Below are 115,343 nucleotides of genomic sequence, written 5' to 3'. Positions count from 1 at the left end.
TATTATATTTTTTTACCGTTTGATTTTTCTCATCCATCTCTAATCGAATCAACCCTTTTGTATCAAAAGGGTCAATCATTTTATCAGAATGAGTGGTATAAATAACTTGATGTCCTTTTTCTGATAAACCACATAAAACAGTTTTGTAAAAATACTCTTGATGATTTTCATGTAAAAAGCTCTCTGGCTCTTCAAATAAAAATAAACATCTATCATCAGTATTGGATTCTGCTATTGCCTGAATTACTGCCATCACAAACATTGAGATATAACCATCTCCAAAATGATCTATTGGGACCAAATTATCTTTGTCTCCATTGAGTCCAATCTTAAACATCATTTTTAAGAAGATGTCTTCATAATTGGGTAATCCAAAATCTACTGTGCAGTCATCATTTCTCAGGTTAGTGACGTAGTTTTTTCTTATTAAATCTATAAATTTTTCTAGATTGGAATCTTCAAGTACTTTTTTTGTGCTTCTATTAACTCTTTGTTCAAATCTTTCTTTTTTCTCAGCCATTGAAACATCAGTCTCAACAATTTTCTGAATGTGTTTGCCTAAAAAAGATTTAAGATTACCCCAACTCGTCTTTTGAGTGACAATTTCTTCTTTAATGTTGTGAAAATTGATATAGAAAATATTGAAATACCTTGTCGCCCCGAATGCTTGATAATTTAAATCCTCTTTACCGTATTCATTTAACTCAAAACTATTAAGAGATTTAATACTGCTTCCTTCAATTACATCTCCATCCGTTAAAATATTCAAAAAATGATGACCAGTTAAATTCGCTTGCTTAACTCCATCAAACTTTGTTTCTACACTACTTATTGCATTAAGTAGAATTCCTGGAACATTATCAATATTTCGATTATGAAAATCGTTAATTGTAAAAGTGTCTTTACTCACAAAATTGACTTGTAAAGCAAAAAGAATTGAATTCATTAAATTAGTCTTTCCTGTATTATTGTACCCTACAATGGCAATGGGCTTTTTGTAATCTGCATTCGGAAAAACAAAATCTTGTGAATCTCCAAAAGAGCGGTAGTTCATTATTTCTATTGAATTAATTCTAATTCTTGACATCACTTGTTTATTTTAAATTTCTAAAAAATCTGATAATTAATTGAGCTGTAGTTTTCGAACTCCTGTAGCTCCAACTTTAACCCTTGTTTTGGTACAATTGTAGTATATGTACTCGGAGCATTGGGGATTGTGTCATAAGAAAAATACTGTTCAATTTTACGTAAGTAAAATCTAATATCATCTAAAACAAATTCAGTAATATTAGTCTTAAAATAAGATGTAATGGAATTAAATATTGCATGTTCAAGGATTCTAATAATTTCAAATTGAAATTTATCATTTCTAAATTCTCTCCTCTTTTTTAGTATTTTGAAAAACCTTTCTAATTGAACGCAAATCATTTCACCAAGTAATTTTTGTAAATGATAATTTGTATAAATGTATTTAAAGAAGAAAAAATTAACTTCACTTTTCAAACCATCATATGATGTTCGGTATTTATGAACTACTCCCTCATTTATTGTAATTGCCGGGCTTTGCTTCTTAGCCTGTTCATCTAAGTCCAAAACAGGAACAAAAGATGAATTCTCAATGAGGTTCCCTACTTTATCATAAAAATCAATTGTCTCCGTGATTCTTGGGAAGACATACATTACTGACTCTGCTTGAATATTATTATTCTTTGCAAGTTCTTGCAATATAGAATGCTGTCTTTTCTTTGCAGCATCATTAAAGGTGAACATTGCATGCTCGCTACCACTACTTATTGAGTTATCTTTATTAAAATGAGATTCCTTATTCTGACAATAACCCACCCTTTTTCCTGCCTTATATTGCAAAAACATCAACCGTCCTGAACCGGAAATTGGATGTTTACAATGAATAGAAACATCATATCCTCCACCTACCTTTGATTCTTGGTCTTGCGTTAAGCCTTCAGCAAAAAAAACAGATTGATTAAGAAACTCACGCCAAATAGTTTCATCTAAAAAATGACTTAGAGGTGAATGGTCCATGTACCAAATAAAAGACTTACTAATGTTTAGTAATTCAGTAGTAATATTTAACTCAAATGTTTTTTCGCTAATTTCTTTCGCTTGACTTTTACTATGTTTTTTTGCCATTACTCGATTAATTAATAAATTCCTTTTCCAATTCAACTTTTGTCATTTTTGAAAGAAGTAAATCTTTTAGTTTTAGTAACTGTTCTTGCTGCTGAACTCTTTTTGTTGAGGAAATAATAATTGATATTTCTTGGAATTTATCAAGGATATCCAATGGAGGAATAATTGAAATTAAATTTCTAATCTGATCTGGAGAAATATTTGCTTGATTTGCACTACCAGTTGAGCCTGCCAATAAATCTGATTGAGTTTCTTGTCTTGAGATAAATAGATAAGCAAACTCACTATAACAATTTTCTTTGCAATTCAGTTTACAAATTCTTTGATTCAATAGAGAAGGTTTTTTAAAATAATATTTTCCAACTTGTCCAACAGCGGAGTTTAATTGATTAGCTCCAGAACCAGTCATTGTAACTAAGACATCTCCTGCCCTTATTACTACCCTTTTTAATTTTTCACTTAAATCGTATTTGTAATAAGATGAAGAATCTATCGAAACAATAGGAGGCTGAACGTTCTTAATTTTTAGGATCGGAAAATCTCCTTTTTCACTAAAATCATCTGCCTTAAAAGCATAACCATTGATAATTTCTATAAAATGTGAAAATTCCCCAGCACCCCACCCATCAGGAATCTCCTTATCCAATTCAGCATTCCACACCTTTTTACCACCAGAACTTTTATACCCTTCGGCTCCGCTCAGGGTATCATTTAAATTTGCAGGAAATTCAAAATCCACAAACCAATGCTTATACAAAGCTTGGGCGGTTTCTTCTAGTTTTTGGTTGAGTTGTTCATTCAGTTTTATGCGGTTAACTACCGTACTGTATTCTTTTACAATGGCGCGCTGTTTGGCTATGGAAGGGATGGGGAGTTCTACTTCGCACATTTCGTCCCAATCAAAAAATTCATGTGCACTACCATGAGATTTAAAACGGGCATAGCGGTCAAATTCTGGTCGTCTGAACCACATCATTAAATATTCAGAATTTAAAACATTTTCATCTTTTGACTTAAAAATTCTGTATGAAGGTGAAACAATACAATTTTCTTCTTGCCTTAAAGCAATAGATATTTTATCTCCATTTCGAGTAGTAGCCCTGTTAAAAGCAAACTGCCCTGTTCTTACAATTCTATATTTCGATAAGTCTATTCCTATTGTATTCGTTTTAGCTTTTTGGAAAAACTTTTGATTACTTATCCCTTGTAATAACTTGTTATTATTCCCTTCATTCTTTTCGTTGCAAGGTTCGATATAATCTTTTAATCGCTTATAGTTCGATCTCATAGCCCAATTCTTTAAAAACATTCAATAAATCGGCTTTAGATGCTTCTTCAGCTTTCAGTAATTCAGCAAATTCGTTTTGTAATGCCGTCATTTTATCACCAAAATCAATATTTTCATCTCGGTTAATGAATTCAATATATTTACTCGGCACCAAGGAATAATCTTTAGCAGCAATTTCTTCTAAATTAGCAGAGTAACAAAATTCTGGAACATCTTTGTAGTCAGAATCTTTTAGTTGCCAATTGTGATAGGTTAAAGATATTTCATCAATATTTTCTTCAGAAAACTGTATAAATTTCTTTTCAAATGGAATCCCAATCTGTCTTAAATCCATGAACAAAACTTCGTCTTTTCTTTCACGATAATTCTTTTCAATATCATTTAATTTAAGAGTTCGTTCTGACTTGTTTTTATTAATTATCCATATCGATACACTAATATCCGTAGTATAAAACATACTTCCCGGCAGAATCACAATCGCTTCTACCAATCCATTTTCAATCAGTTTTCTTCGAATTTTATAATCAGTACTTCCTCCTGAAAGTGCGCCATTTGATAAAACAAATCCTGCAATTCCATTTTCAGACAATTTTGCTACCATGTTTAAAATCCATCCATAATTGGCATTACTAGACGACGGCACATCATAGCCTTTCCAGCGTGGGTCGTCCACCAATTCATTGTCTGCTCGCCAGTCTTTTTGGTTAAAAGGCGGGTTGGCCATAATATAATCAGCTTTTAAGTCTTTGTGTTGGTCTTTTCCAAAAGTATCGGCAGGTACAGCGCCTAAATTGGCAGCAATTCCCCTAATGGCCAAGTTCATTTTTGCTAGTTTATAGGTAGTAGCTGTATATTCTTGTCCGTAAATAGACACCTCTTTTTTGTCGCCATGGTGGTTTTCAATAAACTTCATAGACTGCACAAACATACCACCCGAACCACAAGCAGGATCGTAAATAATTCCCTTATAAGGTTCAATCATTTCGGCAATGAGGTTGACAATACTTTTAGGCGTATAAAATTCACCTTTTCCTTTGCCTTCAGCCAAGGCAAACTTGCTTAAAAAGTATTCGTAAACCCGCCCAACAATGTCTTGCTGTTTGTCTTTAAGGGTGTCAATATTATTAATGGTGTCCAATAAGGCCGCCAATTTACTCACGTCCATATTTAAACGAGAGAAATAATTATCAGGCAAAGCGCCTTTTAGAGAAGGGTTATTCTTTTCGGTAGTATGCAAGGCGGTATCAATAATCAAGGCAATATCGTCTTGCTTCGCATTTTTAATAATATGGCTCCAACGTGATTCTTCGGGCAGAAAAAAGATATTCTTCATATTGTAGAATTCCTTCATCTCCAAATACTGCTCCTTTTTCTCTGCAATCAATTCTTTGCGTCTCTCTTCAAACTTGTCGCTGGCAAATTTTAGGAAAATCAATCCTAGCACGACGTGTTTGTATTCCGAAGACTCAACCGTTCCCCTTAATTTATTGGCAGAATCCCAAAGGGTTTCCTCCATTGATTTTTGTTTTTTTATTGTTTTTGCCATTTTAGTTTGTATGCTATGTGTTATTCCTATTTAAAAGTCTGAATATAAGAATATCAATTAGAATAATTTATATATAATGTTCAAAAAGTAAACTCCTAAAGCAAGAAATGTGTTTACAATAATTTATTTAGCTACTTGTTTTTCAATTTAAACAAAATTAAGCCTTTGTTTTTTAGCTATATTTAATGCTTTAGTAAATTATTAATCAGACAGCAATATAATGGAATTAGATATAAAAAGACTTGATAAGTACATAGCAGTGCTTGAAAAAATTATTGTAGCAGAAGACGATACAAGATTTGATGCATGGATGCTGATGGATTGTAGTGAAGGAGGATGGAATGAAAATTATAACTGGGATACCTATTATTTATATGTTTCCGAAAGTGAGTTATTAGATAAAGTATACACCTTGTTAAACTTTATTGAAGCCCTTCCGCAATATAAAGCCCAACAAAATGATTTACTAAAAGTAATTAAATACAAACGAATTATAGACCGCAGAATGGGCAATAATGGCCATGAATGTGACATGTATAAAGATGGAATTGTAAACCCATTTGATTTTGAAAGTTTCATAGTTAATAAACATAGTGCTAATCGTTTAATTCCAAGAGCAGATAAACAAAAAAAACTAGAAAATGCTTTGAATTATATCATTAATTCAGGCTTAGCGCAAACGGACAATATCGCAGAGGATTTTATTCAGATAAATAAGGAAGACACACATACCTCCGCCACCATGAAATGGTTAGGGACTGAAGGAGAATTTGGAGCTTGGTGTAATGTTGTAAAAGAGTGTTTGGTTTCAGTACAAGAAAAGAAATATTACAAAAATTGTAGTGGCTTGATCAAAAAGGAAGATGATTCTTATTTTAACCCAAAAAATGTAAGTTCAGCTTTATATAAGGATGTTAAACACAAGTTTGAAAAATCAAAATATGAAGAAATGAAGGACAATATTGAAAATATGTAACAGTACTTGTGCAGTACTTGCTAAAAAATTAATTTACGCTATATAGTTTTGTCACAAATTATAAAGTATGATAAGTGAAAAAATATATTGCGTATTAACGCATCCAGAACAATTGGTATTGCATGATTTAATTGAACTTCAAGTCCAATCTTTAACAAGTATACTCAAAAACGATTGTGGTGAAGTTGATTTAATCTTTAAATTAAAACAATCGGAGGTGAGTCCTCATCAATTTAATATGCATATATCTAAGGAACTGAATTACTTTAAAAGCTTAATTGGAAATTATGAGGGAATATTTCTAGCAAAAAAATCCCATGCTTCCCTTCGCCACATATTGTTTCATGCAGAAGATAGCTTGCTACCAATTCACGGTATTAATGTGAAATCCATCTGGAAGAAATTCTTTCAATACGAAAAATTTTGTCAAATCATTTTAAATTAAAAATATGAAGTTCATAAAAGGAAATCCAAAGCAAGCTATATCCGTTCCAGACTTGCCAGGCAATTATATCATTTGTTTAAAACCAAGCAGTACACTTTGCAATAATTTAGTTTCGTATACAGAGTATGAAAAATTGAAAGTGCTCTACACAGGTATTTCATCTAAAAGCCTTCGCAAACGAGATATAAAACAACACTTTTATGGCCATGCTGGCCAGTCAACTTTACGCAAAAGTATTGGCTCATTGATGGGACTAAATAAAATACCCCGCGATCAATCCAATCCTACAAATGGTAAAACAAAATTTACAGCAATTGATGAAGCCAAATTAACGGAATGGATGCTTGAAAACCTTGCGTTTTTTTATTGTGTTTCAAATAATCCCATACAGTTTGAAACAAGCCTGATCGCTAAATTTAACCCACCTTTAAATATTTCAAAAAATTATAATTCAACGAACAAAAGCTTTAGACAGGATTTGAAAATGCTTAGAAGGAAGGTGTGAGGTTTTATATTGTGAGGCTTGTTTTTTAGGGCTTAAAAAAGTTAACTAATTACTATAGGCTTTGAGGTTTACTTTTTTATTATGATTTATAACTTTCAATTATATCCATTTTATCTTTCAAAAACCAATATGGATATTTTTGGATTTCATATTATTATAATGCGTGTTAAGTGTTGCTTATTATGAGTGGCTGTATTCTGTTGATTTTGATTCAAATATAATAATTCAAATAACTTGTGCAGGATTTTAAGTGTATTTTTATATTATTGTAAAGTATATGCCCACCAAAAAACTAATAGACCAATTATTCGAACAAAAGCGGCTTGTGTCTCAGCGCCCAAGGAACAAAAAAACATTTGAGCCTGTTGATTTTGAAGACTTTTTTAAGTTGCATACCCAGCAAGTGGCTATTTTGGAAAGTGTGGGTTTGGGTATAACAGATGAAAATTTAGGATTATTTGAGCAGATTGATATAGAAACAGCACGTGAATTTGTGGAGTTTGATCAGAAAAAACTAAGGGATAAACTCATTAATGAATTAGTGAAGCAAGGCGGACCAATAGTGCCTGTAGAGGCGAATGACAAGGAGGAATGGGATAAATTAGTAAACTTTTTTAATTCCTTAAAAATCCCATTTTGATATGAATACGTCGCTAGCATCTAAACTCATTTCATTTAATATTCCCTTATCAGATTATGTAGACTTTTTGGTTTCGAATTGTTGGAATCCAAATATTGATATGAAAGCAGAACTGATAAAAATAAGGAATAATACGGCATTGCATACGGGTATTATTCGTTACGCTTATAATGATTTATCCGCCCAGGAATTAATCGATTTTGAGGCCTTAAAAGATAAACAGCAATTGCCAGACTTAACGGGCTTCCTTGAAACGGTTCAAGGGCAGTACCACAAAACTGAGCTTGACATGATTACTGAAAATTTAAGTAAATTGAGTTTGGCCAGTAAAAACTCCCCTTATTTTTTTACTTTTTTTAAGCGCTATATTACCAAACTACACCAGCCACATTTGATGTACTTTAATAGTGCCCTTCAAAATTATGCGTTGTATTGTGAATACAACGAAGCAATGGCAGCGCAGTTAAAGCACTTTTATGCTGCAAAATATTTGAAAAATAAGTCCCTTGAAAACTGCTATAATTATTTCTTCATCATTAATTATGATTGCGAAACTTATCCAGATTTTTTACCATTTGATGATCCAAATTATCAAAAACTGCTCAAATTGAGAAAAGAATTAACAACGCATTATCTCAGTTTTAAGCAAAGTAATATCGCACAGTTTCTTGAAGTTAAAATGGTGCATGATGCAGATTTAACGTCGCTGAATTAGGATTTACACCTTTTAATTATTTATTATTTTCACCTGTGTAATTCCATGTTCCTTTAATGGGCTGATTAAGTGGTATAGCTGAGCTATTCTTTTTATTTGCATACAACTTACTTTAAAAGTTTTTCCGGATTAAATGCTAAGGCTAAAAGCTTGGCTTTTTGTTGCGGTAGTAGGCACAGCATATAGTCTTTTTTCAATTTTTTTGACTAGCTAATTTTAGCGTTTAAACCGTGTTGGAACTGTATCTGGTTTAAACTCATGCTTTCATGGGTTGTCTTTCATTGAAAATATAGGATGGAGTCGTCTTAAAAAAAGTTGAAAATCTAATTATTTTTCATTATTATTACATGATGAGAGTAAAGCACGTCCTATTGTTTTTAATTTTTTTACCATTTATTGGAAAGTCTCAAGTGAGTACCGACGATATTGTTGGGGTTTGGTTAACGCAAGCGAAGGATGCCAAAGTGGAAGTCTATAAAAAAGGAGGTAAATACTTTGGAAAAGTTATTTGGATAAAAACACCAAATGATGAGAATGGGCAACCCGTAAAGGATACTAAAAATCCGGATGATGCTAAAAAAAACCAAAATATATTGGGGATGGATATTATTACCGATTTGGTTTTTAAAACTGAAGAATGGTCCGGCGGAAAAGTGTATGATCCCAAAAACGGGGAGACTTACGATTGTAAGATCTGGCTGGAAGAAGGTAAGATTCACCTAAGGGGTTATTTAGGTTGGTTTTATGAGACAAAAACTTGGAAAGATGGATTAAAAATACATTTTGTTTAATCTTTTTACAATAAAGTTAAACATAACGATTGTTTTTTTACTACTTTTGACGTGTAGGTATTAAACTATAATTATGAAACACATATACGATTCACTTTCTATGAATTGGAGTAAGGAGCTAACCAAGGCTTATTCTACTTCATTTACGTTGGGTATTCGTTTGTTGAATAAAGACATTCAACAAGACATTTATTCCTTGTATGGTTTTGTAAGGTTAGCGGATGAGATTGTAGATACCTTTATGGGGGAGCACCAAGACAGGATGTTTAAAAATTTTAAAGAGGATACCTATCATGCTTTAAATGATGGTATTTCTGCCAATCCACTTTTGCACTCATTTCAAATGACAGTTGCTAAAAATAATATTCCAATTGCCTTAATTGATAAATTTCTGTTTAGCATGGAAATGGATTTAAACGCGAGTTTGGAGTACGATAAAAAACTATACGACGAATATATTGTGGGTAGTGCTGAGGTGGTAGGTTTAATGTGTTTAAAAGTTTTTCTCCAGGGAGATGAAAAGAAATATTTAGAACTGGAAGAAAATGCCAGGGCTTTAGGTTCTGCATTTCAGAAAATTAATTTCTTGAGAGATTTTAAAGAAGACTATGAAGGATTAGGAAGGGTTTATTTCCCTGCTGTCAATTTTCAAGCTTTTGATAATTTACAAAAATCAGAGATTGAATTGGATATTGAAAATGACTTTAAAAAAGGATATGAAGGTATTTTAAAATTACCTAAAAAAGCCCGTTTTGGGGTGTATATGGCTTATAAATATTATTACCGTTTATTTAAAAAGATTAAAAGTCTCGATTCTGCTGTCATATTACAGGAAAGAGTGAGGATTCCAGACAATAAAAAATACGCACTCATATTAAGTAGCTACATCAAGCATTCTTTTAATCTATTATGAAGTGGTTACTCTTACTTTTTCTATACTTACCTTATGGTGGTGTATTGCATGCTGCTAGTCCAGAGGTGATGGAATGTCGTGAATTGTTTACTTTGGTGGACCAAGGGGAGAATTACAATATCGAGTTGGATAAATTAACAGCAAACGCGACATATAAAACACCTATTTTATTTGGTTATCGTGCTTTGTATTATTTTATGTGTGCAAAATATGCATTTTGGCCAACCGATAAGTATGCGAACTTTAAAATGGGAAAAAAGTATATTGATCTAATCATTCAATTAAATCCCAACGAGCCAGAATTAAGGATTATCCGATACAGTGTACAATCTAATGTGCCAGCATTTTTAGAATATAAATCTAATTTAGAGGCAGATAGAAATAAATTAAAAAGCGCGTATATTAATTCAAATCATACTCCAATTCATGCGCTAATCGAAGGGGTATTAAAATTATACCCATGATAGCTTATTTTTGGCATAGAAGAGACTTGCGATTGGAGGATAACCATGGTTTATCGAAACTTACGCAGGATTATAAGGAAGTAATTCCTATGTTTATTTTTGATACCACCATTCTTTCGGAGTTATCCGAAACAGATAGGAGAATGAGCTTTATTTATGATGCTGTAAAAGATTTAAAAAATGCGTACCAGTCTATAGGTTCGGATTTACAGGTGTTTTATGGAGATCCTGTAGAGATATTTAACACTTTAATAAAAAGTAATCCGGTGGAAGCTGTTTATACCAATACCGATTATGAACCATACGGTATTACTAGAGATGCAGCCATTCAGCAAATTTTAGAGCAACAAAATGTCCTGTTCCAGTCCTTTAAGGACCAAGTTATTTTCGAAAAGGAGGAGGTTTCAAAAGTAGACGGTTTATACCAAGTATTCACACCATATTCGCGAAAATGGAAGTCTTTACTTAAGGAGTTGCCTACTTTTAATTTAAAGGAAAGCGGACTTAAAAAAAAGGTAGAATTTCATTTGCCAACACTGCATGACATGGGGTTTTCTTATCAATCTCAAAATAAATTACACTATAATATTTCGGAAAGTGTATTGTTAAATTACGCCGCACAAAGAGATGTTCCTTCTTTAAATGGTACCAGTAATTTGAGTACTTTTTTAAGATTCGGCATAGTATCTATACGAAAAGTAGTCACTATTGCAAAAAACACATCAGAAACATTTTTAAATGAACTAATCTGGCGTGAATTTTATATGGCCATTCTTTGGGGTTACCCCAATAGTGTTTCCCAAGAATTTAGACCAAAATATAGGCAGTTAAACTGGGAGAATAATGTGTCCTATTTTAAATTATGGTGTGCTGGAAAAACTGGCTTTCCAATTGTAGATGCTGGCATGCGAGAGTTAAATGCAACTGGTTTAATGCATAACCGCGTACGAATGATTACGGCGTCTTTTTTAGTAAAGGATTTATGTGTGGATTGGCGTTGGGGAGAGGCTTATTTTGCAGAGAAATTAATGGATTATGAGTTGGCTTCAAATGTTGGTAACTGGCAGTGGGCTGCTGGAACAGGTACAGATGCCGCACCTTACTTTCGTGTTTTTAATCCAGATAGACAACAAGAAAAATTTGATCCAGATTTTAAATACATAAAAAAGTGGATTCCCGAGTTTGGTACTGACGCTTATCCAAGTGAAGTGGTAAACCATAAAGAGGCAAGGGAGAAAATACTCAATTTTTATAAATCACAAATCATCCATGCCTAAAGCTATTGTAATTGGTGCTGGAATTGGCGGTTTAGCTGTAGCCATTAGATTGGCAGCAAAAGGATACGCGGTGCAGGTGTTTGATAAAAACAATCATTTGGGTGGAAAACTTAATGAGTTCAAGGAAAATGGTTTTAGGTTCGATACCGGGCCTAGTCTGTTTACTATGCCAGCCTATTTCGAAGATTTATTTACTGCCGCAGGTAAAAACCTAGTCGATTATTTGCCTTATAAGTTGTTAGATGCCTCTTGTACCTATTTCTATCCCGACCATGCTAGTTTTAAATTTTATAGGGATGAATTAAAATTGAAGGAGGCATTGGGTGCGGAATTACAGACCGACTTACCCGCAGTTAAATCTTATTTAAATAGTGCTAAAAAACTATATGATACAGCAGGTAAGTTATTTGTTGAAAAAAGTCTACATCAAAGAAGTACTTATTTTTCAAAGCAAGCTTTAAAGGCGCTACCGCACCTTTTAAGTCCAAAAAATTTAAGCACTTTACACCGAAAAAATAAGGCAAATTTTAAAAATAAAAAGTGGGTACAACTTTTCGATCGTTATGCAACCTATAACGGCTCTTCCCCATATAAAACACCTGCAATGATGGCAGTTATTCCACATTTAGAGCATAATATTGGTACTTTTTTCCCGCAGGGAGGAATGTATGGTATTGTAAAAGCCATGGAAACTTTAGCCTTAGAATTGGGGGTGGAATTCCAGCTCAATCAGCAAGTGGAAGAAATAATAATTAAAAATAAAAATGCCGTCGGTGTAGTAGTTGCTAATACAAAGTATATGGCCGATAAGGTGATATCGAATATGGATATTGCATTGACATATAAATACCTTTTAAAAAATGAGAAGTATTTTTTAAAGGAGGATAAAAAAGAAAGAAGCTCGAGTGGGTTGGTCTTTTATTGGGGAATGAAGGACGTTTTTCCGCAGCTTAGTTTACATAATATTCTTTTTTCTGAAGCATATAAATTAGAGTTTAATGAAATTTTCTCTCATGGAAAAGTACCATTAGATCCTACTATTTATATTAATATTTCTTCGAAAGAGTCTCCTGATGATGCACCACCTAAAAATGAAAACTGGTTTGTAATGATTAATACCCCTGCAGGAATAGATTTAAATGATGTACAGATTGCTCAAATAAAAGAGAAAATTATATTGGCAATAGAAAGGGGTTTAAAAGTAGAGATAAGCTCTAAAATTATAGTAGAAAAGATTTTGACGCCAAAGGATATACAGATAAATACTTTAGGATATAAAGGGGCCTTATATGGAACTGCTTCTAATTCTTTGTTAAGTTCTTTTAAGCGACATTCAAATTTTAGTAAATTGTATAAAAACTTGTATTTTGTAGGAGGAACTGTACATCCAGGCGGCGGAATTCCTTTATGTTTAAATAGTGCAAAAATTGTAGCCGATACTTTATGAATTTATCCGTGTTAAATAAAGATAATTATATTCGCTTGTCTATCGGCTTTGTGCTCATTTTACATGTGGTGGGTTTAATTGGTATTGGCGTTTTTAAAAATCAAGACATAGTTAACCTGACCTGGATAAATTTAAGTATCAGTTTTATACTGGGGTTATTTTATTTTAAGTCCTCTTTTAAAGTTTGGGGCCTAGCGTTATTGATTGCCTTTTTGTTAGGGGTGATAACAGAAAGTATAGGTGTTAAAACTGGGCTGCTTTTTGGAGATTATGCGTATAGTGACCTCTTGGGCTTTAAAATGTTTGAAGTACCATTTACAATTGGATTATTATGGGGTAGTTTAAATATTGCAGCAAAAAATTTGGCCCAAAAAATAACGGCTAATAAATATGTGGTTGCGGTTTTGGCAGCACTAATCATGGTGATTTTTGACTGGGTGATGGAACCAGTTGCGACCCATTTACATTTTTGGGATTGGCAGGAAAATGTCATCCCTTTGTACAATTATATCTCTTGGTTTTTTGTATCTTTAGTTATTCAATTACTTTGGAGAAATAGCAATACAAAAAACGTATATTTTGATGGGTTGATATGGATTCAACTGTTGTTTTTCTTAGGATTATATTTTTTAATATGAGTGTTTTTTTAATCATTTTAGTTTTAATAGCCACATTTCTGGTCATGGAATTTGTCGCTTTTTTTGTGCATAAATATGTAATGCATACTTTTCTGTGGGGCTTACATAAAGACCATCACCAACCAACAGATCATCACTTGCAAAAGAATGATTTCTTTTTTTTGATATTTGCTATTCCAAGTTGGTTGGGAATTATGCTAGGCTTAATGTATGCATTGCCCATTTTTGTTACCATTGGTGCTGGTATAGCACTGTATGGGGTGTGTTATGTGTTGGTACATGAAATTTTTATTCACCAACGTTTAAGGTTTTTTAAAAAAACAAATTCAGCCTATTTGAAAGGAATTAGAAAAGCCCATAAAGTACACCATAAAAATATGGGTAAGGAGCATGGTACTTGTTTTGGCATGTTAATCGTACCCAAAAAGTATTTTAAATGAAATTATACCTCTCGCTGGTTTGTGTTACTTTGTTATTTCCACTCATATTGAGTTGGGATAAAAAAGTACAATTTTACAAACAATTTAAAGCATTATTCCTCTCTATTGTATTGGTCGGCTTACCTTTTGTCATTTGGGATATTTGGTTTACAGAAATGGGGGTTTGGGGGTTTACACCGGAACATTTGCTGGGGATTTATATTTTCAATCTACCCTTGGAAGAAATTTTATTTTTTGTCTTTGTACCCTATGCTTGTGTTTTTATACACGATACCATTAATGCCTATTGGCCGATAAAAACAAGTACACATCAAATTAGGTGGTGGAGTATGGCTTGGATTTTCGGAAGTGTGCTCTTGGCAATTGTTTTTTATGACCATTATTATAGTGTTTTGGCTTGTTCCTTGTCCGCTATTGTAGGATTCTTACTTTGGAAACAAAATACAAATTATCAGAAGAGTTTATGGCGAACATTTTTTATCGTAATGGTACCGTTTATTGTAATTAATGGTGCTTTAACAGGTTGGTTTACCGATAATCCGGTCGTTTGGTATAACGATATTCATAATTTTGGATTGCGTTTAGGTACTATTCCTTACGACGATATTATTTATAATTTTTCTCTGATAATAGGAGTTATTATGTTAAGGGATAGATTGCAAAAATCAAAAAAATCATGACCAAAAAAATTGGAGTTATTGGCGGCGGATTTGCCGGCCTATCGGCAGCGGCTTATTTGAAAAAAAACGGATACGAAGTTGTTCTGTTTGAAAAAAATGATGTGATTGGTGGTCGAAATCGGCAATTTCAAAAAGATGGTTTTGTATTCGACATGGGACCATCTTGGTATTGGATGCCAGATGTTTTTGAAAAGTTTTTTCAAGATTTTGGGAAGACGACGAAAGATTATTATGCCCTTGAAAAATTAAATCCAGCATTCAGTATATTTTACGATAAGATTAAATTAGATATCCCTGCAGATCCTGCAGAGTTACCAGCTTTGTTTGAGTCTTTCGAAGAAGGGGCAGGGGAGGCTTTTAATCGCTTTATGAATAGTGCGGAATACAAATACGAGGTTGGCATGAATGACTTTGTGCAGAAGCCCTCGAAGAGTTTATTGGAGTTTGCCAGTTTGAAAGTGTTAAAGGGAGCCATGAAACTCACTTTATTGACCAAATATGATAAGTATGTCCGTGAATACTTTAAAAATAAATATTTAATTCAATTGATGGAATTCCCCGTGTTATTTTTGGGTTCAGCGCCTAAAAATACGCCAGCATTATATTCTTTAATGAATTATGCAGGACTTATGCTCGGTACTTGGTATCCACAAGGTGGCATGCATCAAGTGGTGTTAGGTATGGAGTCTTTAATTGAAAGCCTTGGTGTGGAGGTAAAAAAATCCACTGAAATTACAGAAATTTTAGTCGAAAATAAAAGGGTGAATGGGGTTTGTCTCAAAGGTGGTGAAAAAGTGGCTTTAGATGGTATTGTTGCTGCAGGAGATTATGCGCACATGGAAACATTATTGCCTGTTAATTATAGAAATTACACCGATAAATATTGGGAGGATAGGGTATTTGCTCCCTCGTCCTTATTGTTCTATTTGGGTGTCGATAAAAAGATTGAAAAATTAATGCACCATAATTTGTTTTTTGATGAAAGTTTAGACCAACATGCGGTGGAAATTTATGATACACCACAATGGCCTACAAAACCATTGTTTTATGTGTGTGTACCTTCCAAAACGGATGATACAGTGGCGCCACAAGGAAATGAAAACATTTTTATTTTAATGCCTTTAGCAGCCGGTGTAGAAGATACAGAAGCCATTAGAGAAAAATATTTTGATATCATAATGGATCGGTTGGAAGCAAGAATGGAGATCAAAATCCGTCCACATATTGTGTATAAAAGGAGTTATTGTATCAATGACTTTAAAGCCGATTATTATGCCTTCAAGGGCAATGCTTATGGGTTAGCAAACACACTAAACCAAACTGCGTTTTTAAAACCTAAATTGAATAATAAGAAAATTAAAAATATGGTGTATGCAGGACAGTTAACCGTGCCTGGACCAGGAATGCCACCAGCAATTATTAGTGGTAAATTAGCGGCGCAAGAAATGGAGAAAGTAGTACGGTAAATTCAGGCAATTTTTACACTGCCCAATTTTCCACCTAACCAAGCCATTGGGAGGTAGGCTAATGCTAAATCAGTAATATTAAACCATAATGGAGAAGGCAACATACTAGCCATCATAATACCGCCAATTAAAAAGAAAAAACCTAAAACTAGTGCATAGCTCATTTTGTGGGAGCCAGCTATTCTGGCTGCAAATAATGCGCCAATAAAAGTGCCAATTGCATGTGCTAAAAATGGCATAATAAAATGTTGAGGTTGAAACAGATGAATACCAGCTTTTAATCCTTCAGCAGTAGTATTGTCTACCCCTTCTGGAATAGGAATAATGGAAGGACTTAAGGTGATTAAGGCCATGTTTACCAAGCTGCCAATGAGCACACCCAATAAAATAGCGAATATGTTTCTTAATACAATAGGCATAACAAAATGTTTTTTAGTGGAAACTAAGTTAATGGAAAATAACTAAAATCCTATTTTGTAATAGAAAGAAAGACCTATTTAAGGTCTTTCTTTCTATGTTTATATTTTGTAAAAGGGCTTATATTTTTTTTACATATTGTGTCAAGATTACAATGTGTTGTCCATCTACCCTGCCTTCAATATGTTCTGGATTATCCCAAACTAATGAGATTCGTCTGACTGCTGTTCCTCGCTTTGCAGTAAAACCACCACCTTTCACATTTAAATCTTTAATTAAAACAACGGAATCACCATTTTCTAATACAACACCGTTGCTGTCTTTGTGAATTACTTTGTCTTCGGCACTTTCGTCATCACCTTCCGCTTGCGCCCATTTTAAAGTGTCCTCTTCCAAGTACATCATGTCTAATAAATCTTGTGGCCAACCTTCACTTTTTAATTTAGTAAGTAAACGCCAAGCCATTACTTTTACAGCATCTACTTCACTCCACATGCTATCATTTAAACAACGCCAGTGATTTGGGTCCAAAGTTTCTGGGTCATTAATTTGTGTATTACAAGTGTCACATATTAAAATAGTCGAGTCGGTGGTGTTCACACCTTCTGCTCCACCTACTAAATAGGTCGTTAAATTATTTTCGCTGGTACATAATTCACATTTATTACCACTTCTTTCTTCTAAATCTTTTTCTATACTCATCTTATATACACTCTAATTAATGCGACAAAAATACAATTATAAAGCAAATAATAAAGGGTTGCCTTATTGACTTTTGTCAACTTTAGGTTTGTCGTACTTTCTAATAATTAACCTGGTTCCTTTATCATATCTAATGTAGCTCCATACCCAATTGATAAAGACGACTAGTCGTGATCTAAAATCGACCAATAACATCAAGTGAACAAACATCCATGTGAACCAACCAATAATGCCACCAAATGTCATAAAAGGGAGGTCGACCACGGCTTTATTTCGACCAATAGTAGCCATACTTCCTTTATCGTTGTACTTAAATGGGGTTAGTTTTTTGCCGCTTGCTTTTTGGTTTAAGTTCTTGGCTAAATGATGCCCTTGCTGTTCTGCAACAGAAGCGAGCATAGGATGTCCTTTAGGTTGGGTTTTGGATTCTATTTGAGCAATATCCCCAATGGCATAAACCTGATCTGTTTCCGCTACTTGATTGTATTCATTCACAATAATTCGATTTCCTTTGGAACGGTTAAAGTTTATTCCTTTTGGAGCTGACCCTTCAATTCCTGCAGCCCAAATTAAAGTGGTAGTGAAAAATGTGTCTTTATTAGTTGTAGCGGTTTCTCCATCATACGATTTTACAAAAGTGTCTAACCACAATTGAACCCCCATTTTTTTTAAATATTTAGCCGCCTTTTTTGAGGCTTTTTCACTCATACTGGCCAATGGTCTGTTGTTGGCTTCAATAATATGAATTTGCATTCTTCTGATGTCTAAATCTGGATAGTCTGCAGGCAGTATATTCTTTTTTAATTCCGCCAAAGCACCGGCTAGTTCCATTCCCGTTGGCCCAGCACCGACTACGACAAAATTCATGAGTCTTTCCCTTTCTAATAAGTCACTGGTGTTTAGTGCTTCTTCAAAATTTTGAATGATAAGACTTCTTAAATTGATGGCTTCAATTAGACTTTTTAAAGGCATGGCGTATTTTTTAATACCTTCCATTCCAAAATAATTGGATGTCGCCCCAGTCGCAATTACCAAAATATCATAATCAATATCCCCAAGAGAAGTATGTACCAATTTATTAGTGTGGTCGATTGATTCTGTGTCTGCAATCCTAAAATGAAAATGTTCCTTTCCTTTAAATATCTTTCTTACAGGATAAGCAATAGAGTCCGGTTCTAAACCACTACTCGCTACTTGGTATAATAAAGGTTGAAAAGTGTGATAATTGTTCTTGTCCAGTAATATTACTTGGTATTTTCGCGTGTCAATTTTGTTTGAAAATTTAAGTCCAGCAAATCCACAGCCAATTACCACAATCCGTGGTAAATCAATTTTTGGAATATTCATCTTAGAATAATTTTAGTAGTATAAAATTACTCATTTTTAAATGTATACTGCTTTTAATATGGACTTTTATATTAATTTAACTTCCCTATTTGTAATTGAGAGGCTTCGATCAATGTATTCGCTTCCGCTAAGGTTTTTATTACTTTAACGTTAAATTTAGGCCGGTAGAACCATGTCGATAATTTTGCAAAAGCTCGATTTGGTAGTCCATGGATAATTAAACAAGCACATTGACAACGTTGTGCAAAAGCGCCTTTCTTGGCTAAATAATATTGCGCTTTATTGGTCGGATTTATGAGTTTGTTATTGGTGTCGATTACTGCAAATATATTACCTGAAGGAATCAATTTGTCAATTTCATTATTGAATTGAATCACGTCTGGTAAGTCAAGTTGATAATTATTGACAAATTTTGCGAAAATAATATGGTCACCTACTTTTTCAATGGTGGCACAAGGGATATTTACTTTAGACATACTATTTAACGGGGATGTTGTGTAACAATGTACGAATTCCTGTGGTATATTATTCTGAAAATTAAATTAATGTGATATTTTTAACAAAACCAGCGGTTCAAAGCGTTTCATTTATTCGTATTCTTGTTTTACCGAGGTAATCCAATCTATTGCTTCTTTTTCGTGTTTAAATATCTTTGTTGGAAATTTAGGGTTATAGGTCGAGATGAAAAATCTAACTATGAGACGAATAGGGAGATTGTTAATCAGTACGGCTGAGGCTTTTATTCTCGAAACTATTGGAGCTGTGGTAGCTAAATATTCCTGTGCGTCCTTAGAAAGGTTAAAAAACTTACTATTTGCATTCACCACGGTGTAGATGGGACCGGTTTCCACTAAGTCGGTTAAAACATCATTTAATTCAGTGACATCTGCCAAATGAATATCATACTCATTTTTATAGGTTATTCTCAACATACTGCCTTCAATAGTTTCAATAACAGCACATGGAATTTCTATTCTGGACATGAGAATGATGGTTTCTACTTCTAAATCTTGATTTCAATAGATAAATATAGGATTATATTTAATATATAATTAAAAGATTTAGATTTTCTATACTTTTATAATGTTAACAATGTAGAAAAGAGAGGATTATTTTTATTATAATTTAAATTTGAAAAAGGAGTGCGTATTTAATATAACAATAAGAGGGGTTAGTGTTATATTTTAAACTATAAATCAACAGTTTGCGACTAATTGATGGTGTGTCAAAATGGTGTGTAGAATGAAATGTCCAAAATGTAAACAAGTTTATATCAAAAATGGTGTCAGAAATAATAGTCAGTTGATATTATTGTAAGATCTGTAGGTTTTCACATCAAGAGAATTGTATTAATAATTCATGTATGGGAGTATACTAAATAATGGTAGTTTCACCTATAGTGTTTGCACCAAGAAAATTGTAAATAAAGTTGTATCTTTTAGCACAATAATTTATAAAATGAGTGAAAAGCATCAAATATCAGTTACCTTAAAGACAATGGATAAGGCATTGATGAGTACAACTTTTAGATTGAATAAATTAGGAAATCATTTAGGGAACGTTTTACAAGTTATAACGGATAGGAAATTAGCAGAACCAGACGGTAATGGTGGTGTTGATTATTACATACCAGATGTGGTTTCCCAATCAGATTACTACCCCTTCGGCATGATGCTCCCTAATAGAAATGAAACTCAAGGTGATGGGTATAGATACGGGTTCAATGGCATGGAGAAGGATGACGAAGTAAAGGGAAATAATAATAGTTATACAACTGAATTTAGGCAATATGACCCAAGAGTTGCAAGGTGGTTGAGTCGTGACCCAATTAATCATCCATTCTTCAGTCCATATAGTGCATTTGACAATAATCCAATATTTTATAGAGATCCAAGTGGTGCTGATGGAGAGCCAGAGAATAGAGAATTAAATAGTGACATTAATGGGGGAGCTGGAGATGCATCTAAAGCTGGTCAGTCTGGAACAGATGAAGACGGAAGGAAGTTTGTCTATGCTGATGTTTCTCAGAATGGAAGCCCCGAAAACAAAACTGCCAATGCTTATAGGATCTGGCTTAACGGTGTTGCGGTACCTGGGAAAGTTGATCTCACTGATAAGGACGCGATTGTGAAAAGTAAAGAAGCTTTTTATGGATGGAATCCAGGATTGAAAAATAATAAAACGAAAATAGGACAAGGGCAAAAAATTTATATTGAAGGACCTAAAACAATAATTGAAAAAACAGAAGAACAACCATCTAAATCTAAGCTATTGAAATTTGCAAAAATTATTATAGACTTAAATTTACCAAAGACATGGCCTGAAGGTTGGAGCAGTGATCTAGAAGAAAAGTATAACGAATATATTAATGATCCAAGAAATTCTGGGGAAATTGTAAAAATTAAGAAGAAAGCAAAAACATGGGAAGAAAATGAGAAGCTAAGAAGAGAAATGTGGAGACACTCAACTCCCCAAGATCAAAATGGCGATAGATTTGTTGAAGATCCTTTTTGGGGATTTGATGAGTCTAAAACAACTACGCAAATTCATAAACTAAAGGTGGGAGACACTGCAATTTTATATAGTAAAGCTCGAGAAGGATATTATTTGTATGTCAAGACGACAAAAACAACAGGAACAATTACTGGTATAGAAAGTTTAAATAAACAAGCCACGGAAAAAGATGTTAAAAAATTCGCTAACTAGAAATATAATTATTATTTCTCAAATATTACTTTTAGTAAGTTGTGATAACCAGAAAATTAAAGACAAAGTGTCCTTGGATTGCTCAATTAATGAAAAGTTTATTAGGACTTGTATCGAAAATGGAGAGGTAATAGACTCGGTGAAATTAATTGAAAATAAAATGGAAGGTCTTAGAAAGAGTATTAATAAAGAAGATAGTACAGTTGTTTATTCCAACTATTCCGCTGGCATTTTAAATGGTCCAATGAAATCATTTTATTTTAATGGAACTAGATGTGAAACTGGTACATATAAAAATAATGAAAAGTCTAAAGATTGGTATCAATGGACACCTTCGGGAAATATTAATCGGTATGATTATTTTGTTCAAGGAAAAAGAGCTTTTTTGATTACGTATTTTGATAGCATAAAAGTATCTGGTAATCCAATTCTTGAGGTTCAATTTAAACTTTATGAAGATTCATTAGAGACATATGTTTTTATAGCAAACCCAAATCACACAAACCAGAGAATCATGGTTGGAGAAATAACCGAAAAGGAGACTGCGATAAATGTCAAGGTAAGTAAAATCTTGCAGGGTAATAGTATATTTCGTGATAAAAGAAAACTTAATAAGAATAATAAATTGAAACTATATTATGAACTAAAAGATGAAAGATTTGATAGAGTATTCGAATTTAAGGAGGAATATGATTATGAAAAAATTAAATCTTTTATAGAAAGAGAAAGGTGTTCGTCAAGCCAACCAATTAAGTAAAAATTTGAAAAAAAACAAAATGAGATAAACGCCATCCAATATGATTGAGTGGCGTTTTGCTTTTATAAAATTTTCCCTCTGCTGTTTGTCATTCCTCATGCGCAACTACTCTGTCATTTTCTTGCCAGACGCACTATAAAAAATGCTTAGAAAAGGTAAGCATTTTGCCATTACCCAAAAATGCCACCGTTACTAGTTTTCTGCTCGCCACTTGGCTCCTCAAATTGGTACGCACTAATCCATCACCTAAAATCCCCCAACCGTTTCACGACACAAAGTCAACAAAAGACCCCGAAAGCTTTCGGGGTATTTTTCTTTGTCTTTGGTTTTCGTTGTTCTCGCCGTTACACTGATACAGTTCTATTATCGAAACCAAAAGAAGTATTTACTGAAAAATTTAAGAATTACAAAAGTCTGATACCTGAATCAATTCATACTACAAGGAGAAGATGTAATAACCATATTGAAAGAATGAACTTAAATTTAAGAACTCATTTAAAAAGATTGAATAGAAGGACAATTTGTTATAGTAAGTAAATAGTGATGTTGTCGGCTTGTTTAAAGATATACTTTTGGGGTTAACTAAATAACATTTGTTATGTTAAATTGATGTAAATTTGTTCCCAAAACGGTAACAAATCGAAATATAAGACGTATACTTGTACAAGTATGAATAATATTGTGTCTTTAAAGACCTTAAAAGAGCATTGGCAAAGATCTGGTAGAGATGATTCAGAAGAGCAGTTAAAGGCTTGGTATCATGAAGCAAAAAAGGCAACATGGCAGAATCCAAATGAAGTTGAAACGCAATATAAAAATGCAAGTATAGTTGGAGACAATAGAATAGTATTTAATATATGTGGCAATAAGTATAGGCTAGTGGTGAAGGTGAATTATAAGGCTCAATGGATATTTATAAGATTTGTTGGGACACATAAAGAGTATGATAAAATAGATGTCACAACTATTTAGAATTAAAATTAAAAAATGTAATTATGGAAATGAGATTGATTAAAACGGAAGAGGATTATAATAATGCATTAACTCGTATGGATGAGTTGTTTGATGTTACGCCTAAAAGCAAAGAATTTGCAGAAGCAGAATTATTGATGGCTTTGATTGAAATGTATGAAGAAAAGCATTATAAAATTGATGCGCCTGATGCAATCGAAGCAATTAAATTTAGGATGGAACAAACAGGAATGAAACCAACAGAATTGGCAAAATATTTAGGAACAAGAGGACGAGTGTCTGAAATTCTCAATAGAAAAAGAAAATTAACTGTCAGCATGATGCGAATACTACATCAAGAATTAGGTATTCCTGCAGAATCATTACTGGCATAACAGGCTGTGAAAAGGTATTACGCCTCGCCCACTAAAGTAAAATTTTAAAAAAGCAAAATGAGATAAACGCCGTCCAACCACAGATGGGTGGCGTTTTGCTTTTATAAAATTTTCCTGCCATCCCTTCCTCGTTGTCATGCGCAACTACTCTGTCTTTTTCTTTCCCCCGTTCGACAAACTCAGGGCAAGCTCACACTATAAAAAATGCTTAAAAAAGGTAAGCATTTTGCCATTACCCATAAATGCCACCGTTACTAGTTTTATGCTCGCCGCTTAGGTCACAAAAATGGTTACGCACAAAAGCCGACACACAAAATTGCCCACCACTGTAAACAGCTCAAAATAACAAACCCTGAAAAAGGGTTTATCTGTTTTTTTGGTTTTTGCTCCCTCTCGCAGTCAAGTAAAAATGCAGTAGCTTTTCCCTTGCCTAAGAAGGCTCGAAGAGTTTTAGGGGACAAAGCCCCTTTTTTTAAGAAAATAAGAAAGGAAAAATTGCACTAGGATTTTTAAATTATTGTTCCATATTTTGTAGAAAATAGCGCCCAAAATTTGTTGGTTTTTTACGTCCGTTTATTCCGTCTGAGACGGAATTAAGCGAACCAAAAAAACCACATCTTTAATATCATTTATGTTTTTTTATCAGTTACGTCAGTCTGAGACTGACCAAACTGCATGACGATTTTAGTTTCTCAAAATCTTAAAGGGAAATTACCGTTTTTATACTTGTATTTTGTGTAGCCTGCGCCGCGCCGTTCCACAAAATACAGTTGCTTTTGCTACACTTAAAAAGGCTCGAAAAGTAAGAAACAAGAAAGAATTAACTGTTATAACAATCTTATCTTAACATAACTCCCCCATATAATTAATTAGATGAGTCTACTTAATTACAAATTTCTTAGTAACTAAGTTGAGACTATCTTTAATTATTATTATGTAAAGTCCTTGCAATAAATCTAAATCTATATGTATTAATCCATTGCTATTTATATGGTTATTGTTGTAAACGATCTGACCTTTGGTGTTAGCTATTTGGATATTTACTTCTTCAGAACTTTTTAGTTTAATATTTATCAAACCAATGCTAGGATTCGGAAATATTTCAATTTTAGAATTCTTCGAAAACGAATTTAATCCGGAAGTGGTGTCAGAGGGGATATATGTGCAATCCGTACTATCAGGCACCACATTATTCAGAATTAGTAAATGAGATAAACTGGTATCTAGCCTAAAAGTACCAATAAAGCCATAATTGTAAGCGTAAAGATCAAGATCTGTTGGACCAAATAAATAATTTGAATTAATTGGAATATTAACAGTATCTGAACTCCAAGAATATCCACCATCACATGTTCTATAAATCCATTGAACTGAATCAACGAAAGTTGTACAAACAACTGCCCCAAAGTTTTCATCTATGAAATCAACTTCAACAATAATATTTGCATTAGTCGAAATTTGAATGGTATCCCATACTTGGCCTGCATCTACAGTTTTTAAAAAGAAGTTGTTATAATGCGCATATTTAATATCATTACTTACAATGTAATCCATTATGGGACTTATGATGTATGGCTCCCAATTAATTCCTCCGTCAAATGATTTAAGTTCGTAATTTACACCACTTGGCGCAGCACGATAATATAGATATAAGTTCTGTTCATCTAATGCAATCATGGATTGTAGGTAAAGAGTTTCAGTTCCTATAATGGGACTAGGTAAAGTTATTTGACTCCATGAATTACCATTATCAGTAGTTTTTTGTAAAATATTCGCAGGTGGGTTGCCAGTCCAATAAAAGTTTGCACCGTACACAAAAAACGTGCTACTGTCCCTTGAACAAATAACTTTTTTGATAATTGGATTTGAATTGAGGGTTGTAGAATATTGCCAAGAACTACTTCCGTCCAAAGTTTTATAAATAGTATCATTCTTTATTGTAAGTCCCGTATCGCTGTTTTTAAATGTAAAATCTAACACGCTATTCGGGAAAGCATTATTCCATGTTAAAGCATTATCAGTTGTTTTCATAATACCAAGATTACCCGCATAAGCGTAAATTGTATCGTAATTAGTAACTTGTATCTTAGAAAAAAAAATATTTGATTGTATGTCCCATTGAGAAAAGCCTAAATTGGACAACACTAATATTATTAAACTTAATATTTTTTTTTTCATAGTAGAAACGGAATTTCAAAATGTATTATTTTTTAACAGAGATTTTATTATCTAGATTTATTAGTCAACTTTTTACAAATGTAATAATATATTACTAGTTGCTAGTTTCCAGATATTCAAATGTATTAGATATAGCTCTACTCACAGATTTTCCCGTGCTACCTTTCGACTATCGTTCAAGACCCATACCCACTCGCGCTCATCTTAGATGAGTGTGTCCTTTATTTCGAAGGATAGGTCGTAGCATTTGCAATGCGGGTTTTTACGAATGTCTACTTTATGGTTTTTCCCTCCACTGTTTTTCATTCCTCATGCGCAACTACTCTGTCATTTTCTTTCCCCCGTTCGACAAGCTCAGGGCAAGCTCACACTATAAAAAATGCTTAAAAAAGGTAAGCATTTTGCCATTACCCATAAATGCCACCGTTACTAGTGTTATGCTCGCCGCTTGGCTCCTCAAATTAGTACGCACGTCCAAAACGGACAAACCCGACCCACTGCGAAATTGAGGATTGCTTGCTTTGTTTTTGGATTGCTGCGCAATTGGTGGGGGCTCGCTTCGCTTTGCTTTTGGGTGATTTGTGTTTTTGGATTGCTGCGCAATTTGGGTTTGCTCGCTTCGCTTTGCTTTTGGGTGCTTTGTTTTTTTATTGCTGCGCAATTGGGTTTGCTTGCTTCGCTTTGCTTTTGGGTGCTTTGTTTTTTTATTGCTGCGCAATTTGGGTTTGCTCGCTTTGCTTTTGGGTGAAAATACTAGGATTACTCGCTGTCGCTCGTGATCCTTATTGACTCCGTAGTCTAAATTAAAAGCGCAAATTGTTTCACAATTTTGGGCTTTTTTATTGTTTTCTTTCGCTCGAATTGCATTCGGCTCTAGCTAACAACAAAAAAGCCCAACACTAACAGTGTTGAGCTTTTAATTCTTAAGTGAGCCAGAAAGGATTCGAACCTTTGACCGCCTCCTTAGAAGGGAGGTGCTCTATCCAGCTGAGCTACTGGCCCATCCTATCAGCCGAAGCTGATAAAAAGGTAAAAAAGGAGATGAAAATCATCTCCTTTGTCGGGGTGGCAGGATTCGAACCTGCGACCTCCTCGTCCCAAACGAGGCGCGATAACCGGGCTACGCTACACCCCGATAGCCCTTTGCGGGTGCAAATGTAATGAAACATTTTTAATCCACAAGTAAAAACTATCTTTTTTTTTACTGCGGAGAGACAGGGATTCGAACCCTGGGTACCCTTTTGAGGTACGCTTATTTAGCAAACAAGTACTTTCGGCCACTCAGTCATCTCTCCAATATGTTCTAAGAACGGGTGCAAATATAATTATTTCAAATAAAATGACATAATTTTTACAACAAAAATTTATATTCTTTTTTATAGCCTTAATTAACTGGTAAACAGCCTTATGTTTTCTAAAAATAAAAATAGTAAGAATTGATAGCCAATCAATTCTACAACAATTGGCTGTTTTGCTTTTGAAAAGTTAATACCAAGTATGCTAAAGAGCATAAAAAGTGACAATCCTCCAGCTTGAAATAAAGTGTCATTCATCAATATGCCAGTAAAACTTACCGCCAATAAAATATAATTGAGCACGCCTAAAACTTTTATTTTTTTTAAAATAAAAAGATTAATCCATGCCAGTACTACAAAATAAACAACTATACCACCCATTTTTAATTCCATGGGTAAGTTTTTAGGTTCAAACGAGAGTAAGTTTAAGAACTGTTTAATTGTTGCTAAAGTAAGTTGATGACTGCTCGCGATTAATGTAATGCCTATGGCGTAAAATAAAAGTAAGTACGACTTTGGCTTTTTAAAGTACATAAAGTAAAAAGACCAAGCTACAAGGCATAGCAAAATGTAATTCAAAAAAAATGGTGTGATAAACACACCATTTGAACTGAAATTATAAATCCCCATTACTAAATAAATAGCAAGGATGGTAAGTACTATTTTAAAAGCCTTTTCCAATTATCTTTTTGCTAATGCTTCTTCAATATAATCGAAGGTTGATAATACAATAGGTTCTCCATTCCATACAGCTACATCATGTTCAAAATGAGCGGATGGTTTTTTATCGCCAGTAATAATTGACCAGCCATCTGATAAATGGTTGATTTTTTCTGTACCCATATTGATCATTGGTTCGATTGCTATGGTTAAGCCGTTTTGAATTTTCTTTCCTCTACCTCTTTTTCCGTAATTGGCTACCTGAGGATCTTCGTGCATGGTTTTTCCTATGCCATGTCCTACTAATTCTCTGACCACGCCATAACCATGTTTTTCAGCGTGGTTTTGTATGGCCCAACCAATGTCTCCAATTCTGTTGCCAGCTCTCGCGGCTTCAATTCCTTTGTTCAAACACTCTTTAGTTACTTTTAATAACTCCTTAATTTCAGGAGCTACTTCTCCAATTTCAAAAGTGTAAGCATGGTCGCCATAATAACCGTTTAAAATAGCACCACAGTCTACTGAAACAATATCTCCTTCTTGGTACGGTACAGTACTCGGAAAACCGTGAACTACTTGTTCGTTTGGCGAAATACACAAGGTGTTGGGAAAGTCATACAGACCCAAAAAACCAGGTATTGCGCCTTGGTCTCTAATGTATTCTTCTGCCAACTTGTCTAATTGTAAACCAGTAACACCAGGTCCAATAACTTTGGCTACTTCACCTAATGCTCTTGATACTACTTGAGCAGCTTGACGCATCAATTCAATCTCCTCTTCTGTTTTGTATATAATCATGATCACTTAAAATAATAAAACCTCATTAACTATGTCAATGAGGTTTTTAATTTTTATTATAGATGTTTTACGATAAAACACTTTTTACTAAGTCTGCAGCTTCTTGTAATAATACAGCGGAATGAACATTCAATCCTGATGCATCAATCAAAGCTTTTGCTTCTACTGCGTTTGTTCCTTGTAAACGTACAATAATTGGCACTGGAATTTCTCCCATGTTTTTATATGCGTCTACAATACCTTGTGCAACTCTGTCACATCTTACAATACCACCAAATATGTTGACTAAAATAGCTTCCACATTTTTGTCTTGTAAAATTAAACGAAATGCTTTTTCAACACGTTCTGCATCAGCAGTTCCACCTACGTCTAAGAAGTTTGCTGGGTTACCACCGGATAATTTAATGATATCCATAGTAGCCATTGCTAAACCAGCTCCGTTTACCATACAACCAACGTTTCCGTCAAGGTTTACATAGTTTAAACCAGCTTCATCTGCTTCAACTTCCATTGGATCTTCTTCCGTCTTATCACGCATTGCTGCATATGCTTTATGTCTGTATAATGCGTTGTCATCTAAAGTAACTTTAGCATCTACAGCAATAATTTTATTGTCTGATGTTTTTAATACAGGGTTGATTTCAAACATAGAAGAATCTGCTCCTTCGTAAGCTGCATACAAAGAGAAAACAAATTTTGTCATTTCTTTAAACGCTTGTCCGCTCAAACCTAAGTTAAAAGCAATTTTTCTTGCTTGAAAACCTTGAAGGCCTACACGTGGATCAATTTCTTCTTTAAAAATAAGGTGTGGCGTGTTTTCTGCTACTGCTTCAATGTCCATTCCACCTTCTGTAGAATAGATAATCGCATTTCTTTCATTTGCTCTGTCTAATAAAACAGACATATAGAATTCAGATGGTTCTGACTCCCCTGGATAATAAACATCCTCAGCAATTAAAACTTTATTTACCTTTTTTCCAACGCCATTTGTTTGTGCAGTTTCTAAATGTCCGCCTAAAATACCTTTTACAGTTTCTTCAACTTTATCTATTCCTTTTGCTAAAACAACACCGTGAGATCCAGTCTCCTCTACGGTTCCTTTTCCTCTACCACCCGCATGAATTTGTGCTTTTACCACGAACCATTCCGTTCCTGTTGATGCGCTTAACTCTTTTGCTTTTGCTACTGCCTCTTCAACATTGTCTACTACAACACCTCTTTGAATGGCTACACCGTAACTCTCTAATATTGATTTTCCTTGATATTCGTGTAAATTCATTTAAATGGATTTAGTTTTTTTTAGATGTGTAAAATTAATCCTAATACTTTAGATTTCAAAAAAAAATAGTAAATAGTTTTAACAGTAGTATTCGATTTTTATGATGGGATTCTTCAATTTGGCCCATGTCCTGTCTTGTGCAAAAAACGGATAGCATAAAATAAGGATGGCTAGGGTTAGTAGGAGTCTTATTTTCATAGGTTAAGAAGTCGTTATGATTTGTGAAGTAAAAAAAGCAATATTGCTATAATGAAAAATTATCAACCTTTATATTTTGTCAAAAACAAAAGCTATCACTATCTTTGCCGAAAATAATAGAAAAAATGGCAACTAACAGAACTTTTACAATGATTAAGCCTGAGGCTGTAGCAGCAGGAAATACTGGGAAGATTTTAGACATGATTATTGAAGCTGGATTTAAAATCAAAGCTTTAAAATTAACAACACTTTCTAAAGAACGTGCTGGTGAATTTTATGAAGTGCACAAAGAAAGACCTTTTTATGGTGAGTTAGTTGACTATATGTCAAGTGGACCAGTAGTGGCTGCCATTTTAGAAAAAGATAATGCAGTAGCAGATTTTAGAGCTTTAATTGGCGCAACGGATCCTGCTGAAGCTGCTGATGGTACTATCAGAAAAGCATTCGCAAAATCTAAAGCTGAAAACGCTGTTCACGGTTCTGATTCTGATGAAAATGCAGAAATTGAAGGTAAATTTCACTTCGCTGCAAACGAAATCGTATAATTATTTATCAATTTTTATAACATTAAAAATCCAGACGGTTACCGTCTGGATTTTTTTATTCAATTAATTTTTTTATCATCCAAGTGTTGTCTAACTTATTGCTATAAGCTAGGTATACCGTTTTGGATTTCGGCTCCTCCCCATTCAATTAATGTAAATCCATTTCTTTCCATCATGTGGTTAAATGTAGGTGTTGTCATTGCTATATTGGGCATGCGATCACTTACTTCGAATAACATACCTATGCGCAATTGATAGTCAATTGGCATACTACTCTGAATGGTCCCGAATAAATCATTGTATTCTTCCTGGATTAAAAATTGAACGGTTGCGTATTTTTTCACTTGTAGTCTCGGTGCCCAATAGGTAATAAAATCGGTAGACTCTCTTGCATTGAGTCCCAAGGAATGTAGTTGTGTTTCCAAAAATGAAATCACGGTATCTGTATCCATTACAAATGCCGTTATTTTTCCATCTTCCTCTTGGAAATGGACATTGGTTTGCTTGGCTTCCCAAAATAAATAAGGGTGTTTTTTTTTGGTGGCTAAGTTTAATATTTCTCCATTTTTTTGCGTACGAATGTGCCAACCATCATTGTATTTTGGGTAGGTAAAGGCCAAAGCACCTTTTGGTTTAAGGGTTAAATTTGTTTCAACTGGTTCACTACTGTATAAATAAATGACTGGTTTTTCCACCATAATTACGGCCCTATTTTCCTTTGCGATAATATTTATTTTAAAATGATTGAAGGCGCTGTATTCTTTTAGGTTTATCACTACCTCTTGATAACCGGACTGGAAGAAAAAAATGCCTTTGGCACTGCGAGGAATCACAATTTTGTAATTGCCATTTCTAGCAAACACTTTAGTGGTCTTTAGGTCAAGTGAGGATATTTGACCAAAACTTTCTGGCCCTGGTTTGGTGGTATAGCTTACTTTACCTTCAAGGTATAAACTGTCTTTTGATAATGCCGATTGCATTGATTTTTCTTGAATGGTATACAATGGAGACAGGTCTGCTTTGGCTGTAAGTAAACTCATCAATGATAGTACTAAAAGTAGGTAGCGCATAACTGTTTATTATTAAATACAAATTAGAAATAAAAAGGTTCAAAAAAACCCCGACAATAAATTGACGAGGTTAAAAATGGGATAAATATTTTTTATTTTGTTTAACTATCTCTTAATGCGTGAACGGTTCCAGAAATAGTATGTGAAACATTCGATTGGTCTACATAAGATCCTGAAATAGTAATGTCAACAGATGAACCGACTGCACCATAACTAGTCAAGTTGAAGTTAATATTTGGATAACCTCCTGCTGTGTTAATTGGCTCGGTAATAAAAAGGGATCCACTTGGTAAGGTAGTTCCTGAATTCATGTAATTATAATTTCCTAAGGCTACATCATCTAATTCCAATTGAAAATAAGTTTGCCCCGAATTTGCAGAAATAGAAAGACCGAATACAGTGTTTGTGGTGGAGTCAATTAATTCGTTACAATATAATGGAGATAAGAAAGTGTTTGCTAAATTACCGTCTATATTATACGAAATATATTCACTTACTGCTGTACAAGCAACAATGTTACCTATTGTTGTGTTAGGTGGAGTTGTTGTATAAGTTAATACACCTGTTGATTGTAAATTTGAAATATCAAAACCTTCAATAGTAAAAGAGGTAGCAGTAATGCAGTTTCCTAAGGCAACATTAAATGTACCATTCGTGATATTGGCATAGAATAAATTAGTCCCAATATTGGTTACGGTGTAACCATTTGTAACCATGTTATTATTGCAATCTAATATAGTACCGCTAATCGTACTTAAATTGGAAATGCTTACAGTGAAGGTATGCGTGTTTGTAGTGTTGGTTGCAAAGGTGTTGGTCCATGTTGTTAATTGATTTCCACAATTGTCCAAAATATTAAAAGTAACGGGTACATTTGCAGGGATATAACTGAAAAAAGATCCTGTTAAATTTGATGTGCCTGTAGTGCTTGCATTGGGTGTTACTATTTCAATAGAACAAAAAGATACTTGATTACCATTACCGTCTACTATGGTACCGGAAATTGTTGCGTCATCATAAAATACATCACAATTCCAGAATGAAAAATGATTCACGTTACCAACATATTTACCATTGGTTAATGTTGCTTCTCCTTCTTCTATCCAATATCCAGCTACTTCATCAAAGTGCCACAATGGAATGCTGGTAGGGGCATTTGCCAATTGACTACCGTCAACAGGCATGTGAATTGTCGCATTAGAACCGTTTGCAATTTGTAATTCTTCCCCACTCGGACTGAATAATTCAACGGCAGCCATTCCGTAGGATTCTAAAATACCTGCATTATTTGATTCATTTTGTGCATAAAGTGATCCAGGCATTTGGTTAGAAAAATCATCAGCGGTTGTTTGTAAATGTTTAATTGCAACATTAACCACACCAGTATAAGCTGTTCCTGCACTGTTTACAAATGCTCCTTTAAAATCAACACTTAAGCCTGAAGATAAATCTACAGTTGTTGGGTCGGTTGCATTGAAAGAAGCAACAACGTCTAGTTTAAGTAAAGTGATTTTTACTGTGTTAGTACTTGTGGTTTGTGGTTTTACTGCACGGGAACCTAAAAAATAACCCGATTTGGTTACGGTCATGTAGGCGAGTTTTTCCTTGACACTTGCACTTTCAATTAGGGCAATACCATTTTCATCTGTACTTGTGGTTTTGTTGCCAATTTTTACTGTTGCATTTTCCACTGCAAAGCCTGATTCATCTACAACTTGCGCAAAGAATTTAGCATTTACACTTGTCCCTAAGTCAAGTACTCCTGGATTTGCAGAAGTATTTGGTCCAGGGTTTTCAATAGAGGGTGTTGTAGGTTCTTCTGTTTTGTCTTTTTTACAAGAAGCCATCCCTAAAAACAGGAATAGACTGAGGATAAGCGTAAGATTTAAGTTTTTCATAATAGTGTAGTTTAAGATTGTTACTTATAGTACATTACGGAAAACGATTGGTTGTCTGGTTTGGGAACTTTAATTTAAATAAACATTTTATTACACCTTTATAGTGACTTTTCACCAAAGGAAAAACCTTAACTAATCCAAAAAAAGGATTTAAACGGTATGGTGATGATTGAAAAATGAATGCACGTAAAATTTTGCCTTAAAACCCTCTTGCGTTAATACTTTCAAATTGACGGTAGCGATATTTGATATACACTACCAATTCATAATCGCTAGCATGTTTTAAAAACTCGTCATTTAAATTTAAATATTGCATAAAGGATTCAAATTGATCGTCTCTTAAATCAATAATGTTTGCATTGACATAAATTTTTAATACTTCTTTTACCACTTCGGTTTGCTGGTCTTTATATTCCATTTCGGCAATCATCCGCTTGGTTTTTTCTCTCTTGCTAAATGCCATGTATAAAGCAGTAATAGGACTTTGTATAGCGTTGACGCCTGAAAGTTGAGGTACTACTCTTTTTTCTAAAGTTGCTCTTTCTTCTTTTAATTCGGCCAATGTTTTTAAAGGTTTTACATCCACAACTTTTGCGGTAAACGAAAGAAGTTTTAAGTAAACCGTAAGGTTGTATTCGGCTTTATAAGGACGGTTAGCAAAGGAAAAGTATTGTGTTTTATAGCCTTCTACTGAAACTGCGATTTGTGCAGATTTTTTTACGGTGATGGAAAAAGAACCATCATACCTGCCAAAAACACCTCTGCCAATAGATTTATCCATCACCATTACATCATAAAAATTCATCATTTTGGTGCTGTCGATTACTCTTCCTTTAATCGTGATTAAAGAATCGTTATAATTTACGGCGTCAGCTTGAGCCTGTCCGTATCCGAACAAACTAAATAATACAATGCTTATGGTTACTAATAATTTCACAGTACCAAATTATCAAAAATTCAGCCACTTTAAAAATTATTTTGAATTATTAACATTAAAGTGGGAAGGCATTTGATTTAATATTTAAAATTAAAGCAGTAATTTTGCCCTAGATTTTAATAAAATGAAAACAGTTGTTGTAGGTTTATCTGGTGGGGTTGATTCAAGTGTAGCCGCTTATCTTTTAAAAAAAGAAGGCTATAATGTAATCGGAATATTCATGAAAAATTGGCATGATGAATCGGTGACTATTTCGGATGAATGTCCCTGGATTGACGACAGTCAAGATGCTCTTTTGGTGGCCAATAAATTAGGTATTCCTTTTCAGACCATTGATTTAAGTGAGGCTTACCGAGAAAAAATTGTAGACTACATGTTTGCAGAATACGAGTCGGGTAGAACACCTAATCCGGATGTTTTGTGCAACCGTGAAATTAAATTCGACGTTTTTATGAAAACGGCCATGCAATTAGGTGCCGACTATGTGGCTACTGGACATTATTGCAGAAAAGGTGAAACAGCGGAAGGTCACTTTCAATTACTTTCAGGAAAAGACAACAACAAAGATCAAAGTTATTTTTTATGTCAATTAACACAGAGTCAGTTGGCTAAATCTTTGTTTCCCATTGGTGAAATGCAAAAGTCTGAAGTGAGGGCCATTGCAAGAGAACAAGACTTAATTACAGCAGATAAGAAAGATTCACAAGGCTTGTGTTTTATTGGAAAAGTAAAATTGCCTACTTTTTTACAACAACAATTAAAACCAAAAACAGGAAATGTAATTGAAATCCCTGCTGATTTACCCATGTTGGTGGAATATCAATCTGAAATTGAAAAGGAAGATTACAAAACCTTAAGTCAACCTTTTGTCTTTGAAGAAAACATGGGGGAGTTTAAGGGGGAGCACCAAGGGGCACATTATTTTACAATCGGTCAAAGAAAAGGATTGGGTATTGGCGGTACACCATTGCCTTTATTTATTGTACAAACCAATACCGAGACCAATACGGTTTACGTTGGGCAAGGTGAAGATCATCCGGCTTTAAATAAAAAAGCATTATTCATAAAAACAGAAGATGCACATTGGGTTCGCGAAGATTTGGGACTGAAGGTTGGTGAAAAACAAGATTTTCTTTGTAGAATTCGATACAGACAACCTTTAGAAAAAGCAACCTTATTTTGTGAAGCAGAAGGGACATATATTTTATTTGAAAACCTTCAAAAAGGAATTTCTCCTGGTCAATTTGCGGCTTGGTATCAAGCGGATGAGTTGATCGGTTCAGGGGTGATTACTTCCTGATTTAGACAAGCTGCTTTTTTACTTACCGTTCTTAAAATAATATACTTAGTTGTATTCAAAACAACTTAATATAAAAAAGGCGAACCACCATAATGTGATTCGCCTTTAAAAGATAAGTTCTATCTAATTTAAAATTATTAGTTCTTCGCCAAGTAATCAGCAACACCTTCGTGTGTAGCAGTCATTCCTGAATCACCTGCATTCCAGTTAGCTGGACATACTTCACCGTTTTCTTCAACAAATTGTAATGCATCCACCATTCTAATTACTTCATCCACGTTTCTACCCAAAGGTAAATCGTTTACAACTTGGTGACGTACAATACCTTCTTTGTCAATTAAAAACAAACCTCTGTATGCAATCATATCATCAGATGCAGTTAATCTTCCAAACTCATCAAAGTCATATTCTCCTACCAATACATCAAATGCATCAGATATAGTTTTGTTTGTATCAGCGATAATTGGATACTTTACACCTTTAATACCACCGTCGTTTTTACTTAATTGTAACCAACCCCAGTGAGATTCTTGTGTATCTGTTGAACAAGCAACAACTTTAGTTCCTCTTTTTTCAAACTCTTCTAATTTTGCTTGAAAAGCGTGCAATTCACTTGGACAAACGAAAGTAAAATCTTTTGGGTAAAAGAATAATACTACATGGTTTTTACCAATGTATTGATCCAATGAAAAATTTTCTATTACTTCGCCTCCGTTCACTACTGCAGGTGCAGTAAATGAAGGTGCTTTTTTTCCTACTAAAACAGCCATGTTGTTATTATTTATTAATGTTTATTATTACTAATTACAAAGTTAAAAAGTATTTCGCGTCGGATGAAATAATTCTAATTTAAATTATTTATAACCTTATTAAATTCCTCTATAAAGGGGTTAGTTTACTATAATTCCTAAACCAAAGCCTAGTAAAATGGCTATGAATTTAAATAGGTTTAATTTATGTCCTTCACTAGATTCAAATATAATAGTGGTGGATATGTGTAAGAACATTCCTATCGCTATCGCCATTACCCAATGACTATTGAATTGGAAATTATTTGATAAGTATTGCCCGAAAAACAGGCCGATTGGTGCTGTCAATGCAAAAAACAAGAGTCCTAGCCATGCTTTTTTTCTTGAGATTTGACTGGTTTTAAATATGGTCATCAAGGCAACAGCAACTGGTATTTTATGCAAAAAAATACCCCATAATAAATTGTCAGAATGCGGGTGGTGGTGTCCAACATGATTTCCAACCAAAGGAATGGCTTCAATAAAGGAGTGTAAAGAAAGACTGATGAGTATAACGAAAGGAAAAGCAGCAGCTTTACTGTGTACATGTACATGTCCGTGTTCTGCGCCTTGCGAAAAATATTCTAAGAGAAGTTGTAGTAAAAACCCACCTAATATATAATAGCCAGTTGAATTGCCAACTACACTGTAAGTCTCGGGCAAAATATGCGTAAAAATAATGGTCAATAAATAACCCCCACTAAAGGAGAGTAGCAGACTTAAAATGGATTTCTTTTTTAAAAGTTCCACTAATATACCACCAATTAATACGGCCCCAATTAAAATCGATATTTGAAATATATTATCCAAGCTTATCTTTTTTTAGCAAAGATGATTAATCTGTCAGAATTACCAACATTAAAATCCGTTAAATTATAGTCGCCAACAGTCTTTACAATTTCAAAATCTGCAGCATTTAAAAAATATTCAAAATTTTCTAAGGTCAATGCATGCACTCTTTCATGATACTCATAATCTTTGCCCTGGTCTTTGAATCGAATTGTTTTTTCAATAACATTGTTTACTATCGATTTGGATATGTTAAAATCAATACCTTCAATTTGTTTTGTTTCAAATGCGAGCATGTCTCGTTCGACTTGTGCTACATTTAAAAAATCAATGATTAAATTACCTTTTGGTTTTAAATAGGAATGAACAGCATGCAACATTTTAATATTGTCATCTTGGTCTTCAAAGTAACCAATGCTCGTGAATAAATTAAAAACACAATCAAATTCATGCCCTGGTAATGGTTTTCTCATGTCGTGTTCAAAAAAATGAAGGGTGCTGTTCTCCATTCTTTTAGCATAATCTATAGAAGCTGCAGATAAATCAACTCCAACGACATCAAAACCTAATTTATTTAAAAATTTAGCATGCCTACCTTTTCCACAAGCAAGATCTAATATCTTGGTATTTTGAGGTAAAGCTAATTCTTTTGTCAAGTTTTCAATAAAAAATTCTGCCTCACCAAGGTCTCTATCCTTATACAAAATATGGTAATATTTAGTGTCAAACCATGATTCAAACCAATTTTTCATTTTTTTTTTACAAATTTAGAAACCATTTTTAAATAAGCCCGTTTGTTTATAGTAGATTATATTTGTTTTTTTGTGAAAATAAATTTTATATTTGTTGAACTACATTATTTGTGAATAACATATACGACATATTCGAAAAATTAGATGAGAAGAAAATACTCTTGTCATTTAAGGGAACGATAACACCAGATTTGTTAACTACTATTCTTCAAATCATAGAATCTAAGTTGGATGACTATGATGAGAAGCCTAAGGTTAAAAGAAAGGTGTTTAATATTCTCGTGGAGTGTTTGCAGAATTTATATCACCATATAGATAAAGAAATTGTGATAGATGCAAAGACTACTTACGATAAGTCGGCCTTGTTAATGATTGCCAGGAATGAGAATAATTACCAGGTGATGACAGGGAATTATATGGAAACCAAAGATGTGGAAAGTCTAAGAGAGAAGTTAGACTTTGTGAATAGTATGGACAAGGATAGTTTAAAAGCTTACTATAAGGAAGTACTAAATGATGGGAATCGTTCGTCAAAAGGAACAGCAGGTTTGGGTATGGTTGACATTGCCCGAAAGTCTGGACAAAAATTAGGATACCATTTTTTAGAATTAAATGACACTTTGTCTTTTTTTAGTTTAATTGTTACCATTTCAGAATAAGAGTTATATGGAAAATTTAATGTTAGAAGGATCAGCTAAAACGCCTAAAGTAAGTTTTAACGCTAGTGAAGGTTTTTTAGAGTTGAAAGGAAGATCTATTCCTGAAAATTCTATTGAATTTTATAAACCATTGAATAATTGGATCGATAGCTATGCTACGAATCCAAAAGGATTGACATCTGTAGATATAAAATTAGAGTATTTCAATACTTCTTCCTCTAAATGTATTCTTGATTTGTTTAAGCAATTAGAAAAACTGAATGGAGATAATACAGAAGTTAAAATTAACTGGTATTTCGAAGAAGATGATGAAGACATGGAAGAAGCAGGGGAAGATTATCAAGCGATCATTGACCTTCCTTTCAATATGATTGAAATTGAAGAGATTTAAACCATATTTACAATAAAACAGAGCGTCGGTATTACAGGTGGTATAGGTTCAGGAAAAACCTATGTAGCAAGGATTTTAGAATCCATGGGATATCCTGTTTTTTATTCTGATCAAGTCTCTAAATCTTTATTAGCAACATCACCCGAAATAATTAAGGCGGTCACCAAACTTTTAGGAACAAAAGCTTATTTTGAGGATGGCACAGTAAATAAAGCATATGTTGCGGGTAAGATATTTAGTGACCAAGACTTGTTGCTGCAAATGAATGCCATTATGCATCCCGCAGTTAGGAATGCTTTTCAGACTTTTTTTAAAAATCAAAACGCGCCACTAGTATTTAATGAAGCGGCCATTTTATTCGAAACAGGTGCGCATGAAAATTTAGATAAAACTATCTTGGTAGTAGCCCCTGAAAAGGTAAGGATTGAAAGAGTGTTGAAGAGAGAAAATATTTCAATAGCGCAAGTTAAAGAAAGAATAGAAAAGCAATGGGCAGATGAAAAAAAGTTGGCCTTATCCGACTATATCATCAAAAATGGGAATAATGATATGCTTTTACCACAAATTAACGAAATTCTTCAAAGCCTACTAAATTCTTAAATTCTGATCGTAAATCATGTTGCGATATCCTGATTTCATTCATTAGATTAGAACGGTTCTAAATAGAACTTGTTTTATCCTTTTACAAGATTTACCTTTGCGAAAAAGAATTACAATGAGTTTTGATGTCGCAGCTGTTAGAAGTGAGTTCCCAATTTTAAAAGAAAAAATAGGAAAGTATCCTTTAGTCTATTTAGATAATGGTGCGACAACCCAAAAGCCCCAAATAGTGATTGATGCGATTTGTAATTACTATACGCATCAAAATGCAAATATTCACAGAGGGGTGCATCACCTAAGTCAAGTGAGTACTGAAGCTTATGAGACTGCTAGAACAACGATTCAAAAGGCCATTAATGCGACACACAATCATGAGTGCATTTTTACCAAAGGTACCACAGATGGTATTAACTTAATTGCACATTCCTTTGGAAAAGGATTAGAAAAAGGAGATGAAATTATTATTTCAGCCCTTGAGCACCATTCCAATATTGTGCCTTGGCAGTTTTTGGTGGAAGAAAAAGGGGTGTTGTTAAAAGTGATACCAATGTTACAAGATGGTTCATTGGACTTTGATGCTTTCTTAGCGCTTTTATCTGCTAAAACTAAATTATTAAGCATTACCCATATATCGAATGCTTTAGGGATTATTAACCCAATTGAAAAATACATAGAAGCGGCACATAAGGTTGGGGCAAAAGTGCTGATAGATGCCGCACAATCTTTACAGCATTTTGCCATAGATGTACAAGCATTAGATTGTGATTTCATGGTGTTTTCAGGACATAAAATATTTGGTCCAACAGGAGTTGGTATTTTGTACGGTAAGGAAGTTGAATTAAATGCCTTGCCGCCATATCAAGGAGGAGGTGATATGATAAAAACAGTAACCTTCGAAAAAACAACTTACAATGAGTTACCGCATAAATTTGAAGCTGGAACACCAAATATAGTGGGAGGAATAGCTTTGGGGACTGCATTTGAGTGGCGTAATAAACTAGATTTAAAAGCCGTTGAAGCACACGAGAATGAGTTGTTAGCAATCACCACCGAAGCACTTTTAAAAATAGATGGCCTAAAAATATACGGAGATGCGCCGAATAAAAGTAGCGTTATTTCTTTTTTAATTGATGGTCTACATCCTTATGATATCGGAACTTTATTGAACCAACAAGGGGTTGCAGTAAGAACAGGCCATCATTGTACACAACCCATTATGGATTATTATCATATCCCAGGAACGATTAGGGTTAGTTTTAGTTTGTATAATACAAAAAGTGATGTGGAAAGTTTGATCACTGCTTTAAAAAAGGCAGTTAAAATGTTAAAGTAAATGACAATTGAAGAAAAAGAAAAGGAACTAATAGCAGATTTTTCCATTTATGAGGATTGGATGGAAAAGTATGAATACATTATTGAGTTGGGTAAAGATTTGCCAATTTTAAAACCGGAGCATAAGACAAAAGAAAACATTATTGTTGGCTGTCAATCTCAAGTTTGGTTGTTTGCTGAAAAAAAAGGAGACAAGGTGATTTTTACTGCAGAAGCGGATGCGATAATAGCGAAAGGGATTATCGCTTTATTAGTAGATGTGCTTTCTAACCAGACACCTGAAGCAATATTAAATACAGAATTAAATTTTATAAAAGAAATTGGTTTGCAAGAACATTTGTCACCTACCCGCTCAAACGGGCTAGTAGCCATGGTAAAGCAAATGAAATTATACGCACTCGCATTAAAAAATAGTTAATCATGATTTCAATAAACGACGAAAGCGTCAAAGTAGTAGAAAATAAAATAATTGCTGGATTAAAGGAGATTTATGATCCGGAAATTCCAGTGGATATTTTTGAACTCGGTTTGATTTACGAAGTAAAAATTAAGGAAGATGGGTTTGTGGAAATCGACATGACGTTGACTTCTCCAAATTGTCCTGTTGCTGAAAGTTTACCTGTAGATGTAAAAAACAAAGTAGAATCTATTGAAGAAGTAGAAGAATGTAAGGTGAATATTGTATTTGATCCACCATGGGATAAAGACATGATGAGTGAAGAAGCACAATTAGAATTAGGCTTCCTATAAAAAAAAGATAATTTATCTAAAGGATAGATCACTTAAATAATCTTAAAGTTTAAAGAATATTACTGTTTTATTCGCCGTATTATTCCTAAAGAATTAACTTCGTTCTGCATAAAAAAAGAATCTTGTGTCTATATCAGTAAAAAATGTTTTTAAATATTATGGTGAACAAGCCGCATTAAATGATGTGAGTTTTTCAATTAATTCTGGCGAAATAGTTGGATTTCTCGGTCCAAATGGCGCGGGTAAATCTACCATGATGAAAATTATTACTTGTTATTTAACGAAATCAAGTGGGACAGTAAAAGTTTGTGGACTAGATGTGGAGGAAGATTCCATTAAGATTAGACAAAAAGTTGGATATTTACCCGAACATAATCCACTGTATTTAGACATGTATGTGAAAGAATACTTAACATTTGTCGCTGGTTTATACAATTCGAAGGCAGATAAAGAACAAAAGATAGATAAAAAAACCAGGGTTGCTGAAATGGTGCAATTGGTTGGGCTTGAAAAAGAACAACATAAAAAAATAGGTGCCCTGTCCAAAGGTTACCGGCAAAGAGTTGGTATCGCGCAAGCCATGATTCACGATCCTGAAGTATTGATCTTAGATGAACCTACATCTGGACTAGATCCTAATCAATTAGTGGATATTAGAAAATTGATTCAAAATATTGGTAAAACAAAAACTGTAATGCTCTCTACCCATATTATGCAAGAGGTAGAAGCTATTTGCGACCGTGTGATTATTATTAAGGATGGTAGCATTGTTGCAGATGACACCAAATCTAAAATGCAGAAAGACGGTAACAACTACCAAGTAGTATTCGTGGAATTTGATATTGAATTTTCTCGTAATAAATTAAAGTTGATTGAAGGGGTTGGAAGCGTGAAAAATGTACAAGGCAACACTTGGCTAATTCAGGCGACAGGGGAAAAGGATATTCGCCCTGCTATTTCAAAATTCGCACAACAAAATGGATTGTTGGTTTTAACCCAGAGAATTGAAGAGAAAACCATGGAAGAAGTTTTTAAAAGTTTAACCAAGAATTAAACACCACGCATTTATTGCAAGGTATCATACGCCAAAGTTGCATCTTCTAACTCACTTTCGTCAAAATCTTCAAACTCTTCATTTAATTGGTTTAATTTGCTAGAGGCAGAATCTGCCGCACTTTCTAATTGTGCTTGGTTAATTTTATCCATGTTTCTATTGTCACGTAGGTAAAATATTGCGCTGATGATGATTAATAATACCCCTGCAAAAATCCATAAACCTTTTTTATATTTCATAACAAATTTTAATTTTATATACCCAGGATAACAAATACATGTAGTAATATTATTCCTGAAGACTAATTTAATAAAAAATTGATAATTATTAAACTTAAAAAAAACTACCTTTGCATATTAAATTTTTTACAGGATGAAACGCACAGAAATTGCTACAGTTTTAAAAGAAGAAAAGATAGGTGAAAAGATACTAATTAAAGGCTGGGTAAAGGCTTTTAGAAGTAATCGTTTTATTCAAGTGAATGATGGGTCTACGATTAATAATATTCAAGCAGTTTTAGATTTCGAAAATACGGATGAAGCAACTATTAGTAAAATAAATACGGCTGCTGCTGTTTCTATTTCAGGAGAATTAATTGCTTCAGAAGGTAAGGGGCAGCGTGTTGAATTGATTATTGAGCAGATTGAAATTTTAGGGGAAGCTAATCCTGAAGAGGTGAGTAAAACGGTAATGCAACCCAAAAAACATAGTTTGGAGTTTCTTAGAGAACAAGCACATTTAAGATTCCGAACTAATACTTTTGGTGCTGTTTTTAGAATTCGTCACGGTGTTTCTTTTGCAATACATAAATACTTTAACGATAAAGGTTATTTTTATATCCATACGCCTATTATTACTGGTTCTGATGCCGAAGGGGCAGGTGAAATGTTTAGAGTGACTAATTTAGACGCTAAAAACCCTCCCTTAAAGGATGACGGTAGTGTAGATTGGTCGGAAGATTTTTTTGGTAAAGAAACTAATTTAACGGTATCTGGTCAGTTAGAAGCAGAATTGGCAGCCATGGCACTTGGAAAAGTATATACTTTTGGACCTACTTTTAGGGCTGAAAATTCAAACACGGCTAGACACTTGTCTGAATTTTGGATGATTGAACCAGAAGTTGCTTTTAACGACCTGAATGATAACATGGATTTAGCAGAAGATTTCTTGAGCTATATCTGTAAATATATTCTAGAAAATTTTGCGGATGATGTCGCTTTCTTAAACGAAAGAGAAATTCAAGAACAAAAATCAAAACCACAAAATGAACGCAATGAATTAACTTTAATTGAACGTTTAAATTTTGTAATAGCTAACGATTTTGAAAGAATTACTTACACCAGAGCTATTGAAATACTGCATAACTCTAAACCATATAAAAAGAAAAAATTTAAATATCCAGTAGAATGGGGTATTGATTTACAATCAGAACACGAACGTTTTTTGGTGGAAAAAGAATTTAAAAAACCGGTTATTATTACTGATTATCCAGCATCTTTTAAAGCATTTTATATGCGTCAAAATGAAGATGGAAAAACGGTAGCCGCTATGGATATTTTATTTCCTGGAATTGGAGAAATAATAGGTGGTTCTCAAAGAGAGGAAAGGCTAGAAGTGTTGAAAGAGAAATGTGCTGCTTTTAATATTGCAGAAGAAGATGTTTGGTGGTACTTGGATACCAGAAAATTTGGTACCGCACCACATGCAGGCTTTGGCTTAGGTTTCGAAAGAATGGTTATGTTTGTAACAGGAATGACAAACATTAGAGACGTAATTCCATTCCCAAGAACACCGAAAAAAGCAGAATTTTAATAAGGGAAGTAAGCAAATAAAACCAATACTATGACTAGTAATTTAGCCATTTTTGCATCCGGAGGAGGATCAAACGCAGAAGCTATTATTGAATATTTTAAAAATTCAGATTTGGGTAATGTAGCATTAATTGTTACCAATAATGAAAATGCAAAAGTAATTGATCGGGCCCAAAATCATGAAATTCCATTTTATATTTTGGAGGCTGGAGAATTAGAAGAAGGTGAGTTTTCGGACGTTTTGATAGCCATGGAAATTGATTTTGTTGTATTGGCTGGTTTTTTAAAAAAAATACCACAAGATATTTTAGCGGCATATCCTCAAAAAATTGTGAATATTCATCCAGCTTTATTACCAAATTATGGTGGTAAAGGTATGTACGGAAAAAATGTGCATGAAGCTGTAAAAGCAGCTGGTGATACTGAGTCTGGAATTACGATTCATTATGTGAATGAAAACTATGACGAAGGTCAAGTTATTGTGCAACAAAAAGTAAGCTTGGCGCCTACAGATGATGCTTTGGAAATTGCGAATAAAGTACTAGCTTTAGAACACGAATTTTATCCAAAAACCATAGCTTCATTGCTATCCTAAATAATCTGGTTATGAATATTAATATAGTTGAAATAGGTAAAACGTTTATGATTCTTTTTGCCGTGATCGATATTGTAGGTTCAATCCCGGTAATTATTAAAATAAAGGAAAAAGCAGGTGATATTCATCCTTTAAGAGCTTCTTTGGTCGCTTTAGGGTTGATGATTACTTTTCTTTTTGCTGGTGAAATTTTATTGGGAGTATTAGGGGTAGACATTAAAGCGTTTGCCGTGGCTGGTTCTTTGATTTTATTTGCTTTGTCCTTTGAGCTGATTTTCGGGGTAGAATTATTTAAAGGGGATGATGATTTTGGTTCTAAAATTGTCGCCGTTGTGCCAATAGCTTTTCCATTAATTGCTGGTGCAGGTACCATGACAACTTTAATTTCTTTAAGGGTTGATTTTGCAGCCATTAATATTGCTATTGCGGTTGTGCTTAATATTGTGGTTGTTTTTGTGGTATTATCTCTGACTAAACAAATTGAAAAAATATTAGGACAAGGTGGTATTGCTATTTTGAAAAAGGCTTTTGGTATTATTCTTTTAGCAATTGCGGTAAAATTATTTACTGAAAATATTCAAGAATTATTGTAACTTTTTAGTAATATGGTATTTATTGTAATAAATAAGATACCATGAAAAATTTTACAATTGTTGGTCTTACTGTATTGTGCGTTGCTGTTTTCTCTTTTCAAGGAAACCAAGTTGCAAAATTTCAAAAAAAAACAGGATTTGAATTTATTCCTTCTGGAGCGCTAGAAGTGGATGGAAAAACCAATAGTATTGCTGCTTTTATGATGTTAAATCATGAGGTGACGAATGCGGAATATAGGCAATTTATAAAGGAAGCATATTTAGCTCAAGGGGATTTATTAGGTGCAGAAGCTATGTTACCCGATACAAATGCCTGGAAAGATACGAGTAAGTTGAATGGGTATAATGGTTTTATGGATCCTTTTGCAAATCTCTATTATTCTCATCCTGCATACCAAAACTACCCGGTGGTAAATGTATCTGTAGAAAATGCCCAAGCATATTGCGTATGGCTTGGAAAAAAACTGGCAGCCGCCTTTCCCGATTATGCTACTATTCAAATGCGTTTGCCGTTGAAAGAGGAATGGATATATGCAGCCAAAGGTGGATTAAAGTCAAGTCCCTATCCATGGGGTGGTCCTTATGTTAGGGATTCTAAAGGTACATATTTGGCAAATTTTTATACTGTTGGTGAGCATAATATTACAAGAGATGAAAAGGGTGGTCCTAAAATTATTAGTCGAGAAAATTATAGGGTCTCGCCAATCAATATAGAAATGTCACATTTTTCCTTGGCAGTCGCTAAGTCTTATTTGCCTAACGGATACGGTTTGTACAACATGGCTGGAAATGCAGCTGAATTGGTGGTAGGAGATGTTGCTTGTGCCATGGGTGGACATTGGCTGTCATATGGGTACGATATTCAGGTTACCAGTGCCATGGAATTTTATGATCCAAATCCTTTTGTTGGTTTCCGTCCAGTATTTACCTATAGCAAAAAGACTAAAAATTAAATTCTCTTTTTAAATCGTAAATGTCTTTTATTAAATCAGAAACTTCATCTGGATTGGTGCCGTCATACATGCCTCTAATTTGATTTTTAGGATCAATTAATACAAAGTTTTCTGTATGGATAAAGTCGGACTCATTGCCATGGTCGTAGTCAGGATCATTTTCATCTGGAACCACTAAGTATGATTTTCGAGCCATGGTATATAAATCACTCTTACTGCCGGTTAAAAACCACCATTGTTCTGGAATAGCTTCGTATTTTAGAGCGTAATTATAAAGTCTAGAAACGGAGTCCCCTTCAGGCCAAACGGTATGACTGAGTAATTTTAACCATGGTTCACCAGGGAATTCAGTCTGTACTCTTTTTAATTGCGTGGTCATTACCGGGCAAATAGAACTACAGGTAGTGAAAAAGTAATTGGCTACGTAGATTTTATTTTCTGTATTTTTTTCCGTAATTACCTCTCCATATTGATTGACAAGAGAGAAAGGTGCTATGGTATGTCCACTCCTAACAGCAAGAACACTGCTGTCTACTAATTTAGGATTCACGTCGTATGGGTTGATCACTTTTAGTTTATTATCAATGGATTCTCGGTATTCTAAGGAGTTCTGCATCTTAGATTTCCCTTTAATCATAAACCCTGCAATGGTAACTCCTACACCTAGTACCAATATAAATAAAATTAAACGTGTTTTCATTTTAAAACTTTAAGTGCAAATTTAAGGAAACAATTGTCTTTATAAATGATTATAGTCAGATAGAACTGTTAAATCCAATTAAATTTAATCGTGAAATGTCATTTCTAGAATGGGAAGTGTTTTCATGTTTTTAAAATTGTCGAACATGAGGTGATAGTACTTCAGTAAATCGAACACGAGAGACCTTCTTGTCGCTGCATTTAACTTTAAATTACTAGGTCTATCGTATTTACTTTGCATAAAAATCAAAAGTAATTTAGTGTTGGCACGATCAATAAATTCAGGGTGGTTGGGAGAATACTTACTAAATTTTCCTTCTTTTAAATCAAAAAAAGCAGCATCTTTTTCAACGTGTGGATAAAAACCTAATTGTTTGGTAAAGTCTAGGAGGAATTGAATGGCAAAATCTGCAGGGTTTTCAATTAAATCTAGTATAGAAAGTGTATTTTTTAAATACTGGTAGAGGTCTGGGTTATATTGTTCTTCTTTAACAGTTTGTTGAATCACCTCATTCATAAAAAATACAATACTTGATTTAATCGGGTCAAATGGTATGTTTTTATAAATTACTTCAGCTTCAATGGCTGTTATTTTAGCCAAATTGCTATCGTTTCTTTGGTAATAGGTAAGTTGAATGATGGACAAGGCACTGGCTAAATTTCCTTTTTTATTTTTGCGTTTCGCTCCTTGAAAAATATAACTTTTTAGTCCATGGTCTAAGGTAAATAGTTTTAAAATCAGACTGGTTTCAGAATAGTTCGTTTTTTGTAAAACTATGCCTTCCGTTGTAAGGTAAGCCATTAGTTGACAATTAAAATTTTGGCTACATTTTTACCTTTACCTTCTTGAAGTGCTGACCAAACTAAATAAACGCCGGTCTGCACGCGTTCCCCATTTAGTCTGTTGCCATCCCATAAAATAGTACCACCATTAGAAACCGTTTCGTAAACTATATTACCAGAAATGTCGGTAATCCTTACTTGGCTTTCGTAGCCAACACCTTCTATGGTAATTACACCTTTATGTTCTGGTCTAACTGGGTTTGGAAATACTTTTACATCTGAAAAGTTATTGTCGGCTGCAGTCACATCTCCGCGATATGAAATTAGCCCTTCATCTGTTACGAAGAATATTTCGCCACTGTCATAGTTTATTTTGATGTCTACAATGGTATTAGAAATTAAAGGACTATTACTTGCATCAAAATGGTAAATTTCTTCTTTTCCGTTAGAGGACATACAAAATACACCAGAAGCGTTCGTTCCAATCCATTTTCTATTGCCGCCATCAATAACCATTGCGTTTATGGTTACCTGATCAAAAATAGGTACGTATTCATCTTTTTCATCATCAAAAATCACGATTTTACTTACATCTGCATCTCCATAAGTATCGCCAAAAACGTTTTCTACATTATAAATTACGCCAATACCATCCGAAGTGCCAATCCATATTTCTCCATCAATGTCTTCTGTAATAGAACGCACTTCATTGGACGCCAAGTCGCCATAGCCAGAAGTAGTGCCAATGGTTGCATAGCGATCATCTGATGGGTCATCATAGGTACCGTTATCATCATACACCACAACACCAATATCGTGGACAGCAACCCATTTATATCCTTTGGAGTCAATAAGTAGGCGGTAGTTGAATTTATTTTGTGTTTGATTTCCTAAATTATAAGTATGCCATTGTCCATCTTTGTCAAACATTTTTAAGGAATTTACACCCGGATTAACGATCCATAAGTTGCCCTCCTTATCATATTGTAAGTCAGAAATAATTTGGTTTGGTTCGTTGTTGAATTGGGGTTCAATGGGAGAGTTTAAGTAGTCGAATTGATGGATAAAACCTTGCTCATTTATTATTTTCAGTCCGCCATTTGAATTGCTAGCAAAAGCAACTTCATTGGTGTTGGTTGGATTAATAGAAATAGAAATAAAGTCCCAATTTAAAGAATCTGTTAACTCTTTAGGATTGGTTCTGTGGTTAATATTTTCCCAGGTTTCCCCTTCAAATAAATAAATACCGCGTAAGGCATATAGGTTTTCTAAATTAGCGGTTAAACCACCACCAGCTACCGCAACTTTACCTTTCTTAATATCCAGTCGGTAACAGCCATCTAAAAAAGGGGAGTTTGCATAAATTTGGTGGTTGTTACTATATGCGTCGGTAGCTCTAACTAAGCCATTATTTTCATCTGCTATCCAGACTTCATTATTGTAAAAAATGGCACCATTTGGATTTGGGGCCTGACCAAAGCTATAGTCAAAAATGTTTTTTATCTCAGTAGTTGAGTTTTTGTCATAAACTAGGGTGTTGGAGAATTTAGAAATAGTTAAGTATTCCCCGTCGGAAGATATTTTTCTGACCGTGGATGGAATGGAGAAAAAGTCACTTAAAACATTGTCTTCCGTTAAAAGAAATAAGGAATCGGTATTAAATGCGACATTGTCTAAAAGAATATAGAGTTGGTTATTAAAAGATTCAATTTGTGAAATTTTCCCTGTTTTTAAACTGTTTGGTAAATCTTCTTTTTTATGCCAGTTTTCTGCGTTGTTCAAAAATTGATTGTTTTGATTTGCATAAAATAACCCTTGATTAGTGCCTACATAAAATGTGTCGTTAAAAATGGCAACGTCCAATATTTCTATACCGGATTGTGGATTATAGGTGTTTTGAAATTCTAATTTTACCAAATCGAAAACTAATAAACCAGCGCCAGTAGCAAGATAAGCCAAGTCGCCATCCACTAAAATATTATTAATGCTTTTGCTACCAGATATCAAAGCACGTTTTAACCAAGGAATATTGGTGATTTCATTTTCAATGATAATATCTAAATTCCCATTGGAATAACCCACAAGTAATTTGTCTCCTGCTCCTGCAATTGCACTTATTCCTTTATCATTTAAACCTGTGGTTACCGTAGTTGTGGTTATTTCCTTACTTATTAAGTCGTAATAAATAATACCATTTTGGGCTGCCATGATAATGTCATCTTTCAGCTTAATGATATTAATAGCTTCATAGACAGAAAAGTGAATACGCCAGTCTTGCATATTGATTTGTGCAAATGAATGGACTGAAAAGAGAAAAGTAAAGATCAATAATTTCATAAAATGCTATTGTAGAAAAGATAACTTGAATTAATAGGTTTTATTGTGTTCAAATTTAGGGCTATTTAATAGGTAAATCCTTTTTCAGGTTAAATATTATCCAAAAATAGCGCGGACTACTTCTTCGATTTTACCTGTTTCAATAATTTCTATTTTATGTTTATCGTGTGCTAATTTTGTTTTGGACTTAGCAATAATAATTTTTTCAAATCCTAGTTTTTCTGCTTCTGAAATTCTTTGTTCTAACCTATTTACTGGGCGAATTTCGCCACTAAGACCAACTTCGGCAGCCAAACAGATATTATTCGGTATAGCAATATCTGCATTAGATGACATAACGGCACATACCACAGCTAAATCAATCGCAGGATCATCTACGCGCATACCACCAGCTATGTTCAAAAACACGTCTTTTGCACCCAATTTAAAGCCACATCTTTTTTCTAAAACGGCTAAAAGCATATTTAGTCGTCGCAAATCAAATCCTGTAGAAGAACGCTGTGGAGTACCATAGGCTGCTGTGCTTACCAAAGCTTGTACTTCTACTAAAATTGGCCGAACACCTTCTAAGGTTGAAGCAATTGAAATACCACTTAGGTTTTCATTGTTACCAGAAATGAGTATTTCAGATGGATTATCTACCTCTCTTAAACCTTTACCACTCATTTCATAAATCCCCAATTCATTCGTTGATCCAAATCTATTTTTCACCGATCGTAATAGTCGGTAAAAATGATTGCGATCGCCTTCAAAATGTAAAACTGTATCTACCATGTGTTCTAATACTTTTGGTCCAGCTAAAGCCCCTTCTTTGGTGATGTGACCAATTAAAAAAACCGGTGTATTGGTCTCCTTGGCATATTTTAATAATTCTGCAGTACACTCTCTAATTTGAGAAATGCTACCAGGCGAAGATTCTATGGTTGGAGATTGAAGCGTTTGAATAGAATCAATGATGAGTAAGTCTGGCTGTAAAGTTTCGATTTGCAAAAAAATATTTTGGGTAGATGTCTCTGTAAGTATAAAACAATTATCATTGGCTTTGCCCAATCTATCCGCACGCATACTTATTTGTTGTTCGCTTTCTTCTCCCGATACATATAGTACTTTTAATTGGGGTTGACTGACGGCTAATTGTAAAAGTAAAGTCGATTTTCCTATGCCTGGCTCTCCACCAAACAAAACCAATGAACCGGGTACCAATCCACCACCTAAAACACGATTTAATTCTTGGTCATTTAAGGCAATTCTATTTTCCTTTTGTGGTTTTATTTCTGTTAGTCTTTGCGGTTTCACTACCCGTTTATCTTTACTGGAAGAAAAGGGAACCTTTTTAGTCCCTGTTTTTTCTACTACCTCTTCTGCATAAGTATTCCATTCGTTGCAAGAATTGCATTTCCCAACCCATTGCGGGGATTGAGCACCACAATTTTGACAGAAAAAAGTTGTTTTAAGCTTGGCCATTATTTAATTTTTATCGAAGATAGTGTTTTGAATACGTAATTTATTTACGGTCTAAAAAAAAACTTGCTTAACTTTGAAGATATATAAAATTTAAAAATGGCAAAATTTATTTCTTACAATGTGAACGGTATTCGTGCTGCTTTAAAAAAAGACTGGATGGATTGGATGAGTTCTGTAGATCCAGATGTGGTTTGTTTACAAGAAACCAAAGCTAGTCCTGAGCAATTAGACCTTTCATTATTTGAAGAAGCGGGCTATAATTCTTATTGGTTTTCCGCAGAAAAAAAAGGATACAGTAGTGTTGCTATTTTAAGTAAAACCAAACCCGACCACATTGAGTATGGTTGCGGTATTGAAAAATATGACCAAGAGGGGAGAATTATCCGTGCGGATTATGGTGATTTTTCTGTTTTAAGCTGCTATTTTCCAAGTGGAACGACTGGGGAGGAAAGACAAGCGTTTAAAATGGATTATTTGGCAGATTTTCAAGATTATATTAATGAATTAAAAAAGACAAGACCAAATTTGTTGATTTCTGGAGATATAAATATTTGTCATGAAGCGATAGATATACATAACCCCGTTTCAAATAAGAATTCTTCAGGATTTAAACCTGAGGAAAGACAATGGATTACTGATTTTTTAAGTTCGGGGTTTGTTGATTCTTTTCGGTATTTAAATAAAGAGGCTCATAATTACACTTGGTGGACTTATAGAATGGGGGCTAGAAAAAAAAATCTTGGTTGGAGAATTGACTATCATTTTATTTCTGAAAGCTTATTACCGAAATTAAATCGTTCAATTATTTTGTCAGATGCAGTGCATTCTGATCACTGTCCTATTTTAATTGATTTGTCCGTGAAATTGTAAATAATAACAAAATATGCTTTGCATGGTTAAATGCTGGTGGAATATTATTATTTTTGAATTATAAAATTATAAAATTTTGATTAATTTACTTTTTGGAGGTATTGGACTGGGGTTAGTGTTGAGTTTAATGCTGGGACCAGTTTTTTTTGTGTTGCTTGAAACTAGTATCAAAAAAGGCGTAAAGAGTGCGCTTTACCTTGATTTAGGTGTGTTAATTAGCGATTTACTTTACATTTCTATTGCCTTTTTATTTGTTAATCAGGTTTCTAATTTAATGGAAAGTGACTATAGCAGTTATTTAACCATAATAGGTGGTATTTGTTTTATGCTTTTTGGAATATTTACATTGAGAAAAAAAGTGGAATTACCTAAAAAACAAGTACAAAAAACGCAAGAGCTAACGGCAAATAATCAGTTTTCTACCATCATGAAAGGGTTCTTTTTAAATGCGGTTAATCCAGGCGTGCTTTTTTATTGGTTAACCATAATTGGAACTTTAAGAGACAAGAACCCATTGAAAGGAATGAGCGAGAACTCGACAGTTATTATTTATCTTTTAGTTATTTTAATTACATTTTTTGGCGTAGACGTCTTTAAAATTATTGGGGCTAAAAAATTGAAAAATGTATTAACACCTGCCTGGATGCGGGTAATCAATAAATTTTTAGGAATTATTTTAATTTGTTTTGGTGCCTTATTTATGCTCGACGGTTTTTATGGCATTTATGATGAGATGTAACAAATTTTAAATTTTTAACTATAGAACACAATACGTATTTATGAAATTCAAAATATTTACCCTTGCTTTAATTTTATTCACCACCATTCAGGTCCTCGGTCAAGAAAAACATAAGCTTCAAACTAATTTTTGGGATTATGAAAAAAGCAAACCCATGTCACGAGGGTTTTATTATGTCGATTTATTTACGGGAGAAACAACACTGGAACACGGCAAGTGGAGCTACTGGAATAAAAATGGTGTATTAACGGAGACCCGTAATTATGAACGCGGTAAGTTAGAAGGAGAAGTGACCCTTTATTTTTTAAATGGAAGTAAAAAAGAAGAAGCGACTTTTATGGACGGCCTGCAGGATGGACCTTATCAATCTTGGTATGAAAATGGAAAAATAAAAACTAAAGGGCAATATGAAAATGATCAACCCTATGGTAAGTGGTTGAATTATTACGAGAATGGAAAACCACATTCTGAAGAATTTATTGAGGATTCTATTTCCTTTATGCGAAATTTTTGGATTTACGACGGAACACAAACCTTATCCAATGGGAATGGAGATGTTGTTTGGTTTTATGAAAGTAATGGTAATGTAAAAGAATTGTACAAATATAAAGATGGCTTAAAGGATGGTGTGTTCAATGAATATTCGGTTTATGGTAGTTTATTAGTGACCGGTGAATACAAAAAAAATAAAAAACATGGTGCCTGGAATTTTACCTATTATGATGGAAAGAAAGATACAAAACTAACTTATTTAGATGGTCGATTAAATGGACCATACGAAAAGTATTATGACAACGATAAACTGAATATTACAGGGCATTTTATAGACGGTCAAAAAGATGGCCACTGGACTTGGTATACCAATGTAGGTACTGTAGATATGATGGGTGATTTTACGGAAGGCTTGCAAAATGGCAAATGGGTTTATTGGTATCCAGGGGACTCGGTTCATAAAAAGTATGAAGGATTTTATAAAATGGGTCAAAGAGATGGGCTTTGGCAATTTTATTATTCAAATGGACAAAAATGGAAGGAAGGAACTTATGCAAATGACCTCGAAAACGGTAAATGGACAACTTGGTGGGAAAATGGTAAAGTACTGAGCGAAGGTAGCTTTGTTGTGGGTAAAGAACATGGCAATTGGAAACAATATTTTGATACCGGGGATTTAAAAAATGATGGAAATTTTGAGATGGGTAAATTACATGGCGAATGGAAATCTTATTATAAAAAACGGAACTTACATGTTTCAGGAATGTATCAAAATGATTTGAAAGTAGGGGAATGGTTGACTTATTCTCCTAAGCGAATTTTGGTAGAAAAAGGTAATTATAAAATTGTGGCTAACCAAAAAAGTATGAATTATGGACCATTTAAAAAACACAAAGTAAAAGAGAGTGTAAGGGATGGACATTGGACTTGGTTTTCTGAAAAAGATGGCGGTAAAACACACGAGGGTGGCTATAGTAAAGGTAAGGAGGAAGGAAAGTGGGTATATTATTATCCGGGCGGTACAAAACCAATGCAAGAAATCAATTATAAAGATGGCAGATTAAATGGAACGACCACCAAATATAATTGGCGACCGCATAGAATTACTAGTGTCATCAGTTACAAAAATGGGGTAAAAGATGGAAAAATGCAATTGTACAATAAAAGAGGTAAAGTTGCTGTGGAGAAAGTTTTTAAAGAAGGTATTGAGATTAATCAAGATGGGAAACCAGTACGATTTAATCCATAATTAATATTTTGCCTTTCGGTAATAGTTATTGTGTTATATCCTGTAAATGATTAATTTTATAACATGAATTTAAATTACTCTCTTACGGAAATTGCAAATTGGATGGACGCCAAAGTAATTGGTGATTCGAATAAGGTAGTTAAGCAGGTAAGTTTCGATTCTCGCTCCCCTTTGGTTAATAAATTCACTTTGTTTTTTGCCTTGAAAGGAACGAAGAGTCATGGGATTGATTACGTAGCAGATTTTTTAAAAAGTGGCGGAGAATTAATCGTAGTAGAAAATGAAATTAAAGAGCTAAAGGCGACACAATTGGTGGTGTCAAATACCTTGGTAGCACTCCAAGTGTTAGCCATACACCACCGAAAAAAGTTTAATATTCCGGTCATAGGTATTACGGGAAGTAACGGGAAAACAACCGTTAAAGAGTGGCTTTTTCATACTTTAAAATTTGACTTTAATATTGTTAGAAGTCCTAAAAGTTATAACAGTCAAATTGGTGTACCCATGTCTGTTTTAGAAATGACAGACGAACACACCTTGGCTATTTTTGAAGCGGGAATTTCTGAAGTCGGTGAAATGAAAAAGCTGGCAGCTATTATTCAACCAACGATAGGTGTTTACACGGGCATTGGTGACGCGCATCAAACCGGATTTAAGTCGCTCAAAGAGAAAGAGGCAGAAAAAAGAATGCTTTTTGAAAAGGTGGAGGTGCTATTCTCTCCAGAATCTGTGGAAAATGCAGATAAAATTGAAATTCCATTTATTCTTCAGGCTGCCATCTTAAATGCACAGCTAGTGAAAATTACAGCACAGTATTTAGGATTAAATACAACACAAATAGATCGCGCATTGCTTACTTTGCCAACCATTTCTATGAGAATGGAAAAAATGGAAGGCGTAAACGGCAATATCTTAATTAATGATGCTTATACCTTTGATGAAAGAGGTTTAGAGATTGGATTGAAAACGTTATTATTGAATACCCAAAATAGAAGTCGGGTATTAGTGCTTGCACCAGACCTGCAATACGAAGTACAGAAAAGTTTAAATGAAATCATTAAAGCCAGCGACTTAGATACCTTAGTATGGATACATCCGCAAGCATATCCTTTTCCATCAAAATTTAAATGTATACACATAAAGTCTGTAGAAGATTTTATACAAAGGCAATTAACATTTAAGGATAGTATTATTTTATTTTCTGGCTCAAGGTCACAACAGTTAGAAAGAAGTATTCCTTTGTACCAATTAAGAAAACACATCACTCGTTTAGAAATTGACTTAAGTGCCATTCGACATAACTTGACCGAGTATAGAAAAAAACTGGCAAAAAAGTCCATGATTTTGGCCATGGTGAAGGCGCAAAGTTATGGAAGTGGAAGCGTAGAGATGGGTAAGTTTTTAAGTGCCGAAAAAATTGATGCTCTAGGTGTTGCTTATGCTGACGAAGGAGTTTTGCTGAGAAAGGCAGGTATTACGTTGCCTATTTTAGTCATGAATCCAGAAGAAGGTGCTTTTGACAATATGATTGATTACCATTTAGAGCCTTCTATTTATAGTTTAAATATACTAGATCAGTTTTTGAATAGGCTAATTTTGAAAAATATAAAAAACTACCCAATTCATTTAAAAATAGATACTGGCATGCACCGCTTGGGTTTTGTTAATGAAGATTTTAATGAATTGATTGCGACTTTAAATGCACAACCTGAAGTTTATGTGAAGGGCGTATTGTCGCACTTAGCTACCGCAGATGACGCTAGTGAAATCGCTTTTACTAATCAACAAATTGCTACTTTTCAAGAGGCTACTAAAACAATAGAAAAAGGCATAGGGTATTCTTTTATTAAGCATATTGCAAATTCTGCGGCCGCAATAAATAATCCTAATGCACAGTTCGACATGGTTAGGGTGGGAATTGGTTTGTTCGGGTTAATGGACAATGTACATGCAGAATTTGAACAAAGCTTGTCTTTTAAAACCCAAATATCCCAAATTAAAATAATCAAAATTGGTGATTCGGTTGGGTATGGCAGAAGGTTTAGAGCCGATAAAAAAACGACCATTGCTGTAATACCTGTTGGTTATGCAGATGGCCTTTTTAGGGGCTTAAGTAATGGGAAATGGCAAGTTAAAATAGGAGATCAATTTGCGCCTATAGTCGGTTCAATCTGTATGGATATGTGTATGGTAGACGTGACGAATGTTATTTGTAATGAAGGGGATGAGGTGATGATTTTTGGTTGGGACCAAAGTATTTATGAGATGGCAAATGCGCTCCAAACCATTCCTTATGAAATTATTTCTTCCATTTCCAGTAGGGTTCACCGTGTATATGTAGATTAAGCTTTTGGCTGAAGGTGTATTCTGACTATAATTAAAGTGGTGTTTGGGTTGATGGATAGCACGGTGTTTTCCGTGTCGACATGGTGGACCAATAATGTGTCTTTATTTAAGACCTGATTTTTGACTTTTAATCCTCCTTCTTTTACATAAAAGCATATGATGTCCGCCTTTAGTGCAATGGATATTTCCTTCTTTTCAACGGTTTTAATGATTTCAAAATCACCAGTATTCTTACCTGTTAACATCAAGTTAAAATCGGTAACCTTTCCCTTGGAAAGTGTCTGCCAATCTCCACTAAACGTATCCCATTCCAAAGGTTTTAAATCGGTTTCATGGTGACCAAGATGATTTAAATGTAAGGAGCCTTCCAACAGCAATAGTTTTCTACTGACACCAGGCAAACTGGTAAAAGTAGAAGTCGCTGTTTCTACAGTGGCAATGCTTAAACGAAAATCAAAGTCAAGGTTTTTAAAGACGCTTTGAGCAGGGTGAATATACAATTCCGTGGTGGTTCCGCCAGACCAGTTATTAGTTTTAAAATCTTCTTTTTGTCGTAAAACGTCCATGGGTTACTATTCTGGTTGAAAATTGACTGGTTTAACCCTGAAATGATGGGTTAACTTGATCAATATAGTCCAAAATTATTTCTTTTCCTTCCCCTGAAATAGATGAACTCATAAAGTATGGCGGTATTTCTTCCCAGGTTTTAAGCATTTCTTTTTGATAGTCTAACAACATTTTTTTAGATTTACTGCTAGAAAGCTTATCCATTTTTGTAAATATCATGGAAAACGGTACCCCATTTTCACCTAACATTTCCATAAATTCTAAATCAATTTTTTGTGGTGGGATACGACTGTCAATCAAGACAAATAAATTCAATAAATTTTCCCTGGTCAGTACGTATTCTTTTACAAATCGTTCCCACTTTTCTCTTTGGCTCTTTGCAATTTTTGCAAAACCATAACCAGGTAAATCGACCAAGTACCAAGTTTTATTGATTAAAAAATGATTGATTAATTGAGTTTTACCAGGCTTACTTGAAATCTTAGCCAATTTCTTATTATTGGTCAACATGTTAATCAAGGATGATTTTCCAACGTTTGAACGGCCAATGAAGGCGTATTCAGGTAGAGTAGGTGCTGGACATCTACTAATGTCTGAATTACTAATAATAAATTCGGCTTGATTTATGCGCATGGTCTTAAATTAATGGCTTCCATTTTGAGCCGGGTTTTGAAGAAGGGGTATGGGTTAAAATAAGCCGTTAATTTCGGCGTCAATTGCTTGTATAATTTTCCCTAAATCATCTGCATTTTCATGAAAATTATTGTCATCAACATCTATAATGATCAATTTACCTTTGTCGTAAGTCGAAATCCATGCCTCATACCTTTCATTTAATCTTTTCAAATAGTCTAATCGAATACTCTCTTCATATTCTCTTCCTCTTTTTTGAATTTGATTCACCAAAGTAGGAACACTTGCCTTTAAGTAAATTAATACGTCAGGTGCAGCAATAAAAGACTCTAAAAGGTTGAATAAGGAAAAATAATTTTCAAAATCTCTTGTTGTCATTAAACCCATGGAATGCAAATTGGGCGCAAAAATATAGGCGTCTTCATAAATAGTACGGTCTTGTATTACATTGCCTGGATTTTCTTTAATTTCTTGAATTTGGGTAAATCTAGAATTTAAATAGTAAACCTGTAAGTTAAATGACCAACGCTGCATGTCTTCATAAAAATCATTCAGGTAAGGATTTTGCTCAACGTCTTCAAAATGCGTATTCCAACCATAATGTTTGGCTAGTAATGTAGTTAAAGTTGTTTTTCCAGCTCCAATGTTTCCTGCGACTGCTATATGCATAATGATTTTGATTTGAGAGGCTAAAAATAAAAAATAATTCCCGAAATATGGGGGAATGGTTGAAAACTTTTCTAGCTAAATTTATAATGTAGTAATATAAACTTTTTAGTTTGATCTGTATCGGTTTTTTACTCGATAAAAAATAACTTTCTTTGTAGCATGAAAAATGAAACAAAAGCGTGGCTTATATTAATGATACTTTCATTGGTGTGGGGCTCTTCTTTTATTTTAATCAAAAAAGCCATGGAGCCCATTGAAGGGGTAATGGTTTTTAAACCTTTTCAAGTAGGTGGTTTAAGAATGTTGATTGCTGGGATGGTTTTATTACCGATAGCATTAAAAAGCATGCGACTGCTAAATAAACGAAATTCGTTTTATTTATTTTTAGTTGGTATGACCGGAAATTTTCTACCTTCTTTTTTATTTCCTTTGGCAGAAACAAAAATTCAAAGTTCCTTGGCTGGCTTATTAAATATGGGGACTTCCGTCTTCGTCATTATTATTGCTTGGTTTTTCTTTAAAGACCGGATTAATAAAATTCAAATGATAGGTTTTAGTTTGTGTGTATTTGGCCTGAGTATGATTCTTTTTCGCCAAGTTAATGAAGCGGATAATGATTTCTTTTATGCATTATATGTGGTTATAGCCACTGCCTGTTATGCCATAAGTATGACCTTAATAAAACATAAATTACAACATTTAAAACCAAAGGAAATAACGGCACTAGCATTTTTTTTTATGTTACCCTTTGCAATCGCGCTGACTTATTTCTCCGGTGGTTTTGCAGCCATAAATATGGAAGTACACACTTTGCAAGCTTTAGGATACTTGTTTATTTTGTCGGTAATTGGAACCGCATTGGCCGTATTGCTATTTAACCAGTTGGTTTCTATTTCTACCCCTTTGTTTACTTCTTCGGTGACGTATATTATCCCTGTAATTGCACTTTTCTTTGGCGTATTAGATGGTGAAAGTTTTAATATGGTCCATCTAATATGGATTGTTCTTATCTTTTTAGGCGTCTATTTTATGGGGAAAAAAGGTAAAAATGATGTAAAAAGTCAAGAAAGGAAGGTTAATTAAAAAAAAATAGTATCTTTGTCGTCCTTAAAAATAATTAAAAGAGAATTTGTATGTATGCAATTGTAGAGATAGCAGGGCAACAATTTAAAGTTGTTAAAGATCAACAGGTTTTCGTTCATAGATTAGATGCACAAGAAGGGGATAAAATCCAATTTGATGATGTATATTTGATAGATGATAACGGAACAATTACTGTTGGCGCCCCAGTTATAAGCGGAGCTCAGGTTTCAGCTTCAGTGTTAAGACACTTAAAAGGTGACAAAGTAATCGTTTTCAAAAAGAAAAGAAGAAAAGGTTACAAAAAGAAAAACGGACACAGACAATATTTAACAGAAGTTAAAATTGAAAGTATCGTTGCAAAAGGTGGTAAAGCAGCTCCAAAGGCGGCAAAAACTGAAGCAGCTCCTGTTAAAGAAGCGGCACCTGCAAAAGAAACATCAACAGCATCTGTAGATTTAAATGCAATGACTGTTGCAGAATTAAAAGGTTTGGCTAAAGAAAGAGGCGTGTCAGGATACACTTCTTTGAAAAAAGCGGAACTAATAGAAGTATTAAGTAAATAATAAATAAAAAAACTTATAAGCCATGGCACATAAGAAAGGAGTCGGTAGTTCGAAGAATGGTAGAGAATCCCAATCAAAACGTTTAGGGGTTAAGATTTTTGGAGGTCAAGCTGCTATTTCAGGTAATATTATAGTAAGACAAAGAGGGACTAAACATCACCCAGGTGAAAATGTAGGGATCGGTAAAGATCATACATTATATGCACTTACGGATGGTTTGGTTCACTTTAGAAAAAGAAGAGATAACCGTTCTTTTGTTTCAGTAGTACCTTTTGAGACTGCAGAAGCATAATAATAGAATCTTAAAAAACTTTAAAACTCCATTTTGCTCTGAAGCATTATGGAGTTTTTTTTGTTTTAAAACGTATATTTGTTACCCATCAAATTAAAATAAATCAAGATGTTAGAGATAACTAAAATCAGAGAGAATAAAGATGAAATTATTGCAGCTTTAAAAGTGCGTAATTTTGATGCAGATAAAAGTATTCAAGAAGTTTTAAGGCTAGATAATGAATGGAGATCCGCAAAGGGAGAACTAGATGGATTAGCCGCAGAGGCAAATAAATTGACCAAAGAAATTGGAGACTTATACAAATCAGGGCAAGCCGATAAAGCCAATGAAGTGAAAGCAAAATCTGCTGCTTTAAAAGCTAATGAGCCTGTTTTGAAAGATAAAGTAGCTGCGCTCGCAGAAGAGATTAATGCCATCTTGTACCTAATACCTAATGTTCCGAATAAAATCGTTCCTCCAGGAAATGCAGATACGGATAATGTGGTGGAAATGGAACATGGTACCAAACCTTCACTTCCAAAGAATGCTTTGCCACATTGGGAATTAGCGAAAAAATACGACATCATTGATTTTGAATTAGGGGTAAAAGTAACAGGTGCAGGTTTCCCTTTTTACCTCGGTAAAGGTGCTCGCTTGCAAAGAGCACTGATCAATTTCTTTTTAGACCATGCAAGAGATGCCGGTTATAAAGAAGTCATTCCACCTTTATTGGTAAACGAGGAATCAGGTAGGGGAACTGGTCAATTGCCAGATAAAGAAGGACAAATGTACCATACACCGACAGATGATTTTTATTTGATACCTACTTCTGAGGTGCCATTGACTAATATTTATAGGGATGTAATTGTAAAAGAAAGTGATTTTCCAATTAAATTAACCGCGTATACGCCTTGCTTTAGAAGAGAAGCGGGTTCTTATGGGTCTGATGTAAGAGGGCTAAACAGATTACACCAATTTGATAAAGTGGAAATCGTTCGTATCGAACATCCAGACCGTTCTTACCAAGCGCTAGAGGAGATGGTGAATCATGTTGAAGAATTATTGAAAGCCTTAGAATTACCTTATCGTAAGTTACGTTTATGTGGTGGAGATTTAGGATTTACATCTGCACTAACTTACGATTTAGAAGTTTATTCTGCAGCGCAAGATAAATGGTTAGAAGTGAGTTCTGTTTCCAATTTTGAAACTTTTCAAGCAAACCGTTTAAAATTACGTTATAAAGATGCGGATAAAAAAAGTGTTTTAGCACATACTTTAAATGGTAGTGCGTTGGCTTTGCCTAGAATATTAGCCGCATTACTGGAGAATAATCAAACTGAAAACGGAATTAATATTCCAAAAGTATTGGTGCCTTACACTGGTTTTGAATGTATTTAATTATAGAGAAAATGAAAAAAGTTTTATTATTAGTTTTTATTGGAGCACTATTTGTTGCCTGTAAGCCAGAAAAACAATTTGCAGATGAATTAAAAACTATTGACACTTATAAAAGTGAACTTGATAGTGTTAAGAAAGCATTCTCGGCAATAAAAATGGATAGTGTTTTCTATATTAGAAAAACTGCTTCGGAAGCCGAACGTTTTATTAAAACAAATTATATCACGGATACCATTAATATTGATTTTGCCAACAAAATTTCTTACATGAAAAGAATAAGGAAGTCATTGGCTAATTTTGAAATGAATACCAAACACATACTACTTGAAGCAGAAGCAATAGACACGCAGTATGTGCATTTAAAAACGGATATTTTAAATGGTGTTTTGAATAAAAAACAAGTAGATACTTACTTATTGGAAGAGAAAGTGGCTTTGGATAATTTGAAAAAATTATTTAATCAAGTCAATGAAAATCAATCTACACAAATGGCTAATTTTTATTTCGCATACCCTACCGTTGAAGAGTATATTACATTAATTAAAAATACGAACTAATTAAAAAACTGATTTTTATAGTATGGATAACGCTTTTGGGAATAACTTTCCCTACAGTTGTTCTTGGCCAAAATGGAGGCGAAGATGCCAAACTTGCAGCTTACTATTATAATAAAGGTCAGTTTGATAAGGCAGAAGAATACTATGAGAGTTTGTATAAAAAGTTTGAAACAAAATATTACTTTGATAAGTATTTTGATTGTTTAATGTTTCAAGAAAAATACAAAGAATCTGAAAAAATAGTTGGAAAGCAAATTAAAAGAAACCAATTTGAATTTAGTTATCGTTTTAAATTGGCCGAAATTTATGAAAAGACAGACCGACAAGTAAATGCAGATGAGGAATACGAAAAAATGATTGCCGACCTGTCTCCTGTTCAAAGTCAAGTGCAACAATTAGGGCGTTATTTTTCAGGAATTGGAAAGTTCGATTATGCATTGCAAACTTATGAAAAAGGGAAGAAAGCAAACAGGTCAGGTTATCAATACAATATCGAATTAGGGGAGTTGTATTCCATGACCAAGCAGAAAGATAAAATGATTGCTACTTATCTGGATTTATTGGATTATAGTTCAGGTTATCTAAAAACCGTACAGACTTACCTTTCTAGACTAATTGATTTCGAAAAGGACGAAGAAGAGATTGCCTTGTTGCGTGTAGAATTATTAAGTAGAGCGCAAAATAGTCCGCAAAAACTATGTTACAATGAAATGCTAATTTGGTATTATACCCAATTGAAACAATATACTGGTGCAATTATTCAATCCAAGGCTTTAGATTTAAAAGGTGGTGCTAATGGTCGTTACACCTTTGAAATTGGTCAAGTATGTGAATCCAATAAAGTATATGATAAAGCGAAACAAGCGTATAACTATGTGATGGAATTGGGAGAGCGTTCTCCTTATTATACTGCTGCAGCCCAGCATAGTTTAGAGGTTAGTTTTCTAATGGTAACTGCACAAAGTAATTATACGAAAAATGATTTAAATGCGGTGGTTTTAGAATTTGAAAGTGCCATTTTAAGAATGGGAAAAACTGAAGCAACGATTAATATCATGGAACGTTTAGCCCAGATTTATGCCTTCTACATCAATGAACCACAAAAAGCGGAAGTACTATTGAAGGAAGCAATAGACCTTCAGAGAAACCCCTTGCAAAAGGCACACACAAAAATTTTGTTGGGTGATGTGTTATTGAGTAATAATGAAATTTGGGATGCTTCGATTTTATATATGCAAGTTGCAAATGATTTTCCAGAAGACAAAATTGGTCATGAAGCAAAATTTAAAAATGCTAAAGTATTTTATTATGATGGTGAGTTTGAATATGCAAAAGCACAATTAGATGTACTCAAGGCTTCTACTACAAAATTAATAGCTAATGATGCCATGCAACTTTCCTTATTGTTGCAAGATAACTTGGGAATGGATACTACAGAAGCCCCTGTGCAGTTGTTTGCTAATGCAGACTTATTGTTACAACAAAGCCGTTTTGAAGATGCTATTGTATTATTAGACTCTATTGATAAAACCTATCCTTTTCATGCATTGGCAGATGAAATATTGTATCAAAAAGGATTAATATTTTCCAAACAAAAAGATTGGACAAAAGCCATATTTTTCTTTCAAAAAGTAATAGATAATTATGGATTTGACATTCTTGCAGATGATGCCATATTTAAAATTGCTGAAATATATGACTTTCAATTAGTAGATAGTGAAAAAGCGGTGGAATATTATAAGAAAATATTATTCGAATTCCCTAGTAGTTTATACGTCGCTGTTTCACGAGAACGATACCGAACCATTAAAGCCATATAATTAAATATAATGAAAATAATATATAATGTTACTGTAAGTATAGACCATGATGTTCAAGCGGAATGGTTAACTTGGATGAAAGTGGATCACATTCCGGCAGTGTTAGCGACTGGTTGCTTTTTGGAAGCTAAATTATCGAAGATTTTAGCGGAAGAATCAGGAGGACTAGCTTATTCTATCCAATATTTATGTCAAGATGCGGATACTTTAGAAATGTATCAAGAAAAGCATGCCCCAGAATTACAAAACATACACCATGCTAAATATTTAGGGAAATATGCTGCATTTAGAACCATACTTAGGGTAGAAGAGGTGTTTAAAAAATAATAATGTACGTAAAACCAAAAAAACATCTCGGTCAACATTTTCTAAAAGATGAAAGTGTTTGTGTCAGAATGGTAGAAGCCATACCGGAACAAAAGGACATGCTTCCAGTTTTAGAAGTTGGACCAGGTACTGGTGCACTCACCAAATATTTGCTTAAAAGAAAAGATTTAGAAACCCATGTTATTGAATTGGATGAAGAATCTGTAGTTTATTTAAAAAAGTATTACGAGGCCCTAGGAGATAGAATATATGCCATGGATTTTCTTAAAATTGATTTGGAAAAATTGATGGGAAAAGGTTCCTTTATTGTAGCAGGTAATTTTCCTTATAATATATCTTCCCAAATTTTGTTTAAAGTTTTGGATTATAAAGATCAGATTCCTTTTGTAGTTGGTATGTTTCAAAGAGAGGTAGCGCAAAGAATTGCAGAAAAGCCAGGAACAAAACAGTATGGCATTATCAGTGTGCTTATTCAAGCTTATTACGATATTGATTATTTATTTACCGTAAATGAGGATGTCTTTGATCCACCACCAAAAGTTAAGTCGGGAGTAATACAATTGACTAGAAATAAGGTCTTGAAACTCGATTGTAACGAAAAGTTATTTAAACAGGTAGTAAAAACATCTTTTAATCAACGTAGAAAAACCATTAGAAATTCTGTAAAATCAATGCTACACGACGCTGTGGATACTTCTGCGGAAATATTTTCAGAACGCCCTGAACAATTGTCTGTTGAAGAATTTATTCAATTAACTAATTTGTTGGATGTATCAAATTGATTTTTTTTTAATACATTTGGTGTTTACACGACTATTGATAATTTAAATTAATTATGTACAAAGCTTTATTGCTTACCGTTTTTTGCTTACTAGTGACTCTCTCGAGTTCTGCACAAACATGGAAGTACATGAGACAAGAATTTCAAGTCGGTATTGGTGCTTCTAGTTTTTTCGGGGAATTAGGCGGTGCAAAAGGTGATGCTAAACACGATATTCGTGATATTAGATTTTCTGCAACTCGTCCAGTATTGAATTTAGGATATAAATACATGTTACATCCTATTGTTTCTGTGAAAGGTTTGTTTACAATGGCTATTCTCTCGGGAGATGATGCTTCAACCGATAATTTAATAAGAAGTAATAGAAATTTAAGTTTTAAGTCTGGGTTGTTTGAAATGGATGGTATTGTAGAAATATATCCTTTTGGAGAACGCATTTCCCGAAGATACAGAATTAAAGGGGTAGGTGGAAGATCTGCTTTTTCAATTTCTCCATATTTCAGTTTTGGTGTTGGGATTGCGGCTTTTCAACCAAAAGCAGAATTAGACGGTGTTTGGTATAAACTGCAACCTCTCGGTACAGAAGGGCAAGGTTTAGCAGGTAGACCAGATAAATATAAGCGCTATACATATGCATTACCACTTGCGGTAGGTGCTAAATATTTTATAGATAGAAATTGGAGTGTAGGTTTTGAACTTTCTGTACGTTATACAGGATCTGATTATATAGATGATGTGAGTACCTCTTATTACTTGGCGGATGAAATAGAAGCGGCTTACGGTCCTGTTGCGGCAGCACTATCAGATAGAGGGATAGACAAGACCTTAGGAGAAACTGGTGTTATACAATATTCAAATGGGGGAAATAATTATCTACAACGTGGAGATCCAAAATGGAATGATGCATATTCTTTGGCAATAATTTCTATACATTACCGTTTAAGAAAAGGAACTAGATTTATTCCTAAATTTTAAATGAATGAAGCAATTTAAATTGCAAATTACCATCCTTTTTATAATGTCTGTAACACTGCTAAATGCACAAACAGACAAGTTTAAAAAAGCTTTCGAGTTTGGCTTTTTTGGTGGAGGAGCATATTACATTGGCGACCTTAATCCTACGGAACACTTTGTGTATAGTAAACCTGCAGGTGGAATTATCATGCGGTATAATTTATCTACCCGTCACTCCATGCGTTTTACTGCTACTTATGGGAATGTTTACGGAGATGATGCGCTTTCAGCAGATGATTGGCAGGTGAATAGAAACTTGAATTTTAGCTCGGATATTTATGAAGTTGCCGCTGGATTCGAAATATGCTTAAAAAAGTACGCCATCAACAACATGAAGTATACTTTTACGCCATACCTTTTTTATGAATTGGCTTATTTTAGAATGAATCCTAAGACGCAGTATGAGGGTAATGACGTATTTTTACACGAGATTGGTACTGAAGGACAAGGCAGTGATTTATCGGATAAAAGAAGCTATAGTCTAAATCAACTATCTGTACCTTTGGGGGTCGGTTTTAAATTTAATTTAATGAAAAGAGTAGCTGTTTCTTTCGAATATGGCATCAGAGTGACCTTTACGGATTATTTGGATGATGTTTCAGGTAATTATGTAGATAATGCCACTTTTGCCAATTTGCGTGGCCCTATAGCGGCTCAGCTAGCAGACCCTTCCTTAAATGGTATGTCAAGTATACCAGGTACAGCTAGAGGAAACTCGAATACAAAAGATTGGTATGCTTTTTATGGTGCAATGATTACGTTTAAACCATGGAAGTATAACGTTTGCGCATTTTCACACTATTAACTATAAAAAGGAGATATCATCAGGTATACCACTACGCCGCTAACGGCAACATATAACCATAGTGGAAATGTATATCTAGCAATCTTTTTGTGCTTAGCATAGTTGCCAGCCCACCCTCTTAAATAAGTAAAGCATACAAATGGAATTACCACAATACTGAGAATAATGTGTGTAAATAAAATAAAGTAATAGATGCTGGCACTTGCGCCTAAATTGTTTCTTTCTAAATCGTTTAATATGCCATCTTTATTGATATCACCATAATACGTAGTGCTAGAAGTAATATGGTAGGCAATGTAACCAACCAAAAACAATAAGGAACCAATTACTGCTGTTTTAATAAAGCGTTCATGGTTTACACTATCCCCTTTTTTGATGGCACGTACGGCAAGTATGAGGAACAGAGCAACTCCTGCATTAATTGCTGCATATACACTTGGTAAAAAGCTTAAATCTACACCGTCAATTTTTACTGTAAATAATAAAGCGACAACAATCGGAACTATAATAGATACAATTATTGCAATAGGCTTAAATTTTTTTTCTATTTCAGGTCTATATGGTTTTTTCTGGATCATTTTGTGTATTCTGTTGCAATTAATTTTCTTATGTCTGCTTCTAATTTTTTTACTTCCTGCTCATCTGTTCCAACATACATTCCTCTAATTCTACCTTCTCTATCAATTAAAACAAAGTGTTCAGAGTGCAAAAAGCCTCCTTCGGCTTCTCTATCTACATCCGCATTTACCAAGTATCCTTCTTTACCTATCTCATAGGTGTATGCTTGGGAACCTCTAACAAAGAACCAGTCATCTCTTGTGTCTATGTCCATCAATTTAATGAATTCATTTAAACGTGGAATACTATCTCTATCGGGGTCAATTGTATGGGAAAGAATAATTAATTCTGAGATGTCTTTTGTGTTTTCATGAAATTTTTTCATGTTTCTCATCATCACCGGGCAAATGGATGGGCAATGTGTGAAAAAAAAGTCCGCCACATAAATCTTACCTTTTACCGTTTCGTTCGTGATGGCATTACCATGGTGATCTGTAAAATAAAAGGATGGAATCACATGGTATAAAGTATCTATAATGGTTTTTCCGTCCACGGTGATCATTTCTGTATCGTAAAAACCTAGAATGGGTAAAGTTTTTTGTTTTTCTTCCACTACTTTGGATGTACAACCAATGAGTAAAATAAAAAAAAGAAAGGCAGTGAAAGGGAATAAGTTAGTGTTTGTTGTTTTCATCAAATTGAACTTTTTTCAAAATTTTCAATAAGTCAAAGAAATTTCTAATGTCGGAATCTCTTTTTGCTCCGGTAAAACCTCGAATGTGCTTTGTTCTATCTACCAAAAGTAAAGCGTTCACAAATGCTTTTTCGCCGATTTCAAAATTGGATGCTGTGGCAGGTAATTCACTAAAGTTTGAGCCATTATAATTGAAGTCGAAAATTTGTTTTGGGTCACCTATTAAGATTTGCCAAACGCTTGTATCTCTATTTAAATTAGCTAACGTTTCTAATAACCTTTTAGAAGGATGTTCAATGGCATTTCCATTTACGTCTGTTAAAATGGAATACAATTTTACATTATTGTAATTGTCCTTGTTCTTTTGGATTTTATCGTAAAATAATTCGTTGAAATGAAATAAGTATATTCCACAAGTATCGGGACAGGCGTTTTGGATGGTAGAGAATACTAAAAATTGATTTTGAGTAGTTCTACTATTTATGGTTTGTCCAAATTCATTCTTAAATTCAAAAAATGGAATTTGATAAGGAATAGTATCTGAAGTTCCATCTGTATTGGCGGTAATTGTTGGCGCACCAATATAAGGTAGTTTAATGAATTTATTGGTCAAGTTTTTCGCAAAGAAATAAATCAATAAACCCGGACCAAATAGTACGAGAATAAGTAATCCTAGTCGCTTAAGTCCGGGCATAATATTTTAAAATTGTCTATTTAATGTCTAAAAGTATTCCAAGTATCTCCTACAGATATACCTTCATTACTTAAGTGGAATATTAAATATAGAATGAAAATTATATAAGGAATAATGATCATCATTTTGAAGGTTTTTCTTTCTTCTCCTAAGTGCATAAACACCATTACAATGTAACCTGCTTTTATTACTGTTAAGATAATGTATCCCCATTTAATAAATTCCCAAGCACTTCCTGCAACTTCTTTAGGGTAAAACGCACCAACTAAAACTTCAACAAGGGTAATTATTGAAAGAATAGCTGTTACTTTCCAAATCTTTTTTCTAATTTTTTCCCCTTCTTCTTCACTGTGGTGTGCATCCAATGAATATTCAATAATATCGTCTCTAACCATTTTGTTTCAATTAAAATTATACCAAATAAAAGAATGTAAATACAAACACCCAGACTAAATCAATAAAGTGCCAATACAATCCAACCTTTTCTACCATTTCATAATGGCCTCTCTTTTCATAAGTCCCTTTGAATACATTCAAAAGAATAATGATGTTAAATAATACCCCAGTGAATACGTGAAATCCGTGAAATCCTGTGATAAAGAAAAAGAAATCCGCATATAAAGTAGGTCCGTAAGACTTTACATCTGTTCCAATTGTATGTCCATGTGAATCAACAATTGGCTCGTATTCTCCACCATACACATTGTGTTGCAAAGTCGCATTATCATTCCAAGTAGATAAGTTACCATCTGGTCCTGCAATAAATGTACTCCACTCCCAAACTTGAGATCCTAAAAAGATTAAACCACCAACTACGGTTAAGGTTAACCATTTAATTACCCCTCTTTTGTCCATTCTATGTCCCGCCTCAACAGCCAAAACCATGGTTACGGAACTTACAATTAAGATAAATGTCATTAAAGCCACATACAATAGTGGATAAACGTCGTCGGGACCATGTAAAAAAGGCATGTGAGTAAACACTTGCTCTCCTGCAGGCCATGCTGCAATGTTCTCTGGGTTTGAAAATTTTGCAAATCCTAATGAAGCAAGCAATCCGCCAAATGTCAATGCATCTGAAACCAAAAAGAACCACATCATTAATTTACCGTAGCTTATACTAAGTGGAGAAATTTTTCCTCCCCAAAGTGTTGCTGAATCAATTTGTTTTGAAGCTGGTGAACTCATAAAGAAAATTTATTTGTGCAAGTTTAATGAATAAAATTTAAAAATAGGTATAAATACAACCATAAAATTCCCAAAAAATGCCAGTAGATAGTACCTATCTTAAGTCCTATATAATTACTACTTGTATATTTTAGTTTGAAGGTTTTAATTAATAAAACCATTAACACTATAATTCCAGCAAGCCAATGCAATCCATGAATTACTATAAATGCTAAAATAAATGAGCTGGCTCTATTGTTTGAGTTACTTAATTCACTGAATGCGTAAGCTGAAATTTCTTGTCCATCTCTATAAAATTTTCTATTTTCATATTGAATAGGTTGTCCTTTATAGTTTAAACTAAAGTCTTTTCCGTACTCTCCAATCATATAAAAATCACCACGATTTTTGATAATCGCTTCTGCAAAATGCCATATTCTACTTTTTTGAATTGGAGATAGACTTAATTGGTCTATTTCAAACCTTCCATTTTGATAAACGATTTGTTCCCCTTTATATTTAATGGTATACACGCCATATTTTTTTAAAGGTTGCATTTTTACTTCCCGAATACTTAATATAGGGGTTAAAAATGCTTGCATATCTTGTTTGAATGCTTCGGATACTTTTTCACCTTCGTAATAAAAGTAAGTGCCGTCAAAACTTATTTCTTTATCATTTTTATATAAAGTGAAATACTCCCCGTAACGACCTTCTAAATTGATTATTTTCGCGGTCAATGCATTACCTTGGTTGGAAAGTTGATAAAACCCTTTGGTCTGTGTATAGCCAAAAAGCAAGCCCAATAACAAGGAAATGCTAATGAAAACACCTGCTAATTTGTTTTTTTTCGCTTTAACATTTCTACCAGCTAAAATTAAAAAGACACTACTGGTCAGTACTAATATAGTACTCCACATAAAGTAATTTGGTAATTTTAGGTTGACCCAGAAGCTAGAGTCTCTTGCTACAATATAGCCACTTGTAATACCAGCAAATAGCATTATGATGGAAAAAATGCCAAACCATAAAAGATTTTTCTTAATTTTTTCTTCTGCTTGTAAATTTTCCCCTTCGGGAAATTGATTATTTTGTTCCACTATTTAAACTTGATTAAAAACGTATAAAAACTGAATGATAGGTAAATAAATAAAAGAAGCAAACATTAATTTTTTTGCTGATTTATCGTCTTGATGAATATATAATTTTATGGTCAGCCATAAAAACCATCCCCCGGCTATTAAGCCAATAATTAAACTGGCTAGACCTGTATAATTATAAATGTAAGGCAGTACTCCTGTTGGAACAAGTAAAATAGATGATATTAAAATAATTAAAGCAGAGGTATGATTCTTTCTGCCTTTTGAAGGCAATAATGAAAAACCGCCCTTTTTATAATCTTCATCTACCACCCAAGCTATTGCCCAGAAATGAGGAAACTGCCAAACAAACTGAAAGAAAAACATAATTCCAGCAATTTGACTAAAGCTATTGTCCACTGCAACAACGCCTAACATAGGAGGTATTGCACCCGGTATAGCGCCAACGAATACCGCCCAAGGAGAAATTCGCTTTAAAGGGGTGTATAAAAATACATAGATGAATAAGGACAATAAGCCTAATATTCCACTGTAAAAATTGATTTGAAATAGTAATATTGCCCCTACTATGCCCATGCCAAACGCAAGTAATAATGCGGTAGTGACACTCATTCTGTTAGTTGGTAAAGGACGATTGGCAGTCCTTGGCATCTTTTTATCTATATCGCGCTCTATAATTTGATTGAAAGCATTGGAGGAGCCTGTGATTAAAAAACCACCCAAAATAAGGTAAACCAATACAATATCAAATTTACCATCTGCGAATAAAAAACCACTAACTGCAGAAACAACCACTAAAAAAGAAAGCCTTAATTTAGCTAAAGCTGCAAAGTCTTTAAATTTTGATTGTGTTTTGATTTCTTTAATTGCTATTTGTTCCGTTGACACACTATAATTTTAGAGCTACAAAGATATAAAATATATCCTATTGACAAATTGACTCCCGTTATTAATATAAGTACTTTAATTAATAATCTTGGTATTTATTCCAAATCCGAGTTTTAATACCAATTTCAAATGAAGAACGACTTTGTAAATTGTTGCGGTTAGTGGCAAGTCTTAAATTGATAGAAGAAGTCAGATAAGTGTTTTGTATCCATTTTAAAGGAAGTTCATACAGTAGTGTTGTATTAAGTATGTTAAACTTTTCGCCTTGCATTATTTTTTGGTCGTAATTGCCATCTCGGTTGGCGTAGGAATTAAATATATTTTGACCATAGCTTATGGATGAACTGTCGGTTCCATAAGCTATATAATTAGTTTTTAACGTTAATCTTTGGCCTGCTTTAGCATAAGATAAAATAGCAACTAATTCCATGAAATTTGCGCCAACAGGATGGGTAACACTGGCATTGGCATGTCCATAACTTTGTGCACTGGATTTATGAGAATAGGTGAAGGGTCTTGCAAGGTTAAATTCTGCTTGTGCATAAAGATTATCTATAAAAAAACGGGAGGTTTTTGCACCTATTTGTACGGCAAATTTATTGGCCCACCATTGATTCGCAGCACGAATTTCTTTTAAGTAAAACTCATCAAGGAGCAATTGGGTATACCATGTAGTGTAGGTATTTGGCTTAAAAGAAAGATTTGTACCAATTAAAACATTGTCCGCCGAACCTTGTGCATATTCCACTGGACGGTATAGTACAAATGGATTTAAATAATTTGGCTCTAAATAACGAATAGTTAAGGAATCTTTTCCTTGCCAAACTACTGTTTCAAATACACTAAAGTTGAATTCTTTTGAAATATTCCAACTTAAATAATGCATGGCAGAAAGCTTTATGATGTCGTTCTCTTTTTTAAAAGGTGTTTGGGAATAATCTTTCCAAACCTGCATTAAACTCACGTATTTTATGGTCCAAAAATCTAATTCCATTTTAACAAATGGATTGGCAGCAGCATTGTCTGAAAGTAAAAGGGAGCGATAACCTTCTCCAAATGAGTTTTTACCATACCCGCCCAAAAAAGTGAAATGGGAATTGGGTTGGAAAACACCAATTATATTACTGTTTAAAAAAATAGAATTGCCAATGCTTCTTCCTGTGCCAATGTCTATCGCAGCATATTTTTGTAGACTGTCGCTCAAATAAGAGCCTTGTTGGAAATATGGTAGAATGTGTGACTGTAAATACCATTTACGTCCTTTTAACTCTAGTTTAACGCCAGCGCCTAAGGTGGTGTATAAATGGTCGAAATTTTCGGTGCCTATGTTTAAGTTGGCAATGGGTTGTATGGAAAAATATTTGTTTCTGTATTGAATTTTGGTAACAGTTAGACTGGTGTCTGTATTATTACTGGTTAAATATGGTTTAACGCTAGTGTGTTTTACATTGGCTTGGTAAAAAGTACTGGTGGAAAAGTAATTCCTATAATTTAAGTCTTGAACCCCAATTTTTTGATTGAATCCAGTTATGGAAAGGAATAAAAAAAAGAAGACAAGTAATTTAGGCATGCTTTTTTTTATCTGTTAATGTAACTGCGGCTGTGAATAGCATAGCAAATGAAAGTAAAATTAAAAGCTGTATGGTAGGGTCATCAATGGGGATAAGACTTACCAATATTATACTTAAAATGTTAAATGAATAAATAATAAGGACAATTTTTTTATGTCCGTAACCCTTGTCTTGTAGTTTATGGTGTAGGTGTTTTCTATCCGCAGATAGAGGAGAGTTGCCCTCGAGTGTTCGTAGGACAAAAACTCTAAGTGTGTCTAATAAAGGATAAATTAATACCCCAATTACAAAAACTGGAGTAGAAATATGAGAAAAAGGTACCGGTAAATGTGTTGTATTAGAGCTGATGATTTGTACTGTTAAAACAAATACTATTGCTCCTATGGTTAATGACCCAGAGTCTCCCATGAAAATTCTGGCGGGATTAAAGTTAAAAATCAAAAAACCCAATAAGGATCCAGCTAATGAAAAAGCAACAATTGCCCAATGTACATCCCCAGAATAGTAAAACCAAATACCATATGTGATGGAAATGATTAGTCCAACACCAGAAGCTAAACCATCAATACCATCTATTAAGTTAATCGCATTAACAATCACGATATAAACAAATATGGAAATAATGAGTTTTGCATATGCTGGTAAAATTATGTCCATTCCAAATATGCCGTAAAAGGAGTCAATATCAATTTCCCCCATGCCAACTAAAATAAAACCAACCACAAGATGGGCCATTAATTTTTTACTCGGTGAGGTGCCTATAATATCATCTTTTACGCCAACAAAAAATAGTAGTATTAAACTCCCCATTAAATAAAAGAAGGGACTTATGTGTTTGCCAATATTTTCATTATCAGGAAACCAGATGAAGCAGGAGAACATAAAAGCACTAAAAATAATAACACCTCCAATAGTTGGTATGCTATTCTTGTGCAATTTTCTGTCTTCAGAAGGTTCGTCAACCAAGTGTTTTAATTTAGCTACCTTAATTAATGAAGGCGTTGCTAAAAGTACCACGCTAAATGAGCTTATAAAGGCAAGTATGTAATGATATGTATTCATTTACCAATCGAATTGTTTCGGGTTAAGGTTAGTCCTAACGCCAAAGTAAGTAAAATTTGTTGTCTTTTCTCCCTGTTTATCAGTACTAATTCTGAGTAAGTTTCCAAAAAACAATTCCAAGTTGTATTTTTTATTAAATCTATATCCCACTTCTAATTGCTGATGCCAAGTGTTTTCTTGGTCTATATCTTGAATTTGGTTGTTGGCTAAAAGTATAGTAGGTAAACTTTCAGTGTTGCTTATACTGGCTTTTTCGGCATAAATAAATTTTGCTTGTAAGTAAATGCGTTTCCAATTGTAATCGAGTATGCCAATTAATTCTTTAAACCCCGATTCATAAGGGTGTGCCAAAGGGAGGTTGGAATGGGAGTAATTAAGTCTTTTGTTGTTGGCTGTGTATGCGTTTTCTTTGGTTTGGTTAAATTCAAATTGTAGGTGTAGGTTTTGGGTCATCACATGGTAAAATTTCAACCCTATTTGTGTTCCTGCAATACTGGAATGGTCCAGTAATAATTGCCCATAAATCATAGACTTTTTATACCTAGCATTTATATTAATTCCACCAATGCTATTGTAGTTGTTGTCTTCCACTAATAGTGAGTTTACACCAAGAATCGGATTAAAACTTGCTGCTTTCAGTTTTTTTGTTCCCAAAGAGTCGGTTCTATTCCAAATGTTTCCTTCAAAAAATCCTATTTGTATATTTTTATTGAGCGCAAAGTTTACAAAATGGGTCGTGCTCATTTTTTTTTCATAATTCGCCTCTGGACTATTTGAGTAGGGTAAGCGATATAAGTTTTGTAAAGAGGCGTAAATAAGTGTATACTGCAAACGTCCTTTGAATAAGGAAAATTCTGGTTTGATGTAAGGGTAGTTAACCGTGAAATTGGACAATAGTAAGGAGCGGTAACCATTTCCAATAAATTGGTTGCCATTTCCAGCTTGTATATTTAGCCATGTTGTTGGGGTATAGCTAAAGTACCCAGTTGCAAATGCAAAATCATACCCAGTTTCTTTAAATGGCTTTGTTCTGGCGTAACTAGGAATGATGGCGTTTTGCTGTTTGTAAGAGTTGCCGTTAGGGTAAAATTCACCATGTGCATCTACATATTGCGCTTGGTAATTTAATAAGCTAGCTTGGGTTTCGTAGATCGCAGTTTCAAAGGCAAATTTATTAAAAAATTTTGCTTTAATATTTACACCCCTGGTGTTCCAAGTCTTTAAGCCATTTTCAATTTGCTGTGAATTGTTTTCGTAACCAAGATTTAAATCAAGAATAGGGTCGACTGTACAGCTATAATCATCTCCTTTAAAAATTAAAAAATGTTCTTTAAATAGCTTTTGTGTTATCCAATAATAGTACTCACCTTCGTCTTTAAACAAAGCGGTAGTATTTACTTTGGTCTCAAGAATGGGCCGAATACTTGTCTGTAATTGATTGTAATTTACGCTTGAGTCGGTTGAATTAAGGATGTCTATCGTTTGGTTATAATTTCTAACGTTTGCAATATTGAGCTGAGAAAATGAATAGAAATTCAAAAAGAAAAATCCAGTTACAAGAAATAATTTTAGGGAACGGTATTTTAAATGTATTTCTTGTAACATGTTAAAAGTAGATTATTCTAAAGCACCATTACTTTTCACCGATTCATAAACAGCACGAATACCGTCAGCTAATTCAATAGAATATTGCCATCCCATATCTGCTAATTTAGAGACATCCATTAATTTTCTTGGCGTACCATCCGGTTTGTCGGTATTAAACTTTAATTCACCAGTGTACCCAACTATATCTTTAATTAGAAGTGCTAAATCTTTAATGGAAATTTCTGTTCCAGATCCTAGATTTACGAATTCTTTGTCGCTGTAATTGTTCATTAAAAATAGACATGCTTCCGCTAAATCATCTACATGTAAAAATTCACGTAATGGCGAACCAGTGCCCCAGATTTCTACGGTAGCTTGATTGGTGATTTTAGCTTGGTGGAATTTTTTTAACAACGCAGGAAGAACATGAGAATTATTTAAATCATAATTGTCATTTGGACCATATAAGTTAGTTGGCATTGCAGAAATAAAATCCGCGCCATATTGGTCGTGGTAAGTTTCACACATTTTAATGCCAGAAATTTTAGCAATGGCATAAGGCTCATTGGTTTGTTCTAAAATCCCACTCAATAAATAGGCTTCCTTTAATGGTTGGGGGGCTAGTTTAGGGTAAATACAAGAAGAACCTAAAAATAATAATTTTTTGACTTCGTTAACATGTGCGGCATGGATGATATTGGTGGAAATCATCAAATTGTCATATAAAAAGTCAGCCCGGTAAGTATTGTTTGCTTGAATGCCGCCAACTTTTGCTGCCGCTAAAAATACATAAGCTGGTTTTTCCGTTTCAAAAAAGTCATTAACAGCAGACTGTTGTCTTAAGTCAAGTTCTTTAGAGGTACGGGTAACAATATTTTGGTAGCCTTCTTTCTTTAATCTTCTCACAATTGCCGAACCAACCATACCTCTATGGCCAGCGACATAAATTTTAGCTTCTTTTTTCATTATTCGTGGTAGTTTAATGTTTTGTGACCACCATCTTGAAGGTATTTGTCTTTTTTAAACAATGCCATATCAGCTTTCATCATTTCTTGTACCAGTTCCATAAAAGTGTATACTGGTTCCCATCCTAATTCACGTTTTGCTTTACTCGCATCACCGTGTAATAATTCTACTTCTGTTGGTCTAAAATAAGCTTCATCTACTTCTACTAAAACTTTTCCAGTGGCAGCATCTAAACCTTTTTCGTTTACACCTTCACCTACCCAATTAATAGCAATGTTTACTTCTTTGAATGCCAATTCTACAAATTCTCTAACCGGATGTGTCTCGCCAGAAGCAAGTACATAATCGTCCGCAACTTCTTGTTGTAACATTAACCACATTCCTCTCACATAGTCTTTCGCATGACCCCAATCTCTTTTTGCGTCTAAGTTACCTAAGTATAATTTTTCTTGTAGGCCTAATTTTATTTTAGCTACTGCTCTGGTGATTTTTCTCGTCACAAAAGTTTCTCCACGTAGGGGACTTTCATGGTTGAATAAAATACCATTACAAGCATACATATTGTAAGCCTCTCTATAATTTTTAACAATCCAGAAGCCATAAATTTTAGCAACTGCATATGGACTTCTTGGGTAAAATGGCGTTGTTTCGGACTGTGGCGTTTCTACTACTTTTCCATAAAGTTCAGAAGTAGATGCTTGGTAGAACTTAACCTTATCTTCCATTTTTAATATTCTAATCGCTTCCAATAATCTTAACGTACCAATACCATCTGCATTTGCAGTATATTCTGGTGTGTCAAAAGAAACCATTACATGAGACATTGCCGCCAAGTTGTAAATTTCATCTGGCTGAATTTCTTGCACTAAACGAATAAGGTTGGTAGAATCTGTTAAATCACCAAAGTGTAAAAACAATTTTACACCTTCTTGGTGTTTGTCTTTATAAAGATGGTCAATTCTATCGGTATTAAAAAGTGAACTTCTTCTTTTGATACCGTGAACTTCATATCCTTTTTCTAATAATAGTTCTGCTAAATAAGCACCATCTTGTCCAGTTATTCCAGTTATTAATGCAATTTTATTACTCATGTTTATAAAGTTAAATTTTTCTTTTTTGCTAAAAAATAAGGGTTTTTTAATTGAGGTTTATTGTAGGTTAAAGGCAGTAATGTTTCAATGTGTAAAACTTCACCTCCTACAGCTTCGTAGATAGCTTGTCCTGCAGCAATGTCCCATTCCATTGTTGGTGCCAATCTGATATAAAAATCGGCAGTTCCCCTTACCAAATCAAAAAACTTCAGTGCACTTCCTTTTTTTATTACTTTAAGTGGCCCGTATTTTAATTCTAAATTTCTGACAAATTTAACAACTGTTCCAGAAAAACCACCATTTGAATGGATTATTACTTTGTTTTTGTTGTTATTTTTAAATTTTACACGCCATTTTTCGTTTAATGGGTCATCTGTTGTGTATGGAATTTCAAATGCACCTATTTCTTTTCCACCAAAGATGATGCGAGATTCAGTTGGACTAGCAATCATGCCAAATGTTGCTTTTCCGTTTTCCACTAAGGCAATATTAATGCAAAATTGGTCATTTTTTTTGATGAATTCTTTGGTACCATCTACCGGATCTATTAGCCAAATTTGGGGGAGGTTTTCTCGCTCCTTATAGCTCATTTTTTCTTCTTCTTCCGATATTATTGGAATGCCCAATGGGCTAAGTGCTTTTACCAGAATTTTACTAGATAGCTTGTCGGCTATAGTTACTGGTGAATGGTCTGGTTTTATTTCTACGGCAAAATCTTCGGCATATATTTTTAAAACCTCTTCGCTAGCAGTTCGAACTGCTTTTATTAAAAGTTTAATGGTTTCTTCAGTCATTGTTTGGGTGGATGAGGGTGTCGTATAAACTACTTGCTCCTATTCTAAAAGTAGCGGGGTGAGTAAAAGCTGGTCCTAAATATTTTTCTATTGCTGTAATAAAACTTATTGCTTGTTGAGGAGTTCGAATACCTCCAGCAATTTTTAAGCCAATTGTTTTGCTTTGAGTTTTACTGATGGTTTCTGCCAGGTAACTTACTGCATTTATTGTGGCGCCTATGGGTGTTTTACCTGTAGAGGTTTTTAAAAAATCCATTCCAGTATCCATGCCTATCTGTGCGGCCAATTGTATGTTTTTCTTGCTGTCTAATATGCCTGTTTCAAGAATCAGTTTTATTGTTTTAGTTGTTTTTTTTCTAATGGCTAGCAGTTCTTGGCTTACCTCGAGGTGGTTGCCACTTAAGAATTCACCAACCGATAAAACAATGTCTATTTCATCTATGTTCGTTTGGTTAAGGAAATCAATTTCTTGTAATTTTAATTGGAGTGGTGCTTGACTGGAAGGAAAATAGGTACTAACCACGCATTTTTTAATCTCCGGTCGAAGGGCTTCTAGTTGATGGGTGTATTTTGGATAGGTGCATACCGCCGCTGGATATAATTTATGAAAACCTTTGTTTGCTTTTTGAATCAGTGCCGTTATGGACGTGTAATCGTCTTGCGTATTTAGAGAGGTTAAATCAATAAACGGTATAAGAGAGGTGGCGTTTTCCATGTGCATGGTGTAAAAATAAAAAAACCTTCTTTGAAAAAACAAAGAAGGTTTTAAATACTATAAAAATTATTTTATCCTAGTCTTGCTTTAATTGGAATAGTATAACGAACATTTACAGCTTTACCTGCTTGTTCTCCTGGTTTCCAGTTTGGCATTTTTTTAACTACTCTTAATGCTTCTTTGTCAATAGAACGTGATACTCCTTTTACTACTTTAGCATCTTCTATAGATCCATCTTTATTGATTACAAATTCAACATAAACAGTACCTTGTTCACCCATCTCTCTTGCAATTTCTGGGTATTCAAATGTTTCTTGAATAAACTTAATCATTTCTAAATCTCCACCTGGGAATTCAGGTTGAACACCTACCACGTCATAAATCACCTTCTTTTCTACCTTTACAGGTTCATCCGGTTCAAAATCCATGTCTCTTAAATCGTCATCAATAATAGGAGGAGGAACAATGATTACATCATCTTCCACTTCTTCCACTTCTGTAACAACAGGAGGTGGTGTTTGCGCTGGCGGTGGCGGCGGTGGTGGTTCATTTTGGTAAAATTCCTCAATGATTTCCTCTTTTTCCGTTTCTTGCTTAACAATTTCCTTTGGGATAGGTTTAATGACAATCGACTTGTAAGTAAAAGCCATCAAAACAATCGCACCGGCAATAATTCCACCAAGTACTAAAAATCCAGCTTTCTTGGATTCTAAGTCTGCCTCTTTTGATTTTTTTAATTCCATAAACTTGTTATTGTGGTAAAACTACAAATTATATTGCAAAAATCTTACCAAGTTATTTCTTTTTTATTGTAGTAATAATAAATTAACATTCCGGTAAAAACACCCAAGTTATTTGCTATAAAATCTTTCCAACTAAAGAATCGATTTCGAATCAAACTTCCTTGTATTATTTCAATACCGAAGCCAAAAATTATACAGACTACAACTATATATAAAGCTTTCCTTCTAAAAGGTTCATTTTTTTTAAAACAAAATCCAAAAAGCATTAAAAAAGACAAGACTGTATACATGATAATATGTACCATTGTGTCGATTTTAAACCATTCAAACTTAATTTCAGGTAGCCTATCACCGGGTAATAAGCTTAAAAAACTTATTACCACTAACCAAATTACCCAAGGTAGATGGGTGAGATTTGATTTAGCCAATTAAATTCTTGTAATCATCCGCACTTAACAAAGCTTCTACTTCTGCAAGATTGCTTAATTTTATTTTCACCATCCATCCATCTCCATAAGGGTCTGAATTTACTGTTTCAGGAGCACTTTCCAAAGCTTCATTGAATTCTATTACTTCACCACTTACTGGCATAAATAAATCAGATACAGTTTTAACTGCTTCAACAGAACCAAAAACTTCTTCTTGATCTAAAGTCTCTCCTTCAGTTTCAATTTCAACATATACAATGTCACCTAGTTCATTTTGTGCAAATGCTGTAATTCCTACAGTAGCAACATCTCCATCAATTTTAATCCACTCGTGATCTTTTGTGTATTTTAATTCAGCTGGTATATTCATGTCTTATTTTTTTAATTATTGATAACGCTACAAAAGTAGAATTAATTTAAATATTTCAAATTGAAACAGTGTATTTGTTTGAACTCTTTGATTAAAGAATACGATAAACCGTTTAATTGGTATAAAATTCTTAATTTTGTCCCACTTTTATAAGCATACTATTTACATGATTACGCAAGACCAACTTAAGGAACTAGAGCAAAGAATTAAAGATTTATACGATTATTTAAAAATCGAGGATAAGGTATTTGAGCTTAAAGAGGATGAATTGAAAACACAAGATCCAACATTTTGGGATGATCCAAAAGCGGCGGAGACAGTGATGAAAAAAATCCGAGGCAAAAAATATTGGGTGGACGCTCACGAAGAATTAAAAACGAATACCGAAGACATTAAGGTGTTGATGGAGTTTCATGCCATGGGCGAAGGCAATGAGGCGGAAATTGATGAGCAATACAGGTATACAGTTGAAAAACTGGAAGCTTTAGAGTTTAAAAATATGCTTTCCGCAGAAGAGGATGCTTTGAGTGCAGTACTACAAATTACAGCTGGAGCTGGAGGTACAGAAAGTTGCGATTGGTCTTCTATGTTGATGAGAATGTATTTAATGTGGGCAGAAAAAAGTGGTTATAAAGTAAAGGAGTTAGATTATCAAGCGGGAGATGTAGCAGGTATTAAAACGGTAACGCTTGAAATTACAGGCGACTTTGCTTTTGGATATTTAAAAGGAGAAAATGGTGTACACCGTCTGGTGCGAATCAGTCCTTTTAATGCGCAAGGAAAAAGAATGACTTCCTTTTCTTCCGTTTATGTTTACCCTTTAGTAGATGATACAATTGAGATTAAGATAAATCCTTCTGATATTAGTTTTGAAACTTTCCGTTCAGGTGGAGCAGGTGGTCAAAATGTAAATAAGGTAGAAACTGCGGTTCGATTGCGACATGCACCTTCAGGTATTGTAATTGAAAACTCAGAAGGCCGTTCCCAATTAGGAAATAAAGAAAAAGCCTTACAGTTATTGAAATCACAGTTGTATGAAATTGAATTGAGTAAAAAGCTAGAGGCAAGAACGGAAATTGAGGCCGGAAAGAAAAAGATTGAATGGGGCTCTCAAATAAGAAGTTATGTATTGGATGATAGGAGAGTAAAAGACCACCGTACTAATTTTACAAATAATAATACCGAAGCGGTATTAAATGGCGATATAGATGGGTTCTTAAAGTCTTATTTAATGTCAGAAAATTAATTTCAACATTTTATAAAATACTTATCTTTGCAACAGAAACGACGAAAAATGGAAATGAAAATACAGGTTGTAAAATCTAAAATACATAGAGTAAAAGTTACCCAAGCAGATTTAAATTATATTGGTAGCATTACTATTGATGAAGATTTAATGGATGCCTCTAATTTAATTGAAGGGGAAAAAGTTCAAATTGTTAATATCAATAATGGGGAAAGAATAGAGACTTATGTCATTAAAGGAGAACGTAAGTCGGGAACGATTTGTTTAAATGGACCTGCTGCTAGAAGAGTAGCGGTTAATGATATTGTTATAATTATTGGATATGCGTATATGGATTTTGAATTAGCAAAATCGTTTAAGCCAATGTTAGCCTTTCCGGATGAAACCACCAATCTATTAAAGTGAAAAAAGTTCTCATCAATCTATTAAAAGTTGGTGTCCCTTTAGCTTTAGGGATTTATCTTATTTGGTATTTTTATGATATCATGGATGAAGATGAAAAAACCGCTTTGTTTCAACATGTCAGAACAGCTAATTATGGCTGGATTTTTGTCTCTTTACTTTTTGGGTTAGCCAGTCATATTTCAAGATCTATTAGGTGGCGATACTTGGTAGAACCACTGGGTAAAAGAATTGGTTTTTGGAATAGTTATCATGCCATCATGATTGGTTATTTTGTGAATTTATTTATTCCACGAGCCGGTGAAGCAACAAGGGCGGTAGTGCTTTCAAAAACAGAAAAAGTACCTTTCGCAAAATTATTTGGGACTATCATTGCGGAGCGTGCAGTAGATTTATTGTTTTTAGGGATTGTTTGCTTGGTTACTATTTATTTTCAATACGAAAACATAGACCTGATTAGGTCTCGTATGGAAGTTTTAAATACTGAGCTTTCTGCTAATAACCCTGCCGATACTGGTTGGGGTGTGAAGGAATATGTTCTGTTGATTTTGTTTTTAGGTGTAGTAGGTTTAATAGGTTTAATTATTTTAAAACCAAATTTTCGAGAGAAAGTAGTAAGCCTATTAAAAGGTTTCTTAGAAGGTGGGTTAAGTATTTTTAGAACAAAGAATCCGATTAAATTCACCTTCCATTCTATATTTATTTGGGTCATGTATTTAAGCATGTTTGGTATCAGTTTCTGGGCCTTACCTGAAACTAGAGATATGCCAATTGGCGGGATTTTAGCGGGATTTGTAGCAGGAACGATTGGGTTGATTATTGTTCAAGGAGGAATTGGCGTTTACCAAGCTTTAGTGGCTTTGGTGATTACTACTTATTTATATCCAGAATTTGATAAGCCTATTCACAGTGTTGGGTTGGCGCTGGGTTGGATCATTTGGCTAAGCCAAAACTTAATGATTTTGGTGTTGGGATTAATTTCTTATTTAATCAATATTAAAAACGTAACCATTACCAAAGATGAAAACACTGAGCAAACTGCACCATAAAGTATTGATGAATGCGGAAGAAGCGAATCTAATTGTTTCTGAAAGAAAAAAGGAAGGGAAATCTATCGTTTTTACGAATGGCTGTTTCGATATCTTACATAAGGGACATGTAGAATATTTAGCAAAGGCTGCCGATTTAGGAGATGTACTTGTCGTTGCACTTAATACAGATGCTTCGGTAAAAAATCAGGGTAAGGGAGAAGAAAGACCAATTAATAAACAGGACGATAGATTAGAAATGCTTGCCGCCTTGTTTTTTGTAGACTATGTGCTTCTTTTTAATGGAGATACCCCAATTGAGGAGATCAAGACGATCGTACCAAATGTTTTGGTTAAAGGTGGTGATTATGATCCAAGTGTTACCGATACAGCATCTGCTGCTTATATTGTGGGTAGGGAATTCGTCTTAAAGCACCAAGGGAGTGTTAAAGTGATAGATTTGGTAGCGGGGTATTCCACTACCAATATTGTACAGCGATTAAAAGGTGAATAAATACACTTAAAATAAGTGTGGTTTATTTGCTTTCATTTCTTTTAAATAACCTTTTATCTTTTGTTCGTCTTCTTGTTTAACAATCATTAAAACACCATCAGATTCTACCACAATGTGGTCATGCAATCCTTGAATTAGTGCGAGTTTGTTATCCGGTAATTTTACAATACAATTTTCTGTTTCGAATAAAAAAGTGCCGTCTCCTTGAACCGCATTTCCTTCCACATCTTTTTCTAAATGTGCGTATAAACTACCCCAAGTACCTAAGTCTGACCAGCCAAAGTTAGCCAATACTACATATACATTTTTAGCGTTTTCTAATATGGCAAAGTCAATAGAAATGTCTTCACAAGCTAGAAAGGCATCATTGATAAATGCTTGTTCATTTTCGGTGTTATAATCGTTGCCTTTGGTGGTAAAGTGTGCGTTTAATTCTGGTTTAAATTTTTCAAAAGCTTTGATAATAGTAGCTGCTTTCCAAATGAAAATACCTGAATTCCAATAGTAATCCCCACTTTTGACAAATATTTCTGCAAGTTCTCGGTTGGGTTTTTCTGTAAATTGTTTTACTTTTTTTACATCTCCCATTAATAAATCACTTTCATTATCAAACTGAATATAACCATATCCGGTGTCTGGGCGAGAAGGTTTTATGCCTAAAGTTACCAAGCAATCATCTTTTTCAGACCTTGCCAATGCTTTATTGATAATGTCTACAAATTTATCTTCCTTTATGATAAGGTGATCTGAAGGCGCGACAATTAGGTTAGCGTCTGGATTTAAATTGTAAATCTTGTGTGCCGCATAAGCAATACAAGGTGCTGTGTTTTTTCTAAGTGGTTCTGTTAGTACTTGTCCAGATGCAATTTTTAATTGATCCATAACCAATGTTTTATAATTTTCATTGGTAACAATGTATATGTGTTCCGCAGGTACTACTTTTATCAGTCTATTATAAGTCATTTGAATCAATGATTCACCTGTGCCTAAAACGTCTAAAAATTGTTTTGGAAAAGATTCTTTACTCATAGGCCAGAAACGACTTCCGATTCCGCCGGCCATAATGATGGCATAATTATTTGTCATCTAAAATATGTTTTTGAACTTCGGCCATACCTAAAACTCTGTATTGCCGATTGGTTTGTGTGTTTGTACAAAGATAATACTTTCTCAACTTCTTACCTTTCTCAAATATTAAATTATTAAGCATAAATTTACTCCCCAATGTTAAATGTTCCACTAATATAGCTTTTTTATCATCATACCTTCTAAGTACGCGGTATAGTGCTTCATCTGAACAAGAGGAGGCTTTAGCATTTTGCAAGTAGTTACGTATTGCCAAATAAATATCCGTTGGTAAAATGTCTTGGTCAATAACAGGTTGAAATAAAAGAGCAAATGTTTGTTTCCATTCTAATCCATGTGGTTTAATAGCAATGCCATAGTCTTTAAAAGCTTTTAAATGCGCAAATTCATGCAGGGTGGTAATTAAGAAAGCATAAGGATTTAAATCGCCATTAACGCTAATGCGGTGACCTTTACCTCCAGATGGATAGCGATAGTCACCCAGTTTGGTTTTCCTTTTTTTACTGATGGTGAAATTTACTTGATATTTTACAATCATTTCTGCCACATATAGTGTAGTTTCTTGAGGTAGAAATTTTTCGAGTTTTGCTGCGTACAATACTACTTTGTTTTGCATGTAGCAAATATACAATAATCCTATTTTTATTGTCTAAGTTCTCAAATCAAAGTCTTAAATAGGGGGAAAATTGATTTATTTCTAATAAATTTGTTTACACTTATTTTTTTAAACATTGATACCAAAGGAAACCATAGATGAAATTTTTCAAACCGCTCGTGTAGAAGAGGTTATTGGTGATTTTGTGCAAATGAAAAAAGCAGGTTCTAGCTTTAAAGCAAAGTCGCCTTTTACCGACGAGAAGACTGCTTCGTTTATGATTTCTCCCGCCAAACAAATTTGGAAATGTTTTAGTACAGGTAAAGGGGGGAATGTGGTTTCTTTTTTAATGGAGCATGAACATTTTTCTTATGTCGAGGCGCTTAAGTGGTTAGCCAATAAATATGGCATTGAGATAAAGGAAGACCGTAAGCGAACTCCTGAAGAAATTCAGGCAACTACTATACGTGAAAATTTGTCCATTGTTAATGAATTTGCTGCAAAACATTTTGAAGATAATTTATTTGAAAATGAAAGTGGTAAAGCAATAGGTTTATCCTATTTCGTAAAAAGAGGGTTTCGGGAAGATATCATTCGGAAATTTAATTTGGGTTATTGTATTGAAACCTCGAATGCCTTTACAGAAACTGCTTTAAAAAAAGGCTACAAACTTGAGTTTTTAGAAAAAGCAGGATTAACTAAAACCAAAGAAGGAAGATCTTTTGACTTTTTTAGGGGAAGGGTAATGTTTCCGATACACAGTGTAGCTGGAAAAATTCTTGGCTTTGGTGGTCGTACGCTTAAAGCAGATAAAAAAATTGCCAAATACTTCAATTCTCCAGAATCGGAGTTGTACAATAAGAGTAAAATCCTTTACGGTTTATATTTCGCCAAAAATAATATCATTAAATATGATAATTGTTATTTAGTAGAGGGTTATACGGATGTAATATCCATGCACCAAGCCGGGGTTCAAAATGTAGTTTCCTCTTCAGGGACTTCTTTAACTAGCGGTCAAATTAATTTAATAAAAAGATATTCCGACAATATTACCATTTTATATGATGGTGATGCGGCTGGAATTAAAGCTTCGTTTAGAGGTATTGATATGATTTTGGAACATGGCATGAATGTTCGTGTTGTGTTGTTTCCAGATGGGGAAGATCCAGATTCTTTTGCTAAGAAATCTTCTACAGAGGAATTAAGTACTTACATTACCGATAATGCTAAAGATTTTATTGTTTTTAAATCTGACTTACTCAGTAAAGAAGCAGCTGGTGATCCCTTAAAAAAAGCGCAATTAATCCGAGATATTGTATCTTCTATTGCCTTAATTCCAGATAGGATTAAACAGCAAGTTTATACCAAGGAGTGTGCAAATATCTTTGATATTGAGGAAGATATTTTAGTGGATGAGTTGGTAAAGCTAGTTAGGGACAAGGAGCAAAAGGCCGCTAAAAGAAGACAGTTTTCACAACCAAGTAGTTTTGGGGGCAATGAAGAGCCACCACCGGAAGCTTTAATTCCACCAGAATATCAAACAGATGCGCCACCGGTAATTACTACCCCACAAAAGGTAAAGTATGATAATTTGTACTACCAAGAAAGAGATCTAATTCGTTTGTTATTGAATTATGGTCCCTTTTCAGTTAAAACTAAACAAATTCAAGAAAATGATAAGGGGGAGCAGGAAGAAATTTTTGTAGAAGTGAGTGTTGTCCAATTAATTTTACATGAGTTAGAGGTAGACGGTATGGTGTTAATTCATCCTGATTTTGTGGAGATATTTAAAGCCTATAAAACGGCTTTTGAAGAAGGGAAAATTTTAGAGGAAAAGAATTTTACAAGAAATGAAGATGTAGCCATTGCGAATGTAGCAGTGGATATTTTATCGGAAAAAAATGAATTAAGTCCCCAATGGGTTACGCAAAAAGTAAAAATCAAAAGGGAAGTCGATAACTTAGACCGGGCGGTGATAGAGGCAATTTATTCTTATAAATCTTGTAAAGTGATGGATGAAATCAATACCTTGCAGCACGATATGGGACAAATAGGTTCAGAAGACCTAGATGGTTTTCATGCGTTGATGACAAGACAAATGAAATTAGAAAAAGTAAAACTGGTTTTATCCGCAAAATTAGGTAGAAGAATTATTTAAATGAATATTTGGGACGACATATTAAATTATCCCATACTGGATACACGTTCATTCGGTGTCAGTGATTCTACTTTAAATGTCATCAATAGTAATCCAGAATTATCAGAAACTTTTGTCCAAAGCCATAAAGGGTTTATTTTAGCGCCAATCAATTTTGTTTTATTTTTAGTCATTTTCCTTATCGGAAAGTTGTGTATTAAATACTTGAAAAGGTATTTTAAAATATTGCAATTAGAAGGCAAACAATTTAAGATTGAAGGAAGAGAAATTGCTTTGTGGAAATTGATAAAACAGGTGATTTATTTTTTAGTCATCTACAGTTGTTTTCAAAGCTTAAATATTAACAATTCCAACATTGATTTTGGCAATGTTTTGGCTTTTGAGTTTTTTAGGGTCAAAAGTTTTTACGTAGCGGTGTATCATATCTTTTTGGTAATTCTAGTCGTGTTTATTGCTAAGCTACTGGTTAATTTTTTAAAGCTTTATTTCCATAAAAACATCTCTAAAAGGGTACAGTTAGATAAGGGTACAGAGTTCGTTGTAATTCAATTGGCAAAGTACGTTATTTACACCATTGCCATCATTATATTGTTACGTAGTTTTGGTTTAAGCATTGATCTGTTACTCACTGGCTCCGCCGCTTTATTAGTTGGGGTTGGTTTGGGAATGCAGGATATTTTTAAAGATTTTTTATCGGGTCTATTGCTTTTGTTTGAAGGGTCGAATAAGGTAGGGGATATCATTGAAATTCATAATTATAATGGAGAAGATAATTTTATCGCTCAAATAAAAGAAATTAATTTACGAACCAGTAAAGTAGAGACTAGGGACTCGAAAACTTTAATTATACCCAATTCCATTTTAACGCATCAAAGTGTAAATAATTGGAGTTTTAGTACGAGCGTTATCCGTTTTCAAATTCCGATTACCATTCATTATGGTACAGATGTGGAACTTGCAAAGCAATTGCTTACGGAGTGTGCACAATCGCACCCTAGGGTGAAAAATACCCAACCTGTTTTTGTGCGTTTAAGAAATTTTGGAAACAATGGTTTGGAGCTGGACGTGGTATTTTGGGCCGAACAGAATTTTTATATCGACATTTATAAATCTGAAATTCGTTTTGCGATAGAAAAAGCTTTTCGTGAAAATGGTATTGGATTTCCTTATTCGCAAACTGACATACATATTAAAAAAGACTTATAATTTATGGTAAGAACAATTTTTTTCATTTTTTCATTTGTCATTTCACTGACAATTATTTTATTAAGCAATTTTATTTCTCCGAACTATTTGTGGTGGTTTATCTTGTTTGGGCCGTTAATTTTAATTGGCATATATGATGTTTTTCAAAATAAACACACCATTTTAAAGAACTTCCCAATTATTGGTCATTTGCGTTATATGTTAGAGTCTATCTCACCCGAAATACAACAATATTTTGTAGAGCGAAGAACAGATGGAGCACCTATAGATAAAAACACTAGGGCAATGATATACGAAAGGGCTAAAAATTTGGGTGCGACGCATCCTTTTGGTACGGAAAACAATATTACAGAAGAAGGTTATGAGTTTATTGTACAGTCCTTATATCCTGCAGCAATTCCTGAAGAAGCACCAAGGGTAACTATTGGTGGTATAGAATGTACACAGCCTTATAGTGCTGCTTTGTATAATATTTCGGCCATGAGTTTTGGTTCATTGAGTAAAAATGCAGTAATGGCCATGAATAAAGGGGCTAAAAAAGGAAATTTTTATCATAATACAGGGGAAGGTGGCTTGTCTCCTTATCATCTACAAGGAGGGGACATTTGTTGGCAAATTGGTACGGGCTATTTTGGATGTAGGAATGAGGATGGTACTTTTTCTGAAGAAAACTTTATCGCTAATGCTACTAAACCGGAAGTTAAGTTAATTGAAGTTAAGCTATCTCAAGGTGCAAAGCCTGGACATGGAGGCGTATTACCAGGAGTTAAAAATACGCCAGAAATTGCTGCTATAAGAGGAATTAAACCACACATTACGGTACTTTCTCCTCCAGGTCATTCGTCTTTTAATAGTCCTAAAGGTTTGTTGGAGTTTATACAACGCTTAAGAAAAGTGTCTGGTGGAAAACCTACCGGTTTTAAATTGTGTATGGGGAGTCCTGCAGAGTTTGAAGCAATTTGCGTTGCCATGGCGGAAACAAAAATTTATCCTGATTTTATTAGTGTAGATGGGGCTGAAGGGGGAACTGGTGCAGCACCGCTTGAATTTACAAATTTTGTTGGATTACCATTGGATGTTGGTCTGGTGTTAGTAGATGAATTATTGAAAAAATATGGGGTGCGTGAACAGGTGAAAATTAATGCAACGGGCAAAGTGTTTAGTGGGTTTGGATTGATTAAATCTTTGGCTTTAGGTGCTGATTTATGTTGCTCTGCAAGGGGGATGATGTTAGCTGTGGGTTGTATCCACGCACAAGTATGTAATACCAATACCTGTCCAACTGGCGTAGCAACTCAAAATTCTAAATTAATGAAAGGTTTAAATGTTCCTGACAAAGCGGAAAGGGTGTATAATTTTCAAAAAAATACCATACATGCTTTTGTGGAGTTGATGGCGGCAACAGGTGCTAAATCGCCTAGTGAAATTAAAAGATCGAGTGTGATGCGAATTGCAGAAGATGGGGATGTACATACCATGGATGAAATTATTAACCATTGGAATATAAAAAAGAAAGTGATTGATAATATTCCAATTACAACAAATTTAGGAAACGGAAATTTTTAAGAATGAAAATAGTATTTGCTACCAATAACCAAAACAAAGTCAGGGAGATTCAAAAATTACTACCCAAAAATATTACTGTAGTATCCTTAAAAGAAATCGACTGTAACACGGATATTCCGGAAACGGCACCCGACTTAAAAGGAAATGCTTCCCTAAAATCATCTTTTGTTTACCATACCTTTCATTTAAATTGTTTTGCAGATGATACAGGCTTAGAAATTGAAGCCTTAAATGGAGAGCCTGGGGTAAGGTCGGCAAGATATGCAGATGCAAAAGAAAAGAGTGATGAAAAAAATATGGCTTTGGTGCTGGAGAAGTTGAAGCACGAAACCAATAGAAATGCTCGCTTTAAAACAGTAATTAGTTTACAGTTAAATGGAACGGAATATTTTTTTGAAGGCGTTGTAAATGGTACCATTGCCAAATTCAAAATGGGAGAAGAAGGTTTTGGGTACGATCCCATTTTTGTACCAAACGGCTTTGCTAAAAGCTTTGCACAAATGAGTATGACCGAAAAAAACAATATTTCACACCGTGGACAAGCAGTACAAAAGTTAATCGATTTTTTAAACCAAACTATAAAAGCATAGATGGAAGATAAACTTCAAATAACATTTTTAGGAACGGGAACTTCACAAGGTGTCCCTGTTATTGCTTGTCAATGTGCTGTTTGTTTGTCGACCAATAGTAAAGATAAACGTTTGCGTTCTTCTATTATGATTGGTGTTGGCGATAAAAATATTGTAGTGGATACTGGTCCCGATTTTAGACAGCAAATGTTAAGAGAAAATGTGCAGCATTTGGAGGCTATTTTGTTTACGCATGGTCATAAAGACCACGTTGCAGGAATGGACGATATTCGGGCATTTAATTATGCGGCAAAAGCAGATATGCCCGTGTATGCAAATGAAGAAACAGAAGTCGCTTTAAAAAGAGAATTTTATTATGTTTTTTCAGGGGATAATTATCCAGGAATTCCAAAAGTGCTTTTGAATAGAGTAGATTTAACCCCGTTTGAGTTGTTTGGAAAAACGATTATTCCAATTGGTGTAATGCACTATAAAATGCCAGTTACGGCTTATAGAATTGATGATTTCACTTACATTACAGATGCGAATTTTATCAGCCCAGCGGAAAAAGAAAAAATAAAAGGGACAGAGGTTCTTGTGGTTAATGCGTTAAGATTAACCCCACATATTTCTCATTTTACTTTGGCCGAAGCCTTGGCTTTAATTGAAGAGATTAATCCTAAAAAAGCTTATTTGACACACGTTAGTCATTTATTGGGAAAGCATGATGAGGTGAGTAAACTATTGCCACCAAATGTTGAGGTGGCATACGACGGATTAACGTTTACCTTGTCGTGAAACACTGGGTGGTATTCATGGTAAGTGTCACTTTGGTGGCATTTCTGGGGTTTATCCTGTTGGAACAAAATAGAAATGCAAATTTCAAGTATAATAATTTTGGTGTACAAGTGCCCATACAAGGTACAATTTTAGGGATTGATGTATCGCACCACCAAGGGGAAATAGATTGGGATATGGCTTTAGGAATGCGCATAGCCAATGATTCCATTCAGTTTGTCTATTTAAAAGCGACGGAAGGAAGTGATTTTAAAGACAGACACTATGATAAAAATAGGCGTATTTTGGACCAGAAAAAAGTGAAGGTAGGTGCGTATCATTTTTTTATTCCCACTTCACCAGTCTTGGACCAAGTTAATTTCTTTAGTCAAATTGTCGCTAAAACAAGTTTAAAGCCTGTGTTAGATGTGGAAATAAGTAAAGGAGCTTCTAAAGAAGCTTGTGTAGACTCTGTGACAAAATTCTTAAATTTATATACTGCTATGAAAGGGGTTCGACCGATTATTTATACCAATGAGTCTTTTTATAATGATGTCTTTAAAAATTCAAGCTTAAAAACAGAATTGTTTTGGATTGCTAATTTTAAAACCATTCCCAAATCTTTTGTGAACAGTAATACCCTGCTATGGCAATTTTCTGAAAAAGGAACCATCAATGGCATTCGAGAAAAAGTAGACCTCAATAAAGCAAAATTCAACTTCTTCGAACTAGCAAAATGGTGAAATAGAATATAGATGGCTAGAAACTAGATGCTAGATTTATTGCCTCTCTTGAGGGAGGTTATGGAGGGTGATTTTTTTAGAAGCTAGATTTTTCCCTACTCTTTTAAACCTGTGATGTTTGCATGCAAAAAGCAAAATGTATCCCGGGTTTAAAGTCTAAATACTGGATACTGTTTTCTAGATTAGTTTCCTACAAAGAAAACCCAAAGTCAAATGTAATTACAAGTCAAAAACCAATGACTATTTACACATGACCAAAAAATTATTAAAATTAGTGCTAAGGCCATATGTAACCCCAATCAAAGTCTAATTACTTGATACTGTCTTCTAGATTCGTTTCCTCCAAAGAGAGTATAAAGCCAAATGTAACATCATTCAAAGTCTAACGACTCAATACTAATGACTAATAACTCCCTTACAACATCTTCAAAAAGTTCACCTCTTCATTCGTCAAATGACGCCATTCTCCTCTTGGTAAATCTTTTTTTGTCAAACCTGCAAATAATACACGGTCAAGTCTCATTACTTCGTAACCAACAGCTTCGAACATTCTTCGAACCACACGGTATTTACCAGAATGTAATTCAACACCAACTTCTTTGGGTTTGTTATTTCTTACAAAATCAACTTTATCCGCTTTTACAAAACCGCCATCATCCAATTCAACACCAGCCATTAATTTTTTCATATCGTCAATATTGATATTTTTATTGACTTCAACATGATAAATTTTCTTCATCTCGTAACGAGGGTGGGTCAATTTTTTTGCTAAGTCACCATCATTCGTAAACATTAACAAACCTGTTGTATTTCTGTCCAATCTTCCAACTGGATAAATTCTTTCTTTACAAGCTTTATGCACCAATTGCATCACTGTTTTTCTTCCTCTAGGGTCGTCCATGGTAGTGATAAAATCTTTGGGCTTGTTTAATAAAACGTAACGTTTTGTTTCTTGAGAAATCAAAGCACCATCATAACGAACTTCGTCACCAGGTTTTACTTTGTAACCCATTTCTAAAATAGTAGTGCCATTTACATCTACTACACCAGTAGCGATTAATACATCCGCTTCACGTCGAGAACAAATCCCTGCGTTTGACAAGTATTTATTCAAACGAATGTCGTCACTAAAACTTGGCAACGGATCCCCTTTTCTTTTTGGTGTTTCAAAACTAGAATAGTGTTTCTTTTTCGGCGTTTCCTTCCCTTTGAATGATTTTCCTTCACTTCTTTTCCCTTCGCTTCTTTTTCCTTTTGGCTGTTGTTTATCCGATCTACCCATTACTTATTATTTTCGACGGCAAATATACGAATTAAATAAATGTTTGTATCTTCTTTTAAAATAAAGAAATTTAAAGGCATTCCGCAATTATTAAAACCATATAAAGAAAACAAAGATTATCTTTGTATAAAATCACACCTATGAAGTTTTCAGATTATCCAATTGCACTAGAGATAAAACAAAATTTAGAAGATTTGAAAATGATACGTCCTACGGATATTCAATTCAAAACCATTTCTCCAATCATGCGGGAAGAGGATGTTTTAGCAATAGCTCAAACTGGTACTGGTAAAACTGCAGCCTTCGTAATTCCGATTTTAGACCGCATCCAAAAAAGTAAAACTTCTAGAAGATCAGAAGGTATTAGATGTTTGGTGATGGTTCCTACGCGTGAGTTGGCCTTGCAGATCACAGAGGCTTTTCATGATATAGGAAGAAATTTAAAAGTAAAAACATCTTGTGTTTTTGGTGGAGTAGGACAAGATGATCAAATTTTAGCTTTGGAGAAGGGTATTGATATTTTAGTCACTACACCTGGTAGAATGTTTGATTTTCTACACCAAGGCCATATTCGCCTAAACCGGGTAGAGATTTTAGTGTTGGATGAAGCCGATCATATGTTAGATTTAGGTTTTGTAAAAGACATTGATGATGTGATTAATTTTTTACCAAAAAATCGTCAAACACTTTTCTTTTCGGCAACTATTGATAAAAAGATTAAAAAACTAGCGTATAATATTATTCGTGGGAATGCCATCCACATTCAAATATCACCAAAAGACCCCGTTTCTAAAAATGTGGAACACTCTGTGGCGCATATTGAAATGGATGACAAAAGATTTTTCTTAGAACGTTTGGTTAAGGAACAGCCAGAAGCGAAAATTTTAGTATTCGTCAGAACACAAGTCAGAGCAGAAAGAGTCTGTGCAGCCATGGAGCGCGTTGGCGTGATTTCCGAAACCTTACATGGGGGGAAAGACCAAAACGAAAGAGAAGCAGCGTTGAACGCCTTTAAATCTGGTCATTTAAAATTATTAATCGCTACAGATGTCTCTGCAAGGGGGATTGATATCCCAATGGTTGATTTTGTAGTGAACTACGATTTGCCAGAACAAGCAGAAAATTATGTCCACAGAGTGGGTAGAACAGGTCGTGGAAATGAAAAGGGATTAGCCATCTCATTTTGTAGTCCAGCTGAACTTCCTTTACTAGAAGAAATCGAAGGATATATTACAAAACCGATCACCGTAGCCGAAATAACAAAAACCGATTATCACGAGACTTTAGTTTTTAAGCAAGAAGAAGAAGGAGATTGGAAGTCTGTAATGGCAGAGATACAAAGGCTTGAGGAGACATATGAAGATAAGAAGAAGAAAAAAAAGAAAAAAAAGTAAGAATATAATTTGAAATAAAAAAAATACATGTAAATTTGCAACCGCAATTAGACGAAGTGTTTTAAAGTAAATACTGATAATCGCAAAACAATTATTGTCCCATGGTGTAACTGGCAACACGTCTGTTTTTGGTACAGAAGAGTCTAGGTTCGAGCCCTAGTGGGACAACTACAAAACCCTCAGCGAAAGCTGGGGTTTTTTTTGTTTATGCCCACTAGGGCGAGAAGTTCATGCTGAGCGGTTATCGGCGAGTAGCCGATATTAGTCGAAGTAAGCCTAGTGGGACAACAAAACCCTCCATTTTATGGGGGGGGGTTAGTTTATGCCCCGTATTTGCCCCGAAAGTTTTGATTTGCTTATTTTATCCTTTCCCTTCAATAGAGGAGATGATTTTAATTATGCCCTTTTGAGATTAGAGCACTTTATTATTAGGAATGCTTGTTTCCTCCCTTGCGCTTCGGTTTCGTTCAGCGGCCAAGGCAGGATTAAGTTGGGTGATGTTGCTAACAGAGACTTAATTTCTTAGATTGAACTGCGTTTTATAGCGCTTGTCGAAGTGTTGAAATAAACATGTACTGAATGTTTGTACCATTGTCAGTATATTTCCATTCAATAGCGCTCATCTACTAAAGCATAATGCGTAGCACTTTTCTTTCATTGGCGAATGAAAGCTCTGTAATTCGGCTATTTCAGTAAAACAAACACTCGCGCTTATTTAGCGAAGCGTAATGAGTGTGACCTTCTTTCATAAGCTAATGATAGCATTTGTAATGCGGATATTTTAAAAAAGTACATGAACGGGGATGTTTAGCATTTTAAAATCTTTGTTTTCGTAAGCCAGATAGCTACTGTTTAAATAATCCCGTTCTTGTCTCACAATACCTGCTTTAACGGGGTTTTTGTGAATATAATTTACTCGCTGTACAATTTTTTCATTGGTATCTAGAATAACAGGGTGAAAACCGTCCTGCCATAATTTATAATGTGATGTTCTGCCACTTCTATTTGCTTCATAGGCAAACTTTTTTAACATCCATTCTCGTCTACTTTCATTTATGTTTTTAATCGCTTTTATTAGCTCCTTACTCGTATGTTTTTTAAAATCTCTAATGATAGCAGGTAATTCAACTTCTTTGGAACTCACGATTAAATGTAAATGGCTGGTCATATAAATATAGGCATGTACTATTAAGCCTTTGTTTTTGATACAATAATTAATAGCATCATCTATAATGTTCGAGTAAACAGGCCTGACAAATAAATCAACCCAACCGTTAATAGTAATGGTGATAAATGTTGGTGTTTGACTATTAATAACCTTATATCGCTCTGACATTGAATAAATTTACTAAAAATTTGCATTGCAAATGCTATATTCTATTTAAATTATAAAACACACACTCATCACAGATGAGCGCGAGTGCAAGAGTTTTTTAAAACCTTAAAAAAATTACATAATGTGTTCACTATTGTGTTTACTTTTTTTGGATCTTTCTGCTCTTTCAATTACTTTCGGAATAACGAAGTGTAATGAGCGAGTATATATAGTGCTGCAATTCAACTGCTATGCTTTGGAAAATTAAATATAAACCCGCATTGCAAATGCTAAAATCTTGATCGTTATTTATAAGGACACACTCATCAAAGATGATCGCGAGTGCAAGAGGGAATTGGGACAAATAATGTATATTTGAGTATGAAATCGAAAGTCTTTATTTTGTTTTTTCTTATTTGGGTGAATAACCTTTCTGGACAAACAGATGTTTTCAGAATCCTTGATAAAGTTAAAGGATTTGATTATTGCACTCTTGATGATAAAGTAGCTGATTCAATCTGTGAATTAAAGATAGACAGACTATGTTATCCTTTTCAGCACTTTCTTACTCCAGTTTTGGAGGAAACATTTTATAACATTAAAATAGAGTCTATTTTACTTAACATTAATGATCAATGCAAACTTGAATTTTTCACGCTCCATTTTGGTGTAGATTCTGTATTTGAAGCAAACTTAAATACGATTTATTCTTTACTCGGGTTACCAAATGCGACCATCATAAGCCATAGTGTAGAACGAATTGATAGTACGTCTTATAAAACAGCTATTAATAACAATGCTGGTACAAAATGAATCGAATGGCTTGGTAAAAATATTGTTATACGAGTTACACATGTATTTGATATTGATAAAAGAGTATCAAGAACAGATCTTACCTTTCGATATTTTGGAGGAAAAATTGATAGAATGGCCCGTAGATATTACCCACCTCATAGGAATTTTTTAACAGTTGATTAAAGATTTTATCTGCTTACATTATATTTCCTTAAAGTTTCCTCATCCACTTCCCAAAACTCCACCCCGCTAACGCACGAATCCTTTCGTGTGGTTTCATGGATATCAATAAGTTATTTCAAATTCGTTGAGTATCCCTTTTTCAAATTCAAGTTTGGTGATGGTTGAATCGAAAATATTATTCTTTTTTGATTTAATTTTTAAGTAAAGTGGTGTTGTAAGTGAGCCGGGTGTAAGGTCATCATACATATAGTTGTTATAGCACCCTTGGTACGATAAAACATACTCTCCACTGTACATAGTGCTGTCTTCACTCACTTCCACCCATGCAACATCATCAGCATTATAGCAACTTTCGTTAATTAGCTTAATTTTATACTCATACAGTGATTGTTTTAATCCAAGGCTAATGTCGTTAACTTCATTACGTTTTAACAAAATTCTTTCAGAGTAGTAGTAAGGAATTAAATACCAGGGACTAGATTTAATGTAATTTATGTAAAGGTATAAGTTAGCTTTCTTGCTCAGAGATTTAGAAACATCATTTATTTTGAATTGCTTGTAAAATTTTCCATCTACTGTACTTCCAATTTTGTATTTTTGATCTTGAGTAGTAGGTTGCTGATTTTCGTATTGGTGCTGGTATGGATATCCAAGAAATAAAATAGCTTCGGCAGAAGTGCCATTAGCATTTTTTATAACTTCTAAATCTATAGTTATCCATCTCTCTGATTTGACTTTCGAGCAGGACAATAAACTTAAGCATATTAGTGAAAATAGAATTGATAGTTTCTTCATTGTTAGCGTGATAAAAATGCAATTTAAATAAAATAATTGCTAAATGCAATATGCATATCTTTTTAAATTGCACCAAATTAAATATGTAATTGATTACCTGTCAAATGTAACTTCAAAGGACACTTCCGAAATAATGCTCCGTATGCTCCCCCCCGCTACCGCACGAATCCTTTCGTGTGGTTTCATGGAACTATTTCTTAGAACTCAAACCTATTCCTTTATCAATTTATATCGTTGACTTTTATGGTCGGCAGTTACTTCAATAATATATACCCCTGCGGGTTGATTTAATTCGAATTGATAAGTGGTAGTATTGATATTGTCAGTTTGAAAAATTAATTGTTCATTGATGTTGTAGACTTTAATGCTAACCTTTTGATGATTTCCAAGTGTTAAATTCACTCGGTCAGCTGTAGGATTAGGATAGATTGTAAAAGTGGAGTGATTTGAATAATTAACACCGAGTCCTATAGCCGAAATATTCACACAAGCTGAAGTATCAATACAGTTTCCATTTGAAATTTCCACGGCATAATTACCATTGCTTGCTGGACTGTATGTTTGATTCGTACCTCCTTGTATTATTGAATAATTATTATCACAATTCAACCATTGATAGTATACATTAGTGTCATTGGCTGTTAACATTGTTTCATTCACAGTTACATTCAAATTAAAAGGTGAAACTGCCCCATAAATATTACCCAAGTTACTTACCTTAATTAAATCAAAAAAAGCAGCACAACTGCCAACACTTGTTGTTTCACCAGGGAGTAAAATTACAACAGGAATTTCACCAGGAACAAGTGAAAAAGTATCAATAGTTGTAAAGTAAGTCCAATTAAGTGCTGTTAAAGAGGCGTCGAATTTGCTCAATGTTGGAATGGCTCCTGAACCTAAGGTTCCCAATCCAATTCCTATCAGATTATCGATATCATAATTAGTATCTACTCTTGCCCAACCTTCAATTTGAATAATATCGCCATTTTTTGCACATGGAATTACCTTACTGACAAAGCCTGGAAAGCAACCTTGCAAATTTCCACCAATTGCATACAAGGACCAATTTCCACCATTTGGAGCCGCATCATTTCCAGAAGTGGGCGTGTAGCAAACAGAACTCCAATTGTTAATTATAGGAGTGTTATTGGTGGTTTCAAAACTTTCATTAAAAATTTGAGTTTGAGCATGAATATTTCCATTAAATATCAAATTAAAGCCAATTAATAATAAGTTTAATTTTACAACAGTTTTCATAAACACCAATTTAAAAAGATATAAATCATATATACAAAACTTGAAAATAAACACCTAAAATAGAAAACATTGAACTTGTATTGACTTGAAAAAAACTGCATTAAAAACGCTATCAACCAGTCAGTAATTCCCTCGCGCTTCTTTTGCGAAGCGTAATGAGTGTGACCTTCATTCATTAGCTAATCATCTTAAAAACTGTAATGCATTATCGTGTAGGCTTGGTGTTTTTTTATTTTTGACCCAATAAAGAATCCCACACTCGTTGTGAATCCAATACCTCCCAATAAAATGAATGCTTGATTGTCAAGGCCGTAGTCTGACAAGTAGAGTAGGCTAAGTACTCCACTGGTAAACATGCCTATACCTAGTGAAAGGTTTGAATAATTCTCAGATGTTAATAATAAATCGGAACTTTTTTCTATGTTCATTTTAATATTTTCATAGTCTGATTTTAAGTTAAGGAACTCCGCATTCAAACTATCCATATTTTGACTAAAGCCAAAGGAATAAATTAACATTAATAAGGCAATTAAACTAGGTCTTGTCATAGTTTTTATGTTTAACTAGTTTAAATATAGTGATTAATTACATTTTTTTCATGAAAATATAGAGGTTACTTTAATTGGTGGTGATAGGTTGGTGTGGTGAACAAGTGCTTGTAGTTCAGTGATATTCTCCCTCATGCTTATTTAGCGAAGGATATTGAGCATGACCTTCATTCATTAGCTATTGATAGCATTTGTAATGCGTCTATTTTAATAAAGTAATTGAATGGGCTTGACCGCTCCATAAAATATATAAATTCTCATTAACATTTATCCCCTAAAACTCCAATCCAAAAGTAAAATAAATTCCTTTCATGTCGTTAAAATCCATGATGTGGTGATTGTACCCGATTCCTACATAAGGTAGGTCTAACATTTTTAACCTTAAAGAAATATCATACAAGATAGATTCTTGTGTTGCATTTTCGTTGATGTCTGCTCCAAATTTGCCCAATAACTCTAAAGAACAATCATCATAAATAAAATTGAAATCGTTCCAAAGACTGTAATTAAATCCAAGTGAAATTCCTTTTTTTAATGAAAATTCATTTTCGGCATATGGTCCATAAGGACCATATTGATTTTGATTGATAAAGGCATTTAAATCAAGATTAAAGCGCAAATCAAGTCTTTTACCGACTTCATACCCTAGACCGAAATTTAAGGACTTTAAAGTCCCTACATCAGATATGTTCAATTGAAAAGGGGTAGCACCAACATCTAAAATTATCCGCTGTAAAGGTGTTTTGTCCGCGTGTTGGTTTGATTGTGAAAAAACCGTTAAACTAAACAGAAGTGAAGTAAAGATTAATGTTGCTTTTTTCATAGTTTATGCTTTAGATGAATTAAGTTATGTACAAGAACGGTTTTTTAAATTGTTTATTGTTAGTTGGTTGGTAAAAATATTTACTGGAAAAGAGAATGCTTTAGCTCATTTATTTAATCATCAGGCTTTAAGTATTCGTCTCAAGTCTGTTGGAGATGTTTTTCTTTAAAATGCCAAAACCATTGTGGCCTAAAAACAAAGCTTTAATATCTTCAATACGTTGGTATATTTCGGTTTCTGTACCGACAACTTGGATGCATTTAAATATAAAAATTAAACTTACTGTGGTGTAAATTGAATCATAGTTTTAAACGATAAAAAACAGAAAACTTTAATAACCAACTGTCTGAAAAATCACGGTTTAATTGTGAACGTTTACTGCCAAAATAAACCAATGGCATAGCAAAATCTACTGTTTCGTTGTAAATTCTGTACGATCGTGCAACGGATCGTCCTCCCGCTAATTGAAAGTTGATGCCATTGTCTAATCCATATTGAAAATAAGCGTACAAGTCGTTTGTGGAACGGGCTAAATAACGATCGTTTTCACTGAAAAGTGGTTCGTTTAAGTTATAGGTTCTTACTTGCCCTTTGAAATTAAAACCAAATTTGGCTTTTTCAGTTACCGCATAGTTTAAATCAACTGCCAATGGTAAAAGTACCTTGGCTTCAAATTTATCATTTGGACTCAAGTAATAAAAACCTAAAATAGGGACTAAAAAAGTACTGAATAATTCGGTGTTGGCATACAGGCCAAACTTATAATTAATATGGTCCGATTTGCTATATTTTAATAATGCTACTCCGCCCAACTGAAGATCATTTTTACCAATTTTCTTCCAGTCAGAAGATATTTTGGGCAACAACATATAAGTCCCTCCCCATTTTTCGCTGTGCTTAATATTTGTGCCTAATTTTAGTGTAATACCCGTCACAGATTCATTTTCACGGTAAGGATTAAAAGAGCCCTGAGTCATTTCGTAGCTGATTCCTGTTAAAAATGCAGTGTTTTCATTAATAACAACGGGTAGGGTAATGTCGCCATTCATTTCTTTTAAGTTTACTTTCGCATTACTGCTGTCGTAGCTACTCGAAGAAGATAAGGCATAGTCTACTTTCACCAAATCGATATAGTTTTGTGCATTTACATGCTTCAAACTAAACAGTGCTAAAACAATTATTAACTTTTTCATATCCTGATTGATTACGTTTTACTAACGGTATCAAAATTAGATATAGAATAGTGTTTTAAATTATTGAATTACGCAATGAAGTTGGAGATTCGTATTTTTCGCAAATGCTTATTATTCGATTATTAATTTTAAATAAGATTTCTCGCTGTTATTGTTTAATTCAATAAAATAAACACCTGCAGGTTGGTCGAGTTTAAATGGAAAAATCGGGGTGCTGATGTTGTCTATTTGATAAACTATTTGCGCCTGTGAATTGTAAATTTTTAAGCTTACATTTTTTAAATCTCCAAGTGCTAAATTTACTAGACCGTTGGTTGGGTTAGGATAAACCGTTGTTTCATTTAATAATACTTGTTGGGCTGTGGAAACATAAGTTGAAATAAAAGTGTAACAAGCACTCGTGTCTATGCATCCATTGTAATTAATGATCACCGCATAATTACCAAAAGATAAGGTGTTAAAAGTAGCGTTTGTTTGGTTTGGTATCGCAGCATAGTTATCGTCACAATTTACCCATTGAAAAGTTGCGTTTGTCTGATTGGTAACAAGTAGTGAATCGTATGTTGTTATAGAGGTGTCTACTTGATGAACGGTTAAGTCTAGGTATATGGTGCTGTCGCAACCACTTGTCGCACCGCCGCTTATTACATAAGACGCACTTGTATTGTTTGAATAATAACTGTTGCCGTCTATCCAAAGTAAAGAGTCACATACTACTTGAACATCTGTAGATTGTGTACTGTTCAATACGGTTAAATCTAGGGTTATAATGCTGTCACATCCAAAATAGCTGGTTGTGGTATGTGTAGCAGTATGGTTATCATTATAATAAGTGATGCCATCTATCCAAACTAAATTATCGCACACGGTTCGGGTATCGGTACTGGATAGGCTTGTGGGGATATAAAGATTTAAAGTTACAATACTATCACATCCTGAACTGTTCACCAAAGTATCTTTTGCAGTGCTGTTGCTGCCGTAATAAGTAATGCCATTCGTCCAGGTTAAGGAGTCGCAGGCTACAATATTATCTATACTACCATTACTATTTATAATGGTTAAGTCTAAAGTTACCACACAGCCACTATTCAATGTTTTAGTTGCTGTTGAATTACTATTGTAGTAGGTGTTTCCATCTATCCATGTAAAGGAATCACAAGCTGTATAGCTATCTAGTCCGGTTGCGCCATCAATAATGTTTAAGTTTAAGGTCACTGTGCTATCACAACCTCCTGCATTTGTTAAAACATGAAGTGCAGTAGTATTGTCTGCATAATAGGTGATACCATTAATCCAAACAAGAGAATCACAAGCAACGATACTGTCTATACTTGCGTTTTCGTAGCAAGTTTTATTCAAGTATATTCTTGTAACAGGGCCTTGGTCGCCGTATCCTGTAATTAGCAAATCAATATAGTTATCATTATTAATGTGTCCAAAAGCGACATCACCACTTTTTACATCTACAATATCAGCTGTCCAAGCGTAGGAAAAATTACCTGCGCCATCATTTGCATATAGCCTTGTAAAACAAAGGTCTTGTTGGTTTTTTCCTGTAATGAGTAAATCTAAGTCACCGTCGTTGTCAACATCTTCAAATACTATAGCACTCGAGTCAAGGTCGGGGAAAGATGTACCTGAAGCCAAAGAGAAATTACCCGTTCCATCATTGTGAAACAATTCAGTCAATGGTTGTCCGTTACTATATTCACCGGTAATCATCAAGTCTTGGTCGTTGTCATTGTCAATATCAGCAAAAGCAATATCACCCGACCTAACGCCAGTAAAAGGCGTGCCTGAAACCAAGGTGAAACTACCTGAACCATTATTGCTATACAATTGAGCAATTCTCTGATTGGAGGCACCATAACCGGTTATCAATACATCTTGGTCATTGTCGTTATCAATATCCGAAAATTCAATTGCGCTCCTGTAAGCGCCTTCAAATGGAGTACCTGATACGAGTGTAAAAATACCAGTTCCGTTATTGGTATATAATTTAGCAATTTTTTGATTGGTAGAATTGTACCCTGTTATCAATACGTCTTGGTCATTATCATTGTCAATGTCTGCAAAAGCAATGTCCCCGCTGAAAACCCCGTCAAATGGTGTGCCTGATACCAAGGTGTAGACTCCGTTTCCGTCATTGGTGTAAAGTTTGGCTATTCGCTGTGCAAAATTATTTTGTCCGGTTACCAAAACATCTTTATCGTTGTCATTATCAATGTCAGCAAAGGCTATGGAACTGTACCTTACATTGTCAAAAGGTGCAGCGTTTAAAGCTGTATAATTTCCCATGCCATTATTATTGTAAAGCCCTGTAAAAGTGTTGCCCAATTTATCTTCACCTGCTATTAAAATATCTTCGTCATTATCTGAATCAATATCCCCAAATACAACTGAACTCAAATGTACATCAGCCAAACTACTACCTGTAATTTCACTAAACACACCATTGCCATCATTGGCGTATGATACTGTCACACACAAGTAGTCGTTGTTATTGTATGTGTATCCACCAATAATTAAATCTTGGTCCAAATCATTATCAAGGTCAACAAAAGCAATTTCGCTTGAGGATACATCTGCCAATGCTGAATTTGTATTTAATGTAAATACACCGCTACCATTATTGGTGTACAATTCGGTTACCCCACTTCCAAAAGAAATTGGACTACCTGAAATAATTAAATCTTGATCGGCGTCGTTGTCTATATCAGCAAAGGCAACTTTTCCATCAAATAGTCCAGTGAATGGTGTTCCTGTTACTTCAGAAAATATGCCAGTGCCATCATTGGTGTATAGTTTTGTCGACATTGCACTACTCGGCGGGTCGCCATTAATCACTACGTCTAAATCATTGTCGCCATCAACGTCGGCAAAGGCTATTGAACCATAACGTACTGCTGTAAAATTTGTGCCACTTACTAGTGAAAAGTTACCTAAACCATTATTTTTGTAAAGCTTTGTTACTGTTATGTAATTGTCGTTACTTCCTGCCATCAGCACATCTTCGTCATTGTCTCCGTCTACATCAGCAAATATAACTTCAGAGAGGTACATGCCGTCAAATGGTGTGTTAGAGACCACGGAGAAAGCACCGCTACCATTGTTTTTGTAGAGTTTTGAAATTCTTGTATTCGAACTGTTACTTCTGCCACTGATTAATACATCCATATCATTGTCGTTATCAATGTCTGAAAACGAAATAGAACCTTGGGAAACTGCAGTAAAGTAATTGGGGGCATTTGAAAAGGTGCCTGACCCATCATTGTAGTATAATCTCGTTGATGGAAAGTTGGAAATCTCTCCACACATCAGTAAATCTTGATCACCATCACCATCCACATCAGCAAAAGCGGCATTAGATGCATGCATTCCTGTAATGTTGGAATTGTATATTTCGGTGAATATGCCATTTCCTGTATTCCGATATAATTGTGATATCCTTCCTCCATTTGTGGTGGAACCTGTGACAAATACATCCATGTCGTTGTCATTATCCACGTCTGTATAAATAATATCTCCCCTGGCTACGCAAGCAAAGTTTGTTATACTGGTAGGCGCAGGAGGTAGTGCCGGAATTTGTTCAAAGGATATTACCTGTGCCGAAAGGCCAATCGGCAATAAGTAGATAAATAGGATAAGGTATAAGTGCTTCATATATGTTTTAGATAAACATTTAGTGGCAAATATATGTATTAAGTGTTTTATAAACTATTCACAAAAAAAATCCCAGATTTTAATCTGGGATTTACTTAATGTATATTTGAAAAAGGACTATAATCGAATGGCGTTTTTATTCAATTTTAAATCACCCAACATATCGTCAGTGAATTTATAATGCCCTCGGGTAGTAATTATTTTAAAATTATGGTTTTTAGCCCTTGTGAAGACATCTAAAAACCGCCATTTTGTTTTTAAGTCCTCTGGGTTTTCAGATTTTTGACTGATTTCAAAGTAGTATTTACGCCCATTTTTAAAAGCGACTAAATCTGGGGTGATACTGGATTGGTCCGACTGCTTAGTGTAAGATTTAGGTGTTTCTAATCCTTCCACATCAGCTTTGATGTCTTCAAATCCACCATTTTTTAAATAAGTAACCGACTTTAATAATATTGCTTTGAATTCTTCTTTTTGCTCTGCTATCATATAGCTTATGATACTAATAAATAAGGAGTTTCGCAAGTTTAAAGACAGGAAATATATTTTCACGTAGAAATAAGTAGATAATAATCCAATTTTTTATCCAATTCCAAATTAGTATAATTTCCTTATTAATTTAAAATAGTGGGTGGATAAAAGTTTGATTTTACGGGAAGACCTAAAACAACAAATAACCTATTCCTATTCTGGTAGAGAGAAAGCTATCTGAAAACCCTTTTATTTCAATTTGACGAATTAAGGCATTACCTCCATTCGAAATATACTCGTCATAATTTTTGACTGCTATTGCACCGGGTACATTAACCCCAAAATTGATGGATAGGTCGACTATCAATTTATTGAAAAATATATTTTGTAGCCCGCCCCCAAGTATAAAGTTATGTACAACTAAAGAATGAATTTCTGTTTGCGCATTATTATAAAACCTTCCATCATCATGCACACGCACATTTCCAAATTGATATTCAAGGATAAAATATTGACCCAAAGGGGCAATGGATCCAAACTCTTTGTTGAATATTTTAACAAACATGCCGTAACCATTGTAGCTATAATTAGCCGCTGATTTAAAACTGGTAGGTCGGTAACTGTTAAGGTTTGAATTCAAAGCCAACTGTAAAGGTGTATAACTTGATACCGATAAATTGTTTAGCTGAATAATGTCTTCGGACTTTTGAAATTTAACCCCCATGGATAGGTTTTTTAAAAAGACATATTCTGCTTTTAATCCATACCGTATATTTAAGTCAAATAATTTTTCACCACTAATAATAGCGCCAACTAAAGGCATTCCTTCAATTTCGGTGCCTACAATAAATTTCTTGCCTTGAAATCCCGGGTTTTGAGAGAAGCTTAAGCTATTGAGTAGAAAAAATAGCGTGGTACTTAAAAGTTTTAATTTCATCATTTTTTTCCTTTTTTAATAATGGAAAGGTCGTTATACATAGAGGAGGTAACTACTGCTCTGTTGCCTTTCATTTTAAATGGATGTAAATTAGCATACAGTAATTGTTCTGTTGTTAAGCTGTACATAAAAGTGTAGTTGTAGGTGATGTAATTAGGTTTAAAGGCATACCAGATTCCTATAGGTAAAGTAGGGAATACAATCCCAGTCCATACTAAAGCACCAATTTTTTGGCTCATATTTTTTGAAAACTGAAAAGAGTAAATACCCATTAAAGAAATTTTATCTGTACCATATCGATTGGTTAAATCTAATATGGCTTCCTTTTTTGAACAAAGAACATTGGGTGTACAAGCATTTTTTTCACTTAAAAAAGAGTTGATTAAGGCAATGTCATTAAACATTTCAACTTCTGAGTTTTTAATAAATGAATTAGATAGTACCTTATTTTTGATGTCTAATTTTGCAGTATTGTCTTCAATAATTTCATGATAGTTTTTCAACAGACTTTCTGAAGCTTTGTACTTATAGGATTTTTTTTGTTTTAGGTTAAATTTTCTGTATTCGGGAGATAGGATTAGCATGTTGTCCACTCCTTCAAAGTTCTTTTCGCTTGTGGCTATATCTTTAAGCGCAGACGTGGCAATAATGGCGTTATACAGCTGCTTAAATTCAGTGTCATTTTTTATTAGCGCTTTTATTGCTATACTATTACTATCTGATTCGTAGTAGTCTTTATAGGATAAGGTAAGTCCTTTTAATCTTTCTATCATAGCATTATTTTTAGTAGTTCCTGCAGATTTAATTTGCTGCCATAATGCTACTATTGCTATGGTATTCGTTTTTATAGGGCCTAATTCTTGGAAAAATTGAATGATTTGCTGTATTTCTGCAGCTTGGTAAGCTATTTCTTCTGTATTTTCATAATCTATGTCTTTTTTACTCTTATTTTCGAATACATAAGTTTTTGTTTGGGCAACACCGTATAATGCTTTTAAAATAATTTCAGATAGATATTCACTTTCTGGGTGTTCTTTCTGTAGAGAAAGTGCGGCATATATTGCGTGATTAAACATGCCTTTTTCAAGATATAAATGGCACATTTCAAATTGTGCTGTCGTTAAAACAGCGTTTGGAGTTGCGGGTTTATTTTCTTGTGTTATATGCGGTGTTAATGCTTTTAGCCTCGAATCAATATCTGGGTGAGTGGATAATTGATTGTTATTGCTATAGGTTTTTACTGTTATGGAGTCAAGTGCGACAACTAGAGGGAAAAGAACATTATTTTCATCCAAATTTAATGCGGCAACCGAAAAGTTTGTTTCGCTCTTAAAAGGTAAATTATAAGTCCGTAAGCTTTCCATTACATTCACCACGCGATTTTGGTCGTAATGGGTATGCTTAAATAAGTTAAAGCCAATTTCATCTGCATCTGTTTCATGCGCTTGTGAATAGTTCGCTTTGGCAAAGATTTTAGACTCCCAGTTTTCATGCTTAAATTCCCCTTTGTTTTTATCCAATTCTTCGTTATAAGAATATTGCTTAATGTTATGTTTGTGGATAAAATGTGCTAATTCGTGACACATAACAAATGCAATTTCATCTTCTGTTTCTAGTTTAGCCAATAATCCAATATTAAAAAATATAATACCTCCATGCGTAGTAAAAGCATTAACAATGGTCGATCGACTCGTGTAAAATCTTACGTTTAATTGTTCTAGTGAAGGATTAACGGTTTTTATTTTTCCGTAAATTTCATTCAAATAGTTCGACAATGGGTCGTTAAATAAAATTCTGCCATTCGATAAAATTTCATCTATACCAAAGTTGCTTTCTAAATAAAAATCTTCTTTTACTTTTTTCGATTTCCTGGATTCTTTTTTGCTGATTTGATCGATATCGCTTTGGAGTTTTTCAGTAGATAATCTAGTGAAATCCTTTGGAACGTTTCCTGAAGATTGAATAGGCTGGTATTGGTTATAGTTCTGCCCAAACGAGCATACAAAAAATAATAGATGAAATAGCAATAAAATATATTTAAACATTTTGTGTTAGTTTTTATTAATCATTAGTTGTTAAAATTATTTCAATTTCACCGAAATTATCTTGACTACTTAGGCCTCCTGAACCGAAACGCATTTGAATGGTGTGCTTATTTAAGAGGTTTAGTCGATAATATTTAAGATATTGCCCTGGGTTACTTGTAAAAGGAGAAGCAGTAATGCCTGAAAAATAAAAGTATAAATAGGGAGAGTTATAGTCTTGCTGGTCTTCGATATCAATGGTTAATATATCATCACTAATTGACCAAGTGAAAGGATGTATAGAGTCGTTATAAGAATAAATTCCATATTGTTGGCTGGTGAAAAGGAAATTACCAACTTGTTTGTAATGACTCTGTACGCTTGAGTTTGCTGGGTCACCTATTGCACCATTATAGATGCTCATACTTTGTAAATTCCAGCCATTTTCAGAAAGTAATAATTTTTCGGAAAGTTTGATCTCTGTTTTTTTACAACTTAAAAATAAAGTGGCACTGAGAATAATAAGGGAGTAAAGTATTTTCATATTAAAATTCGGAGACAATTCTGCCTGTTAAATGCATGGTTGTATTATTAAAAGAAGAGGATTCCATTTCTACATCACAAAAACTGAAAACTATAGAGTCATTGTAAAAGTCAACGTATAATGAATCATTTGTGATGGGCTTAAATTCGATATTCGTAAAATTACCAGTAGTTAAGAAGTATTTTGCATTGGATTCGCTGGCGTAATTTGCTTCGGATATATGGAATAGCTTTCGGCCAATAATTGTATTTGGCTTTCCGGGAATAATGATATGTAATTTTGTACTGGTTTGCGCATGACTAGCAGTTACGCTATAAGTGTCAAAGCTTTCATAACCACTGACGTTAGATACGTGGTAGGAATCATAACCCCCAAGATTTACTTCTGTTTCATAGTAATTGGAAATTAAACTACTGTCGCATGGTATGGTAGTTTCCGTTGAAGTTATTTCTTCTCCCGTGTACCATTTTTCGTAATCTGCTGGTTTTTCTGGCAGTTCTTTTACGCAACCGAATAAAAGGGACAGTGAAAATAATAGGACTAGCTGTTTCATTTTTGAGTGGTATTTCTAATGTAAATGAAATGGTGCAATTTTAATCGTTTAATACATTATTCTCTATAAAAGCACCAAAGTCCGCAAATATATCATTTTCAGTATGAAATCCAAAAGTTATTAGGGTTATTGGATATCCGTTTGCACGGTTTTTTCAAGCATTCTCGTTTATGAATGGGTATTTTCTTTATGCCATCTATATTGATTGAATAGGTTTTTTTTAATTGGCAAGATCCAAGCATATTGGTGTTTTAGACAGCTGTATTTCAATATATACTATCGATTATAACTTGTAAATACCAGTTTTAATGGCATAAATAGCCAGGCCAACCCGTGATTTTACCTCTAGTTTTTCAAACACAGAAGCACGGTACCCGTCAATAGTTTTTGGACTTAAACACATGAGGTCTGCTATTTGAGTGTAAGTGTGTTCTGAACAGGCCAGGGCTATAAATTTAATTTCTTGCTCGTTCAATAAATCATTTCTATTGTATCCTGAATCTGGAGATTGAATGGAATGGATTAAATTTTGCGTCATTTGGTCATTATAATAATGGCCTGTTTTTAATAATTGGTCAATGGCTATTTTCAATTCATCCGGGTCAATGTCTTTTCCTATGTAGCCATTAACGCCTAATTTTAACATCCGAATTAAAGATTGCTCGTCATCATTCATTGTTAATATGAGAATCAACATTTCGGGATGTAATTTTTTTAACTTTTCTACCGTTCCAAAACCATCTAGCCTTGGCATGTTGATGTCGATCATGGCTAATTGAGGTAAATCATTTTCCGAAAGAATAGAAAGGAAGTCTAAACCATCTTTTGCTTCTAGTGATACCTGAAAATCATCACTTAAGGAATGAATTAATTTAACCAAACCACCTCTAAATAATTGGTGATCGTCTACTACTGCTATTTTAATTTTAGGATTCAAATTCGTTTTTAAGCTCAATGTTTATAGTGGTTCCTTTTCCTGTTTTTGATTGCATATTGAATTCAGCACCAATTATTTGACAACGTTCCTTTAGGTTAAGGAGCCCAGAACCAATAGATATCTGCTGCGCATCAAAGCCAATGCCGTCATCCGTAATAATAAAGGTAATATTATTTTTATCTTTCTGAATGTAAAACTCAACCTTTGTGGCTTGAGCGTGTTTTAAAATATTGTTAAATATTTCCTGGGTCATGCGGTATAAAAATATTTCTTTGGTGGGATCAAATGTTGTCATATCATTTGATTGCTTAAAGTCAATGTCTAGTCCACCAATACTTTTATAGCGTTCAATGTCTTTTTCTATCATTTTTATTAAGCCGAATCTAGCAATGTTTTCAGATTTTAAACTGACCGATAAAGAACGAATATTATGAATTAAATGCTTGGTTAAATCAACAGACTCATTTATTTTATCGCTTTCGGATTCTGGTAAATCTTTTGCTATTAGACCTAAATTAATTTTAATTAAAGAGGCTACCTGTCCTAAATTGTCGTGTAATTCTCTTGAAATGTTACTCAGTGTTTGCTCTTTAATTTCAATTTCAGTTTGCAACAATGATTTTTTAAAAGTTTCTCTTTCAAACTGAAATGCTTGTTGTTTTTTTTGATAAATGATGATAAAAACAACAATAAATGCAATTAGAATACCAAATATTGAGGTGCCTATAATGAGGGTGAAAAAGACATTATCTGAAACCATTTCTCGTATGATATGTTTTTGAATCTAAAATTATGGCATATAAATAACTGCAGTATAAAAATAAATTAGCACCATAAATAAACCAATGCGCATAACTGGTAATATAACTTGATTTATAAAAGAAATTATATAAAGCGAATATAGTGAATGTTATGCCGTAAAAAACAAAATTCCCTGTGTTCAACCAAAAAACGGGTTGTTTGAAAATAGAAGCTTGTATTGGGTATTGTAGCATGTTGAGGTAGACAATTAACGAAAAGGTGATAGATTGTAAACCATGTAGCATAATGCCATTAGTAGGAAACACATTAATGGTTTGGTTTGTCAATGAATTTAATACCGACAAGATGATAAATAGAATTGTCATACCAACAATAATGATAAAACTGGCTTTTTTTATCACGTGAATTTTTAAATATATAAATAGGTTAAACGTAAGGCCTCCTAAAATTACAAAATGATAAATAGGAATAGAGTTGCCAAATTTTTGGGCTAATATTTTACTTGTAATTTCTAGTGCCCAATTAAATACAATAAGTCCAGTTAATAGTCGGTAAGGAGTGGAAAGCTTTTTGAAATGCAATACACTTAAAATAGCAACTATTGTTAAGATGGATAAATAAGATATTGATCTGAATGACATGCGTTGATAAAATTAATATATTTTAATTATTTTTCTTCTTCTTCTTCTCCTTGTTCTTCTAAAAATAATGAGCCGTAATTTTTACATTCTGCAGGACAGGGTATGCAATAATCCCTAAAATCGCCTGTCATTTGATTTCCATTGCTAATTTGACCGACCGATACACTTAAATAATCCTTATTTTCAAAAGGACCTGATGTAGTAGTGGAATCTGGTCTGATAATGGGAATAAATGCAAAGATATCATTTGCATTACCACTATTTAATTCTAGTGCGTTGATATCATCACTGCTTAGGGTGTAGGCTTTAATTTTTTTGTTTTGTAGTGAATATAAATCACTATTGCTGCCATTGGTTACGAATTCAGATAAATAGGCCAATACTAAGCTTTGCGGCATAGATACATCATATACAGGAGCTTGGTTGATTTGTGTGGTATAAGGTCCCGTATAAGGTATCGTGTTGGAAATGGCTAAATGGTCTTCCTGTATACTGTCATTATTTAAAGGAGCTAAAATTAAATTTAAATATTTTACTCCACCTTGTTGGTAAGGCTGGA

General features: G+C 34.0%; 121 protein-coding genes and 4 tRNA genes (2 of these 125 cut by a window edge). 59 read left to right on the top strand and 66 right to left on the bottom strand.

Features of this window, described 5'->3' with window-relative positions:
- The 4 genes in view from DNU06_RS10075 to DNU06_RS10060 are tightly spaced (at most 20 nt apart) and all read right to left on the bottom strand, a layout consistent with a single transcriptional unit that may run on beyond the window.
- A protein-coding gene (locus DNU06_RS10075; protein WP_111063205.1) for an ATP-dependent nuclease crosses the window boundary here: on the bottom strand, positions 1-1,087 show its 5' portion. It extends 698 nt beyond the left edge of the window; only the first 1,087 of its 1,785 coding nucleotides appear in the window; its start codon is at positions 1,085-1,087; its stop codon lies off the left edge, out of view.
- Between the two features lie 20 nt (positions 1,088-1,107).
- Entirely contained in the window at positions 1,108-2,151 is a 1,044-nt protein-coding gene (locus DNU06_RS10070; protein ID WP_146239209.1) for a hypothetical protein, read from the bottom strand.
- A gap of 7 nt (positions 2,152-2,158) precedes the next feature.
- Positions 2,159-3,439 (bottom strand): restriction endonuclease subunit S, encoded by a 1,281-nt coding sequence (locus DNU06_RS17840; RefSeq protein WP_158526870.1) that lies wholly within the window; start codon positions 3,437-3,439, stop codon positions 2,159-2,161.
- Complete coding sequence (locus tag DNU06_RS10060; RefSeq protein ID WP_111063203.1) at positions 3,423-4,985, bottom strand: type I restriction-modification system subunit M; 1,563 nt, start codon at positions 4,983-4,985, stop codon at positions 3,423-3,425. The genes DNU06_RS17840 and DNU06_RS10060 overlap by 17 nt, the downstream gene beginning before the upstream one ends.
- 220 nt (positions 4,986-5,205) lie before the next feature.
- Here DNU06_RS10060 and DNU06_RS10055 point away from each other — a divergent pair, with 220 nt between their 5' ends.
- The 14 genes from DNU06_RS10055 (at position 5,206) to DNU06_RS09990 (ending at position 16,382) form a co-directional block, all read left to right on the top strand.
- Complete coding sequence (locus DNU06_RS10055; RefSeq protein WP_111063202.1) at positions 5,206-5,961, top strand: hypothetical protein; 756 nt, start codon at positions 5,206-5,208, stop codon at positions 5,959-5,961.
- Positions 5,962-6,028: 67 nt separating this feature from the next.
- On the top strand, positions 6,029-6,406 hold the full coding sequence (locus DNU06_RS10050; RefSeq protein WP_111063201.1) for a hypothetical protein: 378 nt from the start codon (positions 6,029-6,031) through the stop codon (positions 6,404-6,406).
- A gap of 4 nt (positions 6,407-6,410) precedes the next feature.
- Positions 6,411-6,911 carry a GIY-YIG nuclease family protein gene (locus tag DNU06_RS10045; RefSeq protein ID WP_111063200.1) on the top strand — a complete coding sequence of 167 codons (501 nt, stop codon included), beginning with the start codon at positions 6,411-6,413 and terminating at the stop codon, positions 6,909-6,911.
- A 325-nt stretch (positions 6,912-7,236) separates the two neighbouring features.
- On the top strand, positions 7,237-7,551 hold the full coding sequence (locus DNU06_RS10040) for a hypothetical protein (RefSeq protein ID WP_146239208.1): 315 nt from the start codon (positions 7,237-7,239) through the stop codon (positions 7,549-7,551).
- Between the two features lies 1 nt (position 7,552).
- The gene (locus DNU06_RS10035) at positions 7,553-8,266 is read left to right on the top strand and encodes a hypothetical protein (RefSeq protein ID WP_111063198.1); all 714 of its coding nucleotides are present in this window, start codon (positions 7,553-7,555) and stop codon (positions 8,264-8,266) included.
- A gap of 347 nt (positions 8,267-8,613) precedes the next feature.
- Positions 8,614-9,057: a DUF2147 domain-containing protein gene (locus DNU06_RS10030; protein ID WP_199399012.1), complete on the top strand. Its 444-nt coding sequence runs from the start codon at positions 8,614-8,616 to the stop codon at positions 9,055-9,057.
- Between the two features lie 73 nt (positions 9,058-9,130).
- On the top strand, positions 9,131-9,970 hold the full coding sequence (locus DNU06_RS10025; protein ID WP_111063196.1) for a phytoene/squalene synthase family protein: 840 nt from the start codon (positions 9,131-9,133) through the stop codon (positions 9,968-9,970).
- Positions 9,967-10,434, top strand: a complete 468-nt coding sequence (locus DNU06_RS10020; protein WP_111063195.1) for a hypothetical protein — start codon at positions 9,967-9,969, stop codon at positions 10,432-10,434. Before DNU06_RS10025 ends, DNU06_RS10020 begins: the two co-directional genes overlap by 4 nt.
- A complete protein-coding gene (locus DNU06_RS10015; RefSeq protein WP_111063194.1) occupies positions 10,431-11,711 on the top strand; it encodes a cryptochrome/photolyase family protein in 1,281 nt (426 codons plus the stop codon). Before DNU06_RS10020 ends, DNU06_RS10015 begins: the two co-directional genes overlap by 4 nt.
- Positions 11,704-13,158: a 1-hydroxycarotenoid 3,4-desaturase CrtD gene (gene crtD, locus DNU06_RS10010; protein WP_111063193.1), complete on the top strand. Its 1,455-nt coding sequence runs from the start codon at positions 11,704-11,706 to the stop codon at positions 13,156-13,158. Before DNU06_RS10015 ends, crtD begins: the two co-directional genes overlap by 8 nt.
- Positions 13,155-13,796 carry a carotenoid biosynthesis protein gene (locus tag DNU06_RS10005; protein ID WP_111063192.1) on the top strand — a complete coding sequence of 214 codons (642 nt, stop codon included), beginning with the start codon at positions 13,155-13,157 and terminating at the stop codon, positions 13,794-13,796. Before crtD ends, DNU06_RS10005 begins: the two co-directional genes overlap by 4 nt.
- Positions 13,793-14,236: a sterol desaturase family protein gene (locus DNU06_RS10000; protein ID WP_111063191.1), complete on the top strand. Its 444-nt coding sequence runs from the start codon at positions 13,793-13,795 to the stop codon at positions 14,234-14,236. The genes DNU06_RS10005 and DNU06_RS10000 overlap by 4 nt, the downstream gene beginning before the upstream one ends.
- The gene (locus tag DNU06_RS09995) at positions 14,233-14,916 is read left to right on the top strand and encodes a lycopene cyclase domain-containing protein (RefSeq protein WP_111063190.1); all 684 of its coding nucleotides are present in this window, start codon (positions 14,233-14,235) and stop codon (positions 14,914-14,916) included. The genes DNU06_RS10000 and DNU06_RS09995 overlap by 4 nt, the downstream gene beginning before the upstream one ends.
- Positions 14,913-16,382: a phytoene desaturase family protein gene (locus DNU06_RS09990; protein ID WP_111063189.1), complete on the top strand. Its 1,470-nt coding sequence runs from the start codon at positions 14,913-14,915 to the stop codon at positions 16,380-16,382. The genes DNU06_RS09995 and DNU06_RS09990 overlap by 4 nt, the downstream gene beginning before the upstream one ends.
- Before the next feature lie 2 nt (positions 16,383-16,384).
- On the opposite strand, the gene DNU06_RS09985 is transcribed toward DNU06_RS09990, so the two are convergent.
- The 5 genes from DNU06_RS09985 to DNU06_RS09965 form a co-directional block, all read right to left on the bottom strand.
- Positions 16,385-16,801, bottom strand: coding sequence for a hypothetical protein (locus DNU06_RS09985; protein WP_111063188.1), 417 nt, complete (start codon positions 16,799-16,801; stop codon positions 16,385-16,387).
- A 118-nt stretch (positions 16,802-16,919) separates the two neighbouring features.
- A complete protein-coding gene (locus DNU06_RS09980) occupies positions 16,920-17,501 on the bottom strand; it encodes a PhnA domain-containing protein (protein ID WP_111063187.1) in 582 nt (193 codons plus the stop codon).
- 63 nt (positions 17,502-17,564) lie between these two features.
- The gene (locus tag DNU06_RS09975) at positions 17,565-18,848 is read right to left on the bottom strand and encodes an NAD(P)/FAD-dependent oxidoreductase (RefSeq protein WP_111063186.1); all 1,284 of its coding nucleotides are present in this window, start codon (positions 18,846-18,848) and stop codon (positions 17,565-17,567) included.
- A gap of 71 nt (positions 18,849-18,919) precedes the next feature.
- Entirely contained in the window at positions 18,920-19,324 is a 405-nt protein-coding gene (locus DNU06_RS09970) for a hypothetical protein (RefSeq protein WP_111063185.1), read from the bottom strand.
- Positions 19,325-19,435: 111 nt separating this feature from the next.
- Positions 19,436-19,831, bottom strand: coding sequence for a DUF7793 family protein (locus DNU06_RS09965; protein ID WP_111063184.1), 396 nt, complete (start codon positions 19,829-19,831; stop codon positions 19,436-19,438).
- Positions 19,832-20,306: 475 nt separating this feature from the next.
- Between DNU06_RS09965 and DNU06_RS09960 the strand changes: the two genes are divergently transcribed.
- The 5 genes from DNU06_RS09960 (at position 20,307) to DNU06_RS09940 (ending at position 23,657) form a co-directional block, all read left to right on the top strand.
- Entirely contained in the window at positions 20,307-21,554 is a 1,248-nt protein-coding gene (locus tag DNU06_RS09960; protein ID WP_158526869.1) for an RHS repeat domain-containing protein, read from the top strand.
- Positions 21,532-22,311, top strand: a complete 780-nt coding sequence (locus tag DNU06_RS09955; RefSeq protein ID WP_111063183.1) for a toxin-antitoxin system YwqK family antitoxin — start codon at positions 21,532-21,534, stop codon at positions 22,309-22,311. Before DNU06_RS09960 ends, DNU06_RS09955 begins: the two co-directional genes overlap by 23 nt.
- A 180-nt stretch (positions 22,312-22,491) precedes the next feature.
- Positions 22,492-22,848: an IS1 family transposase gene (locus DNU06_RS18110; protein ID WP_199399011.1), complete on the top strand. Its 357-nt coding sequence runs from the start codon at positions 22,492-22,494 to the stop codon at positions 22,846-22,848.
- 132 nt (positions 22,849-22,980) lie between these two features.
- Entirely contained in the window at positions 22,981-23,283 is a 303-nt protein-coding gene (locus DNU06_RS09945; RefSeq protein WP_111063182.1) for a type II toxin-antitoxin system HigB family toxin, read from the top strand.
- Between the two features lie 23 nt (positions 23,284-23,306).
- Positions 23,307-23,657, top strand: a complete 351-nt coding sequence (locus tag DNU06_RS09940; protein ID WP_111063181.1) for a helix-turn-helix domain-containing protein — start codon at positions 23,307-23,309, stop codon at positions 23,655-23,657.
- Between the two features lie 879 nt (positions 23,658-24,536).
- Here DNU06_RS09940 and DNU06_RS09935 read toward each other — a convergent pair.
- The 7 genes from DNU06_RS09935 to sucC all read right to left on the bottom strand — a co-directional run bounded on the left by DNU06_RS09935 (position 24,537) and on the right by sucC (position 29,867).
- On the bottom strand, positions 24,537-25,835 hold the full coding sequence (locus DNU06_RS09935; protein WP_111063180.1) for a T9SS type A sorting domain-containing protein: 1,299 nt from the start codon (positions 25,833-25,835) through the stop codon (positions 24,537-24,539).
- 928 nt (positions 25,836-26,763) lie between these two features.
- Positions 26,764-26,837 (bottom strand) — tRNA-Arg (locus DNU06_RS09925).
- 58 nt (positions 26,838-26,895) lie between these two features.
- Positions 26,896-26,970 (bottom strand) — tRNA-Pro (locus tag DNU06_RS09920).
- Positions 26,971-27,042: 72 nt separating this feature from the next.
- A tRNA-Ser gene (locus DNU06_RS09915) sits at positions 27,043-27,130 on the bottom strand.
- 93 nt (positions 27,131-27,223) lie between these two features.
- Complete coding sequence (locus DNU06_RS09910) at positions 27,224-27,664, bottom strand: hypothetical protein (protein WP_146239206.1); 441 nt, start codon at positions 27,662-27,664, stop codon at positions 27,224-27,226.
- A gap of 147 nt (positions 27,665-27,811) precedes the next feature.
- Complete coding sequence (map, locus tag DNU06_RS09905; protein ID WP_111063177.1) at positions 27,812-28,588, bottom strand: type I methionyl aminopeptidase; 777 nt, start codon at positions 28,586-28,588, stop codon at positions 27,812-27,814.
- 67 nt (positions 28,589-28,655) lie between these two features.
- Positions 28,656-29,867, bottom strand: a complete 1,212-nt coding sequence (gene sucC / locus DNU06_RS09900) for an ADP-forming succinate--CoA ligase subunit beta (protein ID WP_111063176.1) — start codon at positions 29,865-29,867, stop codon at positions 28,656-28,658.
- A gap of 323 nt (positions 29,868-30,190) precedes the next feature.
- Between sucC and DNU06_RS09895 the strand changes: the two genes are divergently transcribed.
- Positions 30,191-30,610: a nucleoside-diphosphate kinase gene (locus tag DNU06_RS09895; protein WP_111063175.1), complete on the top strand. Its 420-nt coding sequence runs from the start codon at positions 30,191-30,193 to the stop codon at positions 30,608-30,610.
- Between the two features lie 101 nt (positions 30,611-30,711).
- On the opposite strand, the gene DNU06_RS09890 is transcribed toward DNU06_RS09895, so the two are convergent.
- The 3 genes from DNU06_RS09890 to DNU06_RS09880 all read right to left on the bottom strand — a co-directional run bounded on the left by DNU06_RS09890 (position 30,712) and on the right by DNU06_RS09880 (position 34,515).
- Positions 30,712-31,680 (bottom strand): hypothetical protein, encoded by a 969-nt coding sequence (locus tag DNU06_RS09890; protein ID WP_146239205.1) that lies wholly within the window; start codon positions 31,678-31,680, stop codon positions 30,712-30,714.
- A gap of 101 nt (positions 31,681-31,781) precedes the next feature.
- Positions 31,782-33,578, bottom strand: coding sequence for a hypothetical protein (locus DNU06_RS09885; protein WP_111063173.1), 1,797 nt, complete (start codon positions 33,576-33,578; stop codon positions 31,782-31,784).
- A 199-nt stretch (positions 33,579-33,777) separates the two neighbouring features.
- Positions 33,778-34,515, bottom strand: coding sequence for a hypothetical protein (locus DNU06_RS09880; RefSeq protein WP_111063172.1), 738 nt, complete (start codon positions 34,513-34,515; stop codon positions 33,778-33,780).
- Positions 34,516-34,639: 124 nt separating this feature from the next.
- On the opposite strand from DNU06_RS09880, the gene mnmA reads away from it, so the two are divergent.
- Positions 34,640-35,815, top strand: a complete 1,176-nt coding sequence (gene mnmA / locus DNU06_RS09875) for a tRNA 2-thiouridine(34) synthase MnmA (RefSeq protein ID WP_111063171.1) — start codon at positions 34,640-34,642, stop codon at positions 35,813-35,815.
- Positions 35,816-35,952: 137 nt separating this feature from the next.
- On the opposite strand, the gene DNU06_RS09870 is transcribed toward mnmA, so the two are convergent.
- The 3 genes from DNU06_RS09870 to DNU06_RS09860 all read right to left on the bottom strand — a co-directional run bounded on the left by DNU06_RS09870 (position 35,953) and on the right by DNU06_RS09860 (position 38,144).
- Complete coding sequence (locus tag DNU06_RS09870) at positions 35,953-36,585, bottom strand: peroxiredoxin (RefSeq protein WP_111063170.1); 633 nt, start codon at positions 36,583-36,585, stop codon at positions 35,953-35,955.
- A gap of 120 nt (positions 36,586-36,705) precedes the next feature.
- Positions 36,706-37,413, bottom strand: a complete 708-nt coding sequence (locus DNU06_RS09865; RefSeq protein ID WP_158526867.1) for a ZIP family metal transporter — start codon at positions 37,411-37,413, stop codon at positions 36,706-36,708.
- Between the two features lie 2 nt (positions 37,414-37,415).
- Positions 37,416-38,144 (bottom strand): class I SAM-dependent methyltransferase, encoded by a 729-nt coding sequence (locus tag DNU06_RS09860; RefSeq protein ID WP_111063168.1) that lies wholly within the window; start codon positions 38,142-38,144, stop codon positions 37,416-37,418.
- A gap of 110 nt (positions 38,145-38,254) precedes the next feature.
- On the opposite strand from DNU06_RS09860, the gene DNU06_RS09855 reads away from it, so the two are divergent.
- From DNU06_RS09855 to gldA, 7 genes are all read left to right on the top strand, one after another.
- On the top strand, positions 38,255-38,803 hold the full coding sequence (locus tag DNU06_RS09855; protein ID WP_111063167.1) for a SiaB family protein kinase: 549 nt from the start codon (positions 38,255-38,257) through the stop codon (positions 38,801-38,803).
- Between the two features lie 7 nt (positions 38,804-38,810).
- Entirely contained in the window at positions 38,811-39,194 is a 384-nt protein-coding gene (locus DNU06_RS09850; protein WP_111063299.1) for a DUF1987 domain-containing protein, read from the top strand.
- 3 nt (positions 39,195-39,197) lie between these two features.
- Positions 39,198-39,794 carry a dephospho-CoA kinase gene (coaE, locus tag DNU06_RS09845; protein WP_111063166.1) on the top strand — a complete coding sequence of 199 codons (597 nt, stop codon included), beginning with the start codon at positions 39,198-39,200 and terminating at the stop codon, positions 39,792-39,794.
- Positions 39,795-39,909: 115 nt separating this feature from the next.
- The gene (locus DNU06_RS09840; protein ID WP_111063165.1) at positions 39,910-41,127 is read left to right on the top strand and encodes an aminotransferase class V-fold PLP-dependent enzyme; all 1,218 of its coding nucleotides are present in this window, start codon (positions 39,910-39,912) and stop codon (positions 41,125-41,127) included.
- Positions 41,128-41,544: a SufE family protein gene (locus DNU06_RS09835; RefSeq protein ID WP_111063164.1), complete on the top strand. Its 417-nt coding sequence runs from the start codon at positions 41,128-41,130 to the stop codon at positions 41,542-41,544.
- A 2-nt stretch (positions 41,545-41,546) separates the two neighbouring features.
- On the top strand, positions 41,547-41,876 hold the full coding sequence (locus DNU06_RS09830) for an SUF system Fe-S cluster assembly protein (protein ID WP_111063163.1): 330 nt from the start codon (positions 41,547-41,549) through the stop codon (positions 41,874-41,876).
- A 124-nt stretch (positions 41,877-42,000) separates the two neighbouring features.
- Positions 42,001-42,930, top strand: coding sequence for a gliding motility-associated ABC transporter ATP-binding subunit GldA (gene gldA / locus DNU06_RS09825; protein ID WP_111063162.1), 930 nt, complete (start codon positions 42,001-42,003; stop codon positions 42,928-42,930).
- An 11-nt stretch (positions 42,931-42,941) separates the two neighbouring features.
- Here the strand turns inward: gldA and DNU06_RS09820 are convergent, their stop codons facing one another.
- The gene (locus DNU06_RS09820) at positions 42,942-43,169 is read right to left on the bottom strand and encodes a hypothetical protein (protein ID WP_111063161.1); all 228 of its coding nucleotides are present in this window, start codon (positions 43,167-43,169) and stop codon (positions 42,942-42,944) included.
- Positions 43,170-43,302: 133 nt separating this feature from the next.
- On the opposite strand from DNU06_RS09820, the gene asnS reads away from it, so the two are divergent.
- From asnS to DNU06_RS09800, 4 genes are read left to right on the top strand one after another with little or no spacing between them, the layout of a single operon-like run.
- Positions 43,303-44,742, top strand: a complete 1,440-nt coding sequence (asnS, locus tag DNU06_RS09815) for an asparagine--tRNA ligase (protein ID WP_111063160.1) — start codon at positions 43,303-43,305, stop codon at positions 44,740-44,742.
- 30 nt (positions 44,743-44,772) lie between these two features.
- Positions 44,773-45,336, top strand: a complete 564-nt coding sequence (gene purN / locus DNU06_RS09810) for a phosphoribosylglycinamide formyltransferase (protein ID WP_111063159.1) — start codon at positions 44,773-44,775, stop codon at positions 45,334-45,336.
- Positions 45,337-45,347: 11 nt separating this feature from the next.
- Positions 45,348-45,929, top strand: a complete 582-nt coding sequence (locus DNU06_RS09805; protein WP_111063157.1) for a MarC family protein — start codon at positions 45,348-45,350, stop codon at positions 45,927-45,929.
- Between the two features lie 41 nt (positions 45,930-45,970).
- The gene (locus DNU06_RS09800) at positions 45,971-46,882 is read left to right on the top strand and encodes a formylglycine-generating enzyme family protein (RefSeq protein ID WP_111063155.1); all 912 of its coding nucleotides are present in this window, start codon (positions 45,971-45,973) and stop codon (positions 46,880-46,882) included.
- Here the strand turns inward: DNU06_RS09800 and DNU06_RS09795 are convergent.
- The 4 genes from DNU06_RS09795 to radA form a co-directional block, all read right to left on the bottom strand.
- On the bottom strand, positions 46,872-47,582 hold the full coding sequence (locus DNU06_RS09795) for an SCO family protein (protein ID WP_111063152.1): 711 nt from the start codon (positions 47,580-47,582) through the stop codon (positions 46,872-46,874). The genes DNU06_RS09800 and DNU06_RS09795 overlap by 11 nt on opposite strands.
- An 84-nt stretch (positions 47,583-47,666) precedes the next feature.
- On the bottom strand, positions 47,667-48,383 hold the full coding sequence (gene recO, locus DNU06_RS09790; RefSeq protein ID WP_111063150.1) for a DNA repair protein RecO: 717 nt from the start codon (positions 48,381-48,383) through the stop codon (positions 47,667-47,669).
- Positions 48,383-50,701 carry a type IX secretion system anionic LPS delivery protein PorZ gene (porZ, locus tag DNU06_RS09785; protein ID WP_111063148.1) on the bottom strand — a complete coding sequence of 773 codons (2,319 nt, stop codon included), beginning with the start codon at positions 50,699-50,701 and terminating at the stop codon, positions 48,383-48,385. Before porZ ends, recO begins: the two co-directional genes overlap by 1 nt.
- 96 nt (positions 50,702-50,797) lie before the next feature.
- Positions 50,798-52,165 (bottom strand): DNA repair protein RadA, encoded by a 1,368-nt coding sequence (gene radA, locus DNU06_RS09780; RefSeq protein WP_111063146.1) that lies wholly within the window; start codon positions 52,163-52,165, stop codon positions 50,798-50,800.
- Positions 52,166-52,261: 96 nt separating this feature from the next.
- Here radA and DNU06_RS09775 point away from each other — a divergent pair, with 96 nt between their 5' ends.
- The 4 genes from DNU06_RS09775 to alr all read left to right on the top strand — a co-directional run bounded on the left by DNU06_RS09775 (position 52,262) and on the right by alr (position 57,861).
- Positions 52,262-53,035, top strand: a complete 774-nt coding sequence (locus DNU06_RS09775) for an exodeoxyribonuclease III (RefSeq protein ID WP_111063144.1) — start codon at positions 52,262-52,264, stop codon at positions 53,033-53,035.
- 76 nt (positions 53,036-53,111) lie between these two features.
- Positions 53,112-53,774 carry a LysE family translocator gene (locus DNU06_RS09770; protein WP_111063142.1) on the top strand — a complete coding sequence of 221 codons (663 nt, stop codon included), beginning with the start codon at positions 53,112-53,114 and terminating at the stop codon, positions 53,772-53,774.
- Positions 53,775-53,814: 40 nt separating this feature from the next.
- Positions 53,815-55,515 (top strand): toxin-antitoxin system YwqK family antitoxin, encoded by a 1,701-nt coding sequence (locus tag DNU06_RS09765; RefSeq protein ID WP_111063140.1) that lies wholly within the window; start codon positions 53,815-53,817, stop codon positions 55,513-55,515.
- Between the two features lie 63 nt (positions 55,516-55,578).
- Positions 55,579-57,861, top strand: coding sequence for an alanine racemase (alr, locus tag DNU06_RS09760; RefSeq protein WP_111063138.1), 2,283 nt, complete (start codon positions 55,579-55,581; stop codon positions 57,859-57,861).
- Here alr and DNU06_RS09755 read toward each other — a convergent pair.
- Genes DNU06_RS09755 through DNU06_RS09745 form a run of 3 tightly spaced genes read right to left on the bottom strand, consistent with a single transcriptional unit; the run spans position 57,858 to position 59,730 of the window.
- Positions 57,858-58,427 (bottom strand): HutD family protein, encoded by a 570-nt coding sequence (locus DNU06_RS09755; RefSeq protein WP_111063136.1) that lies wholly within the window; start codon positions 58,425-58,427, stop codon positions 57,858-57,860. The genes alr and DNU06_RS09755 overlap by 4 nt on opposite strands.
- 31 nt (positions 58,428-58,458) lie before the next feature.
- Positions 58,459-59,061: a ribosome biogenesis GTP-binding protein YihA/YsxC gene (gene yihA / locus DNU06_RS09750; protein WP_111063134.1), complete on the bottom strand. Its 603-nt coding sequence runs from the start codon at positions 59,059-59,061 to the stop codon at positions 58,459-58,461.
- A gap of 54 nt (positions 59,062-59,115) precedes the next feature.
- The gene (locus tag DNU06_RS09745; protein WP_111063132.1) at positions 59,116-59,730 is read right to left on the bottom strand and encodes a deoxynucleoside kinase; all 615 of its coding nucleotides are present in this window, start codon (positions 59,728-59,730) and stop codon (positions 59,116-59,118) included.
- A gap of 159 nt (positions 59,731-59,889) precedes the next feature.
- Between DNU06_RS09745 and DNU06_RS09740 the strand changes: the two genes are divergently transcribed.
- The 10 genes from DNU06_RS09740 to porG all read left to right on the top strand — a co-directional run bounded on the left by DNU06_RS09740 (position 59,890) and on the right by porG (position 68,349).
- Positions 59,890-60,813 (top strand): DMT family transporter, encoded by a 924-nt coding sequence (locus DNU06_RS09740; RefSeq protein ID WP_111063130.1) that lies wholly within the window; start codon positions 59,890-59,892, stop codon positions 60,811-60,813.
- Positions 60,814-60,863: 50 nt separating this feature from the next.
- A complete protein-coding gene (rplU, locus tag DNU06_RS09735) occupies positions 60,864-61,376 on the top strand; it encodes a 50S ribosomal protein L21 (RefSeq protein ID WP_111063128.1) in 513 nt (170 codons plus the stop codon).
- Positions 61,377-61,398: 22 nt separating this feature from the next.
- Positions 61,399-61,668: a 50S ribosomal protein L27 gene (gene rpmA / locus DNU06_RS09730; RefSeq protein WP_111063126.1), complete on the top strand. Its 270-nt coding sequence runs from the start codon at positions 61,399-61,401 to the stop codon at positions 61,666-61,668.
- Positions 61,669-61,776: 108 nt separating this feature from the next.
- A complete protein-coding gene (serS, locus tag DNU06_RS09725; RefSeq protein WP_111063124.1) occupies positions 61,777-63,045 on the top strand; it encodes a serine--tRNA ligase in 1,269 nt (422 codons plus the stop codon).
- Positions 63,046-63,056: 11 nt separating this feature from the next.
- A complete protein-coding gene (locus DNU06_RS09720; protein ID WP_146239204.1) occupies positions 63,057-63,602 on the top strand; it encodes a hypothetical protein in 546 nt (181 codons plus the stop codon).
- A 35-nt stretch (positions 63,603-63,637) separates the two neighbouring features.
- Positions 63,638-65,422, top strand: a complete 1,785-nt coding sequence (locus DNU06_RS09715) for a tetratricopeptide repeat protein (protein ID WP_111063120.1) — start codon at positions 63,638-63,640, stop codon at positions 65,420-65,422.
- 9 nt (positions 65,423-65,431) lie between these two features.
- Complete coding sequence (locus DNU06_RS09710; RefSeq protein ID WP_111063118.1) at positions 65,432-65,749, top strand: DUF4286 family protein; 318 nt, start codon at positions 65,432-65,434, stop codon at positions 65,747-65,749.
- Positions 65,750-65,751: 2 nt separating this feature from the next.
- On the top strand, positions 65,752-66,531 hold the full coding sequence (gene rsmA, locus DNU06_RS09705) for a 16S rRNA (adenine(1518)-N(6)/adenine(1519)-N(6))-dimethyltransferase RsmA (protein ID WP_379659571.1): 780 nt from the start codon (positions 65,752-65,754) through the stop codon (positions 66,529-66,531).
- Between the two features lie 53 nt (positions 66,532-66,584).
- Positions 66,585-67,505, top strand: a complete 921-nt coding sequence (locus DNU06_RS09700) for an outer membrane beta-barrel protein (RefSeq protein WP_111063114.1) — start codon at positions 66,585-66,587, stop codon at positions 67,503-67,505.
- Between the two features lie 4 nt (positions 67,506-67,509).
- Positions 67,510-68,349 carry a type IX secretion system protein PorG gene (porG, locus tag DNU06_RS09695; protein WP_111063113.1) on the top strand — a complete coding sequence of 280 codons (840 nt, stop codon included), beginning with the start codon at positions 67,510-67,512 and terminating at the stop codon, positions 68,347-68,349.
- Here the strand turns inward: porG and DNU06_RS09690 are convergent.
- The 17 genes from DNU06_RS09690 to gcvH form a co-directional block, all read right to left on the bottom strand.
- Complete coding sequence (locus DNU06_RS09690; protein ID WP_111063111.1) at positions 68,346-68,927, bottom strand: DUF420 domain-containing protein; 582 nt, start codon at positions 68,925-68,927, stop codon at positions 68,346-68,348. The two genes, porG and DNU06_RS09690, sit on opposite strands and share 4 nt — an antisense overlap.
- On the bottom strand, positions 68,924-69,601 hold the full coding sequence (locus tag DNU06_RS09685) for an SCO family protein (protein ID WP_111063109.1): 678 nt from the start codon (positions 69,599-69,601) through the stop codon (positions 68,924-68,926). The genes DNU06_RS09690 and DNU06_RS09685 overlap by 4 nt, the downstream gene beginning before the upstream one ends.
- Positions 69,582-70,295, bottom strand: coding sequence for a hypothetical protein (locus DNU06_RS09680; RefSeq protein WP_111063107.1), 714 nt, complete (start codon positions 70,293-70,295; stop codon positions 69,582-69,584). Before DNU06_RS09680 ends, DNU06_RS09685 begins: the two co-directional genes overlap by 20 nt.
- 20 nt (positions 70,296-70,315) lie before the next feature.
- Positions 70,316-70,690, bottom strand: a complete 375-nt coding sequence (locus DNU06_RS09675) for a cytochrome C oxidase subunit IV family protein (protein ID WP_111063105.1) — start codon at positions 70,688-70,690, stop codon at positions 70,316-70,318.
- Between the two features lie 16 nt (positions 70,691-70,706).
- Positions 70,707-71,483: a cytochrome c oxidase subunit 3 gene (locus DNU06_RS09670; RefSeq protein WP_111063103.1), complete on the bottom strand. Its 777-nt coding sequence runs from the start codon at positions 71,481-71,483 to the stop codon at positions 70,707-70,709.
- A 23-nt stretch (positions 71,484-71,506) separates the two neighbouring features.
- The gene (locus tag DNU06_RS09665) at positions 71,507-72,562 is read right to left on the bottom strand and encodes a cytochrome c oxidase subunit 3 (RefSeq protein ID WP_111063101.1); all 1,056 of its coding nucleotides are present in this window, start codon (positions 72,560-72,562) and stop codon (positions 71,507-71,509) included.
- A 3-nt stretch (positions 72,563-72,565) separates the two neighbouring features.
- Entirely contained in the window at positions 72,566-73,450 is an 885-nt protein-coding gene (gene cyoE / locus DNU06_RS09660; RefSeq protein WP_199399010.1) for a heme o synthase, read from the bottom strand.
- 79 nt (positions 73,451-73,529) lie between these two features.
- The gene (locus DNU06_RS09655) at positions 73,530-75,020 is read right to left on the bottom strand and encodes a hypothetical protein (protein WP_111063099.1); all 1,491 of its coding nucleotides are present in this window, start codon (positions 75,018-75,020) and stop codon (positions 73,530-73,532) included.
- Positions 75,013-76,083, bottom strand: a complete 1,071-nt coding sequence (locus tag DNU06_RS09650; protein WP_111063097.1) for a glycosyltransferase family 4 protein — start codon at positions 76,081-76,083, stop codon at positions 75,013-75,015. Before DNU06_RS09650 ends, DNU06_RS09655 begins: the two co-directional genes overlap by 8 nt.
- Positions 76,084-77,688 (bottom strand): hypothetical protein, encoded by a 1,605-nt coding sequence (locus DNU06_RS09645; protein WP_111063095.1) that lies wholly within the window; start codon positions 77,686-77,688, stop codon positions 76,084-76,086.
- Positions 77,689-77,700: 12 nt separating this feature from the next.
- Positions 77,701-78,636: a GDP-L-fucose synthase gene (gene fcl, locus DNU06_RS09640; protein WP_111063093.1), complete on the bottom strand. Its 936-nt coding sequence runs from the start codon at positions 78,634-78,636 to the stop codon at positions 77,701-77,703.
- Positions 78,636-79,727, bottom strand: a complete 1,092-nt coding sequence (gene gmd / locus DNU06_RS09635) for a GDP-mannose 4,6-dehydratase (RefSeq protein WP_111063091.1) — start codon at positions 79,725-79,727, stop codon at positions 78,636-78,638. The genes fcl and gmd overlap by 1 nt, the downstream gene beginning before the upstream one ends.
- A gap of 2 nt (positions 79,728-79,729) precedes the next feature.
- Positions 79,730-80,521, bottom strand: coding sequence for a 3'(2'),5'-bisphosphate nucleotidase CysQ family protein (locus tag DNU06_RS09630; RefSeq protein WP_111063090.1), 792 nt, complete (start codon positions 80,519-80,521; stop codon positions 79,730-79,732).
- The gene (gene deoC, locus DNU06_RS09625; RefSeq protein WP_158526866.1) at positions 80,514-81,236 is read right to left on the bottom strand and encodes a deoxyribose-phosphate aldolase; all 723 of its coding nucleotides are present in this window, start codon (positions 81,234-81,236) and stop codon (positions 80,514-80,516) included. The genes DNU06_RS09630 and deoC overlap by 8 nt, the downstream gene beginning before the upstream one ends.
- Positions 81,237-81,307: 71 nt before the next feature.
- Positions 81,308-81,979 carry an energy transducer TonB gene (locus tag DNU06_RS09620; RefSeq protein ID WP_111063086.1) on the bottom strand — a complete coding sequence of 224 codons (672 nt, stop codon included), beginning with the start codon at positions 81,977-81,979 and terminating at the stop codon, positions 81,308-81,310.
- Positions 81,980-82,023: 44 nt separating this feature from the next.
- Positions 82,024-82,407, bottom strand: coding sequence for a VanZ family protein (locus tag DNU06_RS09615; protein ID WP_111063084.1), 384 nt, complete (start codon positions 82,405-82,407; stop codon positions 82,024-82,026).
- A complete protein-coding gene (gene gcvH / locus DNU06_RS09610; RefSeq protein WP_111063083.1) occupies positions 82,400-82,777 on the bottom strand; it encodes a glycine cleavage system protein GcvH in 378 nt (125 codons plus the stop codon). The genes DNU06_RS09615 and gcvH overlap by 8 nt, the downstream gene beginning before the upstream one ends.
- A 166-nt stretch (positions 82,778-82,943) precedes the next feature.
- Between gcvH and prfB the strand changes: the two genes are divergently transcribed.
- The 4 genes from prfB to DNU06_RS09590 are packed head-to-tail and all read left to right on the top strand — an operon-like array spanning position 82,944 to position 85,967.
- A complete protein-coding gene (gene prfB / locus DNU06_RS09605; protein ID WP_111063082.1) occupies positions 82,944-84,023 on the top strand; it encodes a peptide chain release factor 2 in 1,080 nt (359 codons plus the stop codon).
- A gap of 54 nt (positions 84,024-84,077) precedes the next feature.
- Positions 84,078-84,428 carry an aspartate 1-decarboxylase gene (panD, locus tag DNU06_RS09600; RefSeq protein ID WP_111063297.1) on the top strand — a complete coding sequence of 117 codons (351 nt, stop codon included), beginning with the start codon at positions 84,078-84,080 and terminating at the stop codon, positions 84,426-84,428.
- Positions 84,425-85,474: a lysylphosphatidylglycerol synthase transmembrane domain-containing protein gene (locus DNU06_RS09595; protein WP_111063080.1), complete on the top strand. Its 1,050-nt coding sequence runs from the start codon at positions 84,425-84,427 to the stop codon at positions 85,472-85,474. The genes panD and DNU06_RS09595 overlap by 4 nt, the downstream gene beginning before the upstream one ends.
- Positions 85,446-85,967 (top strand): adenylyltransferase/cytidyltransferase family protein, encoded by a 522-nt coding sequence (locus tag DNU06_RS09590; protein ID WP_111063078.1) that lies wholly within the window; start codon positions 85,446-85,448, stop codon positions 85,965-85,967. The genes DNU06_RS09595 and DNU06_RS09590 overlap by 29 nt, the downstream gene beginning before the upstream one ends.
- 6 nt (positions 85,968-85,973) lie before the next feature.
- Here the strand turns inward: DNU06_RS09590 and DNU06_RS09585 are convergent, their stop codons facing one another.
- Both DNU06_RS09585 and DNU06_RS09580 read right to left on the bottom strand, forming a co-directional pair.
- Positions 85,974-87,053, bottom strand: coding sequence for a mannose-1-phosphate guanylyltransferase (locus DNU06_RS09585; RefSeq protein WP_111063076.1), 1,080 nt, complete (start codon positions 87,051-87,053; stop codon positions 85,974-85,976).
- The gene (locus DNU06_RS09580) at positions 87,043-87,669 is read right to left on the bottom strand and encodes a SprT-like domain-containing protein (protein ID WP_111063074.1); all 627 of its coding nucleotides are present in this window, start codon (positions 87,667-87,669) and stop codon (positions 87,043-87,045) included. Before DNU06_RS09580 ends, DNU06_RS09585 begins: the two co-directional genes overlap by 11 nt.
- Before the next feature lie 115 nt (positions 87,670-87,784).
- On the opposite strand from DNU06_RS09580, the gene dnaG reads away from it, so the two are divergent.
- Genes dnaG through DNU06_RS09550 form a run of 6 tightly spaced genes read left to right on the top strand, consistent with a single transcriptional unit; the run spans position 87,785 to position 94,667 of the window.
- Positions 87,785-89,806 (top strand): DNA primase, encoded by a 2,022-nt coding sequence (gene dnaG / locus DNU06_RS09575; RefSeq protein ID WP_111063072.1) that lies wholly within the window; start codon positions 87,785-87,787, stop codon positions 89,804-89,806.
- Positions 89,807-91,012, top strand: coding sequence for a mechanosensitive ion channel family protein (locus DNU06_RS09570; RefSeq protein WP_111063070.1), 1,206 nt, complete (start codon positions 89,807-89,809; stop codon positions 91,010-91,012).
- A 3-nt stretch (positions 91,013-91,015) separates the two neighbouring features.
- A complete protein-coding gene (locus DNU06_RS09565) occupies positions 91,016-92,578 on the top strand; it encodes an FMN-binding glutamate synthase family protein (protein WP_111063068.1) in 1,563 nt (520 codons plus the stop codon).
- 2 nt (positions 92,579-92,580) lie between these two features.
- Entirely contained in the window at positions 92,581-93,168 is a 588-nt protein-coding gene (locus DNU06_RS09560) for a non-canonical purine NTP diphosphatase (RefSeq protein ID WP_111063067.1), read from the top strand.
- Complete coding sequence (locus tag DNU06_RS09555) at positions 93,169-93,945, top strand: MBL fold metallo-hydrolase (RefSeq protein ID WP_111063065.1); 777 nt, start codon at positions 93,169-93,171, stop codon at positions 93,943-93,945.
- Positions 93,942-94,667, top strand: a complete 726-nt coding sequence (locus DNU06_RS09550; protein WP_146239203.1) for a glycoside hydrolase family 25 protein — start codon at positions 93,942-93,944, stop codon at positions 94,665-94,667. Before DNU06_RS09555 ends, DNU06_RS09550 begins: the two co-directional genes overlap by 4 nt.
- 415 nt (positions 94,668-95,082) lie before the next feature.
- On the opposite strand, the gene DNU06_RS09545 is transcribed toward DNU06_RS09550, so the two are convergent.
- Complete coding sequence (locus DNU06_RS09545) at positions 95,083-95,949, bottom strand: pseudouridine synthase (protein WP_111063061.1); 867 nt, start codon at positions 95,947-95,949, stop codon at positions 95,083-95,085.
- 140 nt (positions 95,950-96,089) lie between these two features.
- Here DNU06_RS09545 and DNU06_RS09540 point away from each other — a divergent pair, with 140 nt between their 5' ends.
- Positions 96,090-97,343 carry a DEAD/DEAH box helicase gene (locus DNU06_RS09540; protein ID WP_111063059.1) on the top strand — a complete coding sequence of 418 codons (1,254 nt, stop codon included), beginning with the start codon at positions 96,090-96,092 and terminating at the stop codon, positions 97,341-97,343.
- A gap of 95 nt (positions 97,344-97,438) precedes the next feature.
- Positions 97,439-97,511, top strand: a tRNA-Gln gene (locus DNU06_RS09535).
- A 613-nt stretch (positions 97,512-98,124) separates the two neighbouring features.
- On the opposite strand, the gene DNU06_RS09530 is transcribed toward DNU06_RS09535, so the two are convergent.
- On the bottom strand, positions 98,125-98,679 hold the full coding sequence (locus tag DNU06_RS09530) for an REP-associated tyrosine transposase (protein ID WP_111063057.1): 555 nt from the start codon (positions 98,677-98,679) through the stop codon (positions 98,125-98,127).
- 360 nt (positions 98,680-99,039) lie between these two features.
- On the opposite strand from DNU06_RS09530, the gene DNU06_RS09525 reads away from it, so the two are divergent.
- Positions 99,040-99,471: a hypothetical protein gene (locus tag DNU06_RS09525; protein WP_111063056.1), complete on the top strand. Its 432-nt coding sequence runs from the start codon at positions 99,040-99,042 to the stop codon at positions 99,469-99,471.
- A gap of 267 nt (positions 99,472-99,738) precedes the next feature.
- Here the strand turns inward: DNU06_RS09525 and DNU06_RS09520 are convergent, their stop codons facing one another.
- The 15 genes from DNU06_RS09520 to DNU06_RS09450 form a co-directional block, all read right to left on the bottom strand.
- Entirely contained in the window at positions 99,739-100,431 is a 693-nt protein-coding gene (locus DNU06_RS09520; RefSeq protein ID WP_146239202.1) for a hypothetical protein, read from the bottom strand.
- 210 nt (positions 100,432-100,641) lie between these two features.
- On the bottom strand, positions 100,642-101,688 hold the full coding sequence (locus tag DNU06_RS09515) for a T9SS type A sorting domain-containing protein (protein ID WP_111063053.1): 1,047 nt from the start codon (positions 101,686-101,688) through the stop codon (positions 100,642-100,644).
- Between the two features lie 188 nt (positions 101,689-101,876).
- Positions 101,877-102,236: a hypothetical protein gene (locus tag DNU06_RS09510; RefSeq protein WP_111063051.1), complete on the bottom strand. Its 360-nt coding sequence runs from the start codon at positions 102,234-102,236 to the stop codon at positions 101,877-101,879.
- A gap of 274 nt (positions 102,237-102,510) precedes the next feature.
- The gene (locus DNU06_RS09505; RefSeq protein ID WP_111063049.1) at positions 102,511-103,059 is read right to left on the bottom strand and encodes a hypothetical protein; all 549 of its coding nucleotides are present in this window, start codon (positions 103,057-103,059) and stop codon (positions 102,511-102,513) included.
- A 299-nt stretch (positions 103,060-103,358) separates the two neighbouring features.
- A complete protein-coding gene (locus DNU06_RS09500; protein WP_111063048.1) occupies positions 103,359-104,252 on the bottom strand; it encodes a DUF6268 family outer membrane beta-barrel protein in 894 nt (297 codons plus the stop codon).
- A 111-nt stretch (positions 104,253-104,363) separates the two neighbouring features.
- Positions 104,364-107,915, bottom strand: a complete 3,552-nt coding sequence (locus DNU06_RS09495) for an FG-GAP-like repeat-containing protein (RefSeq protein ID WP_111063046.1) — start codon at positions 107,913-107,915, stop codon at positions 104,364-104,366.
- A gap of 117 nt (positions 107,916-108,032) precedes the next feature.
- On the bottom strand, positions 108,033-108,404 hold the full coding sequence (locus DNU06_RS09490) for a hypothetical protein (protein WP_111063043.1): 372 nt from the start codon (positions 108,402-108,404) through the stop codon (positions 108,033-108,035).
- Between the two features lie 172 nt (positions 108,405-108,576).
- Entirely contained in the window at positions 108,577-109,326 is a 750-nt protein-coding gene (locus tag DNU06_RS09485) for a hypothetical protein (protein ID WP_146239201.1), read from the bottom strand.
- Complete coding sequence (locus tag DNU06_RS09480; RefSeq protein ID WP_111063039.1) at positions 109,323-111,368, bottom strand: M48 family metallopeptidase; 2,046 nt, start codon at positions 111,366-111,368, stop codon at positions 109,323-109,325. The genes DNU06_RS09485 and DNU06_RS09480 overlap by 4 nt, the downstream gene beginning before the upstream one ends.
- Positions 111,369-111,384: 16 nt before the next feature.
- The gene (locus DNU06_RS09475) at positions 111,385-111,891 is read right to left on the bottom strand and encodes a hypothetical protein (protein WP_111063037.1); all 507 of its coding nucleotides are present in this window, start codon (positions 111,889-111,891) and stop codon (positions 111,385-111,387) included.
- A gap of 1 nt (position 111,892) precedes the next feature.
- Positions 111,893-112,444 carry a hypothetical protein gene (locus DNU06_RS09470; protein ID WP_111063035.1) on the bottom strand — a complete coding sequence of 184 codons (552 nt, stop codon included), beginning with the start codon at positions 112,442-112,444 and terminating at the stop codon, positions 111,893-111,895.
- Positions 112,445-112,727: 283 nt separating this feature from the next.
- Positions 112,728-113,381 (bottom strand): response regulator transcription factor, encoded by a 654-nt coding sequence (locus DNU06_RS09465; protein WP_111063033.1) that lies wholly within the window; start codon positions 113,379-113,381, stop codon positions 112,728-112,730.
- Positions 113,371-114,141, bottom strand: a complete 771-nt coding sequence (locus DNU06_RS09460) for a sensor histidine kinase (protein WP_111063031.1) — start codon at positions 114,139-114,141, stop codon at positions 113,371-113,373. The genes DNU06_RS09465 and DNU06_RS09460 overlap by 11 nt, the downstream gene beginning before the upstream one ends.
- A complete protein-coding gene (locus DNU06_RS09455) occupies positions 114,128-114,784 on the bottom strand; it encodes a hypothetical protein (protein WP_111063029.1) in 657 nt (218 codons plus the stop codon). The genes DNU06_RS09460 and DNU06_RS09455 overlap by 14 nt, the downstream gene beginning before the upstream one ends.
- 26 nt (positions 114,785-114,810) lie before the next feature.
- Positions 114,811-115,343, bottom strand: the 3' portion of a protein-coding gene (locus DNU06_RS09450) for a hypothetical protein (protein ID WP_146239200.1). 322 nt of this gene lie beyond the right edge of the window; 533 of the gene's 855 nt are visible here — the last part of the coding sequence; the start codon falls outside the window, past its right edge — the gene reads right to left on this strand; the stop codon is at positions 114,811-114,813.

The organism is Putridiphycobacter roseus, assembly GCF_003234935.1.
GTDB lineage: Bacteria > Bacteroidota > Bacteroidia > Flavobacteriales_D > Crocinitomicaceae > Putridiphycobacter > Putridiphycobacter roseus.
This window is presented reverse-complemented; position numbering and strand designations above follow the sequence as displayed.

What these genes read in the sequence shown, in the direction of transcription:
- DNU06_RS10070 (WP_146239209.1), bottom strand. Translation starts at nt 2,151, where the DNA reads ATGGCAAAAAAACATAGTAAAAGTCAAGCGAAAGAAATTAGCGAAAAA.
- DNU06_RS17840 (WP_158526870.1), bottom strand. Translation starts at nt 3,439, where the DNA reads ATGAGATCGAACTATAAGCGATTAAAAGATTATATCGAACCTTGCAAC.
- DNU06_RS10060 (WP_111063203.1), bottom strand. Translation starts at nt 4,985, where the DNA reads ATGGCAAAAACAATAAAAAAACAAAAATCAATGGAGGAAACCCTTTGG.
- DNU06_RS10055 (WP_111063202.1), top strand. Translation starts at nt 5,206, where the DNA reads ATGGAATTAGATATAAAAAGACTTGATAAGTACATAGCAGTGCTTGAA.
- DNU06_RS10050 (WP_111063201.1), top strand. Translation starts at nt 6,029, where the DNA reads ATGATAAGTGAAAAAATATATTGCGTATTAACGCATCCAGAACAATTG.
- DNU06_RS10045 (WP_111063200.1), top strand. Translation starts at nt 6,411, where the DNA reads ATGAAGTTCATAAAAGGAAATCCAAAGCAAGCTATATCCGTTCCAGAC.
- DNU06_RS10035 (WP_111063198.1), top strand. Translation starts at nt 7,553, where the DNA reads ATGAATACGTCGCTAGCATCTAAACTCATTTCATTTAATATTCCCTTA.
- DNU06_RS10030 (WP_199399012.1), top strand. Translation starts at nt 8,614, where the DNA reads ATGATGAGAGTAAAGCACGTCCTATTGTTTTTAATTTTTTTACCATTT.
- DNU06_RS10025 (WP_111063196.1), top strand. Translation starts at nt 9,131, where the DNA reads ATGAAACACATATACGATTCACTTTCTATGAATTGGAGTAAGGAGCTA.
- DNU06_RS10020 (WP_111063195.1), top strand. Translation starts at nt 9,967, where the DNA reads ATGAAGTGGTTACTCTTACTTTTTCTATACTTACCTTATGGTGGTGTA.
- DNU06_RS10015 (WP_111063194.1), top strand. Translation starts at nt 10,431, where the DNA reads ATGATAGCTTATTTTTGGCATAGAAGAGACTTGCGATTGGAGGATAAC.
- crtD (WP_111063193.1), top strand. Translation starts at nt 11,704, where the DNA reads ATGCCTAAAGCTATTGTAATTGGTGCTGGAATTGGCGGTTTAGCTGTA.
- DNU06_RS10005 (WP_111063192.1), top strand. Translation starts at nt 13,155, where the DNA reads ATGAATTTATCCGTGTTAAATAAAGATAATTATATTCGCTTGTCTATC.
- DNU06_RS10000 (WP_111063191.1), top strand. Translation starts at nt 13,793, where the DNA reads ATGAGTGTTTTTTTAATCATTTTAGTTTTAATAGCCACATTTCTGGTC.
- DNU06_RS09995 (WP_111063190.1), top strand. Translation starts at nt 14,233, where the DNA reads ATGAAATTATACCTCTCGCTGGTTTGTGTTACTTTGTTATTTCCACTC.
- DNU06_RS09990 (WP_111063189.1), top strand. Translation starts at nt 14,913, where the DNA reads ATGACCAAAAAAATTGGAGTTATTGGCGGCGGATTTGCCGGCCTATCG.
- DNU06_RS09985 (WP_111063188.1), bottom strand. Translation starts at nt 16,801, where the DNA reads ATGCCTATTGTATTAAGAAACATATTCGCTATTTTATTGGGTGTGCTC.
- DNU06_RS09980 (WP_111063187.1), bottom strand. Translation starts at nt 17,501, where the DNA reads ATGAGTATAGAAAAAGATTTAGAAGAAAGAAGTGGTAATAAATGTGAA.
- DNU06_RS09975 (WP_111063186.1), bottom strand. Translation starts at nt 18,848, where the DNA reads ATGAATATTCCAAAAATTGATTTACCACGGATTGTGGTAATTGGCTGT.
- DNU06_RS09970 (WP_111063185.1), bottom strand. Translation starts at nt 19,324, where the DNA reads ATGTCTAAAGTAAATATCCCTTGTGCCACCATTGAAAAAGTAGGTGAC.
- DNU06_RS09965 (WP_111063184.1), bottom strand. Translation starts at nt 19,831, where the DNA reads ATGTCCAGAATAGAAATTCCATGTGCTGTTATTGAAACTATTGAAGGC.
- DNU06_RS09960 (WP_158526869.1), top strand. Translation starts at nt 20,307, where the DNA reads ATGAGTGAAAAGCATCAAATATCAGTTACCTTAAAGACAATGGATAAG.
- DNU06_RS09955 (WP_111063183.1), top strand. Translation starts at nt 21,532, where the DNA reads ATGTTAAAAAATTCGCTAACTAGAAATATAATTATTATTTCTCAAATA.
- DNU06_RS18110 (WP_199399011.1), top strand. Translation starts at nt 22,492, where the DNA reads ATGCCACCGTTACTAGTTTTCTGCTCGCCACTTGGCTCCTCAAATTGG.
- DNU06_RS09945 (WP_111063182.1), top strand. Translation starts at nt 22,981, where the DNA reads ATGAATAATATTGTGTCTTTAAAGACCTTAAAAGAGCATTGGCAAAGA.
- DNU06_RS09940 (WP_111063181.1), top strand. Translation starts at nt 23,307, where the DNA reads ATGGAAATGAGATTGATTAAAACGGAAGAGGATTATAATAATGCATTA.
- DNU06_RS09935 (WP_111063180.1), bottom strand. Translation starts at nt 25,835, where the DNA reads ATGAAAAAAAAAATATTAAGTTTAATAATATTAGTGTTGTCCAATTTA.
- DNU06_RS09910 (WP_146239206.1), bottom strand. Translation starts at nt 27,664, where the DNA reads ATGTACTTTAAAAAGCCAAAGTCGTACTTACTTTTATTTTACGCCATA.
- map (WP_111063177.1), bottom strand. Translation starts at nt 28,588, where the DNA reads ATGATTATATACAAAACAGAAGAGGAGATTGAATTGATGCGTCAAGCT.
- sucC (WP_111063176.1), bottom strand. Translation starts at nt 29,867, where the DNA reads ATGAATTTACACGAATATCAAGGAAAATCAATATTAGAGAGTTACGGT.
- DNU06_RS09895 (WP_111063175.1), top strand. Translation starts at nt 30,191, where the DNA reads ATGGCAACTAACAGAACTTTTACAATGATTAAGCCTGAGGCTGTAGCA.
- DNU06_RS09890 (WP_146239205.1), bottom strand. Translation starts at nt 31,680, where the DNA reads ATGCGCTACCTACTTTTAGTACTATCATTGATGAGTTTACTTACAGCC.
- DNU06_RS09885 (WP_111063173.1), bottom strand. Translation starts at nt 33,578, where the DNA reads ATGAAAAACTTAAATCTTACGCTTATCCTCAGTCTATTCCTGTTTTTA.
- mnmA (WP_111063171.1), top strand. Translation starts at nt 34,640, where the DNA reads ATGAAAACAGTTGTTGTAGGTTTATCTGGTGGGGTTGATTCAAGTGTA.
- DNU06_RS09870 (WP_111063170.1), bottom strand. Translation starts at nt 36,585, where the DNA reads ATGGCTGTTTTAGTAGGAAAAAAAGCACCTTCATTTACTGCACCTGCA.
- DNU06_RS09860 (WP_111063168.1), bottom strand. Translation starts at nt 38,144, where the DNA reads ATGAAAAATTGGTTTGAATCATGGTTTGACACTAAATATTACCATATT.
- DNU06_RS09850 (WP_111063299.1), top strand. Translation starts at nt 38,811, where the DNA reads ATGGAAAATTTAATGTTAGAAGGATCAGCTAAAACGCCTAAAGTAAGT.
- DNU06_RS09840 (WP_111063165.1), top strand. Translation starts at nt 39,910, where the DNA reads ATGAGTTTTGATGTCGCAGCTGTTAGAAGTGAGTTCCCAATTTTAAAA.
- DNU06_RS09835 (WP_111063164.1), top strand. Translation starts at nt 41,128, where the DNA reads ATGACAATTGAAGAAAAAGAAAAGGAACTAATAGCAGATTTTTCCATT.
- DNU06_RS09830 (WP_111063163.1), top strand. Translation starts at nt 41,547, where the DNA reads ATGATTTCAATAAACGACGAAAGCGTCAAAGTAGTAGAAAATAAAATA.
- DNU06_RS09820 (WP_111063161.1), bottom strand. Translation starts at nt 43,169, where the DNA reads ATGAAATATAAAAAAGGTTTATGGATTTTTGCAGGGGTATTATTAATC.
- asnS (WP_111063160.1), top strand. Translation starts at nt 43,303, where the DNA reads ATGAAACGCACAGAAATTGCTACAGTTTTAAAAGAAGAAAAGATAGGT.
- purN (WP_111063159.1), top strand. Translation starts at nt 44,773, where the DNA reads ATGACTAGTAATTTAGCCATTTTTGCATCCGGAGGAGGATCAAACGCA.
- DNU06_RS09805 (WP_111063157.1), top strand. Translation starts at nt 45,348, where the DNA reads ATGAATATTAATATAGTTGAAATAGGTAAAACGTTTATGATTCTTTTT.
- DNU06_RS09800 (WP_111063155.1), top strand. Translation starts at nt 45,971, where the DNA reads ATGAAAAATTTTACAATTGTTGGTCTTACTGTATTGTGCGTTGCTGTT.
- DNU06_RS09795 (WP_111063152.1), bottom strand. Translation starts at nt 47,582, where the DNA reads ATGAAAACACGTTTAATTTTATTTATATTGGTACTAGGTGTAGGAGTT.
- recO (WP_111063150.1), bottom strand. Translation starts at nt 48,383, where the DNA reads ATGGCTTACCTTACAACGGAAGGCATAGTTTTACAAAAAACGAACTAT.
- porZ (WP_111063148.1), bottom strand. Translation starts at nt 50,701, where the DNA reads ATGAAATTATTGATCTTTACTTTTCTCTTTTCAGTCCATTCATTTGCA.
- radA (WP_111063146.1), bottom strand. Translation starts at nt 52,165, where the DNA reads ATGGCCAAGCTTAAAACAACTTTTTTCTGTCAAAATTGTGGTGCTCAA.
- DNU06_RS09775 (WP_111063144.1), top strand. Translation starts at nt 52,262, where the DNA reads ATGGCAAAATTTATTTCTTACAATGTGAACGGTATTCGTGCTGCTTTA.
- DNU06_RS09765 (WP_111063140.1), top strand. Translation starts at nt 53,815, where the DNA reads ATGAAATTCAAAATATTTACCCTTGCTTTAATTTTATTCACCACCATT.
- alr (WP_111063138.1), top strand. Translation starts at nt 55,579, where the DNA reads ATGAATTTAAATTACTCTCTTACGGAAATTGCAAATTGGATGGACGCC.
- DNU06_RS09755 (WP_111063136.1), bottom strand. Translation starts at nt 58,427, where the DNA reads ATGGACGTTTTACGACAAAAAGAAGATTTTAAAACTAATAACTGGTCT.
- yihA (WP_111063134.1), bottom strand. Translation starts at nt 59,061, where the DNA reads ATGCGCATAAATCAAGCCGAATTTATTATTAGTAATTCAGACATTAGT.
- DNU06_RS09745 (WP_111063132.1), bottom strand. Translation starts at nt 59,730, where the DNA reads ATGCATATAGCAGTCGCAGGAAACATTGGAGCTGGAAAAACAACTTTA.
- DNU06_RS09740 (WP_111063130.1), top strand. Translation starts at nt 59,890, where the DNA reads ATGAAAAATGAAACAAAAGCGTGGCTTATATTAATGATACTTTCATTG.
- rplU (WP_111063128.1), top strand. Translation starts at nt 60,864, where the DNA reads ATGTATGCAATTGTAGAGATAGCAGGGCAACAATTTAAAGTTGTTAAA.
- rpmA (WP_111063126.1), top strand. Translation starts at nt 61,399, where the DNA reads ATGGCACATAAGAAAGGAGTCGGTAGTTCGAAGAATGGTAGAGAATCC.
- serS (WP_111063124.1), top strand. Translation starts at nt 61,777, where the DNA reads ATGTTAGAGATAACTAAAATCAGAGAGAATAAAGATGAAATTATTGCA.
- DNU06_RS09720 (WP_146239204.1), top strand. Translation starts at nt 63,057, where the DNA reads ATGAAAAAAGTTTTATTATTAGTTTTTATTGGAGCACTATTTGTTGCC.
- DNU06_RS09710 (WP_111063118.1), top strand. Translation starts at nt 65,432, where the DNA reads ATGAAAATAATATATAATGTTACTGTAAGTATAGACCATGATGTTCAA.
- rsmA (WP_379659571.1), top strand. Translation starts at nt 65,752, where the DNA reads ATGTACGTAAAACCAAAAAAACATCTCGGTCAACATTTTCTAAAAGAT.
- DNU06_RS09700 (WP_111063114.1), top strand. Translation starts at nt 66,585, where the DNA reads ATGTACAAAGCTTTATTGCTTACCGTTTTTTGCTTACTAGTGACTCTC.
- porG (WP_111063113.1), top strand. Translation starts at nt 67,510, where the DNA reads ATGAAGCAATTTAAATTGCAAATTACCATCCTTTTTATAATGTCTGTA.
- DNU06_RS09690 (WP_111063111.1), bottom strand. Translation starts at nt 68,927, where the DNA reads ATGATCCAGAAAAAACCATATAGACCTGAAATAGAAAAAAAATTTAAG.
- DNU06_RS09685 (WP_111063109.1), bottom strand. Translation starts at nt 69,601, where the DNA reads ATGAAAACAACAAACACTAACTTATTCCCTTTCACTGCCTTTCTTTTT.
- DNU06_RS09680 (WP_111063107.1), bottom strand. Translation starts at nt 70,295, where the DNA reads ATGCCCGGACTTAAGCGACTAGGATTACTTATTCTCGTACTATTTGGT.
- DNU06_RS09675 (WP_111063105.1), bottom strand. Translation starts at nt 70,690, where the DNA reads ATGGTTAGAGACGATATTATTGAATATTCATTGGATGCACACCACAGT.
- DNU06_RS09670 (WP_111063103.1), bottom strand. Translation starts at nt 71,483, where the DNA reads ATGAGTTCACCAGCTTCAAAACAAATTGATTCAGCAACACTTTGGGGA.
- DNU06_RS09655 (WP_111063099.1), bottom strand. Translation starts at nt 75,020, where the DNA reads ATGCCTAAATTACTTGTCTTCTTTTTTTTATTCCTTTCCATAACTGGA.
- DNU06_RS09650 (WP_111063097.1), bottom strand. Translation starts at nt 76,083, where the DNA reads ATGAATACATATCATTACATACTTGCCTTTATAAGCTCATTTAGCGTG.
- DNU06_RS09645 (WP_111063095.1), bottom strand. Translation starts at nt 77,688, where the DNA reads ATGTTACAAGAAATACATTTAAAATACCGTTCCCTAAAATTATTTCTT.
- fcl (WP_111063093.1), bottom strand. Translation starts at nt 78,636, where the DNA reads ATGAAAAAAGAAGCTAAAATTTATGTCGCTGGCCATAGAGGTATGGTT.
- gmd (WP_111063091.1), bottom strand. Translation starts at nt 79,727, where the DNA reads ATGAGTAATAAAATTGCATTAATAACTGGAATAACTGGACAAGATGGT.
- DNU06_RS09630 (WP_111063090.1), bottom strand. Translation starts at nt 80,521, where the DNA reads ATGACTGAAGAAACCATTAAACTTTTAATAAAAGCAGTTCGAACTGCT.
- deoC (WP_158526866.1), bottom strand. Translation starts at nt 81,236, where the DNA reads ATGGAAAACGCCACCTCTCTTATACCGTTTATTGATTTAACCTCTCTA.
- DNU06_RS09620 (WP_111063086.1), bottom strand. Translation starts at nt 81,979, where the DNA reads ATGGAATTAAAAAAATCAAAAGAGGCAGACTTAGAATCCAAGAAAGCT.
- gcvH (WP_111063083.1), bottom strand. Translation starts at nt 82,777, where the DNA reads ATGAATATACCAGCTGAATTAAAATACACAAAAGATCACGAGTGGATT.
- prfB (WP_111063082.1), top strand. Translation starts at nt 82,944, where the DNA reads ATGATTACGCAAGACCAACTTAAGGAACTAGAGCAAAGAATTAAAGAT.
- panD (WP_111063297.1), top strand. Translation starts at nt 84,078, where the DNA reads ATGAAAATACAGGTTGTAAAATCTAAAATACATAGAGTAAAAGTTACC.
- DNU06_RS09590 (WP_111063078.1), top strand. Translation starts at nt 85,446, where the DNA reads ATGAAAACACTGAGCAAACTGCACCATAAAGTATTGATGAATGCGGAA.
- DNU06_RS09585 (WP_111063076.1), bottom strand. Translation starts at nt 87,053, where the DNA reads ATGACAAATAATTATGCCATCATTATGGCCGGCGGAATCGGAAGTCGT.
- DNU06_RS09580 (WP_111063074.1), bottom strand. Translation starts at nt 87,669, where the DNA reads ATGCAAAACAAAGTAGTATTGTACGCAGCAAAACTCGAAAAATTTCTA.
- DNU06_RS09570 (WP_111063070.1), top strand. Translation starts at nt 89,807, where the DNA reads ATGAATATTTGGGACGACATATTAAATTATCCCATACTGGATACACGT.
- DNU06_RS09565 (WP_111063068.1), top strand. Translation starts at nt 91,016, where the DNA reads ATGGTAAGAACAATTTTTTTCATTTTTTCATTTGTCATTTCACTGACA.
- DNU06_RS09560 (WP_111063067.1), top strand. Translation starts at nt 92,581, where the DNA reads ATGAAAATAGTATTTGCTACCAATAACCAAAACAAAGTCAGGGAGATT.
- DNU06_RS09555 (WP_111063065.1), top strand. Translation starts at nt 93,169, where the DNA reads ATGGAAGATAAACTTCAAATAACATTTTTAGGAACGGGAACTTCACAA.
- DNU06_RS09545 (WP_111063061.1), bottom strand. Translation starts at nt 95,949, where the DNA reads ATGGGTAGATCGGATAAACAACAGCCAAAAGGAAAAAGAAGCGAAGGG.
- DNU06_RS09540 (WP_111063059.1), top strand. Translation starts at nt 96,090, where the DNA reads ATGAAGTTTTCAGATTATCCAATTGCACTAGAGATAAAACAAAATTTA.
- DNU06_RS09530 (WP_111063057.1), bottom strand. Translation starts at nt 98,679, where the DNA reads ATGTCAGAGCGATATAAGGTTATTAATAGTCAAACACCAACATTTATC.
- DNU06_RS09525 (WP_111063056.1), top strand. Translation starts at nt 99,040, where the DNA reads ATGAAATCGAAAGTCTTTATTTTGTTTTTTCTTATTTGGGTGAATAAC.
- DNU06_RS09520 (WP_146239202.1), bottom strand. Translation starts at nt 100,431, where the DNA reads ATGAAGAAACTATCAATTCTATTTTCACTAATATGCTTAAGTTTATTG.
- DNU06_RS09515 (WP_111063053.1), bottom strand. Translation starts at nt 101,688, where the DNA reads ATGAAAACTGTTGTAAAATTAAACTTATTATTAATTGGCTTTAATTTG.
- DNU06_RS09510 (WP_111063051.1), bottom strand. Translation starts at nt 102,236, where the DNA reads ATGACAAGACCTAGTTTAATTGCCTTATTAATGTTAATTTATTCCTTT.
- DNU06_RS09505 (WP_111063049.1), bottom strand. Translation starts at nt 103,059, where the DNA reads ATGAAAAAAGCAACATTAATCTTTACTTCACTTCTGTTTAGTTTAACG.
- DNU06_RS09500 (WP_111063048.1), bottom strand. Translation starts at nt 104,252, where the DNA reads ATGAAAAAGTTAATAATTGTTTTAGCACTGTTTAGTTTGAAGCATGTA.
- DNU06_RS09495 (WP_111063046.1), bottom strand. Translation starts at nt 107,915, where the DNA reads ATGAAGCACTTATACCTTATCCTATTTATCTACTTATTGCCGATTGGC.
- DNU06_RS09490 (WP_111063043.1), bottom strand. Translation starts at nt 108,404, where the DNA reads ATGATAGCAGAGCAAAAAGAAGAATTCAAAGCAATATTATTAAAGTCG.
- DNU06_RS09485 (WP_146239201.1), bottom strand. Translation starts at nt 109,326, where the DNA reads ATGATGAAATTAAAACTTTTAAGTACCACGCTATTTTTTCTACTCAAT.
- DNU06_RS09480 (WP_111063039.1), bottom strand. Translation starts at nt 111,368, where the DNA reads ATGTTTAAATATATTTTATTGCTATTTCATCTATTATTTTTTGTATGC.
- DNU06_RS09475 (WP_111063037.1), bottom strand. Translation starts at nt 111,891, where the DNA reads ATGAAAATACTTTACTCCCTTATTATTCTCAGTGCCACTTTATTTTTA.
- DNU06_RS09470 (WP_111063035.1), bottom strand. Translation starts at nt 112,444, where the DNA reads ATGAAACAGCTAGTCCTATTATTTTCACTGTCCCTTTTATTCGGTTGC.
- DNU06_RS09460 (WP_111063031.1), bottom strand. Translation starts at nt 114,141, where the DNA reads ATGGTTTCAGATAATGTCTTTTTCACCCTCATTATAGGCACCTCAATA.
- DNU06_RS09455 (WP_111063029.1), bottom strand. Translation starts at nt 114,784, where the DNA reads ATGTCATTCAGATCAATATCTTATTTATCCATCTTAACAATAGTTGCT.